Origin of the sequence: Streptomyces africanus (assembly GCF_030816955.1) — a bacterium.
Lineage (GTDB): Bacteria > Actinomycetota > Actinomycetes > Streptomycetales > Streptomycetaceae > Streptomyces > Streptomyces africanus.
In genome coordinates this window covers 4087501-4201022 of record NZ_JAUSYP010000001.1, presented here as the reverse complement: position 1 = coordinate 4201022, position 113522 = coordinate 4087501, and the positions used below count along the sequence as shown (strand labels likewise).

General features: G+C 71.9%; 101 protein-coding genes, 11 tRNA genes, 1 other RNA gene, 6 pseudogenes and 1 riboswitch (2 of these 120 only partly in view). Of the genes and pseudogenes, 62 read left to right on the top strand and 57 right to left on the bottom strand.

All coding sequences use genetic code 11. The annotated features are described in order from the left end of the window. Both QF034_RS19530 and QF034_RS19525 read right to left on the bottom strand, forming a co-directional pair. Positions 1 to 270, bottom strand: partial view of a PPOX class F420-dependent oxidoreductase gene (locus QF034_RS19530; protein WP_307176175.1) — the 5' portion only. It extends 201 nt beyond the left edge of the window; only the first 270 of its 471 coding nucleotides appear in the window; it begins with the start codon at positions 268 to 270; its stop codon lies off the left edge, out of view. A gap of 10 nt (positions 271 to 280) precedes the next feature. Further along, positions 281 to 574, bottom strand: coding sequence for an STAS domain-containing protein (locus tag QF034_RS19525; protein WP_307176174.1), 294 nt, complete (start codon positions 572 to 574; stop codon positions 281 to 283). 276 nt (positions 575 to 850) lie between these two features. Between QF034_RS19525 and QF034_RS19520 the strand changes: the two genes are divergently transcribed. Beyond that, a complete protein-coding gene (locus QF034_RS19520; RefSeq protein WP_307176173.1) occupies positions 851 to 1573 on the top strand; it encodes an ANTAR domain-containing protein in 723 nt (240 codons plus the stop codon). 57 nt (positions 1574 to 1630) lie between these two features. Continuing rightward, on the top strand, positions 1631 to 2332 hold the full coding sequence (locus tag QF034_RS19515; protein WP_307176172.1) for a GAF and ANTAR domain-containing protein: 702 nt from the start codon (positions 1631 to 1633) through the stop codon (positions 2330 to 2332). On the opposite strand, the gene QF034_RS19510 is transcribed toward QF034_RS19515, so the two are convergent. The 3 genes from QF034_RS19510 to QF034_RS19500 all read right to left on the bottom strand — a co-directional run bounded on the left by QF034_RS19510 (position 2315) and on the right by QF034_RS19500 (position 6275). Next, complete coding sequence (locus tag QF034_RS19510) at positions 2315 to 3136, bottom strand: YceI family protein (RefSeq protein ID WP_307176171.1); 822 nt, start codon at positions 3134 to 3136, stop codon at positions 2315 to 2317. The two genes, QF034_RS19515 and QF034_RS19510, sit on opposite strands and share 18 nt — an antisense overlap. A 90-nt stretch (positions 3137 to 3226) precedes the next feature. Then, entirely contained in the window at positions 3227 to 5689 is a 2463-nt protein-coding gene (locus QF034_RS19505; RefSeq protein ID WP_503167800.1) for an MFS transporter, read from the bottom strand. A 97-nt stretch (positions 5690 to 5786) separates the two neighbouring features. Then, positions 5787 to 6275: a MarR family winged helix-turn-helix transcriptional regulator gene (locus tag QF034_RS19500; protein ID WP_307176169.1), complete on the bottom strand. Its 489-nt coding sequence runs from the start codon at positions 6273 to 6275 to the stop codon at positions 5787 to 5789. Between the two features lie 216 nt (positions 6276 to 6491). On the opposite strand from QF034_RS19500, the gene QF034_RS19495 reads away from it, so the two are divergent. Beyond that, positions 6492 to 6695, top strand: a complete 204-nt coding sequence (locus QF034_RS19495) for a hypothetical protein (RefSeq protein WP_307176168.1) — start codon at positions 6492 to 6494, stop codon at positions 6693 to 6695. 380 nt (positions 6696 to 7075) lie between these two features. On the opposite strand, the gene QF034_RS19490 is transcribed toward QF034_RS19495, so the two are convergent. The 8 genes from QF034_RS19490 to QF034_RS19455 all read right to left on the bottom strand — a co-directional run bounded on the left by QF034_RS19490 (position 7076) and on the right by QF034_RS19455 (position 11720). Further along, positions 7076 to 7981 (bottom strand): RNA polymerase sigma factor SigF, encoded by a 906-nt coding sequence (locus tag QF034_RS19490; protein ID WP_086564713.1) that lies wholly within the window; start codon positions 7979 to 7981, stop codon positions 7076 to 7078. 315 nt (positions 7982 to 8296) lie between these two features. Next, the gene (locus QF034_RS19485) at positions 8297 to 9115 is read right to left on the bottom strand and encodes an RNA polymerase sigma factor SigF (RefSeq protein ID WP_370880954.1); all 819 of its coding nucleotides are present in this window, start codon (positions 9113 to 9115) and stop codon (positions 8297 to 8299) included. A gap of 196 nt (positions 9116 to 9311) precedes the next feature. Further along, on the bottom strand, positions 9312 to 9605 hold the full coding sequence (locus tag QF034_RS19480) for a Dabb family protein (RefSeq protein ID WP_306965618.1): 294 nt from the start codon (positions 9603 to 9605) through the stop codon (positions 9312 to 9314). After that, positions 9605 to 9781, bottom strand: coding sequence for a hypothetical protein (locus tag QF034_RS19475; RefSeq protein WP_243380167.1), 177 nt, complete (start codon positions 9779 to 9781; stop codon positions 9605 to 9607). Before QF034_RS19475 ends, QF034_RS19480 begins: the two co-directional genes overlap by 1 nt. Positions 9782 to 9863: 82 nt before the next feature. Then, positions 9864 to 9948: transfer RNA gene (locus tag QF034_RS19470), tRNA-Ser, on the bottom strand. 55 nt (positions 9949 to 10003) lie between these two features. Beyond that, on the bottom strand, positions 10004 to 10435 hold the full coding sequence (gene tadA, locus QF034_RS19465) for a tRNA adenosine(34) deaminase TadA (protein WP_307179924.1): 432 nt from the start codon (positions 10433 to 10435) through the stop codon (positions 10004 to 10006). Between the two features lie 227 nt (positions 10436 to 10662). Beyond that, complete coding sequence (locus tag QF034_RS19460; protein WP_307179923.1) at positions 10663 to 11199, bottom strand: tRNA adenosine deaminase-associated protein; 537 nt, start codon at positions 11197 to 11199, stop codon at positions 10663 to 10665. A gap of 275 nt (positions 11200 to 11474) precedes the next feature. Continuing rightward, on the bottom strand, positions 11475 to 11720 hold the full coding sequence (locus tag QF034_RS19455; protein WP_307176167.1) for a hypothetical protein: 246 nt from the start codon (positions 11718 to 11720) through the stop codon (positions 11475 to 11477). A 132-nt stretch (positions 11721 to 11852) separates the two neighbouring features. Between QF034_RS19455 and upp the strand changes: the two genes are divergently transcribed. Next, entirely contained in the window at positions 11853 to 12488 is a 636-nt protein-coding gene (upp, locus tag QF034_RS19450) for a uracil phosphoribosyltransferase (RefSeq protein WP_306965621.1), read from the top strand. 19 nt (positions 12489 to 12507) lie between these two features. Here the strand turns inward: upp and QF034_RS19445 are convergent, their stop codons facing one another. From QF034_RS19445 to QF034_RS19420, 6 genes are all read right to left on the bottom strand, one after another. Next, positions 12508 to 13122, bottom strand: coding sequence for a LytR C-terminal domain-containing protein (locus QF034_RS19445; protein WP_307179922.1), 615 nt, complete (start codon positions 13120 to 13122; stop codon positions 12508 to 12510). Positions 13123 to 13244: 122 nt separating this feature from the next. Then, complete coding sequence (locus QF034_RS19440) at positions 13245 to 13541, bottom strand: type II toxin-antitoxin system VapB family antitoxin (RefSeq protein ID WP_003991361.1); 297 nt, start codon at positions 13539 to 13541, stop codon at positions 13245 to 13247. Between the two features lie 297 nt (positions 13542 to 13838). Continuing rightward, positions 13839 to 13991, bottom strand: coding sequence for a hypothetical protein (locus tag QF034_RS19435; RefSeq protein ID WP_307176166.1), 153 nt, complete (start codon positions 13989 to 13991; stop codon positions 13839 to 13841). 57 nt (positions 13992 to 14048) lie between these two features. After that, on the bottom strand, positions 14049 to 14387 hold the full coding sequence (locus QF034_RS19430) for a hypothetical protein (protein ID WP_307176165.1): 339 nt from the start codon (positions 14385 to 14387) through the stop codon (positions 14049 to 14051). Between the two features lie 283 nt (positions 14388 to 14670). After that, a complete protein-coding gene (locus QF034_RS19425) occupies positions 14671 to 15264 on the bottom strand; it encodes an HhH-GPD-type base excision DNA repair protein (RefSeq protein ID WP_306965623.1) in 594 nt (197 codons plus the stop codon). Positions 15265 to 15321: 57 nt separating this feature from the next. Beyond that, positions 15322 to 16044, bottom strand: a complete 723-nt coding sequence (locus QF034_RS19420) for a siderophore-interacting protein (protein ID WP_307176164.1) — start codon at positions 16042 to 16044, stop codon at positions 15322 to 15324. Between the two features lie 81 nt (positions 16045 to 16125). Here QF034_RS19420 and QF034_RS19415 point away from each other — a divergent pair, with 81 nt between their 5' ends. From QF034_RS19415 to QF034_RS19400, 4 genes are all read left to right on the top strand, one after another. Then, positions 16126 to 18213, top strand: a complete 2088-nt coding sequence (locus QF034_RS19415; RefSeq protein WP_307176163.1) for a penicillin acylase family protein — start codon at positions 16126 to 16128, stop codon at positions 18211 to 18213. Beyond that, positions 18206 to 18814, top strand: coding sequence for a GNAT family N-acetyltransferase (locus QF034_RS19410; protein WP_307176162.1), 609 nt, complete (start codon positions 18206 to 18208; stop codon positions 18812 to 18814). Before QF034_RS19415 ends, QF034_RS19410 begins: the two co-directional genes overlap by 8 nt. Then, a complete protein-coding gene (locus tag QF034_RS19405; protein WP_307176161.1) occupies positions 18811 to 19296 on the top strand; it encodes a cupin domain-containing protein in 486 nt (161 codons plus the stop codon). The genes QF034_RS19410 and QF034_RS19405 overlap by 4 nt, the downstream gene beginning before the upstream one ends. A gap of 223 nt (positions 19297 to 19519) precedes the next feature. Further along, positions 19520 to 21352, top strand: a complete 1833-nt coding sequence (locus QF034_RS19400; protein WP_307179921.1) for a copper resistance CopC/CopD family protein — start codon at positions 19520 to 19522, stop codon at positions 21350 to 21352. Here the strand turns inward: QF034_RS19400 and QF034_RS19395 are convergent. Further along, the gene (locus tag QF034_RS19395) at positions 21252 to 22223 is read right to left on the bottom strand and encodes a DUF72 domain-containing protein (RefSeq protein WP_307176159.1); all 972 of its coding nucleotides are present in this window, start codon (positions 22221 to 22223) and stop codon (positions 21252 to 21254) included. The two genes, QF034_RS19400 and QF034_RS19395, sit on opposite strands and share 101 nt — an antisense overlap. A 167-nt stretch (positions 22224 to 22390) precedes the next feature. Here QF034_RS19395 and QF034_RS19390 point away from each other — a divergent pair, with 167 nt between their 5' ends. The 5 genes from QF034_RS19390 to QF034_RS19370 all read left to right on the top strand — a co-directional run bounded on the left by QF034_RS19390 (position 22391) and on the right by QF034_RS19370 (position 30201). Then, entirely contained in the window at positions 22391 to 24892 is a 2502-nt protein-coding gene (locus QF034_RS19390; RefSeq protein WP_307176158.1) for a SpoIIE family protein phosphatase, read from the top strand. Positions 24893 to 24905: 13 nt separating this feature from the next. After that, the gene (locus QF034_RS19385; protein WP_307176156.1) at positions 24906 to 25370 is read left to right on the top strand and encodes a DUF4383 domain-containing protein; all 465 of its coding nucleotides are present in this window, start codon (positions 24906 to 24908) and stop codon (positions 25368 to 25370) included. A gap of 19 nt (positions 25371 to 25389) precedes the next feature. Further along, entirely contained in the window at positions 25390 to 25857 is a 468-nt protein-coding gene (locus QF034_RS19380) for an MSMEG_6728 family protein (protein WP_307176155.1), read from the top strand. A gap of 148 nt (positions 25858 to 26005) precedes the next feature. Further along, entirely contained in the window at positions 26006 to 28576 is a 2571-nt protein-coding gene (locus QF034_RS19375) for an amino acid adenylation domain-containing protein (RefSeq protein WP_307176154.1), read from the top strand. 5 nt (positions 28577 to 28581) lie between these two features. Next, the gene (locus QF034_RS19370; protein WP_307176153.1) at positions 28582 to 30201 is read left to right on the top strand and encodes an ABC transporter substrate-binding protein; all 1620 of its coding nucleotides are present in this window, start codon (positions 28582 to 28584) and stop codon (positions 30199 to 30201) included. 12 nt (positions 30202 to 30213) lie between these two features. On the opposite strand, the gene QF034_RS19365 is transcribed toward QF034_RS19370, so the two are convergent. Next, entirely contained in the window at positions 30214 to 30705 is a 492-nt protein-coding gene (locus QF034_RS19365) for a TetR/AcrR family transcriptional regulator (protein WP_307176152.1), read from the bottom strand. Between the two features lie 83 nt (positions 30706 to 30788). Here QF034_RS19365 and QF034_RS19360 point away from each other — a divergent pair, with 83 nt between their 5' ends. Beyond that, positions 30789 to 31037: a hypothetical protein gene (locus QF034_RS19360; RefSeq protein WP_307176151.1), complete on the top strand. Its 249-nt coding sequence runs from the start codon at positions 30789 to 30791 to the stop codon at positions 31035 to 31037. A gap of 28 nt (positions 31038 to 31065) precedes the next feature. Here QF034_RS19360 and QF034_RS19355 read toward each other — a convergent pair whose 3' ends face one another. Next, positions 31066 to 32133: a ribonuclease H family protein gene (locus QF034_RS19355; RefSeq protein ID WP_307176150.1), complete on the bottom strand. Its 1068-nt coding sequence runs from the start codon at positions 32131 to 32133 to the stop codon at positions 31066 to 31068. A gap of 122 nt (positions 32134 to 32255) precedes the next feature. Here QF034_RS19355 and QF034_RS19350 point away from each other — a divergent pair, with 122 nt between their 5' ends. Together QF034_RS19350 and QF034_RS19345 are read left to right on the top strand one after the other, a co-directional pair. Next, complete coding sequence (locus QF034_RS19350; RefSeq protein WP_059420636.1) at positions 32256 to 32591, top strand: ArsR/SmtB family transcription factor; 336 nt, start codon at positions 32256 to 32258, stop codon at positions 32589 to 32591. Continuing rightward, on the top strand, positions 32591 to 33310 hold the full coding sequence (locus tag QF034_RS19345; protein ID WP_442480575.1) for a cation efflux transmembrane domain-containing protein: 720 nt from the start codon (positions 32591 to 32593) through the stop codon (positions 33308 to 33310). Before QF034_RS19350 ends, QF034_RS19345 begins: the two co-directional genes overlap by 1 nt. On the opposite strand, the gene QF034_RS19340 is transcribed toward QF034_RS19345, so the two are convergent. Both QF034_RS19340 and QF034_RS19335 read right to left on the bottom strand, forming a co-directional pair. Beyond that, positions 33234 to 33698: an ArsI/CadI family heavy metal resistance metalloenzyme gene (locus QF034_RS19340; RefSeq protein ID WP_307176148.1), complete on the bottom strand. Its 465-nt coding sequence runs from the start codon at positions 33696 to 33698 to the stop codon at positions 33234 to 33236. The genes QF034_RS19345 and QF034_RS19340 overlap by 77 nt on opposite strands. A gap of 27 nt (positions 33699 to 33725) precedes the next feature. Then, positions 33726 to 35081 (bottom strand): NAD(P)-binding domain-containing protein, encoded by a 1356-nt coding sequence (locus tag QF034_RS19335; protein ID WP_370880818.1) that lies wholly within the window; start codon positions 35079 to 35081, stop codon positions 33726 to 33728. A 165-nt stretch (positions 35082 to 35246) separates the two neighbouring features. Here QF034_RS19335 and QF034_RS19330 point away from each other — a divergent pair, with 165 nt between their 5' ends. After that, entirely contained in the window at positions 35247 to 35624 is a 378-nt protein-coding gene (locus QF034_RS19330) for an ArsR/SmtB family transcription factor (protein WP_307176147.1), read from the top strand. A gap of 19 nt (positions 35625 to 35643) precedes the next feature. On the opposite strand, the gene arsB is transcribed toward QF034_RS19330, so the two are convergent. Next, positions 35644 to 36732 carry an ACR3 family arsenite efflux transporter gene (arsB, locus tag QF034_RS19325; RefSeq protein ID WP_307176146.1) on the bottom strand — a complete coding sequence of 363 codons (1089 nt, stop codon included), beginning with the start codon at positions 36730 to 36732 and terminating at the stop codon, positions 35644 to 35646. Then, complete coding sequence (locus tag QF034_RS19320) at positions 36729 to 37037, bottom strand: ArsR/SmtB family transcription factor (protein WP_307176145.1); 309 nt, start codon at positions 37035 to 37037, stop codon at positions 36729 to 36731. The genes arsB and QF034_RS19320 overlap by 4 nt, the downstream gene beginning before the upstream one ends. 47 nt (positions 37038 to 37084) lie before the next feature. Between QF034_RS19320 and QF034_RS19315 the strand changes: the two genes are divergently transcribed. The 8 genes and pseudogenes from QF034_RS19315 (at position 37085) to QF034_RS19280 (ending at position 42160) form a co-directional block, all read left to right on the top strand. Continuing rightward, the gene (locus QF034_RS19315) at positions 37085 to 37516 is read left to right on the top strand and encodes an arsenate reductase ArsC (protein WP_307176144.1); all 432 of its coding nucleotides are present in this window, start codon (positions 37085 to 37087) and stop codon (positions 37514 to 37516) included. A 174-nt stretch (positions 37517 to 37690) separates the two neighbouring features. After that, positions 37691 to 38752, top strand: coding sequence for a YihY/virulence factor BrkB family protein (locus QF034_RS19310; protein ID WP_307176143.1), 1062 nt, complete (start codon positions 37691 to 37693; stop codon positions 38750 to 38752). Positions 38753 to 38892: 140 nt separating this feature from the next. Further along, positions 38893 to 39432: a phosphatase PAP2 family protein gene (locus QF034_RS19305; protein WP_307176142.1), complete on the top strand. Its 540-nt coding sequence runs from the start codon at positions 38893 to 38895 to the stop codon at positions 39430 to 39432. Positions 39433 to 39581: 149 nt separating this feature from the next. Further along, complete coding sequence (locus tag QF034_RS19300; protein WP_307176141.1) at positions 39582 to 40001, top strand: phage holin family protein; 420 nt, start codon at positions 39582 to 39584, stop codon at positions 39999 to 40001. Further along, entirely contained in the window at positions 39998 to 40468 is a 471-nt protein-coding gene (locus tag QF034_RS19295) for a DUF3618 domain-containing protein (RefSeq protein WP_307176140.1), read from the top strand. Before QF034_RS19300 ends, QF034_RS19295 begins: the two co-directional genes overlap by 4 nt. Further along, positions 40465 to 40732: pseudogene (locus tag QF034_RS19290) on the top strand (DUF4235 domain-containing protein). The gene QF034_RS19295 and the pseudogene QF034_RS19290 overlap by 4 nt, the downstream one beginning before the upstream one ends. A gap of 781 nt (positions 40733 to 41513) precedes the next feature. Further along, positions 41514 to 41762: a hypothetical protein gene (locus tag QF034_RS19285; RefSeq protein ID WP_307176139.1), complete on the top strand. Its 249-nt coding sequence runs from the start codon at positions 41514 to 41516 to the stop codon at positions 41760 to 41762. Next, entirely contained in the window at positions 41759 to 42160 is a 402-nt protein-coding gene (locus tag QF034_RS19280) for a PIN domain-containing protein (protein ID WP_307176138.1), read from the top strand. Before QF034_RS19285 ends, QF034_RS19280 begins: the two co-directional genes overlap by 4 nt. Positions 42161 to 42462: 302 nt before the next feature. Here the strand turns inward: QF034_RS19280 and QF034_RS19275 are convergent. Next, positions 42463 to 42550 (bottom strand) — tRNA-Ser (locus tag QF034_RS19275). A 72-nt stretch (positions 42551 to 42622) separates the two neighbouring features. Between QF034_RS19275 and ffs the strand changes: the two genes are divergently transcribed. The 6 genes from ffs (at position 42623) to QF034_RS19245 (ending at position 51504) form a co-directional block, all read left to right on the top strand. Then, an RNA gene (gene ffs, locus QF034_RS19270) (signal recognition particle sRNA small type) lies at positions 42623 to 42721 on the top strand. 54 nt (positions 42722 to 42775) lie between these two features. Further along, complete coding sequence (locus QF034_RS19265; protein ID WP_307176137.1) at positions 42776 to 45256, top strand: DNA polymerase III subunit gamma and tau; 2481 nt, start codon at positions 42776 to 42778, stop codon at positions 45254 to 45256. Positions 45257 to 45398: 142 nt separating this feature from the next. Further along, positions 45399 to 46649, top strand: coding sequence for a phosphoribosylamine--glycine ligase (gene purD / locus QF034_RS19260; RefSeq protein ID WP_307176136.1), 1251 nt, complete (start codon positions 45399 to 45401; stop codon positions 46647 to 46649). 342 nt (positions 46650 to 46991) lie between these two features. Further along, complete coding sequence (locus tag QF034_RS19255; protein WP_307179919.1) at positions 46992 to 48842, top strand: hypothetical protein; 1851 nt, start codon at positions 46992 to 46994, stop codon at positions 48840 to 48842. A gap of 217 nt (positions 48843 to 49059) precedes the next feature. Further along, complete coding sequence (locus QF034_RS19250; protein ID WP_307176135.1) at positions 49060 to 50535, top strand: N,N-dimethylformamidase beta subunit family domain-containing protein; 1476 nt, start codon at positions 49060 to 49062, stop codon at positions 50533 to 50535. Positions 50536 to 50604: 69 nt separating this feature from the next. Then, positions 50605 to 51504 (top strand): phosphoribosylaminoimidazolesuccinocarboxamide synthase, encoded by a 900-nt coding sequence (locus QF034_RS19245; protein WP_307176134.1) that lies wholly within the window; start codon positions 50605 to 50607, stop codon positions 51502 to 51504. Positions 51505 to 51567: 63 nt separating this feature from the next. Here QF034_RS19245 and QF034_RS19240 read toward each other — a convergent pair. The 8 genes and pseudogenes from QF034_RS19240 to QF034_RS19205 all read right to left on the bottom strand — a co-directional run bounded on the left by QF034_RS19240 (position 51568) and on the right by QF034_RS19205 (position 56164). Next, positions 51568 to 51643: transfer RNA gene (locus QF034_RS19240), tRNA-Gly, on the bottom strand. A gap of 22 nt (positions 51644 to 51665) precedes the next feature. Then, positions 51666 to 52286 (bottom strand): response regulator transcription factor, encoded by a 621-nt coding sequence (locus QF034_RS19235; RefSeq protein WP_086561115.1) that lies wholly within the window; start codon positions 52284 to 52286, stop codon positions 51666 to 51668. Further along, positions 52283 to 53561, bottom strand: a pseudogene (locus tag QF034_RS19230) (sensor histidine kinase). The gene QF034_RS19235 and the pseudogene QF034_RS19230 overlap by 4 nt, the downstream one beginning before the upstream one ends. A gap of 22 nt (positions 53562 to 53583) precedes the next feature. Continuing rightward, on the bottom strand, positions 53584 to 54387 hold the full coding sequence (locus QF034_RS19225; RefSeq protein ID WP_307176133.1) for an ABC transporter permease: 804 nt from the start codon (positions 54385 to 54387) through the stop codon (positions 53584 to 53586). After that, entirely contained in the window at positions 54384 to 55355 is a 972-nt protein-coding gene (locus tag QF034_RS19220; protein WP_307176132.1) for an ABC transporter ATP-binding protein, read from the bottom strand. The genes QF034_RS19225 and QF034_RS19220 overlap by 4 nt, the downstream gene beginning before the upstream one ends. 130 nt (positions 55356 to 55485) lie before the next feature. Next, positions 55486 to 55558, bottom strand: a tRNA-Gly gene (locus QF034_RS19215). An 82-nt stretch (positions 55559 to 55640) separates the two neighbouring features. After that, positions 55641 to 55712, bottom strand: a tRNA-Gly gene (locus QF034_RS19210). A 134-nt stretch (positions 55713 to 55846) separates the two neighbouring features. Further along, positions 55847 to 56164, bottom strand: coding sequence for a histone-like nucleoid-structuring protein Lsr2 (locus QF034_RS19205; RefSeq protein WP_010045046.1), 318 nt, complete (start codon positions 56162 to 56164; stop codon positions 55847 to 55849). Positions 56165 to 56431: 267 nt separating this feature from the next. Between QF034_RS19205 and purS the strand changes: the two genes are divergently transcribed. From purS to purM, 10 genes and pseudogenes are all read left to right on the top strand, one after another. Beyond that, positions 56432 to 56695, top strand: coding sequence for a phosphoribosylformylglycinamidine synthase subunit PurS (purS, locus tag QF034_RS19200; protein WP_010045045.1), 264 nt, complete (start codon positions 56432 to 56434; stop codon positions 56693 to 56695). Further along, positions 56692 to 57372 carry a phosphoribosylformylglycinamidine synthase subunit PurQ gene (gene purQ, locus QF034_RS19195; protein ID WP_020277208.1) on the top strand — a complete coding sequence of 227 codons (681 nt, stop codon included), beginning with the start codon at positions 56692 to 56694 and terminating at the stop codon, positions 57370 to 57372. The genes purS and purQ overlap by 4 nt, the downstream gene beginning before the upstream one ends. Next, positions 57369 to 59627 (top strand): phosphoribosylformylglycinamidine synthase subunit PurL, encoded by a 2259-nt coding sequence (purL, locus tag QF034_RS19190; RefSeq protein WP_307176131.1) that lies wholly within the window; start codon positions 57369 to 57371, stop codon positions 59625 to 59627. The genes purQ and purL overlap by 4 nt, the downstream gene beginning before the upstream one ends. 131 nt (positions 59628 to 59758) lie before the next feature. Beyond that, positions 59759 to 60259: an ArsR/SmtB family transcription factor gene (locus QF034_RS19185; RefSeq protein ID WP_307176130.1), complete on the top strand. Its 501-nt coding sequence runs from the start codon at positions 59759 to 59761 to the stop codon at positions 60257 to 60259. Positions 60260 to 60295: 36 nt separating this feature from the next. Further along, positions 60296 to 61129 (top strand): M23 family metallopeptidase, encoded by an 834-nt coding sequence (locus QF034_RS19180; protein ID WP_307176129.1) that lies wholly within the window; start codon positions 60296 to 60298, stop codon positions 61127 to 61129. A gap of 10 nt (positions 61130 to 61139) precedes the next feature. Next, positions 61140 to 61535 (top strand): annotated as a pseudogene (locus QF034_RS41530) (maleylpyruvate isomerase N-terminal domain-containing protein); the annotation flags it as partial. Next, positions 61453 to 61938 carry a sterol carrier family protein gene (locus tag QF034_RS41525; RefSeq protein ID WP_370880953.1) on the top strand — a complete coding sequence of 162 codons (486 nt, stop codon included), beginning with the start codon at positions 61453 to 61455 and terminating at the stop codon, positions 61936 to 61938. The pseudogene QF034_RS41530 and the gene QF034_RS41525, both read left to right, overlap by 83 nt. Positions 61939 to 61975: 37 nt before the next feature. Then, positions 61976 to 62753 (top strand): annotated as a pseudogene (locus QF034_RS19170) (META domain-containing protein). A 66-nt stretch (positions 62754 to 62819) separates the two neighbouring features. Then, positions 62820 to 64349 carry an amidophosphoribosyltransferase gene (gene purF, locus QF034_RS19165; protein ID WP_307176128.1) on the top strand — a complete coding sequence of 510 codons (1530 nt, stop codon included), beginning with the start codon at positions 62820 to 62822 and terminating at the stop codon, positions 64347 to 64349. A 45-nt stretch (positions 64350 to 64394) separates the two neighbouring features. After that, on the top strand, positions 64395 to 65462 hold the full coding sequence (purM, locus tag QF034_RS19160; RefSeq protein ID WP_307176127.1) for a phosphoribosylformylglycinamidine cyclo-ligase: 1068 nt from the start codon (positions 64395 to 64397) through the stop codon (positions 65460 to 65462). 96 nt (positions 65463 to 65558) lie between these two features. Here purM and QF034_RS19155 read toward each other — a convergent pair whose 3' ends face one another. Together QF034_RS19155 and QF034_RS19150 are read right to left on the bottom strand one after the other, a co-directional pair. After that, the gene (locus QF034_RS19155) at positions 65559 to 65810 is read right to left on the bottom strand and encodes a DUF3073 domain-containing protein (RefSeq protein WP_020277200.1); all 252 of its coding nucleotides are present in this window, start codon (positions 65808 to 65810) and stop codon (positions 65559 to 65561) included. Positions 65811 to 66109: 299 nt separating this feature from the next. Further along, a complete protein-coding gene (locus QF034_RS19150) occupies positions 66110 to 67213 on the bottom strand; it encodes a Leu/Phe/Val dehydrogenase (RefSeq protein ID WP_307176126.1) in 1104 nt (367 codons plus the stop codon). A gap of 223 nt (positions 67214 to 67436) precedes the next feature. Between QF034_RS19150 and QF034_RS19145 the strand changes: the two genes are divergently transcribed. After that, positions 67437 to 68282, top strand: a complete 846-nt coding sequence (locus QF034_RS19145; RefSeq protein WP_307176125.1) for a DUF8083 family protein — start codon at positions 67437 to 67439, stop codon at positions 68280 to 68282. A 608-nt stretch (positions 68283 to 68890) separates the two neighbouring features. After that, entirely contained in the window at positions 68891 to 69097 is a 207-nt protein-coding gene (bldC, locus tag QF034_RS19140; RefSeq protein WP_003949541.1) for a developmental transcriptional regulator BldC, read from the top strand. 461 nt (positions 69098 to 69558) lie between these two features. Here the strand turns inward: bldC and QF034_RS19135 are convergent, their stop codons facing one another. The 7 genes from QF034_RS19135 to QF034_RS19105 all read right to left on the bottom strand — a co-directional run bounded on the left by QF034_RS19135 (position 69559) and on the right by QF034_RS19105 (position 76224). Next, a complete protein-coding gene (locus QF034_RS19135) occupies positions 69559 to 69768 on the bottom strand; it encodes a DUF6274 family protein (RefSeq protein WP_307176124.1) in 210 nt (69 codons plus the stop codon). Between the two features lie 225 nt (positions 69769 to 69993). Continuing rightward, a tRNA-Asp gene (locus tag QF034_RS19130) sits at positions 69994 to 70068 on the bottom strand. A 127-nt stretch (positions 70069 to 70195) separates the two neighbouring features. After that, positions 70196 to 74140, bottom strand: coding sequence for an ATP-dependent RNA helicase HrpA (hrpA, locus tag QF034_RS19125; protein WP_307176123.1), 3945 nt, complete (start codon positions 74138 to 74140; stop codon positions 70196 to 70198). Between the two features lie 131 nt (positions 74141 to 74271). Further along, positions 74272 to 74348, bottom strand: a tRNA-Phe gene (locus QF034_RS19120). A 24-nt stretch (positions 74349 to 74372) separates the two neighbouring features. Continuing rightward, positions 74373 to 74447 (bottom strand) — tRNA-Asp (locus QF034_RS19115). A 37-nt stretch (positions 74448 to 74484) separates the two neighbouring features. Continuing rightward, a tRNA-Glu gene (locus QF034_RS19110) sits at positions 74485 to 74557 on the bottom strand. A gap of 80 nt (positions 74558 to 74637) precedes the next feature. Then, positions 74638 to 76224 (bottom strand): metallophosphoesterase family protein, encoded by a 1587-nt coding sequence (locus QF034_RS19105; RefSeq protein ID WP_307176121.1) that lies wholly within the window; start codon positions 76222 to 76224, stop codon positions 74638 to 74640. 82 nt (positions 76225 to 76306) lie between these two features. Here QF034_RS19105 and QF034_RS19100 point away from each other — a divergent pair, with 82 nt between their 5' ends. From QF034_RS19100 to QF034_RS19080, 5 genes are all read left to right on the top strand, one after another. Then, a complete protein-coding gene (locus QF034_RS19100; RefSeq protein ID WP_010044994.1) occupies positions 76307 to 76657 on the top strand; it encodes a metallopeptidase family protein in 351 nt (116 codons plus the stop codon). Positions 76658 to 76744: 87 nt separating this feature from the next. Further along, the gene (locus QF034_RS19095; protein ID WP_307176120.1) at positions 76745 to 77284 is read left to right on the top strand and encodes a hypothetical protein; all 540 of its coding nucleotides are present in this window, start codon (positions 76745 to 76747) and stop codon (positions 77282 to 77284) included. A gap of 321 nt (positions 77285 to 77605) precedes the next feature. Then, positions 77606 to 79726, top strand: a complete 2121-nt coding sequence (locus tag QF034_RS19090; RefSeq protein ID WP_307176119.1) for a DEAD/DEAH box helicase — start codon at positions 77606 to 77608, stop codon at positions 79724 to 79726. A gap of 184 nt (positions 79727 to 79910) precedes the next feature. Beyond that, positions 79911 to 79983, top strand: a tRNA-Lys gene (locus tag QF034_RS19085). A gap of 334 nt (positions 79984 to 80317) precedes the next feature. Beyond that, a complete protein-coding gene (locus QF034_RS19080) occupies positions 80318 to 80776 on the top strand; it encodes a MarR family winged helix-turn-helix transcriptional regulator (RefSeq protein WP_307176118.1) in 459 nt (152 codons plus the stop codon). Between the two features lie 43 nt (positions 80777 to 80819). On the opposite strand, the pseudogene QF034_RS19075 reads toward QF034_RS19080, so the two are convergent. From QF034_RS19075 to QF034_RS19065, 3 genes and pseudogenes are all read right to left on the bottom strand, one after another. Further along, positions 80820 to 80991, bottom strand: a pseudogene (locus tag QF034_RS19075) (oxidoreductase); the annotation flags it as partial. Positions 80992 to 80993: 2 nt separating this feature from the next. After that, a complete protein-coding gene (locus QF034_RS19070) occupies positions 80994 to 81854 on the bottom strand; it encodes an RNA polymerase sigma factor SigF (protein ID WP_307176117.1) in 861 nt (286 codons plus the stop codon). 329 nt (positions 81855 to 82183) lie between these two features. Further along, on the bottom strand, positions 82184 to 82687 hold the full coding sequence (locus QF034_RS19065; RefSeq protein WP_307176116.1) for a MarR family transcriptional regulator: 504 nt from the start codon (positions 82685 to 82687) through the stop codon (positions 82184 to 82186). 163 nt (positions 82688 to 82850) lie between these two features. Here QF034_RS19065 and QF034_RS19060 point away from each other — a divergent pair, with 163 nt between their 5' ends. From QF034_RS19060 to QF034_RS19040, 5 genes are all read left to right on the top strand, one after another. After that, a complete protein-coding gene (locus QF034_RS19060) occupies positions 82851 to 84047 on the top strand; it encodes a PP2C family protein-serine/threonine phosphatase (RefSeq protein WP_307176115.1) in 1197 nt (398 codons plus the stop codon). Positions 84048 to 84163: 116 nt separating this feature from the next. Next, positions 84164 to 85063 carry an STAS domain-containing protein gene (locus tag QF034_RS19055; RefSeq protein ID WP_307176114.1) on the top strand — a complete coding sequence of 300 codons (900 nt, stop codon included), beginning with the start codon at positions 84164 to 84166 and terminating at the stop codon, positions 85061 to 85063. Beyond that, complete coding sequence (locus tag QF034_RS19050) at positions 85060 to 85503, top strand: STAS domain-containing protein (protein ID WP_307176113.1); 444 nt, start codon at positions 85060 to 85062, stop codon at positions 85501 to 85503. The genes QF034_RS19055 and QF034_RS19050 overlap by 4 nt, the downstream gene beginning before the upstream one ends. Then, a complete protein-coding gene (locus QF034_RS19045; protein ID WP_307176112.1) occupies positions 85503 to 85946 on the top strand; it encodes an anti-sigma regulatory factor in 444 nt (147 codons plus the stop codon). The genes QF034_RS19050 and QF034_RS19045 overlap by 1 nt, the downstream gene beginning before the upstream one ends. Beyond that, on the top strand, positions 85946 to 87016 hold the full coding sequence (locus QF034_RS19040; protein ID WP_307176111.1) for an ATP-binding SpoIIE family protein phosphatase: 1071 nt from the start codon (positions 85946 to 85948) through the stop codon (positions 87014 to 87016). Before QF034_RS19045 ends, QF034_RS19040 begins: the two co-directional genes overlap by 1 nt. 382 nt (positions 87017 to 87398) lie before the next feature. Here the strand turns inward: QF034_RS19040 and QF034_RS19035 are convergent. The 3 genes and pseudogenes from QF034_RS19035 to QF034_RS19025 form a co-directional block, all read right to left on the bottom strand. Beyond that, positions 87399 to 87878: pseudogene (locus tag QF034_RS19035) on the bottom strand (MarR family winged helix-turn-helix transcriptional regulator); the annotation flags it as partial. 117 nt (positions 87879 to 87995) lie between these two features. Beyond that, the gene (locus tag QF034_RS19030) at positions 87996 to 88637 is read right to left on the bottom strand and encodes a GTP cyclohydrolase II (RefSeq protein WP_307176110.1); all 642 of its coding nucleotides are present in this window, start codon (positions 88635 to 88637) and stop codon (positions 87996 to 87998) included. Between the two features lie 152 nt (positions 88638 to 88789). Further along, on the bottom strand, positions 88790 to 89305 hold the full coding sequence (locus tag QF034_RS19025; RefSeq protein WP_307176109.1) for a MarR family winged helix-turn-helix transcriptional regulator: 516 nt from the start codon (positions 89303 to 89305) through the stop codon (positions 88790 to 88792). A gap of 116 nt (positions 89306 to 89421) precedes the next feature. On the opposite strand from QF034_RS19025, the gene QF034_RS19020 reads away from it, so the two are divergent. From QF034_RS19020 to QF034_RS19005, 4 genes are all read left to right on the top strand, one after another. Beyond that, on the top strand, positions 89422 to 90594 hold the full coding sequence (locus QF034_RS19020) for a dihydrofolate reductase family protein (RefSeq protein ID WP_307176108.1): 1173 nt from the start codon (positions 89422 to 89424) through the stop codon (positions 90592 to 90594). A 53-nt stretch (positions 90595 to 90647) separates the two neighbouring features. Further along, a tRNA-Met gene (locus tag QF034_RS19015) sits at positions 90648 to 90721 on the top strand. Between the two features lie 289 nt (positions 90722 to 91010). Beyond that, a riboswitch (cyclic di-AMP (ydaO/yuaA leader) is annotated at positions 91011 to 91167 on the top strand. Between the two features lie 11 nt (positions 91168 to 91178). Continuing rightward, positions 91179 to 92210, top strand: coding sequence for a M23 family metallopeptidase (locus QF034_RS19010; protein WP_307176107.1), 1032 nt, complete (start codon positions 91179 to 91181; stop codon positions 92208 to 92210). A 118-nt stretch (positions 92211 to 92328) separates the two neighbouring features. After that, entirely contained in the window at positions 92329 to 93273 is a 945-nt protein-coding gene (locus tag QF034_RS19005) for an aldo/keto reductase (protein WP_307176106.1), read from the top strand. Positions 93274 to 93283: 10 nt separating this feature from the next. On the opposite strand, the gene QF034_RS19000 is transcribed toward QF034_RS19005, so the two are convergent. From QF034_RS19000 to QF034_RS18985, 4 genes are all read right to left on the bottom strand, one after another. Beyond that, positions 93284 to 94660, bottom strand: coding sequence for a PrsW family intramembrane metalloprotease (locus tag QF034_RS19000; protein ID WP_370880817.1), 1377 nt, complete (start codon positions 94658 to 94660; stop codon positions 93284 to 93286). A gap of 63 nt (positions 94661 to 94723) precedes the next feature. Next, positions 94724 to 95557 carry a tRNA (guanosine(46)-N7)-methyltransferase TrmB gene (trmB, locus tag QF034_RS18995; RefSeq protein WP_370880816.1) on the bottom strand — a complete coding sequence of 278 codons (834 nt, stop codon included), beginning with the start codon at positions 95555 to 95557 and terminating at the stop codon, positions 94724 to 94726. 90 nt (positions 95558 to 95647) lie between these two features. Beyond that, positions 95648 to 96862 (bottom strand): L-2-hydroxyglutarate dehydrogenase, encoded by a 1215-nt coding sequence (gene lhgD, locus QF034_RS18990; RefSeq protein WP_307176104.1) that lies wholly within the window; start codon positions 96860 to 96862, stop codon positions 95648 to 95650. A gap of 74 nt (positions 96863 to 96936) precedes the next feature. Next, entirely contained in the window at positions 96937 to 98358 is a 1422-nt protein-coding gene (locus tag QF034_RS18985; RefSeq protein WP_306965700.1) for an NsdA family TPR-like regulatory protein, read from the bottom strand. 828 nt (positions 98359 to 99186) lie between these two features. On the opposite strand from QF034_RS18985, the gene QF034_RS18980 reads away from it, so the two are divergent. Then, a complete protein-coding gene (locus QF034_RS18980; protein ID WP_307176103.1) occupies positions 99187 to 101301 on the top strand; it encodes an asparagine synthase-related protein in 2115 nt (704 codons plus the stop codon). Between the two features lie 256 nt (positions 101302 to 101557). After that, the gene (locus QF034_RS18975; protein WP_307176102.1) at positions 101558 to 104854 is read left to right on the top strand and encodes an AfsR/SARP family transcriptional regulator; all 3297 of its coding nucleotides are present in this window, start codon (positions 101558 to 101560) and stop codon (positions 104852 to 104854) included. On the opposite strand, the gene QF034_RS18970 is transcribed toward QF034_RS18975, so the two are convergent. Together QF034_RS18970 and QF034_RS18965 are read right to left on the bottom strand one after the other, a co-directional pair. Beyond that, complete coding sequence (locus tag QF034_RS18970) at positions 104841 to 106841, bottom strand: sigma-70 family RNA polymerase sigma factor (RefSeq protein ID WP_307176101.1); 2001 nt, start codon at positions 106839 to 106841, stop codon at positions 104841 to 104843. The genes QF034_RS18975 and QF034_RS18970 overlap by 14 nt on opposite strands. Before the next feature lie 472 nt (positions 106842 to 107313). Then, positions 107314 to 108069, bottom strand: a complete 756-nt coding sequence (locus tag QF034_RS18965; RefSeq protein ID WP_307176100.1) for a TetR/AcrR family transcriptional regulator — start codon at positions 108067 to 108069, stop codon at positions 107314 to 107316. A gap of 376 nt (positions 108070 to 108445) precedes the next feature. Between QF034_RS18965 and QF034_RS18960 the strand changes: the two genes are divergently transcribed. Together QF034_RS18960 and QF034_RS18955 are read left to right on the top strand one after the other, a co-directional pair. After that, the gene (locus tag QF034_RS18960; RefSeq protein ID WP_307176099.1) at positions 108446 to 109825 is read left to right on the top strand and encodes an NAD(P)/FAD-dependent oxidoreductase; all 1380 of its coding nucleotides are present in this window, start codon (positions 108446 to 108448) and stop codon (positions 109823 to 109825) included. A gap of 173 nt (positions 109826 to 109998) precedes the next feature. Continuing rightward, the gene (locus QF034_RS18955) at positions 109999 to 111663 is read left to right on the top strand and encodes an ATP-binding SpoIIE family protein phosphatase (protein ID WP_307176098.1); all 1665 of its coding nucleotides are present in this window, start codon (positions 109999 to 110001) and stop codon (positions 111661 to 111663) included. Positions 111664 to 111710: 47 nt separating this feature from the next. Here the strand turns inward: QF034_RS18955 and QF034_RS18950 are convergent, their stop codons facing one another. Further along, entirely contained in the window at positions 111711 to 112976 is a 1266-nt protein-coding gene (locus QF034_RS18950) for an MFS transporter (protein WP_307179917.1), read from the bottom strand. Between the two features lie 122 nt (positions 112977 to 113098). Here QF034_RS18950 and QF034_RS18945 point away from each other — a divergent pair, with 122 nt between their 5' ends. Continuing rightward, on the top strand, positions 113099 to 113522 hold the 5' portion of the coding sequence (locus QF034_RS18945) for a MarR family winged helix-turn-helix transcriptional regulator (RefSeq protein WP_307176097.1). The gene runs 125 nt beyond the window's last position; only the first 424 of its 549 coding nucleotides appear in the window; it begins with the start codon at positions 113099 to 113101; its stop codon lies beyond the right edge, outside the window.

Below are 113522 nucleotides of genomic sequence, written 5' to 3'. Positions count from 1 at the left end.
GCCGTCGATCTGGACCCAGGGGCCGTTCCAGTCGTCGCTGAGGACGAGCAGGCTCACGCGCGGGTCCCGCCTGGCGTTGCGGGTCTTGGCCCGTTCCGGGTACGTCGAGACCACGATCCGGCCGGAGTCGTCGACCCCGCAGGTCAGCGGCGAGCCCTGGGGACCGCCGTCGGACCGCCGGGTCAGCAGGATCGCGTGGTGCCGGGGCCGTACGAAGTCGAGCAACTCGTCGAGGGAGACGCGGGTGTTCGTCGCGATGTTCGGTGCCATGCCAGGCAGCCTACGACGCCATGGCCTCGGCGAGGTTGTCGTACACGGGCACGTCCCGGCGCAGGCCGGTCAGCTCCAGTACGCGGCTCGCGACACCGTCCGGCCGGGCCACCAGACGCATCCGGGCCCCGGGGCGCAGCCGGTGGCGTACGTCGTTGATGAGGCGGACGCCCTGCGAGTCCATGAAGCGGGTCGCGGTGAGGTCGAGGACGAGCACCTCCAGCCGGTCACCACGGGCCAGGGTCTCGGACACGATGAGCGGAAGCAGTTGCTCCGCGTTGCCGAAGTCGATCTCCGCGGGCATGGGGACACGGATTCGGCCGGGCAGGTCTCTGGGTTCGGTGGGATTCGGGAGGAAAGTCACAGCACTCACCTGGCAGACGTTCGTCCGGATTCCGGTAAGGCCGCTTCCTGACCCTCGGGCCCATTCCACCATGCCGGGCCGCGGCTGCGGAAGCGTCTGTGGCGGCCGTCGGCCGGACGTCACCTGGACGCAACCGAGCAGCTAGAGTGCTGTCCGTCCTGTGCTCGCAGTCGGGAATGTGCTGCGGAGCTCTCCTGCGCACGGCCACGGTCGTGCATGCCGAAGAGGTTCGTGGTGGCTGCGTCCGAGTTTCCTGATTTGCCCCGTTTTCCGGACGGCTTCGAGCTGGCCGAGGCCATGACGGTGGCGGCTCAGCAACTGCACGAGAAGACCTCGCCGCACCACACGCTGCGCACGGCGGTCCGGCTGGCCGTGCACATCATGCCCGGGGCCGAGCACGCCGGCATCTCCGAGATCGAGCGCGGCAACAAGTTCCGCACGCTCGCCTGGACCGACGACGTCGTACGCTCCGCAGAGGCCCGGCACGGCGGCCGCGAACCGCACGCGCACTGGGACCAGTTGTGGCACAGCCCGATGGCGCGGGTGACGGACAGCGAGGGCGACGACGGCTGGGACGTGCTGTCGGCCCTGGGACTGCGCTCGGCGCTGTCACTGCGGCTGCGCGCCGACCGCCGCCGGCTGACCGTGCTCACGGCCTACGCGCGCAAACCGGGCGCCTTCGACGAGGACGCGGCACGCATCGGCCGGCTGTTCACCGCGCACGTCAGCATCGCCCTGGACTCCGCCACCGTGCGCGAGCAGCTCACCGAGGCCATGCACACCCGGGACCTGATCGGCCAGGCCACCGGCATCCTCATGGAGCGCCAGGGCATCGACGCGGCCGCGGCCTTCGAGAGCCTGGTGCGGGCCTCCCAGCGGGAGAACGTGAAACTGCGCGATCTGGCCCGCGAGATCGTCACCGCTCACAACTCCGCATGAGCCGACGTGAGTTAGGGCGGGGGCGTTAAGGGACGCCGACGGGATACCCGTACGTTCATGAGCTCCGAGACGTCCGACACGCTGGACCAGGCGATGGTGCGCAGCAGCGGTCTCGACACCCTGCTGCGCGATCTGACCGACCGTGCGGTGCAGGAGGTGCCGGGCGCCGCCGCGTGCAGCATCACGGTGCGCCGCGGCGGCCGGCTGCTCACCCTGGCCGGCAGCGACGGCCTGCCCAGCGGCCTGGACCAGCGGCAGTACGAGAACGGCTCGGGCCCCTGCGTCGAGGCCGCCGAGACCGGCGTCGAGCAGTACGCCCCCGACCTGGCCGCCGAGTCCCGCTGGCCGGCGTACACGCCGTACGCGCTGGCCAAGGGCGTCCGGTGCGCCCTGGCGGTGCCGCTCGCCGTCGAGGGCGAGACGGGGGCGGCGATCAACTACTACGGCCTGCGGCCCGGGGCGCTCGGCACGGACCGGGACACGGCCCGCACCTTCGCGGCCCGGGCGGGGGGCGCGATCGACGTCGCGCTGCGCATCGAGCACCAGCGCCAGTCGGCGGCCGACGTGCGCACCGCGCTGCTCTCCCGCAGCGTCATCGACCAGGCGATCGGCATCCTCATGGCCCGGGAGCGGATCGACGCCCGGGACGCGCTGGAGCGGCTGCGCCGCGCCTCGCAGCACCGGAACGTCAAACTCCGGGACCTGTGCGACCAGTTGGTGGAGAAGGTCTCCGGACCGGCCTCAGACGGCCGGAAGTGACTCGCCCTGCACGGCCTGGATGTCCAGCTCCACCTTGAGCGTGGTACCGATGGCGGCGATGCCGGCCTGGAGGACCTGGTTGTAGTTCATCGCGAAGTCCTCGCGGTGCAGTTCGGTCGTGGCACGGAACGCCGCGCGGGTGCCGCCCCACGGGTCCGGGCCCGTGCCGAGGTAGGCCAGGTCCAGGTCCACGGCCCGCACCACCCCGTGCATGCCCAGCTCGCCGTGCACGGTCCACCGGTCGGACCCGGTCGCCGTGAGCCCCGTCGAACGGTAGGTGATCTCGGGGAAGCGCTCGACGTCCAGGAAGTCCGGCGACTTCAGGTGCCCGTCGCGCATGCCGTTGCCGGTGTCGACGGACGCGGCCCGGATCACCGCCTCCACACGAGACTTGGTGACGTCGTCCGGGGCGATCTCGATCGAGCCGGAGAACTCCGTGAACCGGCCGTGCACGCTGGAGATGCCCAGGTGCTGTGCCACGGCGGCCACACTGGAGTGCACCGGGTCGACGGTCCACGGTCCCGGCGGCGGCAGTTCGGTACCGCCCTGCCGCGCCAGCGTCACCGTGCCGACCTCGGCCCGGCCGCTCGCCGTGACGATCACGCTGGAGGCGGCGGGCGCGTAGCCGACGGCGGTGACGATCACGGTGTACGCCCCCGGCTCCAGCGGCGTCTCGTCCCGTACGGCGCCCTCCGCGTCGGCTTCGGCGCGCAGCGCCTGCGCACCGGTCATGTCGGCCACGGTGACGACCGCGTGCGACACGGCCCAACCGTCCCGGGTACGGATCCTCGCGGTCAGTCCCATCTCAGCTACTCCTCAGAATGAAAACCGGCCCGCGACAGGGGGCGCACCTCCGCTCAGAGCGCGCCCACCTGTCACGGGCCGGGGTCCGTACTACTCGCCGGGGTGGGCGAGTTCGATGTCGTGGGCGTCGGTGCCGCGGCCCGTGACCGTCAGGGCGGTGGCCACCGGCGGGTAGCCCGTGGCGATGACGGTGTACTCGCCGCCGTCCAGGTCGGTGAAGGCGTACGCCCCGTCCGACCCGGTCGTGGCCGAGCCGACGACGTTGCCCGCCTGGTCGACCAGCGTCACCCGGGCGTCGGCCAGCGGGCCGTGCGGGGCGCGGACGACACCCTGGACGCGGGCGCCGGAGTCCAGGTCGATCTCGACCCGGGTGACCCCGGTGCCGCCCACCTCGACGGGCAGGGCGCGCGGCCGGTACCCGGCGGCGTTCACCGCGACGGTCACCGCCCCCGGCACCAGCTCGGCGAAGGAGAACTCGCCCTGCTCACCCGTGGTCCCGTTGGCCAGCAGGTCCCCGCGCACATCGGTCACGATGACCATCGCGTCCTTGACCGGCTGCCCGCCCTCGGCGGACCGCACCAGGCCGGTCAGCCCGCTGGTGCCGCTGAGCAGGATGTCGTAGGCGACCGGCTCGCCGTTCACCACGACCGTGGACGCCTGCGGCTGGTAGCCGTCGGCGGAGGCGATCAGCACGTACGACCCGGCGCCCGGCGCGTCGACGGCGTAGGAGCCGTCGGCCTGCGCCACGGACCGGCCCAGCTGCCGCCCGGCCAGCGAGATCAGCGTGACGGCGGCCTGCGGCACGGGGGTGCTCTCGTTGCCGCGGACGAAGCCGCGGACCGGCACACCGTTCCCACCGGACGCGGGCTCCTCGGCCCGGGTCGCCGTGGCGACGGCGGCGAGCCGCTGCGTGCCCCCGGGCCCGGTGCCGTCGGCGGCCTCGGTGTCCGCCACGGCCCAGCTCGGCACGGCCTTCTCCGCGGCGGGAGCCTCGGCGGCCGCCTCGGCGGGAGCCTCCTCGCGGGCGTCGGCGTCCGCCGCCTGCGCCAGCCCACCCTTCGTCTTCAACGGGACCTCCTTGATGAACAGCGACACCAGCAGCGCGAGCAGCGCCAGCGGGGCCGAGTAGAGGAACACGTCCGCGACACCGTGGCCGTAGGCGCTCTCCATGACGGTGCGGATCGGCGCGGGCATCGCATCGAGGTCGGGGATGTTGCCCTCGCCCGTGCCGGCGTGGCCGAGGGCCGCGCCCTTGGGGCCGAGGTCGGTGAGACCGTCCTTGACGTAGTCGGTGATCTTGTTGGCCAGGACCGCACCCAGGGCGGAGACGCCCATCGCACCGCCGAGGGACCGGAAGAAGGTCACCGTGGAGCTCGCGGCACCGAGATCACCCGGCTCCACCTGGTTCTGCGTGCACAGCACCAGGTTCTGCATCATCATGCCGATGCCGAGGCCCATCAGCGCCATGAAGATCGCTATGTGCCAGTACTCGGTGTCGTACCGGATCGTGCCCAGCAGCCCGAGGCCCGCGGTCACCAGCACGCCGCCGCCGAGCAGCCAGCCCTTCCAGCGCCCGGTCCGGGTGATGACCTGGCCGGAGACGGTGGAGGAGACGAACAGGCCCGCGATCATCGGGATGGTCATGACGCCGGACATCGTCGGCGACTTGTCCCGCGCCAGCTGGAAGTACTGGCTGAAGAACACGGTCCCCGAGAACATCGCGACACCGACGAACAGGGAGGCCACGGAGGCGAGCGTGATGGTGCGGTTGCGGAACAGCCGCAGCGGGATGATCGGCTCGCCGGCCTTCGCCTCGATCAGGACGAACAGCGCCAGCAGCACGACCGAGCCGCCGACCATCGCGTACGTCTGCCACGACAGCCAGTCGTACTTGTCACCGGCGAAAGTCACCCAGACCAGCAGCAGGCAGACGGCCGCGGTGATGAAGAAGGCGCCGGCCCAGTCGACCTTGACCTTCCGCTTCACCACGGGCAGGTGCAGGGTCTTCTGCAGGACGATCAGGGCGATCACGGCGAAGGGCACGCCGACGTAGAAGCACCAGCGCCAGCCGAGCCAGTCGGTGTCGGTGATGACACCGCCGACCAGCGGGCCGCCGACCATGGCGGTGGCGAAGGTGGCGCCGAGGTATCCGTTGTACCGGCCGCGCTCACGCGGCGAGATCATCGCCGCCATGATGATCTGGGCCAGCGCGGACAGACCGCCCATGCCGATGCCCTGGACCGCGCGGAACGTGATGAGCATGCCGGGGTTCTGCGACATGCCGGCCGCCGCCGACCCCAGGACGAAGATGACCAGCGCGAGCTGGATCAGCAGCTTCTTGGAGAACAGGTCGGCGAGCTTGCCCCACAGCGGCGTCGAGGCGGTCATCGTCAGCAGGGACGCGGTCACGACCCAGGTGTAGGCGCTCTGGCCGCCGCCGAGGTCGCCGATGATCCGGGGCAGGGCGTTGGAGACGATCGTCGACGACAGGATCGCGACGAACATGCCGAGCAGGAGACCGGTGAGGGCCTCCATGATCTGCCGGTGCGTCATCGGAGCGCCGTCGCCGGAGGAGCCGTGGGAGCCTCCCCCGTGCTTGGCATGAGCCCGCACACCGGCTGGTGTGGTCGTTGCCATGGGCTTCCTTTTCTTACGTGCTTGCGGGTGTACGGGTGGTCTGTTCGACAGCGGGTGGTGCCGCCCGGGTAGCGGGGCGGCAGTCGAAGCTCTCTCTCAGCCGCGCCATCAGGTCCGTGAGCCGGCCGACGTCCTCGTCGGTCCAGTCGCTCAGGCGCTCGGCGAGGACCTCGGTGGTCCGCCGGGACAGCTCGTCGAGCTGTGCGTGGCCCGCCGGGGTGAGGCGCAGGATCCGGGAGCGCTTGTCCGCGGGGTCGGGGGAGCGTTCGATCCAGCCCCGGGCCACGACGTGCGCGACATGGCGGCTGGTGACGGACATGTCCACCGCGAGCAGCTCCGCGAGCTTGCTCATGCGCATGTCGCCGTGGCGGCCGAGGATGGTCAGTACGGTCGCCGAACCGCCGGGGCAGTCGGCCGGCATGATCCGGCCGAGTTCCCGCTTCACGGCGCCGAAGGCACTGAACTGGCGGACCAGCTCTTCGTACTGCGCCCTCTCGGCCATGACACCTCCCGCTTTCGTTGCTTAGGGCAACCATAGGAGAGGTTGGTTGCTACAGGCAAATAATCGGAGGTGGGTGCGGCTTAAAAAGTTGGCAAAGGCAAGTATTGCGGTAGTAAATGTGCAGGTCGTGAGGCTGGGGGGTGGGGTCGGGTGAGACTGAGCGGAATGCCAACCCCCACTTGGGGAGCCCCGGCCTTTTCGCTAGGGTCTCGGGCCATGGCTAACAACCAGGCCCCGCAGGGCAATCACGACCCCGCCGGCAGCACCCAGATGTTCCGCGCGTTCGTCGACGAGGCGCCGCAGGGGCGGCAGGCCGCGGCGACGAGCGGTGGCGGGCCGCGTGTCGGTCTCATCCTCGGCGTCGTCGTCGTCGTCGCCGTCGCGGTGGTCGCGGCCGTGGCGTGGCTGGCGCTGGGCTGACGTCGGCCGTGCGGCGCGTACGGCGGTTTTACTGAACTCGGCGTCGTTGCTGAGGTCGGCTGGGTGCGCAGCCCGGCGGAGCGGGGTACCGCTGCGCCCGCCCGTGCCCCCTGGGGGGCACCTCCCAGGCCCTTAAAGCACTGGGGGAGGCACGACTGCCCGCAGCCAGGGCCGCCACGACTGCCCGCAGCGCGGCGGCTGAGCCGAGACGCGCCCGCACCCGCGTACGCACGGAAGGGGACGTGTCGGGGGGTGTCCGCCCGCAGCGGTTGGCGCGTCAGCGGACGGTCAGTCGGTGTCCGACCCCATCGCGCCGTTCCGAGGACGGACACCCCCCGGCGCGGCCCCGGCCCACCGCAGCCCGGTGGGCCGGGGCGCGCTCAGTCCGAGATGAGGCCTTCCCGCAGCTGCGCCAGTGTCCTCGTCAGCAGGCGGGACACGTGCATCTGCGAGATGCCGACCTCCTCGCCGATCTGCGACTGCGTCATGTTCGCGAAGAACCGCAGCATGATGATCCGCCGCTCACGGGGCGGCAGCTTCGCCAGCAGCGGCTTCAGCGACTCCCGGTACTCGACGCCCTCCAGGGCGCTGTCCTCGTACCCCAGCCGGTCCGCCAGCGAGCCCTCGCCGCCGTCGTCCTCCGGCGCCGGGGAGTCCAGCGAGGACGCCGTGTACGCGTTCCCCACCGCCAGCCCGTCGACGACGTCCTCCTCGGACACCCCGAGCACGGACGCGAGTTCGGTGACCGTCGGCGAGCGGTCCAGTTTCTGCGAGAGCTCGTCACTGGCCTTCGTCAGCGCCAGCCGCAGCTCCTGAAGCCGGCGCGGCACCCGCACCGACCACGACGTGTCGCGGAAGAACCGCTTGATCTCGCCCACGACCGTCGGCATCGCGAACGTCGGGAACTCCACGCCCCGTTCGCAGTCGAACCGGTCGATCGCCTTGATCAGCCCGATCGTGCCGACCTGGACGATGTCCTCCATCGGCTCGTTGCGGGAGCGGAAACGCGCCGCCGCGTACCGCACCAGCGGCAGGTTGAGCTCGATCAGCGTGTCACGGACGTACGCACGCTCGGGGCTGTCCTCGTCGAGCGCGGCCAGCCGCAGGAACAGGGAGCGGGACAGGGTGCGGGTGTCGATGGCCCCCGTGGCCACAGGCGCCGGCGCGGGCTCGGTCGCGAGCTCGACCGGAACGTCGTCGATGGGGCCGAGTGAGTCGAGAGCATGGGGAGCTGTGTCGCTCTCCGCGAGCGTGAGCACCTTCGAGCTGCCCTGTTCTGCGGACATGCCACCCCCTTTGGGTCGCGGGACGGTCGCGGCGAACGCCCCCGTCTGAGGAACGCAGCCTTCACCTGAATACCGGCGCCGAAGCCCCGGCAAACGCGCTTCCCGCAGAATGTCACATGTCGGCAACACGCTGTAGTGACATGTCGACATCTGAGACGCGAATCCGCCCTGCAAGCAAGGGGTCTGACGCCTTTTCGGCTCGCAACTGCCGGGAACGGCCCTGATGAGCGATTCCCTCGCCACGGTTATCGCTCGCAACTGTTTGCGATTACGTGCCGAGGGTGCTCACAGGCGCCCACCACCCCCGGTTCGCGGCTACGCGTCGATCCGGTTCGCAGACCGCAACCGCTGGAAGCTACGCGCGAGTAGCCGCGAGACGTGCATCTGCGAGACGCCGAGTTCCGCACTGATCTGAGACTGCGTGAGGTTGCTGTAGTACCGCAGCAGCAGGATCCGCTGCTCCCTCTCGGGCAGTTGTACGAGCAGATGCCGTACGAGATCCCGGTGCTCGACCCCGTCCAGTGCGGGATCCTCGTAGCCGAGCCGGTCCAGCAGCCCCGGCATCCCGTCGCCCTCCTGCGCGGCCTCCAGCGAGGTCGCGTGGTACGACCGCCCGGCCTCGATGCAGGACAGCACCTCGTCCTCGGTGATGCGCAGCCGCTCGGCGATCTCCGCGGTCGTCGGGGTGCGCCCGAAGGCGGTCGTCAGGTCCTCGGTGGCGCTGTTGACCTGCACCCACAGCTCGTGCAGCCGGCGCGGCACATGCACCGTACGGACGTTGTCGCGGAAGTAGCGCTTGATCTCGCCGACCACCGTCGGCATCGCGAACGTCGGGAACTGCACGCCCCGGTCCGGGTCGAAGCGGTCGATGGCGTTGATGAGCCCGATGGTGCCGACCTGGACGACGTCCTCCATCGGCTCGTTGCGGGAGCGGAACCGGGCGGCCGCGTAGCGCACGAGGGGGAGGTTGGCCTCGATGAGCGCCCCGCGCACCCGGTCGTGCTCCGGCGTCCCCGGCTGGAGTTCTTTGAGCTGCGCGAAGAGGACCTGCGTGAGGGCGCGGGTGTCCGCGCCGCGGCTCCGCTGGGGGGCCGGTTCCGAGGATGGTGCCTGAGGTGCGGTACTGGCCAGCACGGTCAACTCCACCTCGTCATCCGTCAACCCATCCGTCAGCTCTCTCTTCCATCAAAAACGGTCATAGCATCACAAGAGATGTGCACTATGTGCAAGCACCCCATAACTACGTGTTGAGGGATGAAATACGGCATAGATGGGCACCCACAGCAGAAGAGCCCCCCGTCGGAGCGACGGGGGGCTCGAAGCGGCGGGCTCAGAACTCGTAGTCGGCGATCACCCAGGTGGCGAACTCGCGCCACAGCGCGACACCCGCCTGGTGGTCGGGATGCTCCACGTACCGGCGCAGGGCGTCCGCGTCGTCGAAGGCCGAGTTGATGGCGAAGTCATGGGCGATGGGGCGGTCGCTGACGTTCCAGCCGAGTTCCCAGAAGCGGATCTCGGGGATCGTGCCGTCGAGGGCGCGGAAGGCCTCGACGCCCTTCACGACCCGCGGGTCGTCGCGCTCGACGCCCTCGTGCAGCTTGAAGAGGACCAGGTGGCGGATCATCACTTTCCTCCGTCGGCGACCCACGTGGCGAAGTCGCCGAGGGCCTGGGCGGCGTCCGATATGCCCTGGAAGCCTATCTGGACGTAGTCCGCGGCCTTGGCCGGGTCCGTGATGATCACGTACAGCGCGAAGACCACGACAACGTAGACGGCGACCTTCTTCGCGTTCACCGCCACTGCGGCCTCCCCTGTCACTGGTGTCCCGTGCGCGCACATGATCGCACGAAGGGCCCCGTCTGACGACGGGGCCCTTCTCCAGCGGTAGCGGAGGGATTTGAACCCTCGGTGACTTGCGCCACACTCGCTTTCGAGGCGAGCTCCTTCGGCCGCTCGGACACGCTACCGAGGGAGACCTTACAGCAAGGTGCGGCGTGCTTTGAAATCGGTATGCAGCGACGGTCAGCGACCGCGGAAGAACTCGGTGAGCAGCCCGGCGCACTCCTCGGCGAGCACGCCCTCGATCACCTCGGGCCGGTGGTTGAGCCGCCGGTCCCGGACGAGGTCCCAGAGGGAACCGGCCGCGCCGGCCTTCTCGTCGCGGGCGCCGTAGACGAGCCGGTCGACGCGGGACTGCTGGATCGCGCCCGCGCACATCGTGCAGGGTTCCAGGGTCACCACGAGGGTGCACCCGGCGAGCCGCCACCGGCCGAGCGCGGCCGCGGCCCGCCGGAGGGCGAGGACCTCCGCGTGGGCCGTCGGGTCGCCGCCGGCCTCGCGCTCGTTGTGCCCGGCCGCGAGCAGGGTCGTGCCGTCCGGCGCCAGGACGACGGCACCGACGGGAACGTCCCCGTCCCGGACGGCCTCGGCGGCTTCACCCAGGGCGAGCCGCATCGCGCCCCGCCAGGGGTCCCGCACCGGATCCGGCACCTCCGGTTGTCCCGGCGCTCCCGGCGGGCCCGGCTGCCCCGGAGCCCCCGGCGGACCCGGAGGTTCTGGGGAGTCCGGCGGCCTGGGTGCTGCCGGCAGACCCTGGCGTCCCGGTGCTCCCGGGGAGCCTGGCGCTCCCGGATGGTCCGGGGCTCCCGGAGGGTCCGGCTGTCCTGGGGTCGAGCTTGCGGTCAGCGGACCGTCTCCAGGGTTTCCGAGGCGCCGAGGGCCTCGGCGATTTCCGTGACGGCGTCCGTCGCCAGTGAGCGCAGTTCCTTCTCGCTCACGCCGAGGTCGTCGAGGATCTGGGCGTCTCCGACCGGGCCGTGCGGCACGGCCTCGCCGGTGCCGGCGACCGGGTCGGCGCCGTCGGCCTCGTCGTCGTCGGAATCACCGTCCTCCGTGCCGTCGAGGTCGAGGGCGTCCAGGTCGTCCCCGTCGTCCGGATCGCGTCCGAGCAGCTCGTCGGTGAGCAGGATCTCTCCGTAGCTGCTGCGGGCAGCGGCGGCGGCGTCCGAGACGTAGATACGAGGGTCGTCCTCGCCGTCCACGCGGACGACGCCGAACCAGGCGTCCTCCTGCTCGATGAGCACGAGCACCGTGTCCTCGTCGGGGGAGGCTTCACGGGCCAGGTCGGCCAGATCCGACAGGGTTTCCACATCGTCGAGCTCTGTGTCGCTCGCTTCCCACCCGTCTTCGGTGCGCGCGAGCAGTGCGGCGAAGTACACCGTGACTCTCCCACTGGTCATAGGCGTGCCGGTTGGGGGTCCCCCCGGCGGAGGTTACGGGCGGGGAGTGCTCGTCCGAGCCCCACCCACTCGGAATCGTGGCAGAAACAAGGCGTTCAGGGGACGTCTTCGGCACCCTGTGTCCGGCAGTTTTGATCGCGCGCTCGTTGCCGCCACCTGCGGATCGTACGCGGCTTTCCCCCGCTGCACGCACGGTCACCCCGGCAACGTCCGCGCGGTTCGTGATCTTCCCCGGGGGTTTCCTCACCCGTTTCCTACCAGCGGAACGTGCGCATGCGCATCGCGTGCCGCAGCCGGGCCACCTTGACGCGGCGCGGCTGAACGCGGTCGCGCAGCTCCCGGGCCTCGGCCAGATCGCGCAGGAACCGGGCGCGCCGCCGCCGACGCTCGGCGTCGGTCTCGCAGCGTCCGGTCTCGTAGGTTCCGGTGTCGTACGTCTCCGGGTCCGTCCCGGGCTGTGCGCGCGGCGACGGATCCTTTCGGGAATCTCGTTCGGGCATCAGGCTCACCACCCCCAGTCCGTCCTTCCCGCTTTCCCCCGGACGGACGGTTTGACGCCAGCGAACGGGTGACGGGCGGGCGGCGGGCTTGCCGTGCGGCCCCGGTCAGCGGGCCCGGTTACTGTTGTCGGCATGCGTCTCCACGTCGTCGACCACCCCCTGGTCGCCCACAAGCTCACCACGCTGCGCGACCAGCGCACCGACTCCGCGACCTTCCGCCGTCTCGCCGACGAGCTGGTCACCCTGCTCGCCTACGAGGCCACGCGCGACGTGCGCACCGAGCAGGTCGACATCCGGACGCCGGTGGCCACGACCACGGGCGTCAAGCTGTCCCACCCGCGTCCGCTGGTGGTGCCGATCCTGCGGGCCGGCCTCGGCATGCTGGACGGCATGGTCCGGCTGCTGCCGACCGCCGAGGTGGGCTTCCTCGGCATGATCCGCAACGAGGAGACGCTCCAGGCCTCCACGTACGCCACGCGTATGCCGGAGGACCTGTCGGGCCGTCAGGTGTATGTGCTGGACCCGATGCTCGCCACCGGCGGCACGCTGGTCGCGGCGATCCAGGAGCTGATCCGGCGCGGCGCCGACGACGTGACCGCCGTGGTGCTGCTGGCCGCGCCGGAGGGCGTCGAGGTCATGGAGCGCGAGCTGGCGGGCACGCCGGTGACGGTCGTGACCGCGTCGGTCGACGAGCGCCTGAACGAGCACGGCTACATCGTGCCGGGCCTCGGCGACGCGGGGGACCGGATGTACGGCGCGGCCGAGTAGGCCCCGCGGCCCGGGCCGCTCAGCAGCCCTTCTTCGACGACGGCGCCGGCTCGGGCGTGGCCAGCTCGGTCAGGGCCCGGTCGGCGTCCGGCTTCTTGGCCAGCTCCTTGAAGCCGTCGCCGATGACGAGGTCGAGGTCAGTGCCCTTGCGGGCCGCCTCGGTACGCCGTTCGGCGCCCGGGAGCTGGGTGCCGAGCACCTGCAGCGAGGTGTGGAGGGCGGAGGCGGGGCCGAGCAGCACGCCGGTGCCCTTGACCTTCTTGTCGTACCGCTGGGGCGCGTTGCCCACGTCGCCGATCTTGAAGCCGCGCTTCTTCAGCTCGTCGGCGGTCTTCTTCGCCAGGCCGCCGCGGGTGGTGGCGTTGAGCACGTTGACCGTGATCGCGCGCGGTTCGGGCAGGGCCTTGGCGCGGGGCGAGGGGCTCGCCTTGGTGTCGGGGCAGTCCGTCCCGCTGCCGGCCGCCGAGGCCTCTCTGCCGCCGCCGGTGAAGACGTCGATGAGCTGCAACGTGCCCCAGCCGCCCACGCCGAGCACGGCGGCGGAGGCGACGACCAGGACGACGAGCCTGCCGCGCCGCCGGGGGCGGCGCATCCGCGGGTACTTGTTTCCCTTGATGCGGTATTTGCCGCCCATGCCGGGGGGAGTCAGCATGCTCATGAGCGCAGCGTAGTGCGCCTGGGCGACGATGCCTACTAGATGATCATTCGACGTCGCCCAGCGAACCCGAAAGGGTCAACCCGTGACCTGTGTGCGGGTCAGTCGAGTTCGAGCACGCGCGCGTGCAGCACCTGACGCTGCTGGAGCGCCGCCCGCACCGCGCGGTGCAGGCCGTCCTCCAGGTACAGGTCGCCCTGCCACTTCACGACGTGCGCGAAGAGGTCGCCGTAGAACGTCGAGTCCTCGGCGAGGAGCGTCTCGAGATCGAGCTGCTGCTTGGTCGTCACGAGCTGATCGAGGCGGACCGGGCGCGGCGCGACGTCCGCCCACTGCCGGGTGCTGTCCCGGCCGTGGTCGGGGTACGGCCGGCCGTTTCCGATGCGCTTGAAGATCACACGGAAAGCCTACCGGGCAGGACCTTCCGGGCGCAGCCGCGGCGACGGAGTGTGACGCTGAAAAAAGCCCCACAAGGCGGTATGAACCGGGAACAGGGCGTGAATATGCCGGACCGGGAGGCCATCCGTTCCTGAGTCGGTCAGGCAGACCGTGCGCCTGATTCGCCCGAATGGGGTCGGCGCGGACCGGTTGGGGGATCACGCGGTCACTCGTCCGGACGGCCCGGAGCCCGGAGCGGCGGTGGCGCTGGTCCGGCCGCCACCGCCTCCGCCTCCGCCACCGCCGTCGCGGCTCGATCAGCCGCGTTCCCTCTCCTTCGGAGCCTGCTGCCGCTCCCGCGTCTCCGGCCTGGTCTGGGGGTGGGGGTGTGACTGGGGCGGCTTGGGGGCGTTGCGGACGGCCTCGGCGCGCAGGAGGGCGCGCAGGACCGCGTACGGGTCTTCGAGCATGGCTGTGTTCCTCGTTCCGGGTTGCTGCGACGGGCGGATGGACAGGTGTCCGTCCCGTCAGCAGCGCAGGACCTCGGAACGCAGGGGGCGGAGGTCGTGCCGCGGCCCCGGCGGCACGGGCACGGGACGCGGCGGGGCGTAAGCGGCCCCTGAGCTCGGGAGCGGGGTGGGGCGCAGGGGGACGGCGGTGCGCCGGGCGCCCCGGGCCGGTGGGCGCAGGGCGGCGTCGAGGACGTCGTACGCGACGGCCGTGCTCTCCCCGGAGACGACGGCCGTCGCCCCTGCGTGGGCCTCGGCGTGCGCGCCGGGCACGAGCAGGGCGAGCAGCACGACGAGCACCCGCGCCCACGTGGTCCGGCGGGTGCCGCGGGGGGCCGGCTGCGGTGCGGGGGTCACGGGAGGCGGTTCCCCGTCGTGGGCACGCCGTTCATCCCGCCGGCTGTGAGTTCCGCGCGTCACGCGGGACGGTGACGGTGACGTGGGGTCCCAAGCCCTGGGGCGGACCGGGCGCGTGCCAGGGGTAGGGGCCGCGCTCCAGGGCCCGGGGGGAGCCGCTCGGTGGCTCGGTCATGATCCATGCTTGGCCCGGCCGGGAGACTCCCGCCACCCGGGACGGGCCGCACGGCTGATGCCCGTGGGGCGGGGCGTGCCCGTGGCTGAGTGTGTGCCCCGCGGTCCTCTACTTGCCCGTCGCCTTCGCCGCCTTGGCCGCTGCCTTCATTTCCTGTTTGTGTGCTCGGACCTTCGCCAGCGAGTCGGGGCCGGTGATGTCGGCCACCGAGCGGAAGGACTTCGGCTCGCCGTAGGAGCCCGCGGCCTCCTGCCAGCCCGGCGGCCGCACTCCGAGCTGCTTGCCGAGGAGGGCGAGGAAGATCTGGGCCTTCTGCTTGCCGAAGCCGGGCAGCTCGGCCAGCCGCTTCAGGAGCTCCTTGCCGGTCGTGGCGTCCTTCCAGACGGCCTCGGCGTCGCCGTCGTAGTGCTCGACGAGGTACTGGCACAGCTGCTGGATCCGCTTGGCCATGGAACCGGGGTAGCGGTGCACCGCCGGTTTCTGTGAGAGCAGCGCGGCGAAGGCCTCGGGGTCGTGCGCGGCGATCTCGTGCGCGTCCAGATCGTCCGTGCCGAGCCGCTGGGCGATGGTCGCCGGGCCCTTGAACGCCCACTCCATCGGGATCTGCTGGTCCAGCAGCATCCCGACCAGCGCGGCGAGCGGACTGCGCCCGAGCAGCGCGTCGGCCTCGGGGTCCTGGGCGAGGTGAAGAGTGACGTCCATGCACCGATCATCCCTCGGGGCGGGACCGGCCGCGTCCGGAGCCCGGGCCGCCGGTGCTTACGCGGGGCGCCAGTAGCCCAGTGCGTGGACCCGCTGTCTGGGCAGGCCCAGGTCCTTGCGGACGTAGGCGGACAGGGCGCGGGTCGTCGTCGTGTCGCTGGCGATCCAGACGTACGGGTCGGACGTGCCCTGGAGCAGGCCGGGCAGGTCCGCCTTCACCCGCTCGACCAGGTGTGCGCCGGAGTCCTGGCGCGGCACCTTGCGCAGCTCGTGCCGCGCCGGGTCGGTGCGGAACGGCAGATCGTCGTCGCCGCCCTCGAACCAGACGGTGGCCTGCGCGGAACCCAGCGCGTCCAGCAGGGAGTTGATGGCCGGCAGCGAGGCCGGGTCGCCGACGGCGAAGACGTGCGAGGGGGCCGGGTCCGGGTGCTCGAAGCCGGTGCCCTGGACCGTCGCCTCGATGGTGTCACCGGGCTTCGCCGCCCTGGCCCAGTCGCTGGCGCGGCCCTCGTGCAGGGCGAACTCCAGGCTGAACGTCCCTGCCGCCGGGTCCGGGTCGACCAGGGTGTAGGCCCGCTGATGCGGCTTGCCCGCGTTGTCGAACCACAGCCGGACCCACATGGTCGGGTGCACGCCGGTCGCCGCGAGCAGACCGCCGTCGGTGAACCGCAGCCGCCGGTAGTCCGGGGTGACGTCCTGCGCGTCGGTCACGGTGAACACGAAATCCTTCGCGCGCAGCAGCCTGAGGACCGCGCCCTCCCAACCCCGCCCCTGCCCCATCCCGTATTCACCCTTCGCGTACGATCTCCGCCACAGCTTTGACTTAGGCAAGGCTAACCTAAAGACAGGTGGGGGAAGAGTATGGCCACGGAGATCTACCGCGACGCGTGGGGCATACCGCATCTGCGCGCCGGCAGCGTGGCCGGACTCGCCCACGCCCAGGGCCTCGTCACCGCCCGCGACCGGGCCTGGCAGCTGGAGGTCGAGCGGCACCGGGCCCAGGGCACCTCGGCGTCCTTCCTCGGCGCGAGCGCCCTGCCCTGGGACCGGTTCGCCAGACGCGCCGGACTCGACGACACCGCCAGACGCTGCTTCACGGACCTGGAGAGACGTGACCCCGAGACGGCGCGGTGGGTGCGCGCGTACGTCGACGGGGTCAACGAGGGGCTCGCCGACGGCACCGCTCCCGAATTCGCCCGCACCGGTCTCGCCCCGGGCCGCTGGGAACCCTGGACGCCCCTCGGCGTCTGGCTCGCCACCCACATCCTCTTCGCCGGGTTCCCTGCGAAGCTCTGGCGTGAGCAGGTCGCGGCCCACCTGGGCGCTGACGCCATCGGCCTCTTCGCCACCGACGGCCCCGGCACCTCCGGCAGCAACGGCTGGCTGGTGAGCGGGGAGCGGACCGTCACCGGGCGGGCGGTCATCGCCGGTGATCCCCACCGCTGGATCGAGGACCCGGGCGTCTACCAGCAGATCCGCCTGTCCTGCCCGGACTTCGACGTCGTCGGCCTGGCCGTCCCCGGTGTCCCCGGCATCGCCCACTTCGGGCACACCGGCACGGTCGCCTGGGCCATCACCAACGCCATGGCCGACTACCAGGACCTGTACCGGGAGCGGCTGCGGCGCACCGGCGCCGGGGTGGAGGCCCTCGGCCCGGACGGGGTCTGGCACCGGGCGGCCCGGCACACGGAGGTCGTCGAGGTGGCGGGCGAGGAGCCCGTCGAGGTCGAGGTGATCGAGACGGACCGGGGCCCGGTGGTCGTCGGCGGGCCCGAGGGACTCGACGGCGACCCGATGGACCCGGTCGGCCCGCCCGTCGCGATCAGCCTGCGCTACCCGCCCCGCGTCACCGGCGACCTCGGCTTCGGTGCCCTGCTGCCGCTGCTGCGGGCCCGCCGGGTCGCCGACGTGGACCGGGCGTTCGACCGGTGGGCCGAGCCGGTCAACGTCGTCCAGGCCGCCGACACCGAGGGCGGTGTCCTGCACCGCGTCGCCGGGCGGGTGCCACTTCGCGCCGAGGCCAACCGGCTCCGTCTCGTGCCCGCCTGGGAGCCCGGCCACGAGTGGCACGGCTGGCAGGAGACACCCCGTGCCGGGCTCACCGACGGCGTCGCTGTCATGGCCAACCAGCGCGGCCCGGCCGCACCCCTCGGCGTCGAGTTCGCCCCGCCCCACCGCCACGACCGCATATCCGCGTTGCTCTCCGGTCGGGAGCGCTGGTCCGCCGCCGACATGCCCGGGATCCACACGGACACCCACCTCGCCTCCGCAGCCCCCCTCCTGGACCACCTCCGGGTCCTCGACGCCCTCACCCCCGAGGCCGCCGCCCTGCGGGACCGTCTCCTCGCCTGGAACCGCCGCATGGACGCCGACAACGCCGACGCGGCCCTCTACTCGGCCGTGCGCGGCGCGGTCGTACGGCAGCTGGCGGCGCACCCCGCCTTCGCCGCGCTCGCCACACCGCCGGCGTACCCGGAGGTGTTCCAGCCCTGGCTCGCCCTCGTCCCCCGCGTGGGCTTCGCCCTCGAACACCTCCTGCGGGCCGAGGAGCTGTACGGAATCGACCGCCCGTCGGCCGTGCGCGCGGCGGTCGAGGAGGTGGCGGCCCGGCCGCCCGCCGGTGTCTGGGGCGACACGCACCGGCTCGCCCCCTGGCGGGCCCTGGAGCCGGAGACGCCGTACGACGAACCGGGGCTGTCCGGCGATCACGACTGCGTGCTGTGCACCTCGGGCGTGCCCGGCCTCACCGACCGCGCCGCACGCGGCCCGGCCGCCCGGTACGTCTGGGACCTGGCCCGGCGTGAGAACAGCCGCTGGGTCGTGCCGCTCGGCGCCTCGGGCGTCCCCGGCTCGCCCCACCACCGCGATCAGCTCCCCCTGTGGCTCGCCGGCGACCTCGTCCCGGTCGTCACCGACTGGACCCTGCTGAAGAAGGAGACCGATGTCTGACCCGTACGCCTCCCGCACAGCCGTCCACGAGCGGGTGACCGACGGCTTCGGCACCGTCCGCGTCCTGCCGCTGGACCCGGAGGCCGACGCCGGGACGGTCCACCGCTGGGTGAGCGAGGACCGGGCCGCCTTCTGGGGCATGACCGGCCTCACCGAGCGTCAGGTCGCCGAGATCTACGCCCACATGGACGCCCTCACCACCCACCACGCCTTCCTCGTCGTCCGCGACGGCGAGCCGGTCGCCCTCCTGCAGACCTACGAGCCCGAGGCGGACCGCGTCGGCGAGTGCTACGACGTCCGCCCCGGCGACATCGGCGTCCACCTGCTGCTCGCTCCCGCCGGCCCGGGTGGCGCGCGCTCCGGCTGGACGGCACGGCTCGTGACCGCCATCGCCCGGTACGTCCTGCTCGGCCTGGACCGCCGGCGGGTCGTGGTCGACCCGGACGTCCGCAACGAGAAGGCGGTCACCCGTTTCCTCGAGCTGGGCTTCACGGCCGGGCCGGTGGTCGTCCTGCCGGAGATCGACCTGCCGGACGTGTACCTGCCCGAGAAGAAGGCCCAGCTCGCCTTCCTCGGCCGGGAGATACTCTTCCCCGCGTGACGCCCGACGACCTCATCGCCCACTACGGCCTCGAGCCGATCCCCCGCGAGGGCGGCCTGTTCCGTCAGACCTGGGCCGGTCCGGAACGCCCCGACGGCAGACCCGAAGGCACGGCGATCGTCGCCCTGCTGACAGCGGGCCCCGACGACTACTCCGCCCTCCACCGCCTGCCGACCGACGAGATCTGGCACTTCTACCTCGGCGATCCCCTGGAGCTCCTCCTACTCGCCCCGGACGGCAGCACGCGGACGGTGGTGCTCGGCCCGGACGTCCTCGGCGGCCAGCACGTCCAGTTCACGATCCCGGCGGGCACGTGGATGGGCGGCAGGGTGCGCGAGGGCGGCCAGTGGACCTTGTTCGGCTGCACGATGGCCCCCGGCTTCACGTTCGAGGGTTATGAACACGGGGACGCGGCGGAGCTGACGGCACGCTATCCGGCAGTTGCTGACCAAGTCCGCGGGCTGTGCCGACCTGTCCTTTAGGGGCGCGGGGCTGTGTTGATTTGCGGCTCCGCCGCGCGGGCGCGATCAACCCCCACACACCCGCACACGCCGAACAACCACCACCCCCTCGCTGAGCGCGGGACAACTCCCTTCCGTACATAACCGGGAGCCGCACAGCCCGACCCCGGAGACCCACGTGCACCAACGGCGGAACGAGGAGCCCAATGTCGGACGCGGACGCCCCCGGCGACTTCAAGCCCTGGTGCTGCTCGGCACCGTGCTGGTCCTGCTCCTCCTCGGCGGAGCCCCCGCCTCCGCCCACGCGGCCCTCCGCAGCACCGACCCCGACGACGGATCCGTCGTCAAGCGTGCCCCCCGCCACCTCACCCTGACCTTCACCGAGTCCGTCGGCCTGCTCGACGACTCCTTCCGGGTCTTCGGCCCGGACCAGCGCCGCGTCCACACCGGCGAGGCGCGGCACGCGGACGGGCAGTCCGACACGGCCCGGGTCGGACTGCCCGGGAAACTCGCCCGGGGCACCTACACGGTGGCCTGGCGGGTGGTGTCCGCCGACAGCCACCCGGTCTCGGGCGCCTTCACCTTCTCCGTCGGCAAACGGTCCGCGACGTCCGCGCAGGTCGACACCGGCCCGGACGAGGACCCGCTGACCGGCGGCCTCCACGACGCCGCCCGCTATCTCGCCTACCTCGCCGCCGCACTGCTCGTCGGCACGGTGGCGTTCGTGCTGCTGTGCCGGCCCGCGGACACGTCCCCGCTGCGCAGACCGCTGTCGGCGGCCTGGTGGACCCTGCTCGGCTCGACGCTCGTCCTGCTGGTGCTGCGCGCCCCGTACGAGACGGCCGCGGGCCCTGCCGCGGCCTTCGACCCCTCCGCCCTCGAACGCACGGTGACCAGCCGCCCGGGTCTGGCCCTGCTCGCCAGGCTGGCCGTCCTCCTGCTGACCGCCGCCTTCCTGCTGCGGCTGTCCCGGCACCGCGACCGCCGGGAGCCCGTGCTGCGGGCGGTGGGCGCGACCCTGGCCGTCGCCCTGGCCCTGACCTGGGCGGCGGCCGAGCACGCCTCCGCCGGGATCCAGGTGCCGCTGGCGATGACCTCGTCCGTGCTGCACCTGGTCGCCACGGGCGTCTGGCTCGGCGGTCTCGTGGCGCTGCTGCTGACCCTGCGCCGGGCCTCCGTCGACGCCCTGACGGACATCGTGCCCCGCTTCTCCCGGATCGCCTTCGCCTCGGTGACCGTCCTGGCCGTCACGGGCCTCTACCAGTCCTGGCGCGGCCTCGGCTCCCTCTCCGCCCTGACCGGCACGTCGTACGGCCGGCTGCTGCTGGCCAAACTGGTCGCGGTGACCGCGCTGTTGCTGGCGGCCGGGTACTCACGCCGCTGGACGGCCCGCCTCGCCGCACCGGCGACCGCCGTCGCCCGGACGGCCGTACCGGAACGGGTCGCGCAGCCGGTCGGCGCGGGAGCGCCGGGGGAGCCCGGCGCATCCGGCGCTCCGGACGAGGCCGGGGAGCCGGAAGCGCCGGAGAAACAGCAGGGGCCGTCGGAGCCGGCCCCCGAGCCCGGCGACGCGGACATCCGGCGTCGTGGTCTGCGCCGCTCCGTCCTCGTCGAAGTCGCCGTCGCCGCCGTGGTGCTGCTGATCACGACACTGCTCACCACCACGCTGCCGGGCCGCGCGCAGGCCGAGGCCGCGCAGCGCTCCCCGGCGGGTGCCCTGCCGCCCACGACCCTCGTCTCGGTGCCCTTCGACACGGGTGGCAGCAGCGGCACCCTGTCCGGCCGCGGCACGGTGCAGGTCACGCTGGACCCGGCCCGGGTCGGCGAGAACGGCGTCCAGGCCGTGGTCTACGGCGCCGACAAGGGTCTGATCGTGGTCCCCGAGGTCCGCATCACCTTCAGCCTCCCTTCCCGGAAGGTCGGCCCGATCGACGCCGGACTCACCGACGTCGGCGGCTACTGGAGCACCAACGCCGTCAATCTGCCCCTCGCCGGGACGTGGACGATGAAGACGACCGTGCGGGTGTCGGAGGTGGACCAGGTGACGGTGGAGAAGCAGGTGCGGATCGTGCCCTAGGCAGCCTCGGTGCCGCCGTCGGCGGATCGCCGTCGAGGAGCCGCGTCATGCACTCGGCGGCGCGGACGGCCGCGTCGCCGCAGCAGTTGTTGAACAGGACGTGGACCTGTCCGGTCCGCTCGGCCAGCCGGCGCACGCGGGGCAGCCACTCGGCGAGTTCGTCCTCGCCGTACCCGTACCGGAACCGGTCCTCCTTGCTGCCGGTCCCCCAGGCGGTGCTGCGGCCGTGGAACCGTACGACGGACAGCCGGGGCGAGGTGACGGGGGTGACGGGCGGTATCGAGGAGGGCAGCGACTGCGTCATGTCGACGGCGACCGCGGCCATGCCGTACCGGGTGAGCAGCGCGCACGTCGCCTCCGCCCGACCCGGCTCCCACCAGGATGGATGCCGGAACTCCACGGCGACGGGCCACCCGCGCGTCCGCTCGGCGCACCCCTGGAGGAAGGCCTCCGCCCGCTCCCCGGGCCGGAACCACGGCGGGAACTGGAACAGCACGCTGCCCAGCCGCCCGGCCCGCCGGAGCGGCTCGATCCCGGCCGTGAACCGGGCCCACACCTCGTCGAGCACGGCGGGGTCGCGGTGATCGGCCGGCAGCCCGGCCGGCATGACCGCCTCCCGGGTGGGATGCCCGGTCAGCAGCGAGAACGCCTTCACGTCGAACACGAACCCGTCCGGTGTCCGCTCGGCCCACAGCCGGCTGTTCCGTTCGCTCGGCAGGGCGTAGTACGAGGCGTCGACCTCGACGACCGGAAACCGCTCGGCGTAGTGCCGTAACCGCCCCTCGGCGTCCCGCCGCCCCGCCGGATACCAGCCGCTGCCGACCAGGGCCCGGTCGGTCCAGGAGCACGTGCCCACCAGGATCTCGCCCATGGGGGACCGGTTACCCGGGCCGGGCGGCGGCAGGCTCACGGCCGGACCGGGGAGCAGGGTGAGGGCCGTCACAATCGGGGTAATCAGGGGATAGGTCACATATCGGATGACTGCCTTCCGAGCATCCGGATCACCGCAGATTCCCCGCCAGAGCGAGATGACCGATCATGGAGCAGCCCGTCACCGTCGGCCGGGCCGGCCACCGGGCCGACCGGTCGCTCGGAGCGGAACCCGAACCCACCCACGCCACCGAAACCCCCGAAGCCCTCGCGGACCTCGTCGGCGAGTCCCTCACCGCCCGCGTCACCCTCGACGAGCAGGGCAGGGTGACCGGCTGGAACACGGGCGCCGAGCGGCTCCTCGGGTACTCGGCCCGCCAGATGACCGGCCGCCCCGCCGCGGGGCTGCTGGCCGAGCCGATCCCCGCCCGGGGCGGCCCGCCCGCGTTCGCCGGACTGCCCCGGTGGAGCGGCGATGTCGCGCTCCGGCACCACGACGGCCGGAAACTGACCGTCCGGGTCCTCGCCCACCACAGGGCGCCCGGTACCGGAGCCCCGGCCTGGCTTCTCCTGTCCGCACTGACCCGCCGGCAGTCCCCGCCCGCCCTCGACGAATCCCTCGTGAGCTGGAGCTTCACCCAGTCCCCGTGCTGCGCCCTGGCGCTCTACGACACCCGGCTCAGGCTCAGGCGGGCCAACGAGGGCATGCAGCAGGCCATGGCGCTCACCGAGGAGGAGATGCTGGGCCTGCGCGTGTCCGAGATCGTCGACGACGAGGCCGGTGCGCGGGCGGAACGCAGCATGGCCCGGGTGCTGCGGACGGGTGAGATGCAGTACGAGGAGAACTATCTGCGCGCCCCGGGCGAGACCCGCGAGCACGCCTGGTCGGTCTTCGAGTCCGCGCTGCGGGACGCCGAGGGCACGATCCAGGGCGTCTGCCTCTCCGCACACGACATGACGGAACAGTTCTGGGCCCGCAAGCGGCTCCAGCTGATCGCCGAGGCCGGCCGGCGCATCGGCGCCACGCTCGACGTGCGGCGCACGGCCGAGGAGCTGACGGACGTGATCGTCCCGGCCCTGGCCGACTTCGTCAGCGTCGATCTGGTCGCCGCGCTGGACGACGTACCCGAACCGCCCGCCCGGGTCCTTCCGGCGGACGGGCCGCTGCTGCTGCGGCGGGTGGCGCTGCGGTCGGTGACCCCGGGGGCCCCGGAGTCGGTCGTGGCGGCCGGCCAGGTGGACGCCTACCCCGAGGGTTCGGCGCCCTACGAGAGCCTGCGCGCCGGACGCGCCACCCTGCACGAGGTGACCGACCCGGCGTTCGCGGCGTGGCTCGCGCACGACGCGGAGCGGGCCGCGAAGATCGGGGCGTTCGGCATCCACTCGGTGATGACCGTGCCGCTCGTCGCCCGCGGCGTCACGCTGGGCGTCGCGTTCCTCCTCCGGTACCGCAACCCCGACCCCTTCCGGCACGACGACCTGGTCCTGGCCCGGGAACTGGCGGCCAGGGCCGCGGTCAGCATCGACAACGCCCGCCGCTACACCCGGGAGCGCACCACGGCCGTCACGCTCCAGCGCAGCCTGCTGCCGCGGCGGCTGCCCCGGCAGGCGGCGGTCGAGGTCGCCTCCCGCTATCTGCCGGCGGGCGGGCACGCCGGCGTCGGCGGGGACTGGTTCGACGTCATCCCCCTGTCCGGGGCGCGGGTGGCCCTGGTCGTCGGCGACGTCGTCGGCCACGGCCTGCACGCCTCCGCGACCATGGGCCGGCTGCGGACGGCCGTACGCACCCTGGCCGACATCGACCTGCCGTGCGACGAGCTCCTCACACACCTCGACGACCTGGTCACCCGGCTCAGCGTGGAGGGGGAGGACGGGGAGAGCGGGGAGACCTCCGGGGACCTGGGCGCGACCTGCCTGTACGCCGTGTACGACCCCGTGTCGCGGCGCTGCTGCTTCGCCGGGGCCGGGCATCCGATGCCGGCCGTGGTGAGCCCCGACGGGACGGTCGAGCTGATCGACCTCCCGCCCGCGCCCCCGCTCGGCATGGGCGGCCTGCCCCACGAGGCCACCGAGGTCGTCCTGCCCGAGGGCAGCCTGCTCGCCCTCTACACCAACGGCCTGATCGAGAACCGGGACCGGGACGTGGACGCCGGCGTCCACCGGCTGCGGGAGGCCCTGGCCCGTCCGGCGCCCTCGCTGGACGCCCTGTGCGACACCGTGCTGGCCGGCCTGCTGCCGCCGCGCCCCGCCGACGACGTGGCCCTGCTCGTCGCCCGCACCCGGGCACTCGACGCGAGCCAGGTCGCCACCTGGGCGGTGCCGGACGACCCGTCCGCGGTCGCCCAGACCCGCAAGGACGTGGTGGCGCAGCTGGAGAGGTGGGGGCTGTCCGACGCGGTCTTCGTCACCGAACTGGTCGTCAGCGAACTCGTCACCAACGCCATCCGGCACGCGCGGCCGCCGATCCAGCTCCGGCTGATCAACGACAACACCCTGATCTGCGAGGTCTCCGACGGCGGCAACACCGCTCCCCACCTGCGGCGTGCCCGCACCTACGACGAGGGCGGGCGCGGCCTGCTCCTCGTGGCCCAGCTGACCGAGCGCTGGGGCACGCGCCAGAGCACCACGGGCAAGACCATCTGGGCCGAACAGACACTGCCTCTCAAGTGAGGATCCACCGGCCATGACCGCACACCCTTCCCACCGGGCCCCCGCGGCGCCCGTGCAGCGGGCCGCCCAGCTGGTGGGCGTCGTCTTCCTCGTGGTCGGCGTGCTGGGCTTCATCCCCGGCGTCACCACCGACTACGGGTCGATGGAGATCGCCTCCCACGAGTCGGGCGCCGAACTGCTGGGCCTGTTCCAGGTCTCGGTCCTGCACAACCTCGTGCACCTGGTCTACGGTCTGCTCGGCCTGGTGCTCGCCGGCACGGCCACCGGGGCGTACTCGTACCTGCTGGTCGGCGGCGCGGTCTATCTGGTGCTGTGGGTCTACGGCCTGTCCGTCGGCCACGACAGCGACGCCAACTTCGTCCCGCTCAACTCGGCGGACGACTGGCTGCACTTCGCCCTGGGCATCCTGATGATCGCCTTGGCTCTGGCCCTCGGCCGCCGCCGGACCCGCCACTCTCGCGCCGACGCGGAGCGGTAGGCATCCCGGACGGGACGGCGTGCAGACCTTCCTCCCCTACCCCGGCTTCCGGGAGTCGGCGCTGGTCCTGGACCGCCGTCGGCTCGGCAAACAGCGGGTCGAGGCCGTGCAGGTGCTGCGCGGCCTGGTCGTACCGGGGTACGGCTGGCGCCACCACCCGGCGGTCCGGATGTGGGCCGGATACCAGGAGGCACTCGTCCGCTACGGCCTGGAGATCTGCCGCGTCTGGCGCGAACAGGGCCACCAGGACAGCTGCGCGGCCACCCTGGTCGCCGACCTCGCGGCGATCCGCCCGCACGCCCAGGTCCGCGACCAGCATGTCCTGGCGGCCGAGGGCGAACTGCCGCCCTGGCTGGGCGACGCCCCCTTCCACCACAGCCACCGCTCGGCCCTCGTCCGCAAGGACCCCGCCACCTATGCGGACCTCTTCCCCGGCGTCCCGGACGACCTGCCGTACGTGTGGCCGGCGTCGGACCGGGCCGCGTAGACCGGCGCCCGCGTAGGCACTACGGCCAACTTCCTTCCATGCCGCCCCCGTTGTCCGATCAGACCGTTCCGTGTTCCACTGGATCTTTTCTGGCACATCGGTCACCGGTCACCCGCTTGCGGGCGGGCAGGCACTCCATGGGGGGTCCGTGTGTGAAGAACTGGGGTTCGAGAAACTCCTCGGCGAGGAGGGCTTCTTCGCGCGGCTGCTGGGGCGGGCGCCGTCGGGAGCCGGCCGGGACCTGCTGTACGGCCCCGACCTGCCCGTCGTCCTGCTCACCGGTGGCCCGGGCATGGGCAAGGGCCGGCTGCTGCGCGCCGTACGGGACCGTTTCGCCGCCAAGGTGCCGGTGATCCACCTGGACTGTGCCTCCCCGGTGTACGAGGACCGCGCCGCCCCGGAGCCCGGCGCCCGCTCGGCCGCGACCGAGGCCCTGGTCGAGGTGGCCCGGCGGCTGTGCACCTGGCAGGGGACCGGCGGCTCGTTCGCCTTCCCGCGGCTCTTCACGGGCCTGGCCATGATCGCGACCGGCGTCGCCGAGGGCACGCCCGAGGCGGTCGCGACGGAGGCCGAACGCTACGAGGACCTGGCCCAGAAGCAACGCCTGCGCGGTCTGGGCGTCGGCGACTTCTGGCGCGGTGTCCTGCGCGGCACCATCCGCAACCTCCTGACCACCCTCGGGCAGGCGCTCGACCCGTACTCGGCGGCCGTGAGCAACGCCCTCCTGGACGCCCTCTTCGAGGGGCTCGCGCCCCGGGGCAGGGCGGAACTGGGGCGGGTCTACGGCGCGTATCCCGGCGCCGCGGGGCAGCCCAGGATCGGGCTGCGCATCCTCGCCGCCGACTTCCGGGCCGGCGGCGAGGCGCGTGAGGTCGCGGAAAGCTTTCTCTTCCGGGCCCTGCGCGAGGACCTGGAGGCGGCCTACGCCGCACCCATCGGCTGGCTGCGCCGGGTCGGCCGCCCGGGCCTGCTGCTGGACCACGCCGAGTCGCCCCTGGGCGAGCAGCTGCTGCGCGGCGTGCTCACGGACCGCCGGGGCGGACAGCGCGACCGCGTGGTCATCGTCGGCACGGCTCGCCGGCCGGACGGCGGTGCCTTCCTGCACGGCGGCCTGCCGCCCGAGGAGGTGACGCCCCCGGCGGAGTACCGACCCGCCGACGGCCCCCCGCCCGCCTGGTCCCGCCGTACGGACCAGAGCGCGGACCGGGCGCCCCTGGCCGACGGCGTGCTCCTGCTGCGGATGCCGCTGCTCACCGGCGACCAGCTCCGCCGGGAGACCGTACGAAGACAGCAGCGCGCCGAACCGGAGGGCGGCACGAACCGCCGCCGTATCGACGCCGCCGTGGCCCGGCTGAGCGGCGGCCGGCCGCACACCGTGATCCGCCTGGCCGAAGCCGCCGCCGCCTTCCGCATGCCGGCGGACGCCAACGACCGGGACATCCTGGACGCCCCGTTACGGCTCCCCGGCGACGGCACCCTCGAACGCCCCGTCGCGGACGTCCTCCTGCGGGAACTGATCCTCGACCAGTTACCGGTACGGCTCCCGACCGAGCACCACGACCACTGGCTCGACCTCCTCACGCACCTGTCGGTGGCACACGACACGGAGTGCGCGGACGTCCTGCTCCGCCACCACCAGCGGGGCCACGTCCATCACCTGACCGCCCATCACGTGGCCCGCCTCCTCACCGACACCGGCTGGCCCGGCTGCGAACGCCACTTCATCGGCGACTTCGGCCTCCGCCAACTGCTGGTGCACCGGCTGTACGGACTACGCCCCGGCGGGGCCGCCTGGTACGCCGACCATCACCTGCTGCGCGACCACTATGCGCGGCGGGCGGTGGGGGAGGCGGGGGGCCGGGGGAGTGGGGCGTCGGATGCGGCGTCGGGCGGCGGGGCCTTGGGCGGCGGGGTGCCGGGCGGAAGACCACCGGGTGACGGGTCGCCGGGTGGTGCAGCACTGGGTGACGGGTCGCCGGGTGTCGGGGTGCTCGGCGGTGCGGCCTCGCGAGGCGAGGCGCCGGACGGCGGGGCGTCGCGTGGCGGGGCGCCGGACGGTGGGGCCTTGCCCGGCGGAGAGCCGGGCGCGGGGGCCGTACACGGTGGGGTGCCGGACGGCGAGGCCTCGCGCCAGGGGTCCCCGGACGGCGGGGTGTTGCACGGTGGGGTGCCGGACGGCGAGGCCTCGCGCCAGGGGGCGCCGGGCGATGGACCGCCGGTCACCGGAGCCTCGCCCGGCGGGGCCTGGGGAAGCGGATCCCCGGGCGACGGTGCCTTCCGCTCGCTCACCGCCCACCGCATGAACCACCACCTGGTCTCGGGCGGCGTGGACGACGTCGTCACCCACCTCGCCGTCACCCTCCCCGGCCGCCCCCGCGAGTGGTGTGCCGAGCTCCTGGAGATCGCCCAGGCGCCGTACCCGGGCGGGGCGGACGCCCGGCGGGAACGCGCCCAGGGCCTGGTGCCCGTGGACGGCCCACCGCTGCGCCGCACCGTCGACCAGCTGCTGCACGCGGTGTGGCTGTGCGAGGAGCGGACCAGGCCGACCGGAAAGGAGACCGCCCGCACACTCGCCAAGCTGCTGGACCTCCTGTCGATCATGGACTTCGAGGGCGCGGGCCTGCTCAGCAGGACGGCGACGGACTGGAGCGGCCTCGCGGAGAACGAACAGCCCCTGTTGCGCTGCACCTGCACCGAACAGCTCCGGAGAAGGAGATAACGGGCATGCCCAGATGGCGGAAGATCCTCTTCTCACTGCTGGGCGCGGCGGCGCTCGCGGCCGGCCTCGTGCTCGTCTACCTGCTCGTCACCAAGCCGGACACCTGCGCGGACGGCGTGGAGCGGATCGACGGCGAGTGCGTCGGCGTCAACGGCGAGGGCTACGACTTCGGCACCCCGGAGATCACCGACGTGGCCCGGGCCATCGCACGCGAGAACAAGAGGATCGAGAAGCAGCCGTACGTCACGGTCGCGATGATGCTGCCGCTGCAGTCGGACCGCGAGGCCCTGCGCCGGCAGATGCGCAGCGACCTCCAGGGCGCGTATCTGGGCCAGCGCCAGGCCAACGCGGGCGAGGGCGAACCCCCGAAGATCCGCCTGGTGCTGGCCAACCCCGGGCAGGACTACGGCCGTCAGTCGAAGGTCGTCGACACCCTGCTGCGGATGGCCGCCTCGCCCGAGGACCGGCTGCGCGCGGTCACCGGCTTCAACCTGAGCCTCGCCGCCACCGAGACGGCCGTCGCCCGGCTGACGGAGAACAGGATCCCGGTGCTGGCCGCCCGGATCAGCGGAGACCGGATCGCCAACGAGGACCGGCCGGACGGGATGGCGAAGCTCCGCTTCCCGGGCCTGGCCCGCATCCTCCCCACCAACGACGACGCGGCCCGGGCCCTGGCCGACTTCAACGGCGAACGCGGCCGCCAGAACGTCAGGACGGTCCTGGTCTACGACAAACGCCCGGACGGCTACAACGAGTCGCTGGCGAAGGCCTTCAGCAGGATCGAGGAGAAGGGCCCGGCCGGCCCCGCCGCGATGTCCTTCGAGTCCCCGTCGATCGACGGGGCGGGCTCGACCGGCAACCAGTTCACGCAGACGGCCAACAACATCTGCGACTCCCGGGCCGACACGATCTACTTCGCGGGCCGCACCCTCCACCTGCGCATCTTCGCCCTGAAGCTCGCCGAGGTGGGCTGCAAGGACCGCCACTACACCATCGTCAGCGGCTCGGACGCGGCCTCGCTGCGGCAGGACATGACGGAGAAGGACTGGGCCAGACTCCGCGGCGACGACGGCAGGCCGAAGGTGACGGTGCAGTACGCGGCCCCCGCCCACCCCGACGCCTGGACGACGGAACTGGCGGCCTGGACGAAGCGGTACCAGGCAACCCACGGCCGCGGGCCGGCCGACCAGGACCTCCCCCAGTACCTGACCGAGCCGAAGGCGGCCCTGGACGCCCTCAGGCAGCAGATCAGCGCGACCGAGAACGAGGGGACGAAGCTGGGCTCCACCCCCGACTTGGAGGACTCCCGGACGATGCTCGTCCACGACGGCCTCATCACCATCGGCAAGGCCCTCCACCAGGCTCAGAAGAACGACCCGGAATCGGTCCCCAGCCGCGAGGACGTGGGCCGCCAGTGGCCCCTCCTCCAGTCCCGCCACCGCGTCCAGGGCACCAGCGGCCTGATCTGCCTGACCACGGGCGGCAACGCCTACGACAAACCGGCCGCGATCGTCGAACTGGACCCGGGACGGAGGGGCCCCGGCGCCCTGAAGTTCGTCGGCCTGGGCTGGCCGACGGGCAAGCCGCAACCGCAGAACTGCGTGATCCCCAGCAGTACTTCATGAACCGTCAGTACTTCATGATCCGTCCGCCTGTCCCGGAAGCAGGGCGTCCAGGGCCCGGTCCAGGACGGTGAGCAGATGCTCCCGCTCCTGCGGGGTGTACAGCATGCGCAGGGCCAGCCCGTCGGACACCGCGATCACGGCATCGGCGAGGACGGCCGCCTCGCCCCCGTACCCGGCGGTCTCCAGCCAGGCGGCCAGCGCCTGACGGACGTCCTGGTCGACCTGCTGCCGGATCGCGGCGAGGCGGGGGTGGTGCGCCGCGTGCACGGCGAAGGCGAGCTGCGTCGTGGCCTCGGCCCGCCGCTCCACGTCCACGGGAAGCGTGGTCAGAACCAGCTCCCGCAGCGCGCGCCGCAACGGCAGCGAGGCGTCCACCCCGGCCATCCGGCGCCCCACCCGCTCGCCGACCAGCTCGGCCGCGAAGGCGAGCATCTCGTCCTTGGTGCGGAAGTACTTCTGCACGGCCCCGGCGGAGCGGCCGGACGCGGCGGCCACGGTGCGCACGCTGACCTCGTCCAGGCCCCGTTCGGAGAGAGATCCGCGCCCAACGGGCCCTCCAGGCGCGCACGACCACCGAACTGGCGGCCGTGACAGCCGACTTGCCCGCACCCGCACCCACCCGCGACGACCGGAACCGCAAAGACCTCCACGACTGGCTGACCGAATGGCGCTACTGGCTGGGTGGAGCAGTGATCCTCTCCGCCCTCTGGGCCGCCCGCTGCGCCCAGCGGGAAGAGCTGAGCCACTACTGGCCGGTCACGCCGCTGGGGGTGTGGGCAGCGGTCCTGATCGCCCTCGCGATCTGGCCACGCGGGTCGGACGGCACCGAGGACTGACCCGGCCGGGGAGCCGACGGGCCGGCTGTCACGGATCCCCGCTGACCACCTCGACGAGTCCCCACTGCCCGCGCACCTTCACCGCGGACAGCAGGATCCGCCAGCCGGTCCGGGCCCGGGCGGCGATCTCGGGGCGGACGGGGACCGGGCCCACCACCGGGCAGTCGTCCTCGTCGTATCCGTCGTCGTCCTTGAACGTGAGGGACCTGTCGGCCACTTCCGCGATCGTCAGGTACTGGCAGTCGACGCGGTCCTTGACAGGGGAGCGGTCGGGCCAGGGCACGAGATCGTCGTCGCCGAACCCGTCGACGAACTCCTTGATGCAGACCCGCTCGTCCACGGTGACGTCGATGTCCGCCAGGCGGTCCCGGGCCACGTCGGCGTCGACGTGGCCGTTGGCGACCAGCCAGTTCAGCAGATCGGTCACCACGCGCTGCGCCGTCCGGAGCTTGTGGGGCGACGCGTGCTGCTTGTGGGGCAGGGTGCTGCTGAAGAAGCCACCTAGTTCGTCGACGATCTCGGCGGGCTCCATCTCCGTGAACGGCGTGTCGCCGTACCAGCCGATACTGAAGCGCAGGGTCGAGATGACCGCATCGGCGGCCTCGAAGGCGTGCATGTCGTCCCACCGCTCGGCCAGGAACCGCTCCACCGCGACGGCCAGCGTGTTCTCCTCGCCCCGTGCTCCCGCCCTGACCGCCTCGCCACGGTGCTGGTGATAGGCCAGTTCGGCGGCCAGATCGCAGGGCCCCTCGTCCGCCCACTCGGCGGGTTCCTCCCATGCGACGTGGTGCCGGGCGAGCAGCGGACGCAGTCTCTCCCACAGGTCCGGCTCGTCGGGCGGGCGGCGCTGGGCGCGCTTCTCGCGCAGGGTCTCGTCGGCCACGCAGATCCGCACCCGCGACGGCCGGGTCAGCGCGGTGAGGCCTTCCACGACGGCCGTCAGCGCCATCCGGTGGGGCGTCACGCCGGTGCCGTTGCCGCTGCCGCTCATCTCGCGCCGGTGGGACCCGTAGGTCAGGACCGCCGCCCACCCGCCGTACCCGTCCTCACATCTCCCGGCCGCGTGCAGCACGACCTCCCCCGAGGCAAGATCCATCCGCCCTCCCGAAGCGCGCCGAGACGACGTGATGATCCCACCGCGATACGCCCGGGGGAAGAAGGCGGACCGGTCGGCGATCCAAGGTTTCCTGAATTCAGGAATCCGTGTACTGTCGCGCTGTGCTGACTGTTGCCCCCGACATCGAAGTGCTGGCCCGGTTCGGCCGCGCGCTCGCCGATCCGATCCGTTGCCGCATCCTGCTCGCGCTGCGCGAGGCCCCGGCCTACCCCGCCGACCTCGCCGACGCCCTCGGCATCTCGCGCACCCGGCTCTCCAACCACCTCGCGTGCCTGCGCGACTGCGGACTGGTCGTCACCGTGCCCGACGGCCGCCGCACCCGCTACGAACTGGCCGACGAGCGTCTCGGTCACGCCCTGGACGACCTGCGTGCGGCCGTGGTGGCCGTCGAGACCGACCGCACCTGTGCCGAGGCCGACGACAAGGGATGCTGCTGATGACGGCGATATCCCTCGCCCCCTCACCGGCCCGCCGGGAGGAACTCGCCCGGCGGATCCGGCTGCTGGTCGCGGCGACGATCATCTACAACGTCATCGAGGCGATCGTCGCCATCACCGCCGGCACCCTCGCCTCCTCCACCGCCCTGATCGGCTTCGGCCTGGACTCGGTCATCGAGGTCTCCTCCGCCGCCGCGGTGGCCTGGCAGTTCTCCGCCCGTGAGCACGCCGTGCGCGAGGCGCGGGAGAAGGTGACCCTGCGGATCATCGCGGTGTCGTTCTTCGCGCTGGCCGCCTACGTCACTGTCGACGCCGTGCGCGCGCTGGCGGGGGCCGGGGCGGGGGAGGCGGAGCGTTCCGTCCCCGGCATCGTGCTCGCCGCCCTCTCCCTCGCCGTCATGCCGTTCCTGTCGGCGGCCCAACGCCGCGCGGGTCGTGAACTCGGCTCGGCCAGCGCGGTCGCCGACTCCCGGCAGACGCTGCTGTGCACATACCTCTCGGCCGTGCTCCTGGCCGGCCTGGTCCTCAACGCCACCCTGGGCTGGTCGTGGGCCGACCCCGTCGCCGCCCTCGTCATCGCGGCCATCGCCGTCAGGGAGGGCCGCGACGCCTGGCAGGGCAGGGGCTGCTGCGCGCCCTCGGCTACGACGTCTGCGGACGCCGTCGCTGACGCGGACGAGGCGTGCGGCTGCCGCCCAGGCTGCGATTGCTGCCACTGACCGTCCGCGGAAGGGAATCGGCGTCGGCCTTGACGACGTACACCTCCCAGGGTTCCCGGCCGGGGCCGTGGACCCAGACCTTGTCCTGGACGGCGTAGCAACAGGTCGTGTCGTTCTCCACGTCGGTGCTCAGGCCCGCCTCGCCCAGGCGGGCGGTGGCGGCCTGCACCGCCTCGGTCGTCCCGACCTCGACGCCGAGGTGGTCCATGCGGGTCCTCTCGCCTGCGGTGCCTTCGATGAGAACGAGCTTCAGCGGGGGCTCGGCGATGGCGAAGTTGGCGTAGCCGTCGCGGAGTTTGGCCGGCTCCGTACCGAAGAGCTTCGTGTAGAAGGCCACGGACTCGGCGAGGTCGGGGACACGGAGGGCGAGCTGGACACGGGACGTCATGGCGAACCTCCTGGAGTGGGTGGGGAGTCAGCAGCCGCCGGAGGCGGTGGCCGGGGCGCCGGTGCCGATCTGCAAGGTGGCCGGGGCGGCGCAGCAGCCTCCGCCCTCCGCGGCGGCCGTGTCGGGCTCGTCGAACAGGCCGGCCCCGCCGCACACACCCGTCTCCGGCAGCGTCAGCTCGACCCGCTCGGCGGCCTCACGGTCCCCGGCGAGCGCGGCGGTGACGGAGCGGACCTGCTCGTAGCCGGTCATCGCGAGGAACGTGGGGGCGCGGCCGTAGGACTTCATGCCGACCAGGTAGACGCCCTGCTCCGGGTGGGAGAGCTCGTTCACGCCGTGGGGGTGGACGGTGCCGCAGGAGTGGACGTTGGGGTCGATGAGCGGGGCCAGGGCGACGGGCGCCTGGAGGCGGTCGTCCAGGCCCAGCCGCAGCTCGGAGAGGAAGGACAGGTCCGGGCGCAGACCGGTCAGGACGATCACCTCGTCGACCGGGTCCAGGCGGCGCCCGTCCTCGGCGACCAGGACCAGCCGGTCACCGTCCCGCTCGACGGCCTGCGTACGGAACCCGGTGACCGCGCTCGCGTGGCCCTCCTCCACCGCGGCCTGGGCGCGCAGGCCGAGGGCGCCACGAGCGGGCAGCTGGTCGGCCTCGCCGCCGCCGAACGTGGAGCCGGTGATACCGCGGCGCAGGACCCAGACCGCGTGCGTGCCCGGCTCCTCCCGGGCCAGGTCGGCGAGGGCGGCGAGCGCGGTGAAGGCGGAGGCGCCGGAGCCGACCACGGCCGTGTGCCTGCCCGCGTACCGGGCGCGGACGACCGGGTCGCCCAGGTCGGGGACGCGGTGGGAGACGTGGCCGGCGGCGGCCTTCTCGCCGAGGGCGGGCAGCCCGTCGGCACCCAGCGGGCCGGGGCTGGACCACGTGCCCGAGGCGTCGACGACCGCGCGGGCGCTGATCCGTTCCTCGCGGCCGTCGGCCGACAGGATGTGCACGGCGAAGGGCTGCGCGTCGCGGCCGGAGTCGACGACGCGGTCACGTCCGGCGCGGGCGACACCGGTGACGGCGGCGCCGTAGCGGACCCTGTCGCCGAGGACGTCGGCGAGCGGCTGGAGGTACTGCTCCGCCCAGTCGCCGCCGGTGGGGTACGCGGAGCCGTCGGGGCGGGTCCAGCCGGTCGGGGCAAGGAGCTTCTCCGCGGCCGGGTCGATCACCTCCGACCAGGTCGAGAACAGCCGCACGTGCGCCCACTCGCGTACGGCCGTGCCGGCCGACGGCCCGGCTTCCAGGACCAGCGGTTCGAGGCCACGCTCGACGAGCCGGGCCGCGGCGGCCAGACCGACCGGCCCGGCTCCGATGACCACGACGGGCAGCTGACCAGTGGACACGCTGTTGATCGACAAGGACACGGGGTTCCCCTTTGATTCGACATCCGTCGATGACTTGTGCTGCCAGCGTCCCACCTGCTTCGACAGCCGTCAACATAGACAATCATCGAATCAGCCGAATCGAGCCTCTGGCCTCTGTGGTTCGATGCATGTCAACATAGATGCATGTCGAACACGCGAATGCTGCCGCTACTGGAACCCGATGCTCCCGAGGCCGTGGCACCGTGCTGCCCGCCCCTCACCGAACGTCCGTTCACCGCGGAGGAGGCCGAAACGGCCGCGCGGATGTTCAAGGCCCTGGGAGACCCGGTGCGGCTGCGGCTGTTCTCGGCGGTGGCCTCGCACGAGGGCGGCGAGGCGTGCGTGTGCGACATCTCCGACGTCGGCGTCTCGCAGCCGACCGTCTCCCACCACCTGAAGAAGCTGAAGGAGGCCGGCCTGCTGACCTCCGAGCGGCGCGGCACCTGGGTCTACTACCGCGTCGAGCCGTCCGTGCTGTCCGCGATGGGCAAGCTGCTGACCATCTCTCCGGCCGCAGCCTGACCCACCACCGAGAACGCGATCAGAGAGAAGGCCTGGCGTTGAACTTCCGCCGCCAGGCCAGCGATACGTACACCAGCGCCACCAGGACCGGCACCTCGATCAGCGGCCCGACCACGCCCGACAGCGCCTGCCCGGACGTCACGCCGAAGGTGGCGATGGCGACCGCGATGGCCAGCTCGAAATTGTTGCCGGCCGCGGTGAAGGCGAGAGTCGCCGTGCGGTCGTAGGCGAGGCCGATGACCTTGCCGAGGGCGAAGGCGCCGAACCACATCACCGCGAAGTACACCAGCAGCGGCAGCGCGATACGGGCCACGTCGAGCGGCTGCGAGGTGATGGTCCTCCCCTGGAGGGCGAAGAGGATGACGATCGTGAAGAGCAGGCCGTACAGCGCCCACGGCCCGATCTTCGGGAGGAAGCCGGACTCGTACGCCTCCCGGCCCAGCTTCCGCTCGCCGATGCGACGGGTGAGGAACCCGGCCAGCAGCGGGACGCCGAGGAAGATGACGACGTTCAGGGCGATCTTCCACATGGAGATGTCGAGGTGCTCGCCGTCGCCCAGGCCCAGCCAGCCCGGCAGCAGGTCGAGGTAGAACCAGCCGAGCACGCCGAACGCCAGGACCTGGAAGACCGAGTTCAGCGCGACGAGCACGGCAGCGGCCTCGCGGTCGCCACAGGCGAGGTCGTTCCAGATGATGACCATCGCGATGCAGCGGGCGAGCCCGACGATGATCAGGCCGGTGCGGTACTCGGGCAGGTCCGGCAGGAAGGTCCAGGCCAGCGCGAACATCACCGCCGGCCCGACGAGCCAGTTGATGACGAGCGACGAGACCATGAGCCTCTTGTCGCCGGTGACGGCGTCCAGCTTGTCGTAGCGGACCTTGGCCAGAACCGGGTACATCATGATCAGCAGGCCGACGGCGATCGGCAGGGAGATGCCGCCGACCTCGACCTTCGCGAGGCCGTCGTTCAGGCCGGGGATGGCGCGGCCCAGGCCCAGACCGACGGCCATGGCGAGCAGGATCCACACGGCGAGAAAGCGGTCGAGCGTCGACAGCTTCGCGACGACCGAGGCCTCCTGGGCGGTCGCGGCCACTTCGGTGCGGGTCACGGGCAGGCCCTCTTGTTGCCGGCGGTGGCGCGTGCGGTCTCGGCCAGGTCGGCGAACTGGCCGGCGAGCCGGGCGATGACATCCGGGCGCAGCTTGTAGTACGTGTACCGGCCGCACGGCTCCGTATCGACGACCCCGGCCTCGCGCAGCACTCGCAGATGGTTGGAGAGGTTGGTCTGCCGGGCACCGGTCTCCTCCACCAGGTGGGTGGTGCACAGCGTCTCTTCGGCGAGCAAGGTCACGATCCGCAGCCTGAGCGGGTCGGCCAGGATCCGGATCAGATCAGTGTCAACTGACGTCAGCATGGGCTGATACTTTCACACCAGTGAACCGCTGACGAAGGAAGAACCGAATGTCCTCCAGCCCGCTCGCCTCCGTACTGTTCGTCTGCGTCCACAACGCCGGACGTTCCCAGATGGCCGCCGGCTTCCTCCACCACCTCGCGGGCGACCGGATCGAGGTCCGCTCCGCCGGCTCCGCCCCGGGCGACCGGGTCAACCCCGCCGCGGTCGAGGCCATGCGGGAGATCGGCATCGACATCGCCGACGCCAAACCGAAGATCCTCACCACCGAGGCCGTCCAGGCGTCCGACTACGTCATCACGATGGGCTGCGGCGACGCCTGCCCGGTCTTCCCCGGCAAGACGTACCTCGACTGGGCCCTGGAGGACCCGGCGGGCAAGGGAGTCGAGGCCGTCCGCCCCATCCGCGACGAGATCAGGACGCGTATCGAGGCGTTGATCGCCGAGATCGACGCCGGGCCCCGGCCCCCGAACGGCAACTGAGGCCACACACGTCGAGCCGTCCGCGCAGCTCCGCGCCCGTCCACTTGCGGGTCACATTGACGGGGGCTGAGGTGCGCGTTCCGATGCGGAAGCACCTGGCTGACAAGGCGGGAAGATTGCCTGATATGACGCTAATGCGGGTATGGGTGGGCTCTAGGCGGATACTCGTCCGAAATGGTACGGACGTTGAAACGGCATGGAAGGCACGGCGGGCACGTCGCGGCTGGTCAGAAGGCCGAGACCGTGCGTGCACCGAATGCCGGGCCGAACGAGCAGGTGGAGCGGCAGGCGCCGGACAGTCCGACGGACCTGCCCAAGGGCTCCTGGGGGACGGTACTGAAAGGCACCCTGAAGGAGTTCAAGAAGGATGAGCTGACCGACCGGGCGGCAGCGCTGACGTACTACGGGATCCTGGCGCTGTTCCCTGCCCTGCTGGCGCTGATCTCGCTGCTGGGTATCGTCGGCCAGAGCGCGACTCAGCAGGTGCTGGACAACATCCAGAAGCTCGCCCCGGGCGCGGCCCAGGACGTCCTGCGCAACGCGGTGCAGCAGATGCAGGGCAAGGGCGGGATCGGCTCGGTCATGGCGATCGTGGGTCTGGTGCTCGCGGTGTGGTCGGCGTCCGGCTATGTCGCCGCGTTCATCAGGAGCGCGAACGCGGTCTACGACGTCCCCGAGGGCCGTCCGGTGTGGAAGGTGCTGCCGGTCCGGGTCGGTGTGACCGTGGCGCTGATGATCATGGCCGTGATCAGCGCCCTGATCGTCGTGTTCACCGGCGGTCTGGCGCGGGAGGTGGGCACCGCGCTGGGGGTCGGTGACACGGGGCTGACCGTGTGGTCGATCGCCAAGTGGCCGGTGCTTGCGGTCCTCGTCACGGTCATGATCGCGATCCTGTACTGGGCGACGCCGAACGCGCGGGTGCGCGGCTTCCGCTGGATCACCCCGGGCAGTTTCCTGGCCCTGGTGATCTGGATGATCGCCTCGGCCGGGTTCGCGCTGTACGTGGCGAACTTCGGCTCGTACAACAAGACGTACGGGGCTCTCGCCGGTGTGATCATTTTCCTGGTGTGGCTGTGGATCACGAACCTGGCGATCCTGCTCGGCCTGGAGTTCGACGCGGAGATGCTCCGCCAGCGGGCTGTTGCGGGCGGGCACCCGGCTGACGATGAGCCGTACGTCCAGCCACGCGACACCCGGAAGTGGGACGAGGAGGACCGCCGCCGCCACGAGTCCTGAGGCGGCAGGCTCCTCGCCGCAGGCCGCTTTCCTGAGTCTCCCCCTGGGCTGTCCACAGCGACCGGCGGCCAGGCGGTCGAGTCGGTCACGGTGCCGGTGTGAAGGGGCTCTGGACGGGAAGTCGGCTGGTCGTGGGAACGATGGCGGATCTGCGAGACGGGGATCGCCGGCTGGCCAGACGGTCGATCGCGTGGGGGCCGCGCTGGCTGCGGCGGGCCGCGCCCGCGGTGGAGGAGGCGGCCGAGCACACGAAACTGTGGTGGGCGGCGGCCGGGGCGATGGCCGCCGCAGGCGGGTGGCGCGGTCGCACGGCCGCTGTGGCCGGGGTGACGGCCATGGTGACGGCTGAGGTGCTGTCCAGCGGGGTCGTCAAGCAGCTGTACCGGCGGCGGCGCCCGCCACAGCAATGGGTGCCGCCGGAGGACCTCCGAGACCGTCCGGACAGCTCCTCCTTTCCCTCGGGGCACACCGCTGCCGCTGTCGCCTTCACAGGGGCCGTAGCGCCGGTGTGGCCGGCCTTCGGCGTCGCGTGTGGGATGTCGGCTGTGACGGTGGCCGCGCAGCGGGTGCACAGCGGTGCGCACTACCCCTCTGACGTGGCTGCCGGCGGCGTGATCGGGCTGGCCGCTGCCGCCCTGGTGCGGGCCGCGCCGCGCCTGGTGCGGCGAGGGGTTTTCTGAGAATCGGTGATGCGTCCTTGCAGGGGCCAGGGGTACTCGGGCACCCGGTCTCAGAGAGATCGCTGCTTCGTCATCTCATCAACAGGCAAGTCACCGGCGTACGCCACCACGCATCCCAGGCAACGCCGACGAAGGACAGGTGAGCACTCATGACAGCAGACGGCTCCCCCCGCACCGGCGGCGGAGCGCAGGAACCGGTGGGGGAACTGGTCCAGCAGGCGTCGCAGCAGCTGTCACAGCTGGTCCGTGACGAGATGCGCCTGGCGCAGGCGGAGATGACCGAGAAGGGCAAGCGGTTCGGCAAGGGCGGCGGGCTGTTCGGCGGCGCCGGCCTGGTGGGCGTACTCACCTTGCAGGCCCTCGTGGCCACCGTGATCGCCGCGCTGTCCCTGGCGATGGACGTGTGGGTGGCGGCGCTGATCGTCACCGGCGTCCTGGCCGCCGTCACCGCGCTGATGGCTGCCCTGGGCAAGCAGCAGTTCAGCAAGGGGTCCCCGCCGACGCCGGAGCGGACGGTGGACAGCGTCAAGGCCGATGCAGCCGAGATCAAGGAGAGGGCACAGCGATGACCCAGGACAAGCCGCACACGGGCGATGAGGCAGCGCCTTCCCCGGAGGAACTGCGCGAGGAGGTCGAGGCGACCCGCGAGGAACTCGGCGAGACCGTCGAGGCGCTCGCGGCCAAGACCGACGTGAAGACCCGTGCCCACGAGAGGACGACGGCCGTCAAGCAGCAGGTCGCCGAGAAGACCACACAGGTCAGGACCCAGCTGCGGGACAAGGCGACGCACGCCGCCCACATCGTGCAGGACAGGACCCCCGAGCCGGTGCGCGCCAAGGCCGCCACGGCCACCGGGCAGGTCCGCGACAAGGCCGTGCACGTCGGAGAGCTGGCTCGTGAGAAGGCTCCGGAGCCGGTGCGCGAGAAGGCCGACCAGGGCATGCGGATGGCACGGGACAACCGCACGCCGCTCTTCGCCGCAGCGGGCGCGTTCATCGCGCTGCTGCTCGTACGTCGGGCCAGGAGGCGGCGATGAAAGCCTCGAAGATCGCCTACAAGCCGGTCGGCCTGGCTCTGGGCGCCATCAGCGGTGTGCTGGCCGGCGGGGGTGTTCAAACAGGTCTGGAAGAAACTCGGGCACGACGAGGACGCCCCTGATGCCACCGACGAGGAGCGCACCTGGCGCGAGGTCGTGTCGGCAGTCGTACTACAGGGCGCGATCTTCGCCGGCGTCAAAGCCGCCGTCGACCGCGGCGGCGCCGCCGCCACCCGCCGACTGACAGGCACCTGGCCCGGCTGACCCCCTCGTCGACGTCCGCCACAACCTCGACCAGGAGGGCCGACGGGCGGTCGGCCCTCCTGGACGAAGGGCACACGGTGACGGCGCACCCCCCTCTTGCACTCACCGCGGCAGCCCTCACGGGCGTCGTCCTGCTGGCGCGCTGGTGGGCGACTCCCAGCAAGCGACGCAGCCGACGCATCCGCTCGCAGTCCCTGCCGCCGCAGACCCGTCTTGGCTCGCCGCCCAGCCGGGCCGCGTAACGGAACGGCAGCCTCAGATGCTGCATCCCGGCTCCCAGCGCACGCAACTGAGACCACGCACGACGAAGGGCCCCACCGCGAACGGTGGGCGGCAACGTCTTGACCTGCGGTGCAGCTGGTCCGGGCGGGGGTTCTGAACGGTGCTGTACGCCGGTGGATGCAACCAGAACTGCAACCACGGAAGAGGAGCAGCGTGGGTTGCACGAGGAGAGCCTTGCCGTGCCGTTCGCCACGACGGTTCTCGGCGCCGACGTGAGCGTGGTCGGTGTCGATCTGGCCGAGGAGGGACGTGTGGTCGCACGCTGCGCCCGGGGGCCGGTCCGACAGGACATCGGAATTCTGGACCTGCCGCTGGCACCCGCCCCCGAGGGCTCGCAATGGATCAAGGCGTACCGCTACTGGGCCCGCTGCACTGGCACGTCGCACAACGGCCCAGCTGAGCCCCTGCTCGAACGGACAGTCGCCCCGGCTGCCGCTGACCGGATCTACTGCGGGAAACAGAGAGCACGTAGCGCGCATACCGCAGTATGCTTGCCGCTATGGCTGACACCACACGCATCACGGTGACGCTCCCCACCGAGCAGGTGGCGGAGTTGAAGAAGATCACGGACAACATCTCCGGCTACGTGGCCGAAGCGGTCGCCAGGCAGATCCGGCACCAGCTCCTGGGGGCCGACCTGCGCAGCCACACAGACGAGCACGGGGCCTTCAGTGAGGAAGAGCTGGCCGAGGCGCGGGCGCGGATCTCCGGTACGACGCAGGCCGCCGGTGGCGCGAGCGCCGCGTGAGCGGGCACATTGAGACCGTCGTCCTGGACAGCGAGGGGCTGTCGGCCTGGATGGCGCAGGACCGGAAGGTTCTGGCGATGTTCCAGGTGCTCCACGACATGGGAGCGGACCTTGTCGTCAGCGCCAACACCATCGTGGAGGTGAGCCACGCCAGGGTGCACCTGCCCCGACTGCAATGGGCGCTCTCCCGGGTCAAGGTGGAGCCGGTCACGGAGGCAGCGGCCAAGGCGGCGGCCCAACTGCTCAAGGGCGCCGGTCTGCACGGACACAAGTACGCGATCGACGCCACCGTCGCGGAAGCGGCCTTGCGTCAGCCTGGCCCGGTCGCCGTCCTCACGTCGGACGTCGATGACATGACCCGGCTGTGCGGCAGCAAGGTCCGGATGATCGGGCTATGACCGCGACATTCGTCCCGGGACCATGGACAGATCCGTGTGGATCCGCCGAGAACCAGAGTTGCCGCAGGTCAGCCCGCGATGGGTGAATAAGGCATCGACGGATGCGGGGGTATGACCGCGTTCGGTGTCAAAGCTGCTCAGGGCGCAACGCCTGCTGGCAGCTCAGGGCGTGAGGGGTCCCCGGCCTCGGCGCCCACAAGCTCGACCGCCTGGAGCCGGAACATCTGGAGCGTGAGACGGACAACGCCGAAGGGCCCCACCGCAAGCGGTGGGGCCCTTCGACATCGTGCCCGGTGAGGCACTGGCGGAGGATACGAGATTCGAACTCGTGAGGGGTTGCCCCCAACACGCTTTCCAAGCGTGCGCCCTAGGCCTCTAGGCGAATCCTCCGCCGGAAACATTACATGACCGAGAGGAGTGCTCGCGAACTCGTTCCCTGCCCCGGACATCAGGTAGCCTTGGCGCAGCCCCTCACGCGGCGCTATCTGACTGAACTCCCCCAGGGCCGGAAGGCAGCAAGGGTAGGTTGGCTCTGGCGGGTGCGTGGGGGGCGTTTGCGTTCCGGGGCTCCTGGGGCGGGGTCCGTTGTCAGTGGGCGCCTATAACCTCGTATGCGTGTCGTCTCTCGCTCTGTACCGCCGCTATCGCCCGGAGACCTTCGCCGAGGTCATCGGGCAGCAGCACGTCACCGACCCGTTGCAGCAGGCGCTGCGCAACAACCGGGTCAACCACGCCTACCTGTTCAGCGGGCCGCGCGGCTGTGGCAAGACGACCAGTGCGCGCATCCTGGCGCGGTGTCTGAACTGCGAGCAGGGCCCCACGCCCACACCGTGCGGTGAGTGCCAGTCGTGCCAGGACCTCGCGCGCAACGGCCCCGGTTCCATCGACGTCATCGAGATCGACGCCGCTTCCCACGGAGGCGTGGACGACGCCCGTGACCTGCGCGAGAAGGCCTTCTTCGGGCCCGCCCGCAGCCGGTACAAGATCTACATCATCGACGAGGCCCACATGGTCACGTCGGCCGGCTTCAACGCGCTGCTGAAGGTCGTCGAGGAGCCGCCGGAGCATCTCAAGTTCATCTTCGCCACCACCGAGCCCGAGAAGGTCATCGGGACCATCCGGTCGCGGACCCATCACTACCCGTTCCGGCTCGTCCCGCCCGGGACCCTGCGGGAGTACCTCGCCGAGGTGTGCCAGAAGGAGGCCATCCCGGTCGAGGACGGCGTCCTCCCGCTCGTCGTGCGCGCCGGTGGCGGATCCGTGCGTGACTCCATGTCCGTCATGGACCAGCTGCTGGCCGGCGCCGCCGAGGACGGTGTGACGTACGCCATGGCGACCGCCCTGCTCGGATACACCGACGGCTCCCTCCTCGACTCCGTCGTCGAGGCCTTCGCCACCGGTGACGGGGCCGCGGCCTTCGAGGTGGTCGACCGTGTCATCGAGGGCGGGAACGATCCCCGTCGGTTCGTCGCCGACCTGCTGGAGCGGCTGCGTGACCTGGTGATCCTCGCCGCCGTCCCGGACGCGGCCGAGAAGGGGCTCATCGACGCCCCCGCCGACGTCGTCGAGCGTATGCAGGCCCAGGCCGGCACCTTCGGCGCCGCCGAGCTGGGCCGGGCCGCCGACCTCGTCAACGAGGGCCTGACCGAGATGCGCGGCGCCCACTCGCCCCGTCTCCAGCTGGAGCTGATCTGCGCCCGCGTGCTGCTTCCCGCGGCCTACGGGGACGAGCGGTCCGTCATGGCCCGACTGGACCGCATCGAGCGCGGCGTGAACTTCTCCTCCCAGGGCCCCGCCGGCATGCCCGCCATGGGGTACGCGCCAGGGCCCGAGGGGCATGGGGCAGCGGCGGCCGCTCCGGCGGCTGCTCCCGTTCCGCCGGGCGGCGGTCCGGCCGCGGCCCGGGCGGCGGTCCGCGCCTCCGGAGCGCCGGGTGGCCCCGGTGGTGGCAGCGGCGGTCATGCTGCCGCTGTCGGCGGGCATGCGCATGCCCCCGCTGCGGCGGGCCAGGAAGCGCAGCAGCCGCCGGTTTCGGATACGCCCGCTCCCAGCGAGCCCGCGCCCACCGGCCCGGCCGACGGCGGGCACGCCCAGCCTGCACACGCTCAGTCCGCCCAGGTCCAGCCTTCCCAGCCGCCCCAGACACCGCCCGCCCAGGCTCCCGCTCCCTCCAACGCCCCCGCAGCCGCCTCCGCCCCGGCCCCCGGTGCCTGGCCCACCGCGGCCTCCGCCGGCAGCGGCCGTCGCCCGGGCGGCTGGCCCACGGCCGCCTCGGGCGCACCCGCGCCCGCATCCACATCCGCACCCACACCCGCGTCGAACCCCCCGGCGGCGAGCACCCCCGCCCCGAGCGCGCCCGCACCCAGCAGCCCCCCGCCGGCGCCCTCGGCCCCTGCACCGGCCGCACCCGCCCCGGCACCCGGCGGTCTCGACCCCCGCATGCTCTGGCCGAACATCCTGGAAGCCGTCAAGAACCGCCGTCGCTTCACCTGGATCCTGCTCAGCCAGAACGCCCAGGTGGCCGGCTTCGACGGCACCACGCTCCAGCTCGGCTTCGTCAACGCCGGCGCGCGCGACAACTTCCTGAGCAGCGGCAGCGAGGACGTGCTGCGGCAGGCGCTGGGCGAGCAGTTCAACGTCCAGTGGAAGATCGAGGCGATCGTCGACCCGTCCGGCGGTTCCGCACCGCAGGCCCCGGGCGGCCCGTCCGGGTTCGGAGGCGGCCAGGGCGGTCACGGCGGCGGCACCGGTGGCTACGGCGGTGGCGGTTCCAACACAAGCAGCGGAGGCGGCGGCTACGGCACCGGCAGCGGCGGCGGTACGGCGACCGCCCAGCGCCCCGCCCCGTCCCAGTCGACGGCCCCGTCCGCCCCGGCCCAGCAGTCGAGCGCACCCACCCGCGGCTCCACTCCGGCCCCGGCACCCACCGCTCCCGTACCCCAGCCCTCAGCCCCGGCGCCCCGGTCCGTCTCCGTCGAGGACGACATCCCCGAGGACGACGATCCCGACCTCGACGAGTCGGCCCTCTCCGGCCAGGAGCTGATCGTCCGGGAGCTGGGGGCGACGGTGGTGGAGGAGTTCTCGAACGAGCCCTAGGGGCTGACAAGCTCGGCCGGTGCACGCGCCCCGGGCGACCAGCCCGGGGAGCCCGGTTCAGAGGAACCTCCAAGCCAAGATCCCCACCCCCTTCGGAAGCCCGCACAAAGGGAACCGGCCACCTCCCGTTAGGCTGACCCCCGTGAAGGTCCTCGTCATCGGCAGCGGCGCCCGCGAACACGCCCTGTGCCACTCCCTGTCCCACGACCCCGACGTCACCGCGCTGCACTGCGCCCCCGGCAACGCCGGCATCGCCGAGGTCGCCGAGCTGCACCAGGTCGACGCCCTGGACGGCACGGCCGTCACCGAGCTGGCCAAGCGGCTCGGCGCGGACCTCGTGGTCGTCGGCCCGGAGGCGCCGCTGGTCGCCGGTGTCGCCGACGCCGTCCGCGAGGCCGGCATCCCGGTCTTCGGCCCGTCCGGGCAGGCCGCTCGGCTCGAGGGCTCCAAGGCCTTCGCGAAGGACGTCATGGCCTCGGCCGAGGTGCCCACGGCACGGTCGTACGTCTGCACGACCTCCGAGGAGGTCGACACGGCCCTCGACGCCTTCGGCGCTCCGTACGTGGTCAAGGACGACGGGCTCGCCGCCGGCAAGGGCGTCGTCGTCACCGGCGACATCGAGACCGCCAGGGCGCACGCCGCCGCCTGCGAGCGCGTGGTCATCGAGGAGTACCTCGACGGCCCCGAGGTCTCCCTGTTCGCCGTCACTGACGGCGAGACGGTCGTGCCGCTCCAGCCCGCCCAGGACTTCAAGCGCGCCCTGGACGGCGACGAGGGCCCGAACACCGGCGGCATGGGGGCGTACTCCCCGCTGCCGTGGGCCGACCCGAAGCTGGTCGACGAGGTGATGCAGACCGTCCTCCAGCCGACCGTGGACGAGATGAAGCGCCGCGGTACGCCGTTCTCCGGGCTGCTCTACGCCGGTCTCGCGATCACCTCCCGCGGCGTGCGCGTGATCGAGTTCAACGCCCGCTTCGGCGACCCCGAGACCCAGGTCGTGCTGGCCCGGCTGAAGACGCCGCTGGCCGGTCTCCTGATGGCCGCGGCCACCGGCAACCTCGCCCACCTGGAGCCGCTGCGCTGGAGCGACGACGCGGCCGTGACCGTGGTCGTCGCCTCGCACAACTACCCCGGCACCCCGCGCACCGGCGACCCGATCACCGGTCTCGACGAGGTCGCCGCCCAGGACGCCCCGCACGCGTACGTGCTGCACGCCGGCACCAAGCGTGACGGTGACGCGATCGTCAGCGCGGGCGGCCGCGTCCTGTCCGTCACGGCCACCGGCAAGGACCTCGCCGAGGCCCGCGACCGCGCCTACACGGCCGTCGGCCGCATCCGCCTCGACGGCTCCCAGCACCGCACGGACATCGCCGCGACGGCCGCCGGCGCGTAACGACGGTCAACACCGGAACCCTGCGTCACACCAACGTGGGAAACCGCCCCTCTCGATGAACCCCACAGGCCCCGGATCCGTCTCAGGATCCGGGGCCTGAAGTTTTCGGTATGCGGGGCCTGATCCTCGCTGTCCGTCATCCACCTTTCCCCAAAGCCATTCCATCGAGTGACCGATGTCCTATCCGGCTGACGGGGGGTGGAGCCCCAACTAGGGTGCGGCGCAAGCGTTCCGGCACATGGCCCACCGGCATTGCGATGTCAGTGGCGGGTGCCACAGTGGGGGAGTGAGCAAGGAAAGCGTCAGGTCAACGGGGAGGGGGTGAGGTCGGTCGTGACCGGAATGGGTGTGGAGGCAGGCGCGCAGGCCGCGCGGGCACGAGCACTGGTCGTGCTGCGCATCCGCAGCCGCGCGCTGGCCGTCGCCCTGCTGCCCGCCGCCGTCGCCGTGATCCTGCTCGCGGGCGCCGCCACCGGCCGACTCGTCGGCCCCGGCTGGGGCGCCGCCCGCTGGATCCTCACGCCGCTGGCGGTCCTCGTGCTGCTCGCCGCCGCCGGTGTCGCCCTGGTCGTCGCCCGGGCCCGGCCCGCCATGAGCCCGACCATCCCGATCGCCGAGGAGTCGGCCCCCGACCTCTACCGGATGGTGCGCGATCTCGCCGACCGCCTCGACGTCCCCGCGCCCTCCGCCATAGCGCTCACACCGGACTGCGACAGCTGGCTGGAGGACCGCACCCACCGGGCCCACGGTCCGCCCCCCGCCGAGGAGCACGACGACATAGCGGGCAGCGACCGACACCCGCACCGCCGGCACCCGGTCGCGCCGGTCCTCGTCATCGGCTCCCCCTTCCTGTGGTGGATGCGGGTCGGCGAGCTGCGCGCGGTCATCGCCCCGGTCGTCGCCGGTACGGGCCCCTCGGCGCATCCGGACATAGCCGCCGCCCGGCGCTTCGTCCGAGGGCTGGACGCCGCGGTGGCCGTGGCCTCGGCGCCGGAGCGCCGGCCGGTGTCGCGGGCCGTGCTGGCCGGTGTCGGCTGGGTGGCCCGGCTGCTGTTGCGCAGTTGCCGTGTGCATGCCGCCGAGATGGAGCGGGGCGTGGCGGCCGCGGCCGCGGAGCGTGCACAGGCTGTGGATTACGGGCTGCGGATCGTCGCCCAGGAGCAGGTGGGCCTGGCGTACGCGGGCTGGGACCGGCTGCTGACCCGGGTCGCGTTGCCCGCCTGGCGGATGGGCCGCTGGCCGTCCCGGCTGGACGCCGGAGTGGTCGCGGCGCTCACGGAGCTGTCCCGGCGCGACCGCCTGGCCGAGGGCTTCGCGTCCCGTCTCGGTGAGCGGCCCGCCTGCGATCTGCTGGAGGAGCCGGGCGCGGTCGACGAGGCCGCCTCCCTCCTCGCCGCCCGCCTCTTCCACGGCGGCCCGGCGGGTCCCGGTCCCGGCTGGTCGCCGGTGGGCTGGAGCGAGTATCCGGAGGAGGTCGTGGACCGCAAGTGGCGCGTCGACGCGGCCCGGCTCCACCGGGTCCTGGACGCCATGGGCGTCCGCCCGGCCCCGGGCAGCCCGGCCCCGAACACCGGCGGCCCGACGCTGTCCCGCGTCCTCGATCACCTGACGGACCAGGCAGGAGAGACCGGAGAGCGCCCCTTCGGCCCCCGGAGCCCCGAGCCGCCCCCGGACGACGAAGAGGACCTCTCCGGCACGACTCCCCGCAGCGCCACCCTCGCCGCCCGCCTCAGAGCCGAACTGTCCCGCGAGGAGGCCACCGCGACGCCAACCCTGCCGACCACCGCCGCCTCGGCCACCGCCACACCGACCGCCACCCCCTCGGCCACCACCCCCGCGACCGGGGCGGCCACGGCCCCGCCGCCGCCCACCAGCCCCCCGCCCACCCCGGACCCCGCAGCCCTCTGGGACGACCGGGCCCTCCCCCTCTTCCCCCTCCAGCCCCCGCGCACGGCCCGTGAACTGCTCGCCGACCACCTCACGGCGATGATCTGCTGCGCCGCGATGGACACCGCGGGCGCGACACCGGGCCTCGACTGGCTGGACGGCCCGACCCTCCTCCACAACGGCGAGCGCACCGCCGACCTGGCTCCCAAGGTCCTCACTCTGATCGAGGACGGCGACTCCACGCCCCTGCGGGCCTGGCTGGCCGAGCTGGGGATACGGCCCGAGAAGCCGGTCCGGCTCGGCTGATCCACCGGACCGACTTCCGGAGCACCCGCTTCCGATTCTGGCCAATTCGAAACGAACAGTAACGAAGTGCGCGCATTATGTGATGTGCTTGGACCGTTCGCGCACATGGCAAGGGCTTGCGACATACGACAAACACATAGGCACGAAGGAACCACACAGGTCGCAGCGCACCACACCGCACGCACAGCCACGGGGGCGAAGGGGAGGGGAAGCAACCATGGGCTCGGAGCAGATCCGCCGCTGGGAGTCGGGAGCGCTGGCGCACGCCGTGACGGATCCCTTCGGGCAGGGCCCCGTTCCGTGGCTGCGCGGAAACGTGACGTACTTCGACGACAGCGGCCAGGTCGTCCCCTGGTACGTGGACCAGGACCCGGCCCAGGCCCCGAAGAAGGGCAGCCGCTCGAGCGGCCCCCGCGCGGCCGACGACGTCCACTGCCAGATCAAGGGCTTCACCTCCACCGGCGCGGTCGCGCCCGGCGAGGCCATCGACTTCCACATCACTGTCGACCCGCCCCAGGAGTTCGGCGTCGACATCTACCGCATCGGCCACTACGGCGGTGACGGCGCCGCGAAGATCACCACCAGCCCGCGCCTGTCCGGCATCGTGCAGTCCCCGCCGCTCACGGCGGACCGCACGGTCTCCTGCCACCACTGGTGGCTCTCCTGGCGGCTCCAGATCCCGTCGTACTGGAACATCGGCGCGTACGTCGCCGTCCTCACCACCGCCGACGGCTACCGCTCCCACGTCCCGTTCACGGTCCGCCACGACCAGCCCGCCGACCTGCTCCTCGTCCTGCCCGACATCACCTGGCAGGCGTACAACCTCTACCCGGAGGACGGCCGAACCGGCGCCAGCCTCTACCACGCCTGGGACGAGCAGGGCCGTCTGCTGGGCGAGTCCGAGGCCGCCACCACGGTCTCCTTCGACCGCCCGTACGCGGGCGCGGGCCTGCCCCTGCACGTCGGGCACGCCTACGACTTCATCCGCTGGGCCGAGCGCTACGGCTACGACGTCGCCTACGCCACCGCCGGCGACCTGCACGCGGGCCGTGTCGACCCCACCCGCTACCGCGGCCTGGTCTTCCCGGGCCACGACGAGTACTGGTCGGCCGCGATGCGCAGGGCCGTGGAGCGCGCCCGCGACGCCGGCACCTCGCTCGTCTTCCTCTCCGCCAACTCGATGTACTGGCAGGTGGAACTGGGCCCCTCCCCGTCCGGCGTCCCCGACCGCCTGCTGACCTGCCGCAAACGCAGGGGCCCGGGCAAGCCGGTGCTGTGGCGGGAGATCGACCGGGCGGAGCAGCAGCTCATCGGCATCCAGTACGCCGGGCACGTCCCCGTGCCCCACCCCCTGATCGTGCGCAACGCGGGCCACTGGCTGTGGGAGGCGACCGGGGCACACGAGGGGGACGAGATCGAGGGCCTGGTGGCGGGCGAGGCCGACCGCTACTTCCCGCGCACCCCGCTGCCCGAGCACGAGGAGCGCGTGCTGCTCGCCCACTCGCCGTACACGGACAAGGAGGGCACTGCCCGCCACCAGGAGACGTCCCTGTACCGCGCGCCATCCGGTGCCTGGGTCTTCGCATCCGGAACGTTCGCCTGGACCCCGGCCCTGGACCGCCCCGGCCACGTCGACGCCCGCATCCAGCGGGCCACAGCGAACCTCTTGGACCGCATCTGCAAACGCGACTGACCCGCTGTCCGTGATCAAGCTCGCATACGGGAGAATCGAGCCACTTGGACAGAACCACGGGGAGGAACCGTGTCCGGATTCGTAGAGAAGCCCGAGCCGATCCAGGTTCCGGGCCTGGTGCACCTGCACACCGGCAAGGTGCGCGAGCTGTACCAGAACGAGGCGGGCGACCTCGTGATGGTCGCCAGTGACCGCATCTCCGCATTCGACTGGGTGCTGCCGACGGAGATCCCCGACAAGGGCCGGGTCCTCACTCAGCTCTCCCTGTGGTGGTTCGACCAGCTCGCCGACCTGGTCCCGAACCACGTGCTGAGCACGGAACTGCCTGCCGGCGCCCCCGCCGACTGGGAGGGCCGCACGCTCGTCTGCAAGTCGCTCCAGATGGTCCCCGTGGAGTGCGTGGCCCGCGGCTACCTGACCGGCTCGGGCCTGGTCGAGTACAACGAGTCCCGCACGGTCTGCGGCCTCGCCCTCCCGGAGGGCCTGGTCGACGGCAGCGAACTGCCCGCTCCGATCTTCACCCCGGCCACCAAGGCCGCCGTCGGCGAGCACGACGAGAACGTCTCCTACGAGGAGGTCGCCCGCCAGGTCGGCGCCGACACCGCCGCCCGGCTGCGCCAGGCGACCCTCGCCGTCTACTCCCGGGGCCGGGACATCGCCCGCGAGCGGGGCATCATCCTCGCGGACACGAAGTTCGAGTTCGGCTTCGACGGCGACGCCCTGGTCCTCGCGGACGAGGTCCTCACCGCGGACTCCTCCCGCTTCTGGCCGGCCGACGAGTGGCAGCCGGGCCGCGCGCAGCCGTCGTACGACAAGCAGTACGTCCGCGACTGGCTGACCTCGGCGGAGTCCGGCTGGGACCGCAAGAGCGAGCAGCCGCCGCCCGCGCTGCCGCAGCAGGTCGTCGACGCCACCCGCGCCAAGTACGTGGAGGCGTACGAGCGCCTGACCGGCACGAGCTGGACGTAGGACCCGCACGGACACCCCGCAGACACGGAGAAGCCCCCCGGCCGGAGCCGGGGGGCTTCTCACTGGAGCGAACGACGAGGTTCGAACTCGCGACCTCAACCTTGGCAAGGTTGCGCTCTACCAACTGAGCTACGTTCGCATGCGCCGTGGCGCGGGAACCACTATACCCAACCTCGCTCCCGCGCGAGCCGCACCGCGGCATGCCGGTTCTCCGCCCCGAGCTTCGACACGGCCGACGACAGGTAGTTCCGCACGGTCCCCTGCGACAGCGCGGCCCGCTGAGCGATCTCCGCCACGGGCGCACCGTCGGCCGCGAGTTCCAGCACCTCGGCCTCCCGCGCGGTCAGCGGCGAGTCCCCGGCGGCGATCGCGTCGGCGGCCAACTCAGGGTCGACGTAACGGTTCCCGGCGTGCACCGTACGGATGAGCTCCGCGAGCCGCTGCGCACTCACGGTCTTCGGCACGAACCCCCGCACCCCGGCCTCCAGCGCCCGCTTCAGATGCCCGGGCCGCCCGTGGCTGGTGACGATGAGCACCTTGCAGCCGGGCAGTTCGGTGCGCAGGGATGTGGCGACCTTCACACCGTCGGCGCCGGGCATCTGGAGATCCAGGACGGCGACGTCGGGCTGGTGCGCCCGGGCCATCGCCAGGGCCTCGGGCCCGGTGGCCGCCTCGGCGACGACCATGAGGTCGTCCTCCAGCGACAGCAGCGCGGCGAGCGCCCCGCGAATGAGGTGCTCGTCATCGGCGAGCAGCAGCCGCACCGGCTCCACGGCCGTCATGACGTGACCTCACTCACAGCAGATACAGCGGCGACGGGCTCGCCCGGGGCGGGCTCCGACGGCAGCGGAATCTCCGCCGTCAGCCGGAACAGCCCCTTGCCCGCCGGCCCGGCCTCCAGCGTCCCGTCGATCTCCGCCAGCCGCTCCCGCAACCCGGCGAGCCCGGAGCCGGACGAGCCGGACGCTCCCTCCCCGTCTCCGGCCTCGATGACCCCGTCGTTCTCCCACCGACAACACCACGTGCCCCTCCAGAACCCCCAGCCGCACCGCACACCGCCGCGCGTCCCCGTGCCGCAGCACGTTCGTCGCGGCCTCCCGCACGACCCACCCCAAGGCGGACTGCACCCCGGCCGGCAGCTCCGCCGGGGTCCGCCCGCTCACCGTGCAGTCGATCCCGGCCGCGGTCAGCACGCCTTGCGCACCGGCGAGTTCCGAGGCGAGATCGGCCTCCCGGTAGCCGCGCACGACCTCGCGGACCTCCCGCTGTGACTCGTGCGCGAGCCGCTGCACCTCGACCATCTGCGCCACGGCCTCCGGCCGCCCCCGCTGGGCGAGCTGCACGGCCAGCTCGCTCTTGAGCGCGATCACGGCGAGGTTCCGCCCCATGACGTCGTGCAGATCCCGCCCGAACCTCAGCCGCTCCTCGGCGACGGCGAGCCGGGCCCGGGTCTCGCGGGCTTCGTCGAGTTCGTAGACGGCGTTGAGCAGCCACACGGAGAAGACGGCCGTGAAGGCGAGGAACACGCCGCCGCCCAGCACGAGCACCGCCGTGAAGAGCGCGCCGAGCGCGGAGGCACCCAGCGCGAACGATACGAGCCAGACGCCCACCGCGAAGCCGCCCGCGATCCCGAACACCCGCCGCCGGTCACGGACGCCCAGCGCGATGATGCCGGGACTGTAGACCAGGACGGTTCCGAAGACCCCGCCCGCGGCGGTCTCGACGCTCTCACGGTCCGGTCCGTGCTGGACTATGCCCATCGCGGCGACGGCGACCGCGCCGGTGACGGCGGCCAGTGTCCACAGCAGCCGTACGGGCTGCGGCCGCCTGCCACGCGTCCAGTCCACCGCCCGCGACACGGTGACGAAGGATATGACGGCGTGCACGCCCACCATCAGCAGCAGCACGCCGCCCAGCCGCACACCCAGGGGAGCCACGGCCGTGAGCGCGACGAACAAGAACTCGATCACCGCGAAGAAGTGAAACGACGACCGCGTGTACGTCTCGACCTTCTCCGGCGTGGTCTTGCGCCGCCACCACCTGCCCGGCCCCCGCATCAGCCCGTCACTCCCCCTTCGGTCAGCGCCGCGGTTCCCAGCGGAACCACCGCCGTACAGCAAACACCGCGATGACGATCCAGACCACCGCCGTCGCGACGGCACCCAGCGCCTCGTACGCCGACAGGTCGCCGGTCCAGCCGCCGCGCACCAGGGTGACGACGGGCGTCAGCGGCAGCAACTCGCAGACGGTGGCCACCCGGTCCGGCAGCAGCTCCAGCGGGAAGAACATGCCGGAGCCCATCATCGAGATGATCATCAGCGGCATGGGCGTGACCTGGGCGCTCTCGCCGGTCCTGGTGAAGCTCGCGGTGGCGGCGGCCAGCGCGGCGCACATCACGAGCCCCAACAGCAGGCCGACGACGGCCAGATGGGGCGCGGGCGGCGCGGACAGATCCAGCAGGACCGAGCAGCCCACCGCCAGCACCAGACACTGCATGAGCCCGGTGAGAACGGCCGGCAGCGCGGAACCGGCCAGGATCTCGACGTCCCGCAGCTCACCGGTGCGCAGCCGCTTGAGGACGAGTTCCTCACGCCGGACGACGAACGTCCCGACGAGCACCGAGTAGACGGCGAACAGCAGGGAGAAGCCGACCGCGGCGGGCAGGACCAGCGTGCCGGTGTCCAGACCGACTTCGGCGAGGTCCATCTCGCTGGCCAGCTGGGACGTGCTGACCGGCAGCACCAGCGGTGCGAACAGCGCAGCGACGAGCGCGCCCTTGGTGCGCCCGAGAAGGATCACTTCGGCGCGGGCGAGCGCCGTCATCCGGCTCAGCGCAGTGGTCGCCGCCGGTGCCGGGCGGGGCGTCGTGGTGATGGCGCTCATGCCGCGTACTCCTTCGTCGTCGTCCCCGTGGTCCGGCCCGCGGAGACGTCCTTGGCGATGCGGAGGAACGCCTCCTCCAGGGAGGCCGACCGCACGTCCAGGCGGCGCAGTTCCACCCGGGCCCGCGCGGCCCACACCAGCAGTTCGGTGGCCGTCCGCTGGAGCTCGTGGGTGCGGAGCCGGACGGTCCGGCCGTCGGTCTCGTGCCCGCTCACGCCCAGCTCGCCGAGCGGCGGGAGATCGCCGACGAAGTAGCCGTCGGGCAGTTCGAAGGAGATCCGCGACGGTTCCGCGGCGGTCACCTCGGCCGGGGTCCCGGTGGTGGCGATGCGGCCCTCGTGCATGATCGCCAGCCGGTCGGCGAGGTTCTCGGCCTCCTCCAGGTAGTGCGTGGTCAGCAGCACCGTCGTACCGCCGTCGCGCAGCGCGCTCACCAACTCCCAAGTGTCGCGGCGGCCTTCGGCGTCCAGCCCGGTGGTGGGCTCGTCCAGGAAGAGCACCTCGGGGTCGCCGAGCAGCGCGAGCGCCAGGTCCAGCCGGCGCCGCTGGCCGCCGGACAACTGCTTGACCCGGATGCCGCGCTTCGACTCCAGTCCGACCAGCGCCAGGACCTCCGCCGGCGGCCGGGCCCCGCTCACGCACCCCGCCCACATCCGCGCGGTCTCCGCGACGGTCAGCTCGGACGGGAAGCCGCCCTCCTGGAGCATCACGCCGGTCCGCGGCCGTACGAGGGCCCGGTCGGTGTACGGGTCGTGTCCGAGGACCCGGACCCGGCCGCCCGCCGGCGCCGCGAGGCCCTCCAGCAGTTCGACGGTCGACGTCTTGCCGGCGCCGTTGGTGCCCAGCAGGGCGAAGATCTCCCCGCGTCGTACGGAAAAGGTGATTCCGCTGACCGCCTCGAACCCGCCCCCGTACACACGCCGCAGGTCAGTGACCTCAATCACGTGTTCGTGTCCGTTGGTTTCCATGCCTTCAGCTTCCCGGCCCCGGGGCCCGGGAAGCAGTGCGCGCTGTCATCACTCGGCATGACAAATGTCAGAAGCGGAGGGGGAAACACGAAGAAGACCCCGGTCCAGAAGGACCGGGGTCTCATTCCCGAGCGGACGACGAGGCTCGAACTCGCGACCTCAACCTTGGCAAGGTTGCGCTCTACCAACTGAGCTACGTCCGCATATGCTCCCGACCGGCTCTCACCGATCGGTGCGGGCACCAGCCTACCTGATCCACAAGAGTGGTCGGTACTGGCGATGCAGAGCGGGTGACAGGAATCGCACACTGCGCCTTCCCCCTGGAAGGGGGATGTTCTACTACTGAACTACACCCGCATGTTTCCGTGAGCCGGGCCTTTCGGCCTCGCCCCTCGGCGTGCTCCAGACTCTAGCTGATCAGCCGGGGTGCTGCGCAAGTCGGTTGCCGCGAGGGGCGGGTGACCGGTCGCCCGCCCGGCCTCACCGGGCCGTCACTGGGCGGCGGTGAACGCCTCGTAGACCTTCTTGGGGATGCGCCCGCGCGCGGGGACCTCCATCTTGTTGGCCTGGGCCCAGGCCCGCACGGCCGACGGGTCGGGGGCGACCTCCGTCTGCCGGTACGCCCGGCCCGAGCGGGACCGCTTGCGGCCGGCCTCCACGTAGGGCGCGAGCGCCTTCCGCAGTTCGCCGGCATTGACTTCGTTCAGGTCGATCTCGTACGACTTGCCGTCCAGTCCGAAGGCGATCGTTTCCGCCGCTTCCGAGCCGTCGATGTCGTCAAAGAGAGTGACCACGACCTTCTGCGCCACGAATATCGGTCCCTTCCTGCGGCACTTGCCAATTCATTTCTACAGTGCCTGGCAATGCAATGTGAAACCCGACTAAATCCTTCCGCGTGTCCGAACGCAATAGGTTCCTGGTGTCGACCCGGAATCTTTCCCGGAAATTTCCGTGTGTGGGTCCGTCGATGCGGGATCGTGATGACCGTCACGTAGTTTCCTACAAGTCGACGCGCGTAGAATTTTTGTGCGGGTAGTCTGAAGGAACCTGCTCAGCACCACACACCGGGAGTGCCAGTGGCACGCGTCGTAGTCGACGTCATGCTCAAGCCGGAGATCCTCGACCCCCAGGGCCAGGCGGTGCAGCGCGCACTGCCGCGGCTGGGTTTCGAAGGGATCTCGGACGTCCGCCAGGGAAAGCGTTTCGAACTGGAAGTTGACGGGCCGGTCGACGAGGCCGCCCTCGCCCGCATTCACGATCTTGCGGAGTCCTTCCTCGCGAACACCGTGATCGAGGACTTCACGGTCCGGGTCGAGGAAGTCGCGGAGGCCGTGAAGTGACCGCTCGTATTGGCGTCGTCACTTTCCCCGGCAGTCTGGACGACCGGGACACGCAGCGCGCGATCCGCCTCGCGGGCGCCGAGCCGGTCGCCCTGTGGCACAAGGACAAGGACCTCAAGCAGGTCGACGCCGTGGTGCTGTGCGGTGGTTTCTCCTACGGTGACTATCTGCGCGCCGGGGCCATCGCCCGTTTCTCGCCGGTGATGGAGCCCCTGCTGGAGCAGGCGAAGGCCGGTCTGCCGGTGCTCGGCATCTGCAACGGCTTCCAGATCCTCACCGAGGCCCACCTGCTGCCCGGCACGATGCTGCGCAACAACCACCTGCACTTCATCTGCCGTGACCAGAAGTTGCGGGTGGAGAACGCCGAGACGGCCTGGACCAGCGACTACACCGCCGGCCAGGAGATCCACATCCCGCTGAAGAACATCGACGGGCAGTACGTCGCCGACCAGCGCACGCTGGACGCGCTGGAGTCCGAGGGCCGGGTCGCCTTCCGGTACCTGGACGTCAACCCCAACGGCTCGAACAACGACATCGCGGGTGTCACCAACGAGGCCGGCAACGTCGTAGGCCTCATGCCGCACCCCGAGCACGCCGTCGAGCCGCTGATCGGCACCGGTCGTACCGACGGCCTCCCGTTCTTCACCTCGATCCTCAAGAAGCTGGTCAACGCATGAGCCGGACGCCTCTGGACACGGTCGAGCACGCGGCCGCGACCCCCGACGTCGAGCTGCCCTGGGCCGAACTGGGCCTGAAGAAGGACGAGTACGAGCGCGTGGTCGAGATCCTCGGCCGCCGGCCCACCGGGGCCGAGCTCGCCATGTACTCGGTGATGTGGTCGGAGCACTGCTCGTACAAGAGCAGCAAGGTGCACCTGCGCCAGTTCGGCGAGAAGGCACCCGAGAACGACGCCCTGCTCGTCGGCATCGGCGAGAACGCCGGTGTCGTGGACGTCGGCCAGGGTTACGCGGTCACCTTCAAGGTCGAGTCGCACAACCACCCGTCGTACGTGGAGCCCTACCAGGGCGCGGCCACGGGTGTCGGCGGCATCGTCCGCGACATCATCGCCATGGGCGCCCGGCCGGTGGCGGTTGTCGACCCGCTGCGCTTCGGCGCGGCCGACCACCCCGACACCAAGCGCGTGCTGCCGGGTGTCGTCGCGGGCATCGGCGGCTACGGCAACTGCCTGGGTCTGCCCAACATCGGCGGCGAGGTCGTCTTCGACTCCTGCTACCAGGGCAACCCGCTGGTCAACGCCGGTTGCATCGGCGTGATGCGGCACGAGGACATCCACCTCGCCAAGGCGTCCGGCGCGGGCAACAAGGTCATCCTGTACGGGGCCCGGACCGGCGGTGACGGCATCGGCGGCGCCTCGATCCTGGCCTCCGAGACCTTCGACGACGCCAAGCCCTCCAAGCGCCCCGCCGTCCAGGTCGGCGACCCCTTCCAGGAGAAGCTCCTCATCGAGTGCACCCTGGAGGCCTTCAAGGAGAAGCTGGTCGTCGGCATCCAGGACCTCGGCGCGGCGGGCCTGTCCTGCGCCACCAGCGAGCTGGCGTCCAACGGCTCCGGCGGCATGCGCGTGACGCTGGACGACGTCCCCCTGCGCGACTCGACGCTCTCGCCCGAGGAGATCCTCATGAGCGAGTCGCAGGAGCGCATGTGCGCGGTCGTCGAGCCGGAGAAGGTCGACCGCTTCCTGGAGATCTGCGAGAAGTGGGACGTCATCGCCACCGTCATCGGTGAGGTGACCGACGGCGACCGCCTGGAGATCTACTGGCACGGCGGCAAGATCGTCGACGTCGACCCGCGCACGGTGGCCCACGAGGGCCCGGTCTACGAGCGCCCGTACGCCCGCCCGTCCTGGCAGGACGCCCTCCAGGCGGACGACGCGAACAAGCTGCCGCGGCCGGCGACGAGCGCGGAGCTGAAGGACCAGGTCCTGAAGCTGGTCGGCTCCCCGAACCAGGCGTCCAAGTCCTGGATCACCTCCCAGTACGACCACTTCGTGCAGGGCAACACGGTCCTGGCCCAGCCCGAGGACTCGGGCATGATCCGGATCGACGAGGAGACCGGCCTCGGCGTGGCCCTCGCCACGGACGGCAACGGCCGGTACGCCAAGCTCGACCCGTACACGGGCGCGCAGCTCGCGCTGGCGGAGGCCTACCGGAACGTGGCGACGACCGGTGCGAAGCCGCTCGCCGTCTCCGACTGCCTGAACTTCGGTTCGCCCGAGGACCCGGCGGTGATGTGGCAGTTCGCGGAGGCCGTGCGCGGTCTGGCGGACGCCTGCCAGCAGCTGGGCACCCCGGTGACCGGCGGCAACGTCTCGCTCTACAACCAGACGGGCGAGGCCGCCATCCACCCGACCCCGGTCGTCGCGGTCCTGGGCGTCATCGACGACGTGACCCGCCGCACGCCGGTCGCCTTCCAGGAGGAGGGCCAGCTGCTCTACCTCCTCGGCGACACGCGTGAGGAGTTCGGCGGTTCGGCCTGGTCGCAGGTGGTCCACGACCACCTCGGTGGTCTGCCGCCCAAGGTCGACCTGGAGCGCGAGCGCCTGCTCGCCGAGATCCTGATCGCCGCCTCCCGCGACGGCATGATCGACTCCGCGCACGACCTGTCCGACGGCGGTCTGATCCAGGCGGTCGTCGAGTCGGCGCTGCTGGGCGGCAAGGGCGCGCGTCTGATCGTCCCGGACGGTCTGGACGCCTTCACCTTCCTCTTCTCCGAGTCCGCGGGCCGCGCGGTCGTGGCCGTGCCGCGTTCGGAGGAGGTCCGCTTCAACGACATGTGCGGTGCGCGGGGCCTGCCGGCCACCCGCATCGGTGTCGTGGACGGCGACTCGGTGGACGTCCAGGGCGAGTTCACGCTCTCCCTCTCCGAGCTGCGCGAGCTCCACGAGGGGACGATCCCGGCACTGCTGGCGTAACCAGGAACCAGGAATCACGAAGGCCCCGCCCCGCCCGTCATGGCGACGGGCGGGGCTTTCGCATGTCCGGACACGCACGGAGGCTCGTCCCGAACTTGCACGTAATTACGTAGTTCCGTAATCTCTGCAGAGTGGAACTGGAACAACGCGTCGCCGACCTGGAACGACGGCTGGCGGCCCTGGAAGGCGCCCACCGCGCCGGACCCCGCCTCGACGCAGGCGACTTCTGGGCGCTGAACGGACTGAAGGAGCAGCTGTCCGAGCTGGGAGCCGCCGACGGCGGTGTCCTCTACACCGGCTCCGTACGCCTGCCGACGGGCGAGCAGTACGCGTGGCAGACGGGGGCCCTGACGGAGGGGCTGCTGGAGGAGGACTGGACCCCGGTCGCCGAGTCGTTCGCGGCGCTCGGCCACCCCGTCCGGATCCGGCTGCTCCGCGAGATCCTCGGCGGCCGGCGCACCGCGGCGGAGCTCGCCGAGCTGGACGAGGTCGGCACGACCGGCCAGATCTACCACCACCTGCGCCAGCTGACCGGAGCCGGCTGGCTGCACACGACCGGGCGGGGCCGCTACGAGGTGCCGCCGGGGCGGGTCGTACCGCTGCTGGTGGCGGTGGCGCTGGCCCGCCCGTGAACGACTGAACCCGTGCCCGACCGAACCGGAGGAACGATGTCCGTACGCAAATTAGCCATGGTCGCCTACCGCGCCCTCCAGCTGGCGTTTCTCGGCCTGGTGGTCGCCCACGCCGCGCTGGACCTGGGCTATCCGTGGTGGTGGAACTTCCTGCCGATCGCCCTGGCCTACGTCATCCTCAGCCTGGCCAACAGGTGGGGCGGCGCGCCGGACAGCCCGCGCGCGGCCCGGGAGCCGGTCGAGGTCGAGCCGCCCGTCACCGGCCGCTGGACCGCGCTGAACAGCCCGGCCGACCGCACCCCCAGCCACGGCACGCACGCCTACGGCCAGACCTACGCCATCGACGTCGTCGCCGAGCCCGAGCCGGGCGCCCGCCCGGGCTTCAGCCGGCTGTGGCCGCTCGCGCGCCGCAACAGCGCCTTCCCCGCCTACGGCGCCCCGCTCCTCGCGGTCGCCGACGGCACCGTCGTCCGGGCCGCCGACGGTCAGCGCGACCACCTCAGCCGTACGTCGCCGCTCGCGCTGCTGTACCTGATGGTCGTGGAGGCGTCCGTGCGCGACCTGTCCGGCGCCGGGCGCGTCATCGGCAACCACGTCGTTCTCGACCTCGGCAACGGCACCTACGCGCTCTATGCCCACCTCCAGCGCGGTTCGCTCGCCGTCCGCGAGGGGGACCGGGTGACCGCGGGACAGCCGCTCGCGCGCTGCGGCAACTCGGGCAACTCCACCGAGCCCCACCTCCACTTCCAGCTGATGGACGGCCCCGACCCCGACACCGCCCGAGGCCTTCCCTTCACCTGGCGCGGCATCGGCGTCCCCCGCAACGGCGAGACCTTCGAGACGCCCGCGGCGGCCTCGCAGCCCGCATAGGCTGATCTCCATGCCCCCGGCCAAGAAGCGCGCCCGCAGCTACGACCCCGTCAAGATCCGCACCGCGGTGTTCGCCCAGTTCGGGCACGTGCGCGAGGCCGTACGCACCCTCACCGCCGACCAGCTCGCGCTGCCCACCCGGCTGGGGGACTGGACGGTACGGGAGCTCGCCGCGCACGTGACCATGGCCGTGGAGACCGTCAGCCGCAACCTGGAGCGCGAGGCGCCGGCGAAACCGGAGCTCGCCCTTCTCGACTGGCCCTTCGCCACCGCCGTCCGCGCCGGTGACATCGCCGACGGCACCCGCGACCTCGCCGCCGCCCATCCCGACCTCGACGCCCTCTACATCCGCACCGAGGAGCGCCTCAGGCGGAAGCTGGCGGGTCGCGCCCGGCGACCGCGTTCTCGCCGCCCGCACCGGCGCCATCACCCTCGCCGACTACCTGGTCACCCGCACCGTCGAACTCGTCGTCCACACCGACGACCTGAACGCCGCCGTCCCCGGCCTCGACATCCCCTGCGACCGCCAGGCCCTGGCCGCCTGCACCCGCCTCCTCGCCGACGCCCTCGCCGTCAAGGCACCCGGCGGCTCCACCGAGGTGCGGATCCCGCCGTACGCCGTGGTGCAGTGCGTGGCGGGCCCGAGGCACACCCGGGGCACCCCGCCCAGCGTCGTCGAGACGGACCCGCTGACCTGGATCCGGCTCGCGACCGGGCGGCTGGCCTGGGCACAGGCGATCCAGGACGCCCGCGTGAGCGCCAGTGGCGAGCGGGCGGACCTCTCGGCCCACCTGCCGCTGATGGCATAAGGGGAACCGATCCCCCCGGGTCCCCCGTCGAAGTGGCATGGACAGGCAGAAGCAGCGCATGACCCTGACGGCCGCCCGCCATGCTCGTCCCGCTCATGGCGGCCTGCGGCAACGAGAAGGCGGACGGCGGCAGCGGTTCGGTCGGTGCCGAGAAACCGGCCACGGTGACGGGCGTGCGGTGGAGCGTGGACAGCGTCACCGCCGGTGGCAGGACCCACAAGGCCCCCACCGGCGCCCACGTGACCATCGACAAGGGCCGCGCCGAGGGCAGCCTCGGCTGCAACAACTTCGGCGCCCCGGCCACGGTCGAGGGCGACCGCATCCGGCTCGGCAAGACCATGTCCACGGAGATGGCCTGCGAGAACAAGCCCATGGAGTTCGAGCAGACCCTCGCCCGCACGCTCTCCGGCCGGGAGTTCGAGACCCGGGTGGACGGCGACCACCTCACCCTCACCACCGGCCGGGGCGACACCGTCCGCCTGACCAAGGCGAAGGACGCCCCGCTGAGCGGCACCAAGTGGACCGTCACGACCCCGGACACCGACGGCCGCGCCCACCTCACCTTCGACGCGAAGAAGGGCACCGTCTCCGGCAGCCTCGGCTGCAACAAGGTGAACGCCGAGGCCACCGTCCGCGACGGCGATATCACCCTCGGCCGCCCGGCCACGACCCGAATGATGTGCGAAGACTCACTCATGTCCGACGAGAAGGCCCTGCTGCGACTTTTCGACGGGACGCTGAAGTACGGAGTCGATCACCAAACTCTGACGCTGACCAGCGAAAACGGCACGCGTGTGCGAGCCGTCGCCGCGTAGTGATCCACTGAAAAGTCCGTTATCCCCAATTCGGACCAGTGGACGACCTCGCCTACACTCGGTGGCGTGCCACGTGGTGACGGACGACTCAACCACGACCTGCTCCCCGGTGAGAAGGGCCCCCAGGACGCTTGCGGCGTCTTCGGTGTCTGGGCTCCGGGCGAAGAGGTCGCCAAGCTCACGTACTTCGGGCTCTACGCCCTCCAGCATCGAGGCCAGGAATCCGCGGGAATCGCGGTCAGCAACGGCTCACAGATCCTCGTCTTCAAGGACATGGGCCTGGTGTCCCAGGTCTTCGACGAGACCTCACTCGGTTCGCTCCAGGGTCATATCGCGGTCGGTCACGCCCGCTACTCGACCACCGGCGCCTCCGTGTGGGAGAACGCCCAGCCGACGTTCCGCGCGACCGGACACGGCTCCATCGCGCTCGGGCACAACGGCAACCTCGTCAACACCGCCCAGCTCGCCGAGATGGTCGCCGACCTGCCCAAGCAGGAGGGCGGCCGTACGCCGCGCGTGGCGGCCACCAACGACACCGATCTGCTCACCGCGCTCCTCGCGGCCCAGGTCGACGAGGACGGCAAGCCGCTGACCATCGAGGAGGCGGCCGGCCAGGTCCTGCCCCAGGTGCGCGGCGCCTTCAGCCTCGTCTTCATGGACGAGAACACGCTGTACGCCGCCCGGGACCCGCAGGGCATCCGCCCCCTGGTCCTCGGCCGGCTGGAGCGCGGCTGGGTCGTGGCCTCGGAGTCCGCGGCCCTCGACATCTGCGGCGCCGCCTACGTCCGCGAGATAGAGCCGGGCGAGTTCGTCGCCATCGACGAGAACGGCCTGCGCACGTCCCGGTTCGCGGAAGCGAAGCCCAAGGGCTGTGTCTTCGAGTATGTGTACCTGGCCCGCCCCGACACTGACATCGCCGGCCGGAACGTCTACCTCTCCCGCGTGGAGATGGGCCGCAAGCTGGCGAAGGAGTCCCCGGTCGAGGCCGACCTGGTGATAGCGACCCCGGAGTCCGGCACCCCGGCGGCCATCGGTTACGCCGAGGCCTCCGGCATCCCCTTCGGCGCCGGCCTGGTGAAGAACGCCTACGTCGGCCGGACGTTCATCCAGCCCTCGCAGACCATCCGCCAGCTCGGCATCCGCCTGAAGCTGAACCCGCTGAAGGAAGTCATCAAGGGCAAGCGCCTGGTCGTCGTCGACGACTCGATCGTGCGCGGCAACACCCAGCGGGCCCTGGTCCGCATGCTCCGCGAGGCGGGCGCCGCCGAGGTCCACATCCGGATCTCCTCGCCGCCCGTGAAGTGGCCCTGCTTCTTCGGCATCGACTTCGCCACCCGCGCCGAGCTCATCGCCAACGGCATGACGATCGAGGAGATCGGCACGTCCCTGGGCGCCGACTCCCTGGCCTACATCTCCATCGACGGCATGATCGAGGCGACCACCATCGCCAAGCCGAACCTGTGCCGTGCCTGCTTCGACGGCGAGTACCCGATGGAGCTCCCGGACCCCGAGCTGCTCGGCAAGCAGCTCCTGGAGACGGAGCTGGCCGCCGGCCCGGCCGCCACGGCCGCCGCCGACGCGATCCGCCGCCCGTAGGCGGCCCGCACTACCTGCTGTACGACACGAAGGTTCTCATTAGCCATGTCTGAGACAACTGGTGCCAGCTACGCAGCCGCGGGCGTCGACATCGAAGCGGGCGACCGCGCCGTCGAGCTGATGAAGGAGTGGGTGAAGAAGGCCCAGCGCCCCGAGGTCCTCGGCGGCCTCGGCGGCTTCGCCGGACTCTTCGACGCCTCCGCCCTGAAGAACTACGAGCGGCCCCTGCTCGCCTCCGCCACCGACGGCGTCGGCACCAAGGTCGACATCGCCCGTCGGCTCGGCGTCTACGACACGATCGGCCACGACCTGGTCGCCATGGTCATGGACGACATCGTGGTGTGCGGTGCCGAGCCGCTGTTCATGACCGACTACATCTGCGTCGGCAAGGTCCACCCCGAGCGTGTCGCCGCCATCGTCAAGGGCATCGCCGAGGGCTGTGTGCTGGCCGGCTGCGCCCTGGTCGGCGGCGAGACGGCCGAGCACCCGGGCCTGCTGGGCGAGGACGACTTCGACGTCGCCGGCGCCGGTACGGGCGTCGTGGAGGCCGACCGGCTGCTCGGCGCGGATCGTATCCGGACGGGTGACGCGGTGATCGCCATGGCGTCCTCCGGACTTCACTCGAACGGGTACTCGCTCGTCCGGCACGTCCTGCTGAACCAGGGCGGCCTCGCGCTGGACACCCACGTCGACGAGCTCGGCCGCACCCTCGGCGAGGAACTGCTGGAGCCGACGAAGATCTACTCGCTGGACTGCCTGGCCCTGATGCGCACCACCGAGGTGCACGCCTTCAGCCACGTCACCGGCGGCGGCCTCGCGGCCAACCTCGCCCGGGTCATCCCCGACGAGCTGCACGCGATCGTCGATCGCGCCACCTGGGCCCCGGGCCCGGTCTTCGACCTCGTCGGCAGGACGGGGAACGTCGAGCGCCTGGAGCTGGAGAAGACGCTGAACATGGGCGTCGGCATGATCGCGATCGTGCCGCAGGAGTCGACGGACGTGGCCCTGGCGACCCTGGCCGACCGTGGCGTGGACGCCTGGGTGGCCGGAGAGATCACGGACCGGGGCGAGCACACCACTGGTGCCGCCCTGATCGGTGACTACGCGAACTGACGCACGGGGGGTTGCAGCCCCTGCGGGACCTTGCAGGCAGCACAGAACCCGGTCGGTGACCTTCAGTCACCGACCGGGTACATGCTCAGTGCAAGGTCAAGCGCCGCGACGGTGTTGCGAGGACTGGTCGTCCTCGTCTTCGTCGTCGTCCTCGTAGAGGTCGGCGTACCGTGCGTACAGGTCGTCGTCCTGATCATCGTCCTCGAACGGCCCGCCGTTAGGCGGCTGCGGATTCGAAGGCGATGCACCCAGCTCCTCGGCCAGGCGTGAGAGGTCAGTCCCACCGCTGTTGTACTTCAGCTGGCGGGCGACCTTCGTCTGCTTGGCCTTGGCCCGGCCGCGCCCCATGGCTCGACCCCCTCAACGACGGGGCTCGACGGCCCCAGAGTCTTGACACGCGTTCATGGTCCGGAACGGCCCCTCCGCAGAGAGACCGGTCCGTAGGGCTTCCACGGTACCTGAGCCCGCGCCCATACGGTACGTCGCCCGCATGACGTGCCCGCGCCCAGGACCTTCGAGGCGCCCCGTCCTCGCTGGTCAACCGCGATTTTAACCACTTATCGGCGGTCGACCCGCCGGTAGAAGTGAGAGTTCTCTCTAACTGCCCACCGACGGGTACCGGCCAAACGTGCGAGTGCGCTCCCGAATCAGCGCGCCCGGCGGGCCGCGGCCGCGTCGTGCATGCGCTGCTCGGCGATCCGGTCGGCCGCGGCAGCCGGCGGAATGCCGTCTTCCTTCGCACGTGCGAATATGGCCAGCGTGGTGTCGAAGATCTTCGCCGCCTTCGCCTTGCACCGCTCGAAGTCGAAGCCGTGCAGCTCGTCGGCCACCTGGATGACACCGCCGGCGTTCACCACGTAGTCCGGCGCGTAGAGGATCCCGCGGTCGGCGAGGTCCTTCTCCACGCCCGGGTGGGCGAGCTGGTTGTTGGCGGCGCCGCAGACCACCTCGGCGGTCAGCACCGGCACGGTGTCGTCGTCCAGCGCCCCGCCCAGCGCGCAGGGGGCGTAGATGCCCAGACCATCGACGCGGATCAGCTCGTCGGTGTCCTTCACGGCCATGACGTCCCGGTGCCGCTCGGTGATCCGCCGTACGGCGTCCTCGCGCACGTCCGTGACGAAGACCTCGGCGCCCTCCTTCACGAGGTGCTCCACCAGGTGGTGGCCGACCTTGCCGACGCCTGCGATGCCGATGCGCTTCGCGCGCAGCGAGGGGTCGCCCCACAGGTGTTGCGCGGAGGCCCGCATGCCCTGGTAGACGCCGAAGGCGGTGAGGACGGAGGAGTCACCGGCGCCGCCGTTCTCCGGGGAGCGGCCCGTCGTCCAGCGGCACTCGCGGGCCACGACGTCCATGTCGGCGACGTACGTGCCGACGTCGCAGGCGGTGACGTACCGGCCGCCGAGGGAGGCGACGAACCGGCCGTAGGCGAGGAGCAGCTCCTCGGTCTTGATCCGCTCCGGGTCGCCGATGATCACGGCCTTGCCGCCGCCGTGGTCGAGGCCGGCCATGGCGTTCTTGTATGACATCCCGCGGGCGAGGTTCAGCGCGTCGGCGACGGCCTCGGCCTCGTTCGCGTACGGGTAGAAGCGCGTACCGCCGAGCGCGGGGCCCAGGGCGGTGGAGTGGATGGCGATGACGGCCTTGAGGCCGCTCGCGCGGTCCTGGCAGAGCACGACTTGCTCATGTCCTCCCTGGTCCGAGTGGAACAGGGTGTGCAGTACATCAGCAGGTGCGCCGGTTACGTCGGTCACTGTGGTGACTCCTGAGTAAGTTGCGGCGGGTGGAGACCAGCTCCCGTGCGGGTGGCGGGGGCTGCTGAGCATGAGATTAGAGCCTGGGGAGCCCGCCGGCCGCACAGTGCTCAGGATCACCTCCGACCGGAGTACACCCGTGCGACGATTTGCATAGATTTCCCGCACGTTTGTGAGTGGGTTCCGCAGGTTTTCCCGACGACGGGCGGGGGAGGGAGCAGGGGTGCCCAAGGTGTCCTCGGTGATCGTCCCCTACGCGACCTATCTGCGCGTGTACGAACCGCTGGCCGCCTTCGCCGAGCCGGAGCGCAGCCACTGGGCCCGCTACGCCCGCCGTCCGGACCGGCCCTCGTACCAGGACGAACTCCGCCGTGCGCTGGCCGACTTGGCGCCCACCCCGCCGGTCCTGGTGCCGGTGCACGAGAGCGAGGACGCCTTCGTGCTGGACGTCGACGGCGTCGTCTGCGTCTGCCCCTGGCGCACCCGGCTGCGCGGCTGGCAGGCCCTGGAGGAGCTCTCCGAGGAGCTCCCGCCGCCCGTCCTGGACGCGGTCCTGCCGCCCTTCCTGCGCCGCCAGGCGGCCCAGGACTACGAGCGCTGGCTGGCGGAGAACCCGGACGCCCGGCCGTGGATCCGTACGGCCACCTGGCAGGTGCCGATCAGCTGGTTCGTGCTGGTCACCGACGAGGAGCGCGAGTACGACAAGGGCGACAGCGAGGACAGCCCGCCGGTGCTGCGCTACCGCACCCCCATGGTCCAGGCCCGGCGGCGCGTGGCCCGGGGCCTGCGGGCCCTGAAGGAGGCCATGGACGAGGGGCCGCTGATCGACGGCCTGGTGGACGTCGGGCGCTGGCTGGAGGAGTTCCATCCGCGCTCGCTCGTGGAGCTGGACTACGGCGGTCTGGTGCACGCCGTGCCGGCCGGGGCGCTGGAGGACGACCACTCGGCGGCGGACGTGGCCGAGGGGATCGCCGCGCTGCGCCGGGGCGACGGGGCGGCCGCCGGGGAGGCGTACGCCCGGCTGGTGGCCCGGTGGCGTTCCGTACGGGATCTTCGGTCGGCGAACTGACCTCCGACCTGACCTCTGACCTTCGGTTCCTACGGACCGCTCGTGACCGGTCACGAACAGGCGTTTGACGTACCGCCCGTTTTGGGGTTACGTCCTCGCACCGACGTTCCTGAAGTGCGCTCTGCGTCTACTGACGCCTTGTCAACAACGGACGTAGGCGCCGATCCGGGCGTACCTCTCATGTGGGCCAAACGTGACGGACTGCACGTACATGACCCTTGCGCCCCTTGCCCCTCCTCATGCCAAAATAGGACAAGGAGTCCGGGGGGCTCCTTCCGTCCCGTTGTGCTGCATTGTGGGCGGAATCTCAGCATTGCACGCTTTGGGGGGTCTGATGACTCCTGATCGTCCTGTGACTGATCGTCACAGTGGCGTGACTGTCCGCTATGGCATGGTCCATCGGCTTCCGTCGCTGATGAACACCTGGGAGGGCAATTCCATCGGTTTGGCCGACGCGGCTGGACAGATGGTGTAGTTGTAGTGCCGAGGACAAGCCGTTCGTCCTATAACCGACTCGACTCGCGTCCGCCATTTCGGGCAACGCGGGTCAAGGTGCAGAATTTAGAGGAAAGAACCGAGAAGGTTCGGTTCTCCCGAGGAGGCCGCTCATGACCGCTCGCACCCCTGATGCCGAGCCGCTGCTGACCCCGGCTGAGGTCGCCACCATGTTCCGCGTCGACCCCAAGACGGTCACGCGGTGGGCGAAGGCCGGCAAGCTCACGTCGATCCGCACGCTCGGCGGGCATCGCCGCTACCGCGAGGCCGAGGTCCGCGCTCTGCTCGCGGGCATTCCGCAGCAGCGCAGCGAGGCCTGAACAACTGAATAACCGGGCAAACCGGCTGGTCCCCCATCAGCCGTGACGTCCGGAACCACAGCTCCAAACGACGCGGGTCCTGCCCCAACAGGCCCCACGCCCACGCCAGTCAGAGCTCTCCAGGCATATAACAGGGTGCGTCGTCGATCGCGCTGGACTCCGCCGGGTCCAGCGCGATCTTTTTTGTGCGTCGGCTGTCGGACTCGTGGCCTGGCTGTGAGCGGCCTTGTCGGAGTCTGGGGAGGGGTGTCGGATCCCCTGTGTGCGGCACCGTGGGAGAGGTGCAATTGCACATATTAAATTGACCCGTTGTAGGTGGGGTGTAAGTACCGCACTTTCCAAAACTCATGCGGTGACACCCGTCACATACCAAGCGGCTTGTTAGCTCCGCTGCGGGTGCGGTAGAGGAACTGTCGGCTCCAGCACCCCGTGTGCGCACGGGTGTTGAGACCGGCTTCCGGTCAGGCTCGCGCCGGGCTCTCGTTCTCGGCGGCCCCCTGGGAGGCCCTGGGGGCCTGGGCGGCGCGTGGGGCGGACTGGGCGGACTCCATCGCCAGTCGGAGCAGGTGATGGCAGATCGGACAGTGGCGAGTGAGATGCCGGTACGACGACGCGGCCGCCAGGTGCGCACGGAGCAGGGCCCGCGTCTCGTGCCTAGCCGATGCCGTCATACGCCACCTCCGGAAGGCCGAACGGGGAACGGCCCTGGTTTCTGGGTACCGAGGGATTGAAAGGCCGTCAAGACGGCGTGAGAGCCCGCGAGGAGGCATCGCGCAGGTCAGGGGTGCGAGGGCGCACCAAGAAAGAGCCCGGATCCGAAGATCCGGGCTCTGCGGTCGTTGATCACAAGCAAGGGCCCGCACCCCTTGCGGGGTGCGGGCCCTCTTTCCTCACTGCGGTCCTGACGGGATTTGAACCCGCGGCCTCCACCTTGACAGGGTGGCGAGCACTCCAAACTGCTCCACAGGACCTGGGGGCCCCACCCAGGCCCTTAAGGCACTGGGGGAGTTTCGCGGCGCCATTCGTGCGTTGCGCTGCGAGAAGAGACTCTACAGGAGGGCGGGGTCCTGGTCGAACTCACCCTGCGTGCGCGGCACGTTACGGCACCGCCGCGTCGATCGCCTTCACGATCCGCTTGTCGGAGACCGGGTACGCCGTGCCCAGCGCGTGGGCGAAGTAGCTGACCCGGAGTTCCTCGATCATCCAGCGGATGTCCAGGACCGACGACGGCACCGGCCGCCCCTGCGGCATCTGCTCCAGGAGCCAGGCGTACTCGTCCTGCATCTCGTGGACCTTCTGCATCCGTGTGGTGTCCCGCTGGACGTTCGTCGGCATCTGCTGCAGACGCCGGTCCGCGGCCACCAGGTAGCGCATCAGGTCCGGCATGCGGCGCAGCCCCGCCTCCGTCACGAAGCCGGGCTTCACGAGGGCGTCCAGCTGCTGACGCACGTCCTGGAGGTTCGGCAGCAGCGCGGGGCTGCGTACGGCCTTCAGACGGCGTTCACAGGCCTGCCAGGCGGCCAGCACCTGCTGCACCTGGCCCACCGTGCGGACGGTCGTGTCGACGATCTCGGCGCGCACCTTGTCGTACAGCTTCCGGTACGACTCCTCGTCCCACGCCGGCCCGCCGAAGTCCGCGATGAGCTTGTCGGCGGCCGCCATCGCGCAGTCGTCGAACAGCGCCTGGATGGAGCCGTGCGGGTTCGCGGACAGCGCCAGCTTCTGCGGGTTCGTCAGCTTCTCGGAGGCGAACTTCGCCGGGTTCACCGGGATGTTGCGCAGGATCAGGCGGCGGGTGCCCTTCCACATGGCCCGCGCCTGTTCCGCCTCCGTGTCGAAGAGGCGTACGGAGACCGTGTCGCCGTCGTCGACCAGCGCCGGGTAGGCCTTCACCGGCTGGCCGGCCCGCCGGGTCTCGAAGACGCGGGTGAGCGTGCCGATCGTCCAGTCCGTGAGGCCCTTGCGCTCCAGGGACTCGCCGCCCTGGCGTTCCGCCGTGGCCGCTGCCGCCTGGGAGAGGGCCTTGCGGGCCTTCGGGCGGAGCCTGAGCTTCAGCGCCTCCAGTTCCTTGTCCTCGGCGAGCTTGCGGCGCCGCTCGTCGACGATCCGGAACGTGACCTTGAGGTGGTCGGGGACCTTGGACCAGTCGAAGTCGTCCGCCTCGAAGGGCACCCCGACCAGGCGCCGCAACTCGCGGGTCATGGTGGTGGTGAGGGGCTCCTGCAGAGGGACCGCGCGGTCGAGGAACGCCTTCGCGTAGTTCGGCGCGGGCACGTAGTTGCGGCGGATCGGCTTGGGCAGGGACCGGATGAGCTCCGTGACGAGCTCCTCCCGCAGGCCCGGGATCTGCCAGTCGAAGCCCTCGTCCGTGACCTGGTTGAGGACCTGCAGCGGGATGTGGACGGTCACGCCGTCGGCGTCCGCGCCCGGCTCGAACTGGTACGTCACACGGAACTTGAGGTTGCCCTGGCGCCAGGTGTCCGGATAGTCGTCCTTGGTGACCTCGCCCGCCTTCTCGTTGATGAGCATCTCGCGCTCGAAGTCGAGGAAGTCGGGCTGTTCGTGCCGCTTGTGCTTCCACCAGGAGTCGAAGTGGGCGCCGGAGACCACGTGGTCGGGGATCCGCTGGTCGTAGAAGTCGAACAGCGTCTCGTCGTCGACCAGGATGTCCCGGCGCCGGGCCCGGTGCTCCAGCTCCTCGACCTCGGTGAGGAGTCTGCGGTTGTCCGAGAAGAACTTGTGGTGCGTGCGCCAGTCGCCCTCGACGAGCGCGTTCCGGATGAACAGCTCGCGGCTGACCTCCGGGTCGATCCGGCCGTAGTTGACCTTCCGCTGCGCGACGATCGGCACGCCGTAGAGCGTGACCTTCTCGTACGCCATCACCGCGGCCTGGTCCTTCTCCCAGTGCGGCTCGCTGTAGGTGCGCTTGAGGAGGTGGCCGGCGAGGGGCTCGACCCACTCCGGCTCGATCTTGGCGTTGACGCGGGCCCAGAGGCGGGACGTCTCGACGAGTTCGGCGGACATCACGAAGCGCGGCGGCTTCTTGAAGAGGGCCGAGCCCGGGAAGATCGCGAACTTGGCGTTGCGGGCGCCCAGGTACTCGTTCTTCGCGCCGTCCTTCACGTCCTTCATGCCGACGTGCGAGAGCAGGCCCGCGAGGAGGGAGACGTGGATGCGGTCGGCCGGGGCGTCGTCCTCGTTGAGGTGGATGCCCATCTGCTTCGCGACCGTGCGCAACTGGCTGTAGATGTCCTGCCATTCGCGGATGCGAAGGAAGTTGAGGTACTCCTGCTTGCACATCCGGCGGAAGGAGGACGAGCCGCGCTCCTTCTGCTGCTCGCGGAGGTAGCGCCAGAGGTTGAGGTAGGCCAGGAAGTCGCTGGTCTCGTCCTTGAAGCGGGCGTGCTGCTGGTCGGCCTGGGTCTGCTTGTCGGCGGGGCGTTCGCGCGGGTCCTGGATGGACAGCGCGGCGGCTATGACCATGACCTCGCGGACGCAGCCGTTCTTGTCCGCCTCCAGGACCATGCGGGCCAGCCGCGGGTCGACGGGCAGCTGGGCGAGCTTGCGGCCGGTGTCCGTGAGCCGCTTGCGGGGGTCCTTCTGCGCCGGGTCGAGCGCGCCCAGCTCCTGGAGGAGCTGTACGCCGTCGCGGATGTTGCGGTGGTCCGGCGGGTCGATGAAGGGGAACTTCTCGATGTCGCCGAGGCCGGCCGCGGTCATCTGGAGGATGACGGAGGCGAGGTTCGTCCGGAGGATCTCCGCGTCCGTGAACTCCGGGCGGGCGTTGAAGTCGTCCTCGCTGTAGAGGCGGATGCAGATGCCGTCGCTGGTACGGCCGCAGCGGCCCTTGCGCTGGTTGGCGCTGGCCTGGGAGACCGGCTCGATGGGCAGGCGCTGGACCTTGGTGCGGTGGCTGTAGCGGGAGATCCGCGCGAAGCCCGGGTCGATGACGTACTTGATGCCCGGGACCGTGAGGGAGGTCTCGGCGACGTTCGTGGCCAGGACGATCCGGCGTCCGGTGTGCGGCTGGAAGACGCGGTGCTGTTCGGCGTGGGAGAGCCGGGCGTAGAGAGGCAGGATCTCCGTGAACCGGTAGTTCTTCTTGGTGAGCGCGTCGGCCGTGTCGCGGATCTCCCGCTCGCCGGAGAGGAAGACCAGGATGTCGCCCTTGCCCTCCTTCTGGAGCTCTTCGACCGCGTCGGTGATCGCGGTGATCTGGTCGCGGTCGGCGTCGTCGCCGTCCTCCTCCAGGAGCGGCCGGTAGCGGACCTCCACGGGGTACGTACGGCCGCTGACCTCGACGATCGGGGCGTCGCCGAAGTGCCGGGAGAAGCGCTCGGGGTCGATGGTGGCCGAGGTGATGACGACCTTGAGGTCCGGGCGCTTCGGCAGCAGCTGGGCGAGGTAGCCCAGCAGGAAGTCGATGTTGAGGGACCGCTCGTGGGCCTCGTCGATGATGATCGTGTCGTAGGCGCGCAGCTCGCGGTCGGTCTGGATCTCGGCGAGCAGGATGCCGTCCGTCATGAGCTTGACGAAGGTGGCGTCCGGGTCGACCTGGTCGGTGAAGCGGACCTTCCAGCCGACGGCCCCGCCCAGCGGGGTGTCCAGCTCCTCCGCCACGCGCTCGGCGACGGTGCGGGCGGCGATACGGCGGGGCTGGGTGTGCCCGATCATGCCGCGGACGCCGCGACCGAGCTCCATGCAGATCTTCGGGATCTGCGTGGTCTTCCCGGAACCGGTCTCACCGGCGACGATCACGACCTGGTGGTCGCGGATGGCGTCGGCGATCTCGTCCTTCTTCTGGCTGACGGGCAGCTGCTCGGGGTACGTGATCTCGGGGACGCCGGCACGGCGCCCGGCCATCCGCTCCTCGGCCTTGGCGACCTCCGCCTCGATCTCGGCCAGCACGGCGGCGTGGGCCTCCGGCTTACGGATCTTGCGCGCACCTTCGAGCCTGCGCCCGAGCCGGTGCGCGTCGCGCAGGGAGAGCTCGGTCAGGCGGGAGGCGAGGGCGCCGAGGGCGGGGGCGGATTGCGTAGACATACGCGATCCAGGATCTCATCCCGCGGATTTTTGTGGCTAACGCTTTTGTCTCCGGTGGGTTGGCCGGGGCCACGCCCTCTCCGGAGGGAGGCAAAGCGAAACCCCCGTCGAGATCTCGACGGGGGTTTCCGTGGTGGCTGGGGCCGGGGTCGAACCGGCGACCTTCCGCTTTTCAGGCGGACGCTCGTACCAACTGAGCTACCCAGCCACGAGGTTTCACGTGAAACCTCAGCGGTCCTGACGGGATTTGAACCCGCGGCCTCCACCTTGACAGGGTGGCGAGCACTCCAAACTGCTCCACAGGACCAAGCGTGTCGTACGACAGTGTCGCACAGGGTGGTGCGTGCCCCCAACGGGATTCGAACCCGTGCTACCGCCTTGAAAGGGCGGCGTCCTAGGCCGCTAGACGATGAGGGCTATCGGCCCGCCTGGGCGCTTCTCAGCGCGTCGGGGACGTGAGAAGCATATGGGATGGCGGGAGCTATCGCCAAAACGGTTTAGGGGGAGGCCGTCGGGGAGGTCGCCGGGGACTCCGTCGCGGGGGTGGTCGGGGACTCCGTCGCGCCGGGCTGGTTCTCCTCCGGGAGGTGGCGGCTGACCTCGGCGGTCGTGAGACCGAGGCCGCCCAGTTCGATCTCGTCCCAGGCCTGGAGGTGGCGGGTGTCCCGGTCGAAGTACAGGATCGACGCCTCGATGGGGTCCGGGTGCTTGCCCTCGATGGCGCGCAGGCCGCTGCCGCCCGTGGAGCCCTCGATGCGGAGCCGGGTGCCGTACTTCAGGACTTCCATCTCGTCGTGGTGGATGTGGCCGGCCAGCACCAGCGGCACCTCGCCGTCGACCTCGCGGGCCGCCGACGGCTCGTGGGCGATGGCGATGTCCACGGGGCTGCCGGCCGTGCGCTGGTCGCGCAGGGCCGTGGCGAGGCGGGCTCCGGCCAGTTCCTGGGACTGCTCGGCGCCGGGCTGCTTCGAGCGGTCCGGGGTGAACTGCGGGTCGCCGATGCCCGCGAAGCGCAGGCCCTTGATCGTCTTGGCCCGGCCGTCGTCCAGGACGTGGACGTTCTTCAGGCCCTCCAGATAGCGCTGCGTGATCAGCGAGTCGTGGTTGCCGCGGACCCAGACGTAGGGCGCCCCGAGGTCCTCGATGGGGTCCAGGAAGCCGTTCTCGGCGGCCGTGCCGTGGTCCATCGTGTCGCCCGAGTCGACGATCACGTCCACCTTGTACTGCTCCACCAGCGAGGCGATGATCTTCCAGCTCGCCGGGTTCAGGTGGATGTCGGAGACGTGCAGGACCCGGATGGTCGAGGGGTCGGGGGCGTAGGCCGGAAGGGTCGAGGTGGCGTCGTAGAGCTTGGTCACGTTGGTGACCAGGCGGGCCAATTCCTTCTGGTAGACGTCGAATTCGGTGACGATGCTGCGCGCGTTGCCGACCAGGGAGGGGGCCGAGGAGAGCAGCCCGGAGAACTTGGGTTCCAGGACGGAGTCGGGGCGCCAGGTGGCGTACGCCGTGCCGCCCGAGGCGGCGAGGAGGGCGAGCGCGAGGCCGCCGGCCGCCAGGGCGCGGCGCGGGCGGCGGTAGACCGCGAGGCCGAGCGCGATGGCGCCGCCGACGACCGCGACGCCCGAGCGGACGGCCAGGTCGAGGGTGCCGCGTCCGACGTCCTCGGTGACCTCGTCCTGGAGGCCGGAGAGCCGCTCGGGGTGGTCGACCAGGGCCTGGGAGCGCTCCGGGTCGAGCTGGTCGACGTTCACGTCCAGGCGGACCGGGGCGATGTGGCTGTCCAGCTGGAGGGCGCCCAGGGGCGAGACATTGATCTTGGTGCCGCCGGTGAAGGAGGGACGCAGCGTCATGGTGGTGTTCATGGGGCCGACCGGGACCCGGACATTGCCCACGACCAGCAGGCCCAGCCAGGCGCCGAGGAGCACGACGGCCACGAGTCCCACCGCACGGGACCACGGGTGCGGCTGCGGCACGAGTGCGATCGTGGCCGGGGCCTGCCGGGAGCGGTAGCGGCGGGCGAGGGTGCGCGGGGCCTTGCGGATCGGGTTCAGGACACTCAGGACTGCGGCGGGGACGCGGGCCATTGGTCCCGTATGCCCAAGTCCCGGGCCGGATATGCGACGCCGGAAGCTCTCGTAGTGCCGGTTCGTGGCCGACAATGGGCCTGTGCTGGAGATGACGCGCGAGGAGTTCGAGGAGCTGGTCGCCGAGGCGCTCGACCGGATCCCGCCGGAGTTGACGCGACTGATGGACAACGTCGCGGTGTTCGTCGAGGACGAACCGCCCTCGGACGATCCCGAGCTGCTCGGGCTGTACGAGGGGACCCCGCTGACCGACCGGGGCGAGTGGTACGCCGGTGTGCTGCCGGACCGGATCACCATCTACCGGAATCCGACGTTGCGGATGTGCGAGTCGCGGGAGGACGTCGTCGCCGAGACGGAGATCACGGTGGTGCACGAGATCGCGCACCACTTCGGCATCGACGACGCGCGCCTTCACGCCCTGGGTTACGGCTGAGCCGGTTGTGAATGCGGGGCGCGTGTCCTCTTGTGGGCGGGGGGAGTTGGAGGTGTTGACTCCCTCAGCCTTCCCGGAGGTGGCCCCGTGCGCCCCTTGTACGTTCCCGTCCGCCTGGCCGCCACGGTCGTGGCCGTCGCCGCTGCCGCCGGCTGTATGAGCGTCGGCGACGACGACGCGGGAGGGAGCGCCAAGCCGTCTCACTCCGCCGGGCGGCACGGCGGGGAGGCGCCCGACGGCGGGTCGGCGGCGTCGGGCGGCGGTACCGGGTTCGGAGCGTCGGCGGCCGACGCCGAGCGCGGGCACGGCAAGGGCAAGAAGGGGAAGAAGGGCAAGGACGGCGGGGCGGGGGAGCCGGCGTCTCCGGGGGTGTCGCCGTCGGCCGTGGTGAGCGCGCCCGCACCGGGGCGCGACAAGCCGGGGAAGCCGGCCAGGCCCACGCCGAAGCCGCCGGCTCCGCCGACGCCCACCCGGACGGCCGAACCCGAGCCCACGCCGACGCCGACCGAGGTGACGACGTCGCCGGAGCCGACGGAGAAGCCGGAGCCGTCGTCGTCGGCGCACGAGCCGCCGGGGCCGCAGCTGGAGCAGCGTGAGCCGGCACCGGAGGCGGGGGCGCCGGCGTAGCCCCGCCGGCCCGTGCCGTCGGGCGGGAACAATTCCGGGGGGTGGTCGGTTGGCAGACCACGGGAGGTTCTCCGGGCCACTGGCCGGCGGAGGGCGTCCCAACTGTCTCCTGCGGAGTCCGGTTTGCCTTACGGGGCCCGGAGTGCGTATGGTGGCAGATCGTTTGATCCCATCTTGCCCGGCGCCACCGCAGAGCGCGCCGTGTGGCGCGTACTCTCTCCCTTGCCGTGGTGGACCGCATTGAGGCGGTCGTATTGCGAATCGCGAATCACGGAGTTGACGGGCGCGTGCCGACGAGACTCCGGAAGGTTTCGCATTCGCATGTCCATCGCCAGTACTGATCACGTCGTCGTGCCCGAGAACGAGGCAGCCGAGGACGCCCCCGAGGTCACTTTCGCCGACCTCGGTCTCCCCGAGGGCGTCGTCCGCAAGCTCGCGCAGAACGGCGTGACCACCCCCTTCCCGATCCAGGCCGCGACCATCCCGGACGCCCTGCTCGGCAAGGACATCCTCGGCCGGGGCCGCACCGGCTCCGGCAAGACCCTCTCCTTCGGTCTGCCCGCCCTGGCCACGCTGGCCGGCGGCCGCACCGAGAAGCACAAGCCGCGGGCCGTCATCCTCACGCCGACGCGTGAGCTCGCCATGCAGGTCGCCGACGCGCTCCAGCCCTACGGCGACGTCCTCGGCCTCAAGATGAAGGTCGTCTGCGGCGGTACGTCCATGGGCAACCAGATCTACGCCCTGGAGAAGGGCGTCGACGTCCTGGTCGCCACGCCGGGCCGGCTGCGCGACATCATCAACCGCGGCGCCTGCTCGCTGGAGAACGTGCAGATCGCCGTTCTCGACGAGGCCGACCAGATGTCCGACCTGGGCTTCATGCCCGAGGTGACGGAGCTGCTCGACCAGGTCCCCGCGGGCGGTCAGCGGATGCTGTTCTCCGCGACCATGGAGAACGAGATCAAGACCCTCGTCGACCGGTACCTGAACAACCCGGTGAGCCACGAGGTGGACGCCGCCCAGGGCGCCGTGACGACCATGTCGCACCACATCCTCATCGTGAAGCCCAAGGACAAGGCGCCGGTCACCGCGGCCATCGCCTCCCGCAAGGGCCGCACGATCATCTTCGTCCGCACCCAGCTGGGCGCCGACCGCGTCGCCGAGCAGCTGCGTGACTCCGGTGTGAAGGCCGACGCGCTGCACGGCGGCATGACGCAGGGTGCGCGGACGCGGACCCTGGCCGACTTCAAGGACGGGTACGTCAACGTGCTCGTCGCGACCGACGTCGCGGCGCGCGGTATCCACGTCGACGGCATCGACCTGGTGCTGAACGTGGACCCGGCCGGTGACCACAAGGACTACCTGCACCGCGCCGGCCGCACGGCCCGTGCCGGCCGCACGGGCACGGTCGTGTCGCTCTCCCTGCCGCACCAGCGGCGTCAGATCTTCCGTCTGATGGAGGACGCGGGCGTCGACGCCACGCGCCACATCATCCAGGGCGCCGGCGCCTTCGACCCGGAGGTCGCCGAGATCACCGGGGCCCGGTCGATGACCGAGGTCCAGGCCGAGTCCGTGGGCAACGCCGCGCAGCAGGCCGAGCGTGAGGTCGCCCAGCTCACCAAGGAGCTGGAGCGGGCGCAGCGGCGTGCGAACGAGCTGCGCGAGGAGTCCGACCGGCTGCTCGCGCGGGTCGCCCGGGAGCGGGGCGAGGAGCCGCAGGCGGCGGTGTCCGGAGAGTCCGCGGAGGTTCCGGCCGGCGTCGAGGTGTCGGTGCCGGAGCAGCGGACCGCGCAGGACGCCGAGCGCGCCGAGGCTTCCTCCGCGCCGTACGAGCGTCGGGAGCGGCGCGAGGAGCGCGGCGGCGGCTTCCGGCGTGACGACCGGGGCGGCCGTTCCTTCGAGCGTCGTGACGACCGTGGCGGCCGTTCGTTCGAGCGTCGTGACGACCGCGGCGGGTTCAACCGGGACCGGGACCGCGACCGTGACCGTGGCGGCCGTTCCTTCGACCGCGACCGTGACCGCGGTGGTTTCCGCCGGGACGACCGCGGCGACCGGGGTGAGCGCGGCGGTTTCCGGCGTGACGACCGTGGCGGTCGCTCCTTCGAGCGTCGTGACGACCGTGGCGGCAGTCGTTCGTTCGAGCGTCGCGACGACCGTGGCGGGCGTCCGTTCGAGCGTCGTGACGACCGTGGCGGGCGTCCGTTCGAGCGTCGTGACGACCGCGGCGGCTTCCGCCGGGACGAGCGCACGGGGCACCGCGGCAGCGACCGTCCCTTCAACCGCGACCGCCGGGACGACCGTCCGGGCTACCGCGCCGGCGGGCATGACCGTCCCGGGCACGACCGTCCCGGGCACGACCGTCCGCAGGGCCGGCGTGACGACCACCGTGGCGGTGGTTCCTTCCAGCGCCGCGAGGACAAGCCGCGCTGGAAGCGCAACGGCTGACATCGACGCGTGACGAGCGCCGCGGCCCCCTCCTACGGGCGGGCCGCGGCGCTCTGCCGTTGCCGTCCCGTACGGTGGATCCGCGGCCGTCACGGCGTCAGTTGCCCCTCCGGCACGGCCGGGAACCGATACCCGATCGGAGACTCGGCCTCGTCCGGCTATGCTCGTGGGGGCAACATCGCCTGGGCCCTTAGCTCAATTGGCAGAGCAGTGGACTTTTAATCCATTGGTTGTGGGTTCGAGTCCCACAGGGCCTACCGGATGCGGGCGGGGAAACAGCCCCCGACCGGCTACGCGGCGCCCGGGTCGGCTTCGGCCGGCTCGGGCGCCGCTGTGTTGTGCGGGGCTCTCCAGCTGGCGGAGAAGGCGAGGGAGTGCGCGGAGGCGGTGCCGGACTCCGCGGTGCAGACGCACACGGTCTGGCCGGCTTCGGCCGCCTCGGCGCGGCCTTCGCCCTGGCGGCGCTCGCGGGCACGCTGCTGGACCGCCGTCTCTCACCCGTCACTCGCCGAAGAGCCTTGACCTCAAGCGAGGTTGAGCTTCTACGGTCGGTCGCGTCGAACCAGCTCGGACGAAGACGGAGGACCGGCCGTGGAGTACTCACACAGCGATGCCGAACTGATCCAGCAGCCCATCGGCTACTGGAGTTGGGCCGCTTTCAAGGCTGTCGTCAGCCGCACCCAGGCCGCCCTCGCGGGGATCGGCACCACGCAGCCGCAGTGGTGGGTCCTCGCACAGGTCGCACGAGCCGACCGTGTCAAAACTCGGCACGAGGTGTCCCGCCTCCTCGAGAGCTACCTCGACACGGGCTCGGATGCCATGGAACGGGAGATCGACGCGACCATCGCCCAGGGTTGGATCACCGAGGACTCCGAGGGGCGCCTGACCCTCACGGAGGAGGGCCAGGCGTTCTACGACAAGGCCGCGGCACTCCAGAGCGAGCTGTGGGCGGAACGGCACGCTGGTATCTCCGACGAGGAGTATCTGACCACCCTCAAGGTGCTGCAGCGCTTCATCCACAACACGGGCGGGCGTGCCTGGCACCACTAGGGGGTGTCCGCCGGATGCGCACCACCGGCCGTCGTTCAGGGGGCCCGGCGGCGCCCAGCAGGCCAGGGGTCCGCGTGGGTCCCGGGCTGAGCACGTTGACCCGGAATCGGCGCTCCCGCGACTGCCGGGCCCCGTTGTGCACGAGGTTGCTCACCGCGGATGGAGGCGTTCTCCGCCAGCAGCGGAAGCGCCTTCTGAACGGTGAACAGTGGGCCCCCTAGCCCGTCGCCAGCATCCCCGACCGCAGGCGGGCCACCGTTCGGGAGATCAGCCGGGAGACGTGCATCTGGGAGATGCCGAGGCGCTTGCCGATGTCCGCCTGGGTGAGTTCCTCCACGAAGCGCAGGTGGAGGATGAGGCGCTGGCGTTCGTCGAGTTCGGCGACCAGGGGGGCCAGCGCGTGGAAGTCCTCGACGAGTGCGAGGGCCGGGTCCTCCTCGCCGATGAACTCGGAGAGCGTGCTGTCGCTGTCCTCCGAGTCGCCGGTGATCGCGGCGTCCAGGGACGAGGACAGGTAGCCGTTCGCCGCGACCTGGGCCTCGACGACCTCCTCCTCCGAGAGGTTCATCAGCGCCGCCAGCTCCCCGACCTTCGGCGCGCGGCCGAGGCGTGAGGCCAGTTCCTCGGTGGCCTTGGCGAGTTCCGTACGGGCCTCCTGGAGGCGGCGCGGCACGTGCACGGCCCAGGACGTGTCGCGGAAGAACCGCTTGATCTCGCCGATGATGTACGGCACCGCGAAGCTGGTGAACTGGACCTCTCGGGAGACCTCGAACCGGTCGATGGCCTTGATCAGCCCGATGACGCCGACCTGGACGACGTCCTCCATCGACTGGCCGCTCGCACGGAACCGGCGGGCCGCGAACCGCACCAGCGACATGTTCATCTCGATGAGCGTGTTGCGCGCGTACTGGTGTTCGGCGGTGCCCTCCTCCAGCACGGCGAGCCGCTCGAGGAACTGCCCGGTCAGCTCGCGCGCGTCCTGCGGGGCGAGCTTCTGCGGCTCTGCGATCTGCGGCAGCTCCTCACCGGTGTCGGTGCCGGAATCCGTCGTCGTGCCGATGCGCGTGCTCGCCGTCACGGGCCCTCCCTAGTAGTTCCGGCCCGCTCCCGTCCCCCGTCAGGCCACCTCCAGGCCGCTACCCGCAGTCGCCCGGCTCATGCCCCGTGTCCTGACCGTCGAGACGTTGGCCACAGTCGGCGCAGGTCGGGGCGGTGACGGGGTACCCGCAGGGTCGGCTCACGGTACGGGCAGGAGGCGGGGCGGTGCGGCACGGAGGAGGGGGCAGCGGGATGCGTGGGTCGGTCAGTTGTCGTTTGACAACTATAGCCGTGAGACAACAATCTAGCCGTGATGTGCGGGCGCGGGGGAGGATCCGGAATGTTCGTCCCGGTGCCACGACCGGCGGTTCAGGCAGTGCGGCTACCGGACGCGGCGGAGTCTTCGGCGTCGTCGGCGTCGTCGTGTATCCGGGCCGCGGCCGCGTCGCAGAACGCCTCCAGCCCCTGCAGCAGCGCGACCCGCTTGGCCGCGGGCATCTGGTCGAGGACCGCGCGCAGTGTCTGCTCCCGGCGGATGCGCAGGTCGGCCAGGAAGGCGCGGCCCCGCCCGCTGAGGTGCAGCTGTACCTCGCGCCGGTCCGCCGCGCTCACCACGCGCTCGACGAACCCGGCCGCCTGCAGCCGGTCGCACAGCCGGCTGGTCGAGGGCGGGGTGGAGGCGAGGGAGTCGGCGAGGGTGCGCAGGTTGATGCCCTCGTGGTGCTCCAGGATGAGCAGCACGCGCAGCTGGGACGCCGAGGCGGGTGCCGTGGAGGCCCTGCCCCAGAGGACTTCCAGCAACTCCGCGGCCGTGGAGGTCACACGTGCGACCTCTGCTGGCTCAGGGCGGGGTCGGAGGTAAGTCACAGTCACACTCTCGCAGGCACCGGGATGGCCGCCAGCGTACTAGGGCCCGCCGCGCGTCAGGGCCGGTACCGGGCCCCGGACCGAGGGCCGTGCCCGAGGACCCGGAGCTGTCCGGAGAGATGTCCGACCGAGGATCAAGGATTGGGCTTCGACCATCGTGACGACGATCGTGAACAGATTCGTGACCGCCGAGCGCGCCCTGCGCACGGCGGCTCCCCATCAACTGCTGGACGCGGTCCGTCGTGTACTGACCGATCAGTACGCGGCGGACTCCGTCGAGCTGTACCTGGCCGACTACGGACTGACGGTGCTTCAGCCGGTGTCCGAGCTGCCGCACACCCTGCAGCCGGTGTCCGTCGCCAACAGCCCGGCGGGCCGGGCCTTCGGCGCGCAGGAGCCGTACGTGGAAACCCTCCCGGGTGACCTCGTCCGCGTGCACCTGCCGGTCACCGTGCGCGGTGACCGCCTCGGCGTGCTGACGGTGACCCTGCCGGGCGGCGAGCACGCCGACCGCTGCCTCGGCGAACTGGCCGAGATCGCGGAGGTGCTCGGGCACGAGATCGTCGTGGCCGAGCGGGACACCGACCTGTACCTCCAGGCGCGCCGCAGGGACCGGCTCACGCTGGCCGCCGAGATGCAGTGGCAGTTGCTGCCGGGCCGCTCCTGCATCCGCCCCGAGTACGAGCTGGGCGCCCAGCTGGAACCGGCGTACGCGGTCTTCGGCGACAACTTCGACTGGTCCGCCACGGCCGACCGGCTCAGTCTCTACGTCACCAACGGCATGGGCGAGGGCATAGAGGCCTCCCTGCTGACGAACCTGGCGATCAACGCCCTGCGCAACGCACGCCGGGCCGGTCTCCCCATCGCCGACCAGGCGGCCCTGGCCGACCAGGCGGTGTACGCCCACTACCGGGGCCGCTGCTACCTGTCCGTGCTCATGCTGGACATCGAGCTGGCCACCGGGCGGGTCCGGGCGGTGGACGCCGGTTCCCCGCGGCTGCTGCGGCTGCGCCGGGGCGCCGTGGAGCGGGTGCCCTTCGACGCCCAGCTGCCGCTCGGCATGTTCGAGGAGACCGACTACGTGGCCCAGGAGTTCGCCGTCGAGCCCGGTGACCGGCTGGTCTTCGTCAGCGACGGGGTGTACGACGTCGCCTCCCCGGGCGGAGAGGCGTACGGGGACGCCGCCCTGGCCCGGGCGATCCAGTCGACCCGGCTGCTCCCGGCCGCCGAGGTGCCCCGGGCCGTCCTGCGCGAACTGTCCGGCCACCGCGGCAGAGGCGTCCCGGACGACGACGCCCTGGTGGTGTGCCTGGACTGGCGTGGGCGGGAAGGGCCGGGGAAGGCGGAGGTCAGGGTGCTTGGGTGAGCGGCTGTTTGGCGGAGCCGTACGCCGGCCCTAATGTTTGTCATACGGCAAGTAACGGCTGGGGTGCCGCAGCGTGACCTCGGTCCGGCCCGTGCAAGGGAGCGATGCGAGTGTCGGTGTCGGTATCGGAAGAGAACGCGGAACAAGAGCCGCCCGCACAGCAGGTGAGTGCCTTTCTCGAACGGCGCCGGGAGCAGATCGCCCAACGGTGGGCGGACGCGGCGCTGTTCCGCACGGTCTTCACCGTGTCCCGCGACGAGGCGGTGGAGGCGGGCAGGTCCGTGGCGGCGGCGCTGGCCGCGGTGGCGGCCGCCGGGCGGCTGGACGACATCCGGGCTCCCGGATTCGGGGCGGTGCGCGACCAGTTGGGCCGGATGGCGGCCTCCCGCGGCCGCATGGGCATCGACGCGGACGGGCTTGCCGACGAGGTGGCCGCCCTGCGCGAACCGGTGACCGACCTGCTGCGCGCCGAGTTCCCGGACCCCTGCGCCCCCGAGGCCCAGGAGTGTGTGCTGGCCCTCACCGTGCTCATGGGCACGCTGCGTCTGGTCGTACTGGAGACGACGGTCAGCGCGGGCGAGGAGGTGATCGCACGGCAGCGCGAGCAACTGCACGAAGTGGCCACCCCGGTGATCAAACTCTGGGAGAGCACCGTCGCCGTGCCGCTGATCGGCACGCTGGACAGCGCGCGCAGCCAGACGGTCATGGAGAGCCTGCTCGACGCGATCGTCGCCGAGCGCGCCCGGTACGCCATCCTCGACATCACCGGCGTGCCCACGGTCGATTCGCTGGTCGCCCAGCACCTGATGAAGACGGTGGCCGCGGCCCGGCTGATGGGCGCCGAGTGCATCGTCTCCGGCATCCGGCCCGCGATCGCGCAGACCATCGTCCAGCTGGGCATCGACCTCGGCACGGTGCTCACTCGCGCGAGCCTGGCGGACGCCCTGGCCTACGCGCTCAGCCGGCAGGGCGTGGAGATCGCGCCGCTCCGGGCGGACAGCGCGGGCGCGCGATGACCGGCCCCTCGGGGAGCGGGCCCGCGGGATTCGGGCCCCCGGTCGCCGGACCCTTGGGCGGGCACGGCTTCACGGTCCCGGTCCTGCGGCTGGGGGACATCCTGCTGGTCACCCTCCAGGGGGAGCTGCACGACGGGATGGCCGAGCAGCTCCAGCAGGACATCACCGACCGGATCGCGCACACCCGGGTGACCGGTGTGGTCATCGACATCTCCGGCGTGGACATCGTCGACTCCTTCCTGGGGCGGGTCCTCGCCGAGATCGCCGCCGGAGCCGGACTGCTGGCCGCCCGTACGGTACTGGCCGGGATGCGTCCCGCGGTGGCGATCACCCTGGTCGAGCTGGGTCTCACCCTGCCCGGACTGCGTACGGCCCTGGACGTCGAACGCGCGATGGAGCTGCTCACCGCGGGTGAGCGGCAGGGCGAGGGGAGTCCGTGATGCGGGCCTCCCGCCATGCCGCTCCGGCCAGCCTGCCGATCGGCTCGGACGCCGACCTGGCCTGGGTACGGCAGCAGGTCCGGCAGGCCGCCGCCGAGCTCGGGTTCGGCCTGGTGCAGCAGACCAAGCTCGTCACCGCCGCCAGCGAGCTGGCCCGCAACACCCTCGTCCACGGCGGGGGTGGCCATGTGGAGATCACCCCGCTGGACACCGGGCCGGCGCCCGGCCTGCGGCTGGCCTTCGTCGACGCCGGGCCCGGCATCCGCGACCTGGACCGGGCGATGACCGACGGCTACACCAGCGGCGGCGGGCTCGGACTCGGCCTGAGCGGGGCCAAGCGGCTGGTCCAGGAGTTCGCGGTGGACAGCCGGCCCGGCGAGGGAACCACCGTCACCGTCACCGCCTGGGCCACGGTCGTGCCGCCTGCCCGGCCGGGGCCGTGATGAGCAGGGTGTGGGACGTGCCGGTCGACGACTCGACCCGGGTGCGGGACGTCCGGGTCGCGGCCGAGGCGGCCGGTGCGTGCGCCGGGCTCGGCCCGCACCGCATCGCGACCGCCGCGCTGGTGGCGACGGAGCTGGCGACCAACCTGGTGCGGCACGCGGACGGCGGGTACGTCCTCATCAACCTCGTCGAGCGCGCACCCGCCGATGGCCGGCGCCCGTCCGTGCAGCTCGTCGCGCTCGACCACGGCCCGGGCATCGCGGACGTCGCGGCGGCGATGCGCGACGGCTACACCACCGCGGCTTCGCTGGGCGCGGGCCTCGGCACGTGCCGGCGCATAGCGAACGACTTCGACCTGCACAGCGTCCCCGGCCGGGGCACCGTGGCCATGGCCCGTATCGACCACGAACCCCCCGCCGACCGGTACCGGACGCCCCCGCGGGAGCCGCGCGCCGGTGGCGTCAACGTCCCCCTCGGCCGGGCCGAGTACTCCGGCGACGCCTGGAGCCGGGTCTGCGCCGGCGACCGCCACACCCTCCTGCTCGCCGACGGGCTCGGTCACGGACCGAAGGCCGCGGAGGCGTCGGGCGCCGCCGTGGACGCGCTGCGCGACGTGGCCGACCGGCCGCCCGCCGAGATGCTGCGGCATCTGGGCCGGTCCCTGCGCCGCACCCGGGGCGCGGCCGTCGCCGTGGCCCAACTGGAGCTCGGGTCAGGGCGGTTGCAGTTCGCCGGGATCGGCAACGTCGGCGCCCGGCTGCGCACCGACGGCACCTGGAAGGCGATGCTGTCCCAGCCCGGCATCGTGGGCGCGCAGGCCCCCGCGTCCGTGTCCGTGCAGCGGGAGCCGTGGCAGGACGACAGCCTGCTCGTCCTGCACAGCGACGGCCTGCCCGGCCGCTGGACGCCCCCCGACGACACCGTGCTCCTCGGCTGCGACCCGGCGGTGGTGGCCGCGACGGTCCTCCGCGACGCGGGCAGCGCGGCCCGCCCGGTGCGGGACGACACGTGTGTGGCGGTGTTGGGCGGGGGTGGGGGCGTCTGGGGCCGTCACGGGGCGGGGGGCTGAGGGGCGGATCTGCCTGCCGCTGTTACGGGCGGCTGGTTGGGTCGGTCCCGCCGGGCGGGTCGGTCCCGCGAGTGGGGTCGGCCGCGTGGGTGCGGTGACGCCGGTCGGTCCGGTTGGCCAGGTCGGTGCCGTCATCTCCGTGGGTCCGGTCGGTCCGGTCGGGCCGGTCATCTCTGTGGGTCCGGTCGGTCCGGTCATCTCCGTCGGTGCGGTCACCTCGGCCGGTCCCCTGGGACCGGTCATCTCGGTCGGTCCCGTCGATCCGGGCACCCCGGTCGGTCCCATCGGCCCCGTCACCCCCGTGGGCCCGGTCACCCCGCTCAGCCCCGCCGGCCCCCTCACCCCCGTGCGCCCAGTCACCCCACTCGGCCCCGTCGACGCGCGGCTCCCCCGCGCCCCGTGCCGCCAGAAACCCTCGCAACCCCCGGCTCAGCGCCACCCGTTCCGCCGGTTCCATCGCCGCCAGTGCCGTGGCCAGAGCCCGTGCCCGGCGGCCGGCGACCTCGCCCAGGACGTGCTGCCCGTGCGTGGTGAGCCAGAGCTGTACCTCGCGGCGGGTGCCGGGGTGCAGGGTGCGTTCCAGGAGGCCGGCCGCCGCCAGGCGGTCGCAGAGGCGGCTGGCCGTGGGGAGGCCGATGTCCAGCCGGTCCGCCAGGGCCGTCAGGTTCAGGCCGGGCGCCGCCTCCAGGGTGCGCAGCGCCCGCAGCTGGTGCAGGGACAGCCGCAGGGACGCGTCCTGGGCGGCGACCGACCACAGGGCCGTCAGGCTCTCCACGGCGTCGGCGATCTGTGCCGCGAGGGCCTCCGGGCCATCACCCCGTCTCCTCGCCCGGGGGTCGCCGGGGCCGCCGAGATCGGTCACGAAACGGTCACTTTCCATAAGCTCCGGGTACTGCAGAGGTCGCCCTCTTTCAAAGGCTGTACCCGATGAGCCGAGGGACAAGCCGCCCCGTTCGCGCACCCGGCCGGGCCGGGAGGCTCAGCCCGCGCTGAGCCCCGTCAGCGCGGCGAGCGGCAGCGTGTGCTGGGTCTGGAGGACCTTCGCGCGCAGGTACCGGACGTTGTGTGCGGTGGTGAAGACGCCCGTGGGGACGCGGTCGCGGACGGCCACGCCCAGGTCGCGCAGCTGGGCGGCCTTGTCGGGGTTGTTGGAGAGCAGGTCCAGCTCGCCGATGCCCAGGGCCCGGAGCATCTGGGCCGCCGCCGTGTAGTCGCGGGCGTCCTCCGGCAGCCCCAGGGCCGCGTTGGCCTCGTAGGTGTCGAGGCCCTCGTCCTGGAGGGCGTACGCGTCGAGCTTGTTGTAGAGGCCGATGCCCCGGCCCTCCTGGCGGAGGTAGAGGAGCACGCCGCCGCGTTCGGCTATGCGCTCGACGGCCTCGCGCAGCTGCGGGCCGCAGTCGCAACGGGCCGAGCCGAACACGTCCCCGGTCAGGCACTCGGAGTGCAGCCGCACCAGCGGAACCGGGCCGGGCTCGCCCAGGACGACGGCCACGTGCTCCTGGCCGTCGGCCAGGCCGTGGAAGGTGACGACTTCGGCGTCGACCTCGTAGCCGTCGTGGAAGCGCAGCGGGACCCGGACGCGGGAGCGCGGGGTGGCGAGGACAGCGGGGGTGTCGGGCATGCGGGGCCTCCGGGTTCCGTTCCTGTTCGGCTGCACAGCCGTAGGCTTGCAGTCTGCTTCAGATTTGAAGCAGATCCACGTCCGGAACCCTACCCTTGCTTTAAATTTGAAGCAACGAGAAGCGGTGAGATCGAGGTCCGCAGTGACGTGAGTCACGAACAGGCTGTCGAGGACCTCCGCCGCCACGGCACGTCGTCCGACGCCGGCCGCGCCCCGTCCTCCTGGAGCCCCTGCGCGATCGCCGTGGAGATCTCCTCCAGTTGCCCCACCTGCTCCTCGCTGAGCCGGTCGAACAGGAAGCTCCGCACGGTCTCGACATGCCCGGGCGCCGCCCGGTCCAGCACGGCGAACCCGTCGTCCGTCAGGGCCGCGATGCTGCCCCGCTTGTCGTGCCGGCAGGCCTCGCGCCGCACCATGCCGTCCTTCTCCAGCCGTGTCACCGCGTACGTCAGCCGGCTGCGGGTGATCTTCAGCCGCTCGGCGAGATCGGTCATGCGCAGCCGCCGCTCGGGGGACTCCGACAGGACGGACAGGATGGAGTAGTACAGGTGCGGCATGCCGGCGTCCTGCTGGAGCTGCCGGTCGATCGCGTCCTCCAGGAGTGAGGAGGCGGCGATGTACGCGCGCCAGGCGCGTTGCTCCTCAGGGGTGAGCCAGCGAGTCGTCATGCCGCCAGTGTAGGTTTGTTTCAAACTTGAACCAAGCCCGCCCGTCAGTCCGCCGTCCGCCGTCCGCCGTCCGCCGTCCGCCGTCCGCCACAAGTTTCCACGAGCCGGGAGCGTCGATGCCCCATCCGTACGTCCTGCTGTCCGCCGCCGTCTCCCTCGACGGCTACCTGGACGACACCGGCCCCGAACGCCTGCTCCTGTCCAGCCGGGCCGACTTCGACCGGGTCGACGAGGTCCGGGCGTCCGTCGACGCGATCCTGATCGGCGCCGGCACCGTCCGCGCCGACAACCCGCGCCTGCTGGTCAACTCACCCGAGCGGCGCGCCGCCCGCACGGCCGCCGGCCGGCCGGAGTACCCCCTCAAGGTCACGGTCAGCGGCTCCGGCGACCTCGACCCGGCGGCACATTTCTGGCACACCGGCGGACAGAAGGTCCTCTACACCACCGACAAGGGCGCAGAACGCGCCCGTGCCCTCGGCCTCGCCACCGATGCCACCGATGGCACCCATGCCACCGATGCCACCGACGTCGTCCCGCTCGGCGCCGACCTCGACTGGCGGCGGCTCCTCACCCACCTGCACGACGTCCGGGGCGTACGACGGCTCATGGTCGAGGGCGGCGGCCTGATCCACACCCAGCTCCTCACCCAGGGCCTCGCCGACGAACTCCAGCTGGTCCTCGCCCCGCTCTTCGTGGGCGACCCCGAGGCACCCCGCCTCTTCGGACCCGGCGGCTACCAGTCCGGGCGGCTCCGGCTGCTGGAGACCCGGCGGATCGAGGACGTCGTCCTCATGCGCTACGAGCCGACCGCCCCCGGCACCGGCCCCCTGCCCGCCGCCGCCGACCACCACTGGCTGGCCCTCGCCTGCGAACTGGCCGCACAGTGCCCGCCGTCGGACACGGCGTTCAGCGTCGGCGCGGTGGTCGTCGCGGCCGACGGCACGGAACTGGCCCGCGGCCACTCCCGCGAAGGCGGCGATCCGGTCGTGCACGCCGAGGAGGCGGCCCTGGCCAAGCTCGACCCGGCCGACCCCAGGCTCGCCGGCGCGACGGTCTACAGCAGCCTGGAGCCCTGCGCCCGCCGGGCCTCCCGCCCCGCACCCTGCGCCCGGCTGATCCTCGACGCGGGCGTACAGCGCGTGGTCACGGCCTGGCGCGAGCCGGACACCTTCGTGGCGGACGCCGACGGCAGCGGCCTCCTGGCGGCCCGGGGAGTGGAGGTCCTCGTCCTCCCGGAGCACGAGGAGCAGGCCAAGGCACCCAACCGACACCTGCCGCGCCGCCGCTGAGCACCGGTGTGCGCGAGCGGTCCCGCGGATGGCGTACACTGGAGTCACAACGACGCGGGGTGGAGCAGCTCGGTAGCTCGCTGGGCTCATAACCCAGAGGTCGCAGGTTCAAATCCTGTCCCCGCTACTGAAGGCCGAGGGCCGGAATCCGAAAGGGTTCCGGCCCTCGGTGTTTTCTCTGGGCTCGCCATTACTGTCGGTGAGTGAATCGCACCGCTTCGCATCACAACTGACGCACCGTCAAAACCCGTGAGTCACTTACGCAGCGGTCAACTCGCCCGTTTTGGACCGGTCATGGGAGATTGGTCCGCGCGAAAAAGGTTAATGATCAAGCGGAACCGCTGGAATACCCACCGCGCGTCTATTAACGTTCGATAACGCAGCGCGGTCGTCCCAGCCGTCACAGAAGGCGGCTCCGTGCGCACGCGCCGAATCCCGAAAGGGAACCGGGGAACCACCACTTGGGGTGAATCGAGCGGATGCCGCCGTGGAAGCACGGCCGGTATACGCGCGTAGGAGACCTTCCTGCTCCGAACCCGTCAGCTAACCCGGTAGGCGAGAAGGAAGGAAAGGAGTACGCCCACGTGGCGTCCAACCGGCCTGCCCCCGCGGCCCCGTCCGCGCCGAACCAGCGCGACACCGAAACCTTCGGCTACGGCGGTCAGCACACCGACGAGGGCCCGTTCCAGGAATGGAACCCCACCGCGGAGTCCATCCGCCCCATCCGTGGCCGGCATCGCGTCACCAAGCAGCGCGGCGGAGGACTCGCGCGCAGCTCCACCGTCCTGGGCGTCGGCGTCATAGCCGCCGTGGGCGCGGGCGGCATGGCCAGCGCCCAGACCGGCAAGCCGCCGGTGTCGATCTCCGTTCCGGACCTGCCCTCGGTGGGTTCCCTCATCTCGGACGACGACACCCCCGAAGGCTCCGCCACCCCGCTCAGCGACCTCGCCACGGCGTCCGCCGACACCGAGCAGGGCACCTCCGGCGCCGGTGAGGCACTGCGCGCCCGGATCATGGCGCAGGTCGAGCACCAGCAGGAACAGATCGAGACCAAGGCCGCGCAGGACTCCGCCGAAGCCGCCCGGAAGGCGGCTGCGGAGGCCGCCGCCAAGGCCGAGAAGGAAGCCAAGGCCAAGGCCGCCGAAGCCAAGAAGAAGGCGGAGGAGGAGGCCCGGAAGAAGGCCGAGGCCGAGCGGCTCGCCGCCCTCGCCAAGCAGTACACGCTGCCCACCTCCGCGTACACCATCACCTCGACCTTCGGTCAGGCCGGCGCCTACTGGTCCTCCGGCTACCACACCGGCCTCGACTTCGCCGCCCCCACGGGCACGCCCATCAAGGCGGTGCACAGCGGCACCATCACCGAGGCCGGCTGGAACGGGTCGTACGGCTACAAGACGGTCCTGACCCTCGATGACGGCACGGAGATCTGGTACGCGCACCAGTCGTCCATCGGCGTCAGCGTCGGCCAGAAGGTCAGCACGGGCGACGTCATCGGCCGCGTGGGTGCGACCGGCAACGTCACCGGGGCGCATCTGCACCTCGAGGTCCACACCGGAGGGTCCAACAGCGGCATCGACCCGATGGCGTGGCTGCGGGGCAAGGGCCTGAACATCTGAGCGCCGGCGTTCCGGGCTTCCCGCGGGGAGTTCGTGCGGGGAGCGTGCAGGGGGCGGTCACGGGACTTTTGCGTCCGCTGTGGAATGCGTCTCCCCCGTACGGCCGTTGACACGAAGCATGACTTCTCTTCGCAAGCTCGGCTCCTCCGACCTCGAGGTCTTCCCGCTCGCCCTCGGCGGTAACGTCTTCGGCTGGACCGCCGACGAGGCACAGTCGTTCGCCGTCCTCGACGCGTACACCGCCGCCGGCGGCAACTTCGTCGACTCCGCCGACGTCTACTCGGCGTGGGTGGACGGCAACCAGGGAGGCGAGTCCGAGACCGTCCTCGGCAAGTGGCTGACGTCGCGCGGCAACCGCGCGGACGTCGTCGTCGCCACGAAGGTCAGCCAGCACCCCGAGTTCCAGGGCCTGTCCGCCGCCAACATCAAGGCCGCCGCCGACGCCTCCCTGCGGCGCCTCGGCACCGACTACATCGACCTCTACTACACCCACTTCGACAAGCCCGACGTGCCGGTGGAGGAGATCATCGGCGCGCTCGACGAACTCGTGACGGCCGGGAAGGTGCGGCACATCGCCGCCTCCAACATCTCCGCGGAGCGGCTGCGGGCCTCCCTGGAGTTCTCCGACCGCGAGGGGCTCGCCCGGTATGTGGCCCTCCAACCCCACTACAACCTGGTCTCCCGCGACACCTACGAGGGCGAGCTCCAGGACCTCGCCGCGCGGACCGGCCTGGCGGCCGTCCCGTACTACGCGCTCGCGTCGGGCTTCCTGACCGGCAAGTACCGCCCCGGCACGACCGTCGACAGCGCGCGGGCGGGCGGTGCCGCCCAGCACCTTCAGACCGAGCGGGGCCGCCGGGTCCTCGCCGCCCTCGACGAGATCGCCGCGGCCCACGACGTCCCCGCCGCCACGGTCGCCCTCGCCTGGCTCGCGGCCCAGCCGACGGTGGTGGCGCCCATCGCCTCCGCGCGGACGGTGGAGCAGCTGCCCGCGCTGCTCGGGGTCGGGGAGCTGACGCTGACGGACGCGGAGCTCGGGCGGCTCACGCAGGCTTCGGCCTGAGGGGCTCCTCCTACGACCGGTACGGGTTGTACGCGGGGTAGGCGGGGTACGGCGCCGGTGTCGCCGGACAGCCGTACCCGTACGCCCCGTGCACCGGCCAGGGCGGGGCCGCCACCGGTACCGGAGGGGCCGTGATCCGCGCGGCGTAGTCCAGCGCGGGGCGAGCCGCCTCCCGGCGGCGCCACAGTTCCTCCAGCAGTTCCCGTTCCCGTACGACGAAGTCGGCACCGGCGCGGCCGCGGCGGCCCCGGTGCCGCAGGAACGCCAGGGACGTCGCGTACGCCTCGTACCGCGCGACCTCCCGCGCCGCCGCCCGGCCCGCGTGGCGGCGGGCGTACTGGCGGGCGATCCGCCGGGCCCGCATCGAGCCGAGCGCGTACGGCTCGACCGGGGACAGCCACCCGGCCACCGCGTAGGCGGGCAGCTCCGCCCGTACGGTCTTCAGCTCCCGCTGCCGTGTCCAGATCACCAGCCACGTCAGCAGCCCGAAGATGGGCACCATGAACGCCGCGTACACGGCGAAGAACCCGTACTCGCCGAACGCCGACGAGCCGTTCCACATCGCGTGCATGCCCATCGCGAGCAGCAGCCCGGAGAGCGGGAAGGCGACGCGGCGGACGTGCTGGCGGTCCGCCGCGAGCGCGGAGACGCCGAAGCCGATGCCGGTCAGGACGGTGAAGAGCGGGTGCGCGAACGGCGACATGATGATGCGCACGAAGAAGGTCGCCGCCGTGACGGAGGCGATGCCGGTGCCGCCGGTGAGCTGGTCGGTGCCGAAGGCGGTGCCCAGGTAGAGGATGTTCTCCGTGAACGCGAAGCCGGTGGCGGTGACGCCGGCTGTGACCACTCCGTCGAGGATGCCGGTGAAGTCGCGGCGGCGGAAGAGGAAGACCAGTAAGACGGCCGCCGCCTTGGCGATCTCCTCGACCACCGGCGCTATGACGGTCGCGCCGAGCGTGTCCGCGCTGGACGGATCCGCCGTGGCCGTCGCTATCCATCTGGTCGCGAAGCTGTTGGCGACGATCGCTATCAGCGCCGCCGCGCAGGCGCCCCAGGCGAAGCAGAACAGCAGGTTCCGCCAGGGGCCCGGTGCGACCCGGTCCAGCCAGCGGAACGCGGCTATGAGCAGGGGCACCGGGAGCGTGGCCAGCCCCAGCCCGACCAGGAACCCCTCCGTGCCGGTCTCTTCACGGACCAGGGCGAGGATGACGAGGCCGGATATCGCGAGCAGCGTGGTCGGCGCGCCGTAGCGCACCCAGGTGCGCTGCCACCAGTGGGCGTGCCGCAGGGGGCCACCAGTGGGCGCGCCGCCGGCGGGTGCGCCGGTGAAGGGCGCGCCGGTGGTGGGGCCGCTGGGATACGACGTGTGTGGGGGGCAGGTGGCCACGGCATTGACCCTAACGACGGATGGGCGCTGTCCGCAGGCGGAGGGGTACGGGTGCGCGTGCGGTCAGGCGCCGGCGGGGGGTTGGTCCACGTGCTGTACGCGACGGAAGAGGAGGTCGTTCACGACATGTCCCTTGTCCAGTCCCTGGCCCTCGAAACGGGTCAGGGGACGGAAGTCCGGACGGGGCGCGAAACCACCGTCCGCCTGCGTGTTCTCGAAGGCGGGGTGTGCCGTGAGTACGTCGAGCATCTGTTCGGCGTACGGTTCCCAGTCGGTGGCGCAGTGCACGATCGCGCCGGGCCCGAGGCGGGTGGCGGCGAGGGTCAGGAAGTCCGGCTGGATGAGCCTGCGCTTGTGGTGCCGCTTCTTGGGCCAGGGGTCGGGGAAGTAGACGCGCAGGCCGCCGAGGGAGTCCGGGGTGAGCATCTCGCGGAGGAGGATGATCGCGTCGCCGTTGCCGACCCGGATGTTGGACAGGCCGTTCCGGTCGGCGAGATTGAGCAGGTTGCCCTGGCCGGGGGTGTGGACGTCGACGGCGAGGACGTTGGTGGTGGGGTCGGCGGCCGCCATCTGGGCGGTGGCCTCGCCCATGCCGAAGCCGATCTCCAGGACGACGGGGTTGTCGTTGCCGAACAGGTCGGCCAGGTCGAGGGTTCGGCTGCCGTCGATGTCGAGGCCCCACTTGGGCCACAGCCGCTGAAGCGCGTCCGCCTGGCCGGCTGTGACCCGGCTCCGCCGCGGCTGGAAACTCCGGATCCGCCGCTCGAAGTGCGACCCGGCGGGATCGGCCTTCGGCCCATCGGGAAAACGCGGCTCACCCTTGACCCGGCTGCGCCGGATGGAGGCACCGGGGGCGGGCGGCTGGGGGGTTTCGGGGGTATTCACGGAGTCAGACACAGTGAGACCGATTTTACGACCGTCAGGTGTTGCCGAGCACCTGGCAACCGGCCCGGCAGCAACGCCCAGCGCCTCACAACCCCCGGCCGGTCACAGCGCGCTCAACGCCCTGCGCGCCACCTCCCTGCCGATCGGCAAGGACGCCGTGGCCGCGGGAGACGGCGCGTTCAGCACATGCACCGTGCGAGCGCCCTCGCGGATCAGGAAGTCGTCCACCAGCGTTCCGTCACGCAGGACCGCCTGGGCCCGGACCCCCGCCGCCGTCGGCACCAGATCGTCCTCCGACACCCCGGGCAGCAATCTCCGCACCGCCTGCGTGAACGCCCCCTTGGACAGCGACCGCCGCAGCTCCCCCGCCCCGTACCGCCAGTGCCGCCGGGCGATCCGCCAGGAGCCCGGCCAGGCCAGCGTCGCCCCCAGCTCCCGCGCACGGACCGTCCCCCATCCGTACCCTTCACGGGCCAGCGCCGGCACCGCGTTGGGCCCGATGTGGACGCCCCCGTCGATCCCGCGCGTGAGATGCACCCCGAGGAAGGGGAACGCCGGGTCGGGGACCGGATACACCAGGCCCCGCACCAGCTCCGGCCGGGCCAGCTCGTAGTACTCGCCCCGGAACGGCACGATCCGGACGTCCGGGTCGTCCCCGGTCAGCCGGGCGATCTCGTCGCTGTAGAGGCCCGCGCAGTTCACCAGCACCCGGCCGCGCACGACGTCCCCGGTGGCCGTGAGCACGGCGACGCCCCGCTCGGGGCGGCGGTCGACGCGCACGACCCGCGTGCCGTAGCGGATCTCCGCGCCCGAGCCGTGGGCCAGCTGCCGGGCGACCGCGACGAAGTCGCAGATGCCGGTCGTACCGACGTGTATCGCGGCGAGGCCCCGCACCTCCGGCTCGTACTCCGCGATCTGGGGCCCGCCCAGTTCACGGACCGGGATGCCGTTCTCCCGGCCGCGCTGCACGAGTGCGTGCAGGCGGGGCAGCTCCGCGCGGTCGGTCGCGACGATCAGCTTGCCGGTGACCGCGTGCGGGATGCCGTACTCGGCGCAGAACTTGACCATCTCCGCCGCGCCCCCCACCGCGTAGCGCGCCTTGAGGGAGCCGGGGCGGTAGTAGATGCCGCTGTGGATGACGCCGCTGTTGCGGCCCGTCTGGTGCCGGGCCGGGCCCGGTTCCTTCTCCAGGACCGTGACACGTGTGCCCGGTGCGGCGCGTGTGATCGCGTACGCCGTCGACAGACCGACGATCCCCCCGCCGATCACCAGCACGTCACAGTCGTACGCGATCTCCGGCCCTCGCGTCACCCGCACCACCTCCCGCTTCGATAGTGCACTGCGCCACTGACAATGCCTTCAAACGCGGGGACGGCGGCATCCCTGCCCGGTTACGCCGGAGCCATCAGCAGCGGCCGTGCGCGTTCACGCAGCTCGACCACCCGTGGCTCGTCACCGTACGGCTCCAGCCGGTGCAGGAGGTCCTTGACGTATTCGGTGGTGCGGGCCGAGGAGATGCGTCCGGCGACCTCGACCGCTCGTACGCCCTGCTCGCACGCCGCGTCCAGGTTCCCCGACTCCAGTTCGGCCACCGCGGAGACGACCAGGCGCAGGCCGTGGGAGCGGACGAACTCCTCGGTGGGCTTCGACAGCGCCTGTTCCGTGAAGCGGCGGACCTGGCGGGGTGCCTTGAGGTCGCGGTAGCACTCGGCCGCGTCGGCGGCGAAGCGGTCGTAGGAGTAGAAGCCGAGCCAGCTCGGGTCGTTGTCGCCGGGGCGGGCGCGCTCCAGCCAGCTCTCGGCCGCCTTCAGGGCGCCGCCGGCCGCCTGGGCGTCGCCGGCACGCGCGTGTGCCCGGGCCTCGACGAGTCGGAAGAAGCTCATCGTGCGGGCCGTGGCGAGGCCGCGGTTGCGTTCGAGGGCGGCCTGGGCGAGGTCCACGCCCTCGTCGCCGAAGCCGCGGTAGGTGGCCTGGAGGGACATGGAGGCCAGGACGTAGCCCCCGAGGGGGACGTCCGCAGCCGCCCGGGCCAGGCGCAGGGCCTGGATGTAGTAGCGCTGGGCCGCTTCCTGCTGGCCCGTGTCGAAGGCCATCCAGCCCGCGAGCCGGGTGAGTTCGGCGGAGGCGCCGAAGAGGGCCCGGCCGACCTCGTCGGAGTAGGAGCCGAGCAGGAGCGGGGCCGCCTCGACCCTTAAGCACTCGGGGACCATTGACGAACGCCAGTCGCCGCCGCCGTACTTGGAGTCCCAGCGCCGCGCGTCCTCGGCGGCCTCCCGCAGCTTCTGCACATCGCTGTGGCCGACTTTGAGCGGTGCGCCGGAGCCCTCGCCGGGGCCCACGTCACGCGCGACCGAACTGTCGGCCGGGGTTATCAGCCATCGTGAGGCGGGCGTCGCGTACGCGCTCACCGCGAACGATCCGGCCAGCGATTGCCAGATGCCGCCCCCGGCGCGGCGGCCCGCGAGGTCGAGGCGGTACAGCTCCGTCGCGGATTTCACCGCCTGTCCGACGTCCCGCGGGAAGGCGAGGCCGACTTCGGGGGCGGGGTCCGCGTCCGCCAGGCCGATCTCGTGGAGCGGCACCGGGCGGCCGAGCTTCTGGCCGATGGCGGCGGCGATGAGGTGCGGCGCCGCACCCTGCGGCACCATGCCCTTCGACACCCAGCGCGCCACCGACGTTTTGTCATAGCGAAGCGTCAGTCCTCGCTGAGCGCCAAGATCGTTGACGCGCCGCGCGAGGCCTGCGTTCGAGATTCCCGCGAGGGCGAGAACGGCGCCGAGTTTTTCGTTCGGCCCGCGTTGCTCCCTGGACATGCGCCACCCCTCGACACAGACGGCTGCCGACGTTGGCATAACCACGCGGCATTCGTAAACACAGCGTAGTTCGCCGCATCCCAAGCGTTAAGGGGCATTGTTCCGGTTGGCGGGATTGTGGTCCGTACGGAAGTGCGGGTCAGATACAGGCTGTTGCGATGTGCTCCCACTGTGTGGCCGTGCGCCTGCCCGTGCGCTCTTCTCCGGCCACCGCGGGAGCGGTTCCATGGTCGTTGCGTGGGTCGGCCCGCTGTACTGGATCCAGTGGGCTGGGGGACACCGCCGCCTTCATCCCCGCGGGCGGCGGAACGGTCCGGGAGGCGTGCTCCGTCTCCCGGACTGCGCGACCGCCCGGTGGTCCGCAGGGTCTGTACGGAGAGTGTTCGACGCTGCGTGCGGGACGGGGATTTGGCCGAAAATCGCCCCCGCCGACGGTGGGGTATCAGGCCTCCGACCACGGTAGTTGAGGGCGCTTCGGGCGTATTCGGGGCGCGTATCGGGGGCGCATTCGCGCCGCAGTCGTACTGGTGACATGTCGCTGACGTGTCTTGTCTTCTGGCCGTCCCTCTGTTCTCGCCGCTTCCGCGGCCGTCTCCGTCGCCGTCTGCATGTCCGTTTTCACTGCCGTCCGCGCTGCCGTCTTCTCCGCCCGTCTCTTCTTGTGGCACAGGGGTGTTCGGGGGTGTTCGCGGCGGCGTGGGTGGCTCCGCCGGGGCGCGTTCGGCGGAGCGCAAGCGGCGCGGGCGCACTCTGGAACGCTTCCTTCATGGCAGCATGGTGAACCGGTTCGTACGGTGCACTGGTTGTCCACAGCCTGTGGAGGCGGCGATGCGGTGGTTGGTGGGATGGAGCAGCACCGCCGCGGGAGCCGTCGCTGCCGGCTCGGCGGGGGCCACGGGACCCGATGGCGAGACCCTGCACCCGGTGGGTTCCCAACTCCTGTGGGGCGATCCCGATCCGCTCTGGGCGGTCGGTGACTGGCGCCCCGACGAGGTGCGGGTCGTGAAGGCCGACGACCGGACGCGCATCGCCGTCCTCGGCATCTGCGGTGCCACCGACGAGCAGCTGCGCGTCGCGCTGTTCGCCGCGCGCGGCGGGGCACTTCGGCATCTGACCGCCTGGCCGGGCAGCTACACCGCGATCGTGCAGGTCGGCCGGAGGGTCACCGTCTGCGGCGACCTCGCGGGCGCGCGGCCGGTGTTCTACACCCCCTGGGCCGGCGGTACGGCGTATGCGACGGCCGCGCTGCCGCTGGCCGACCTCATCGAGGCCAACCTCGACTTCGGGCACCTCGCCGCGCTGCTGGCCGCCCCCGACGTGCCCGCCGCGCTGCACGACTCCACGCCGTACGACGGCGTGAAGCGCATTCCGCCGGGGCATGCGCTGATCCTGCGCGCGGGGGCGCGTGAGATCGCCGGGTACGAGCCGGTCGCCTCGCTGGCGGTGGCGGCGCCTTCGGCCGACCCCGACAGCGCGGTCGACGCCGTGCGCGACGCGCTCGTGGAGGCCGTACGGACCCGGCTGTCCGCGCCGCGGCACGTCCCCGGCGCGGACATCGACCCCGGGCCCGTGCCCGGCATGGGGCCCGCCGAGCGGCGAGCCGCGCGCGGGATGCCGGTGCCGGGGATCGGGGCGGACCTGTCCGGCGGGCCGGCCTCGGGGACGCTGGCGCTGCTGGCCGCGGGGCTGCCCGGGATGCCGGGCACGGTGCTCGGGCACGGCACGGGCGCGGGGGAGCGGCTGCTGGCGGTCACGTTCAACGACCTGGCCGTCGGGGGGCGGGAGGCCGAACTGGAGCGGGCGGGCGCGCTGGCCGCGAACCCGCGGCTGCACCACGTCGTCGTGGCCGGTGGCGAGGAGACCCTCCCGTACGCCGACCTGGAGGGCCCGCTGACCGACGAGCCGGGCGCGTCCCTGGTGACGGCGGCCCGGCACCGGGCGCGGCTCGCGGCCGGCAGCGCGGACCACTTCACGGGCTACGGCGCGCGGCAGGTCCTGGACGCCCATCCCGCGCGGCTCGCCGACCTGCTGATGGACCGCAAGCGGCGCCACCTGGTGCGGCCCGTCGCCGCGCTGGCCAAGACGGACGGCTCGGTGCTGGTCCCCGCGCGCGTGTACGCGGCGGCGCGACGGCTGTCCCGTACGCCGTACCGGGCGGGGCTCGAGTCCCTGGCCGAGCGCCTGCTGGACCACCGTACGGACGAGGGCCTGGACGCGCCCGGGGGCGCGGTCGAGGCCTCGCTCGCCGCGCTGACCTGGGGGAGACCCGGGCCGGCGGCGCGCTGGCTGACCGGTGAGGCGCTCGCCGAAGTATCGGTTCGCCTTCAGGCGGCGACGCACCGGTCGGAGCTGGGGCCGGGACAGCGGCCGGGCGACTTCCGCGCGCGTGCGGCGCTGGCGCGGTACGCGGCGGACCTGCGGGTGCTGGAGCAGGCCGCGGAGATCCGCTTCCAGCGGCTGCACGCGCCGTTCCTCGACAACCAGGTCGTGCGCGCGGCCCGGGCGCTGCCCGAGGCGTTGCGGGTGCGGCCGGGGGCGCGGGCGGCGATCCTGCGTACGGTGCTGGAAGGGGCCGGGGTCCGGGACCTGCCGCCCGGGTGGGGCGTCCCGACCCAGGCGACGGCGGCGGCCGCGGCGCGTACGGGGCTGAGGGTGGCGGCGGACTCCCTGGTCGCCCTGTTCGACACGCCGCTGCTGGCGGAGGCGGGCCTGGTCGAAGCCCGGGTGGTCCGCAAGGCCCTGCGCTCCGCGGCGGCCGGTGAGCCACTCCCCCTGGACGGCCTCGCCGACCTCGTCTCCCTGGAACTGTGGCTCCGCCGCCTGCTGTCCCGCCGCGGCACCTGCTGGACGGGCACACCGGCCCGCCAGCGGGCTGTACCGGCGGGGATCGCACCGCAGCGGGGGGCGTTGGGGGCGGGGGCCGCCGGGGTGCGGCGGGTGTAGCGCCTGCGCGGTGGCTGTGGGTCGCCGTGCGCGGGTGCAGGTCGGCTCAGCTGCGGGCGGTCGTGCCGCTTGGGGCGGCACGGGTGGGCGCAGCGGCACCCCGCTCCGCCGGGCTGCGGACCCACCCGGCCCGAGCCGCAACGAAGGACACCTGACAGCGCCGAGTTGTACAACACACAGGCCCCCAGTCACCCCCAGAAACACCCGGCCCCGAAAACCCCACGGCCCTCACGCCCACCCGGGCGACAATGACCCGGTGCGGTACAGAATCCTGGGCGTCACCACGGCAGAGGACGAACACGGCACAGCCGTACCCCTCGGCGGCCCCCGCCTCCGCGCCCTGCTCACCGCCCTCGCCCTACGCCCCTCCCGCGTCACCACCCCCCAGACGCTGATCGACGAGGTGTGGACGGACGACCCGCCCCAGGACGCCCACGCCGCGCTCCAGGCCCTCGTCGGCCGCCTCCGCCGCGCCCTCGGCAAGGACGCCGTGACCTCGGACACCGGCGGCTACCGCCTCACGGCCACGCCGGACGACATCGACCTCTTCGTCTTCGAGCGGCTCGTCCGGCAGGGCACCGACGCCCTCGCCGCCGACGCCCCCGCCCTGGCGGAACGCCATCTCGACGACGCCCTCGCCCTCTGGCGCGGCCCCGCCCTCGCCGACCTCCCCGACCGCACCGCCGCCACCCGCCCGGAGGCCGCGCGCCTGGAGGCGATCCGGGCCCGGGCCGAGGCCCGCATACGGCTCGGCCGCGCCCCGGACGTCGTACCGGAACTGCGGGAACTGACGGCCGTACACCCGTACGACGAACCGCTGCACGCCCTCCTCATCCGCGCCCTGCGCGACGCCGGCCGCGAGGCCGATGCCCTCGCCGCGTACGAGTCCGCCCGCCGCGCCCTCGCGGAGGGGCTCGGCGCCGACCCCGGAGCGCAGCTGCGCGCCCTCCACGCCGATCTGCTCGCGTCGGTCGCGGGGAGCGGGAAACCGGCGCACGCTCCGCCCGAGCGCACCGGGAACATCCGTCCCCGCCTGACCTCGTTCGTCGGCCGGGAACCCGAGATCGACGCCATCCGTTCAGACGTGCACAGAGCCCGCCTCGTCACCCTCACCGGACCGGGCGGCTCCGGAAAGACCCGTCTCGCCGAGGAAGCCGCCGCCGGGCTCCCGCAGGCGTGGCTGGCCGAGCTCGCCCCGCTCGACCGGCCGGAGGCGGTGCCGGGAGCGGTGGTCAGTGCGCTCGGTCTGCGCGAGACCGTGCTGATGACCAGCGAGCTGACGGCCCTGCAGGACGACCCCGTCGCCCTGCTCGTGGAGTACTGCGCGCCGCGCAGCCAACTGCTGATCCTTGACAACTGCGAGCATGTCATCGGGGCCGCCGCCCACCTCGCCGAGACCCTGCTGACCCGCTGCCCGGGGCTCACGATCCTCGCCACCAGCCGTGAACCCCTGGGCGTACCCGGTGAACTGGTGCGTCCGGTCGAGCCCCTGCCGCCGGACCACGCCCGCCGGCTGTTCGCTGAGCGCGCCGCCGCCGTCCGTCCCGACGCGGACGCCGTGCTCCGTGACGAGCGGGCGGTGGCGGAGATCTGCCGCCGCCTGGACGGGCTGCCGCTCGCCATCGAGCTGGCCGCGGCCCGGCTGAGGCTGCTCACGCCCCGGCAGATCGCCGACCGGCTCGACGACCGCTTCCGCCTCCTCACCTCCGGGAGCCGTACGGTCCTGCCCCGCCAGCAGACCCTGCGGGCCGTCGTCGACTGGTCGTGGGAGCTGCTCGACGAGGCCGAGCGGACGGTGCTGTGCGAGGTGTCCGTGTTCGCGGGCGGCTGGGACCTGGCGGCGGCGGAGGCCGTGTGCACGGGGCCCGCCGCCGAGCTGCTCGGGGCTCTCGTCGACAAGTCCCTCGTCGTCGCGGCACCCGGCGGGACGGACGCCCCGGACGGCATGCGGTATCGGTTACTGGAGACCATCCACGAGTACGCCGTCGAGCGCGCCGCCGAGGCCCCGCAGCTGCGTGCAGCGGCCGAGCGGCGGCACCGGGCCTGGGTGCGCGCACTCGTCGAGCAGGCCGAGCCGCTGCTGCGCTCCGCCGGGCAACTGCCCTGGGTCTCCCGCCTGGAGACCGAGCTCGACAACATCCGCGCGGCCCTCGACCGGGCCCTGACGGCCGGTGACGAGCAGGAGGCCGGCGCCATCGTCCTGGCCATCGGCTGGTTCTGGTGGCTGCGCAACTACCGGCACGAGGGCCTGGAGTGGCTCGACCGCATCCTGCGGCTGGGCGTGGAGAGGGACGCCGCCGCCGGACTTGTGCCGTCCGGCGGGGAGTCGGGTCTGCCCGACCCCGTCGACCACTTCCTCGCCGCGCCGGACGGGGAGGCGGGGCATCCGCTGCACGGCCTGCGGATGGATCTGCGGATGCTGCATGTGTTCTTCATGACCGAGGCCGGGCCCATGCAGGTGTTCCTGACCGAGCGGCGGCAGTACGTGGAGCGGGTGTGGGCGTTCTTCGCGCAGGGCGGACCAGAGGCAGCCCGGGTCCCGGGTCTCGTCTGGCCGATGATCTCCTCCTTCGTGGCCGACCCGGGCGACGTCCGGGCCGAAATGGACTCCGCCGTCGCCAACTGCCGTGTGCACGGCGGCGATTGGGAGGTCGCCGTGTCCCTGATGGCCCGTACGCACATGGTCGTCGACGCACCCGGCGACCTGGCTGGCGTCGACGACGACCTCGCCGACCTGCGCGACCTCAGCCGCCGCACCGGTGACCGCTGGCTGCGGGCCCAGGTATGCAGCGCGGCCGGCGAGGCCGCCATGGCGCGCAGCCGCTTCGAGGAGGCCAAGGGGGAGTACGAGGAGGCGCTGCGGCTCGCCTACGAGGTGGGCGCGTACGCCGAGTCGCCGTTCCTCATCGCCCGGCTCGCCGAGATCGCCTACCGCGCGGGAGACCGCCCGGCCGCGCTGGCGGGGCTGGACGAGGCGAGCGCCGCCGCCGAGCGGTACGGCGTGGCGGACTCCAGGGCGTTCGTCCTGTTGCTGCGTGCCCAGATGGCCGCCGAGGAGGGGCACATCGCCCGGGCGCGCGAGTTCTGTGAGGCGGCGCGTGCGGACGCCGCGCGCGGCACACCACCGCCCCAGTTCGTGGTGATGCTGGATCTCATGGACGCCATGGTCACGGCGAGTGAGTCCGGCCCGGAGCCCGCCCTCGCCAAGCTGACCGGAGCCCTGCGCGACGCCGTGGACAAGCGCTGCTCCGACCTGATCCGGGCCACCGTCGTGGACAGTGCGGCAGGACTGCTGGCCGACCTCGGCGACTTTCCGCGCGCGGCCCGGCTGCTCGGCGCCGGCGACCACTGGTGGGCCGGCCGTCCCCGCCCCATGCCGGAGCACGCCCAGGCGGAACGGGCCGGGGCAGCCGCGCGCGCCGCCCTGGGACCTGCCCGGTGCGAGTCGGAGCGCGCCCGGGGCGCGGCCCTCACGGCGGACGACGTCCTGCGCGAGCTGGAACAGGCGCGGAGTGCGTACGCCACCGGGCCGGGAGCCGCTAACCGCAGATGAACCTGGACTCCGCCCAATCCGCCAGGGCCAGGTTGTCGAGGGCGCCGTGCGGTTCCACCACCAGCCGTACGGTGCTGCGGCCGGTGAGGTTCACCTGGACGGGAACCGCCGGGTCACCGACCTCCACCAGACCGGACCGCCACAGCCGGACCCCGTCGGCGTAGACGGAGAAGTACACCTCGCCGAGCTTCAGCGCCATGTCGTCCACCCCGACGAGCGCCTCGTACGAGGAGCAGGAGCGGTTGAGGTCGATGGTGACGGAGGAGCTGCCGTGCACGGTGACGCCGTGCGCGTACCGCCGCTCGCCGGTCGACAGGCCGTGCCGCTGCCAGACCCAGCTGCTCGCGCCGATCCGCATCTCGGGCGCGGTGCCGTCACCGCTGATGTCGTACGACAGTTCGCTCCACTGGTAGACGGCCGGGGCGGGCGGCCTCTCAGTAGGGGGCGGGGTCGGTGTGGGCGTGGGCGCCGGGGGCGGTTTCGGCCTCGGGGACGCGGGCGGCGGGGTGGGCGCCGCTGTCCGGGACGAGGACGGTGTGGACGACGGGCCGGTCCCTGAGGTCGGTGTCGGCGCCGGCGTCTCGGCCCGCGCGGGCACCATCGCCGGTGGCCGCGGTCCGGGTTCCCGCCGCGAAGGAGAGGGCGTGGGCTCGGTGGGCCGGACCACCGGCGAAGTCGGGGTGGGAGCCGGCCTCGCCTCGTCCTTCGGTTTCTCGTTGCCGGCCAGCGCCAGCGCCAGCACCACGGCGGCCACGACGCCCACGGCGACGACACCGGCCGCGATACCGGCCTTCACCGGCGCGCCCACCCCTTCGGAGGCCGCCGCGCCACCTCCCGCCCCACCGGACGAGCCGCCCCCTGCGGCCCCGCCGGCCGAACCGGCACCCGCCGCTGTCCCGCCCGACGAGCCTCCGCCCGCCGCGGCGGCCGCGCCCGTGGCTCCGGCCGCCCCCGCTCCACCGGCGATGAGCCCGGCCGCCTTGGCGTACCCGGCGGCGCCGAACCAGCCGATGACCGCGAGCGGGACCACCGCGGGGATACCGCCGGCGACCTCCTCGATCTGCGTCGCGGCCAGCCGGCACTTCGCGCACTCCTCCAGGTGCTTGCGCAGCCCCCGCTCGGCACGTGTGCGCAGCCGGCCGCGGGCGTAGGTGCCGAGCTGGTCGGCGTAGCGCGCGCATTCCTCGTCGGCGGTGAGCGTGGCGCTGACGTGAGCCTGGAGGTAGGCCTGCTTGAGACCCTCGCGGGCCCGGCTGGCGAGCACGCGCGTGCCGTTGGCGTCCAGCCCGAAGAGCGTGGCGACCTCGCTGGGCGACTCGTCCTCGACCTCGGTGTGCCACAGCACGGCCTGCCACCGCTCGGGCAGCGATCGGAAGGCCCGCATGGCCATGGACCGCTCGGCATCGTGCATCGCCCGCACGTCCGCGCCCAGGTCGAGCGTGTCGTCGCCGGACACGTAGGAGCCGCGTGCGGACTGGGCGGCGAACACCGCGAAGTCGTCGACGAGCTGCTCCCGCCGCGCCGACCGCGTCCAGGAGGCGGCGACGCGCCGGAGGGAGGTGAGCAGGTAGGCGCGCACGGCGTGCTCGGGTCCGGAGCCGCCGCGTACCGCCTGGAGCATGCGGGCGAAGACCTCGGCGGTCAGGTCGTCGGCGGTGTGGGCGTCACGGCAGCAGGTCCGGGCGTACCGGCGCACGGCCTGCGCGTGACGCCGGAACAGCTCCTCGTACGCCGTGTCGTCGCCCGAGCGCATCCGGTCGATGAGATCGGCGTCGGAGGGCGGCAGCTCGCGCGGCGGCGGCAGGACGCTGTCCTCACGCCATGCGCGCTGTGGCGGGACCGAGCCGTCGGTTCTCCCGCCTGTTGTGGGATGCCCGCCCGGCGGTACGCCCGCGCGTCCTCCCTGGCTCGGCACCTGGGGCGGGACCGGGCCGCCGGCTGCGGCGTACCCGTCACCGCTCGACTCGTCCCGCCCGTCAACGCTCATCGCGGAAAGCCCCCGCCAGCCGCCCAACACGTCCAGACCACCGGGTCAGAGTGCCATAGCGGCTCTTGGTCAGACCCTTGGAGTTCGGACCACCACTCATCCGAGGGGATTTACCGCACGCCAGTACTAGGCGTCACTCATTCGGGGAATGAGTCCCTGTCGCCCGGGCTCGGAAGCCGACCGGACCGATCCGGCGGCTGGTCATGACCGCCAAGCCGACCGGTCCCATCGACCAGCGCTTTCGACCGGCCTGATCGACCAGTGCGGTCGACCGGCGACCGACCGACCGGCTCGACAGGGACCGGCCCGATCGACCAGTCCGATCGAACGGATCAGCCGACCAGCCAAGCCGATCAGCCAAGCCGATCAGTCCAGCCACCCGGCAAGCCGACCGCACCAGCCGATCGCTCCGCCCGTTCCGGCAGCCTCTCCGGCGCCCCGTTCCGGCTGCCCCTTCCGGCAGCCGCCCCGCTCACACCGGCCGCGACCGCAGCCCCTCCAGAAGGATGTCCAGCAGCCGGGCCGACGCGGCCGCCTGCTGTGCCGCGTCCGGCAGCGAGGGCGCGGCCGTCGCGATCACCAGCAGCACGTCCGAAACCGACACGTCCGCCCGCAGCTCACCCGCCGCACGCGCCCGCTCCACGAGCTGACCCACGACCTCGAGCAGCGCCGACGCCCCGGTGTCGTCCTCCGCCGCGACCGCCACCGGCTCCTCCGGCACCAGCCGCAGCTCCGCCGGACCCGGCTGCGTCCGCTGCTGCGGCACACGCGCCTGACCGGCACGCTCCTCCTCGACGGAGACCCGCAGCACCTGCGGCGGCAGCAGCCGCCCGGCGCCGGATGCCACCGACGTCCGCAGGAAGCGCGACAGCGCCGACCACGGCTCGTCCTCCTGCCCGAGCGCCGCACGCGCCTGGTCGGTCAGCCGGGAGGTCTCCTCCTCGGCTATCCGCCGCACCAGGACGTCCTTGCTCGGGAACCGCCGGTACACCGTGCCCACACCGACCCGCGCCCGTCGCGCCACGTCCTCCATCGGCGCGCCGTACCCCAGCTCGCCGAACACCTCGCGCGCCGCTCGCAGCACGTGCTCCAGATTGCGCTGTGCGTCCACGCGCAGCGGCGTCGTCCGCGATCCGTTCCCGCGTCCGTTGCCCGCCGTCGCGCTCATCGTCGCGCCACCCGCCGCGACAGCGGACGCGGACGACCAATGAGAGTCCTGAACATGCATATGCATTCCCCCGGTAATGACGTCTCCCCCCGGAGACACTCCCCGCCATGCGATGCCGGGACGCTGGAACAGGCCCTGGTCCGCAGGCCCGCCTGTCGCGGACCCGCTGAGCGCATCCCCCTACACCCCGTCGACACACGAACATAGTTGAGAGGGAGTCAATTCAGAAGAGGCACGTTCCGCACGGAGCGCCCACCGATCGGAGTACGGGTCGCATACGTCCCGAATGTGCCCCCGACCGCCCCCCGCGCTACCCCACCTGACCTGCGGATATTCCCCGCAGTTGGCCTTTCCGGCCAACTCCGCGCGCTCTCCCGCCCCGGTCACACAATTCGTCGAGGCTGTGGACAAACGCCAGCGGCGGGTGCGTCATGGGATGGTGAAGGAACGTGCGCGCATTCTCGTTGTCGGTGGTGGCTACGTCGGGATGTACACGGCCCTGCGCCTCCAGCGCAGACTGAAACGGGAACTGGAGCGGGGCGAGGTGGAGATCACGGTCGTCACCCCCGACCCGTACATGACGTACCAGCCGTTCCTCCCCGAGGCCGCCGCGGGCGCCATCTCCCCCCGCCACGTCGTCGTACCGCTGCGCCGCGTCCTCGACCGGTGCCGCGTCGTCATCGGCGAGGCCACCGCCATCGACCACGCGAAGCGCACGGCCACCATCACCACCCTCGCCACCGAGGAGGAGGGCACGGGCGGACAGCTGCTGACGTACGACGAACTCGTCCTCGCCCCCGGCTCCGTCTCGCGCACCCTGCCGGTCCCCGGCCTCGCCGACCACGGCATCGGCTTCAAGACCGTCGAAGAGGCCATCGGCCTGCGCAACCACGTCATCGAGCAGATGGACATCGCCTCCTCCACCCGCGATCCCGCGATCCGCGACGCCGCCCTCACCTTCGTCTTCGTCGGCGGCGGCTTCGCCGGCGTGGAGGCGCTCGGCGAACTGGAGGACATGGCCCGCTACGCCACGCGCTACTACCACAACGTCCAGCCCGAGGACATGAAGTGGATCCTCGTCGAGGCCTCGGACCGCATCCTGCCCGAGGTCGGCGAGGAGATGGGCCGCTACGCCGTCACCGAACTGCGCCGCCGCAACATCGACGTACGCCTCCAGACCCGCCTGGAGTCCTGCGCGGACCGGGTCGCGGTCCTCAGCGACGGCGCCCGCTTCCCCACCCGTACGGTCGTCTGGACGGCCGGCGTCAAACCCCACCCGGTGCTCGCCGCCACCGACCTGCCGCGCAACGACCGAGGACGCCTCAAGTGCACGGCGGAACTGGCCGTCGAGGGGGCCACGCACGCGTGGGCGGCGGGAGACGCCGCCGCCGTCCCCGACGTCACCGCCGCCGAACCGGGCCGCGAGTGCGCCCCCAACGCCCAGCACGCCCTCCGCCAGGCCAAGGTCCTCGCCGACAACATCGTGCACACCCTGCGAGCCGAGCCTCTGCAGACGTACGAACACGCCTACGCCGGATCGGTCGCCTCCCTCGGCCTGCACAAGGGCGTCGCCCACGTCTACGGACGCAAGCTCAAGGGCTACCCGGCCTGGTTCATGCACCGCGCCTACCACCTCAGCCGCGTGCCCACCTTCAACCGCAAGGCGCGCGTGCTCGCCGAATGGACCCTGGCCGGGCTCTTCAAACGCGAGATCGTCTCCCTGGGGTCACTCGAACACCCCCGGGCCGAGTTCGAACTCGCGGCCGGTGGAAAGCCTTCCCAAGACCCCCCGGTGAACCCGAAGGGGTCGTCCTGACCGGTCCCAGGAACTCCACCGGCCGGCCCGGCGTCTGACGGATGCCGGTCCGGTCCGCTCACTGCCAGACTGGTCCACCACCGCGGGCGTGCCACCACACGCCCCGGTGCGGGCCCCCGGGGCCCCGGCCGGTTCCGGTGCCGGCCGCCGACGACTACACGAGGCAAGGATTCGTGAACTTCACGCGCTGGAGCGCCCGGCTCCCCGGAACGCAGCGCCGCGCCGCAGCGCGGACCGAGCAGACGGCCTCCCCGGACCGGCGGGGGGAAACCGTACCCGCCGCCCGTGCCGAACAACTGACCGACGAGCCACCGTCCGTACCCGCCGTCGACGAACTGCGGGTGCGCGAGGTCCTCGACCGCGTCCCGTCCCTCGTCGCCCTGGTCCACGGCCCCGACCACCGCATCGCCTACGTCAACGACGCGTACACGACCGCCTTCGGCGTACGCCCCCTGGGCGAACGCGCCCGCGAGGCCCTCCCCGAACTGGACGCCCTCGGCCTGTTCCCCCTCCTGGACCAGGTCCAGCGCAGCGGCAAGCCGCGTACGGTCAAGTCCCGCAAGGCCCCCGACGGCCGCTGCTACACCTTCACCTGCACCCCGGTCGCCCAGGGCGACGGCAAGGGCGGCAGCGACGGCCGCGGAGTCCTCGTCTTCGCCACGGACGTCACCGACCACGCCGAAGCCGCCGAACGCCTGCGCGCCAGCGAACGCCGCCAGCGCGAAACGGCGGTGACACTCCAGAGATCACTGCTCCCCCAGGAGCTCGAAGAACCCGACGACCTGCGCGTCGCCGCCACGTACCACCCCGGCGGCACCGAGGCAGCGGTCGGCGGCGACTGGTACGACGTCATCACCCTGGGCGGCGGCCGCACGGCCCTCGTCATCGGCGACGTCATGGGCCGCGGTGTCCGCGCGGCAGCGGTCATGGGCCAGCTCCGCACGGCGGTCCGCGCCTACGCCCGCCTCGACCTGCCCCCGCACGAGGTGCTCCAGCTCCTCGACGGCCTGGCAGCCGAGATCGACGCCAACCAGATCGCCACCTGCGCGTACGCGGTCCACGACCCGAACGAGGGCAAGCTGGTCTACGCCTCGGCGGGCCACCTCCCCATCCTCGTCCGCGACGAGAACGGCGCGGTCCTGCGCGCCGACGAACCCACCGGCCCGCCGCTCGGCACCGGCGGCTGGATGCACGCCTCGGGCTCGATCCCCCTCGGCCCCGGCTCCACGGCCGTCCTCTACACGGACGGCCTGGTGGAGCGGCGGGACGCCGACCTGGACGAGGGCATCGCCGCCCTGGAAAGCGCCCTGGCCGGCGCCACCGGCACACCCCAGGTCGTCTGCGACCGCCTGGTCCGCTCGGCGGGCGTGACCCCCGACCACGACGACGACGTGGCCGTCCTCGTCCTCCAGCACCCGGCCCGGACGGGCCCGGAGAGCGAGCTGTTCCGCAACGCCGCCCTGGAACTCCTGGGCGGCGTGGAAGCGGCCCCACGCGCGCGTGCCTTCGCCTCCGGCGTCCTCACCAGCTGGCGCTTCCCCGCGGACCTGCACGACCTGGGCGTCCTGGCGACCAGCGAACTGGTCGCCAATTCCCTCCAGCACGGCACCCCACCGATGCGCCTGCGTCTGCGCCGTACCGACCGCCGGCTGATCATCGAGGTCACCGACGGCGACGACCACCTCCCCAGGCGCCGCCGCGCGGAACCGGGCGACGAATCGGGCCGGGGCATCGCCATCGTCGCCACGATCGCGTCCAACTGGGGCTGCCGCCGGACCCCGGGCGGCGGCAAGGCGGTGTGGTGCGAGTTCGCCCTACCGCGCCCGCAGGCGACGTAGGGAAACGGAAGCGGGGACCGTAAGGACAGGGAGGCAAGGGGAGGGGATCAGACGTCCGCGGAAATGGGCGCCCCACCCCGCGCCACAACCCGGCTCTTCGCGAGCCACGGCTGATCCTGCACCTCCGTGAGCTGCCGCCCCAGCCGCACCGCCAGGAAAGTGATCCCCAGCGAGAACAGCAGGAACGCCACGATGTACGGCGCGTGCAGCGAAGCCCCCAACGGCCCGCCCACCGCCGGCCCGACCGCCAGCGCGAGCTGCTTGACCAGGGCGAACGCGGAGTTGTACTGCCCGGCCATCCCCTCCGGCGCCAGATCGGCGACCAGCGGGGCGACCGTCGGCGACAGCATCGCCTCACCCAGCCCGAACAGGGCGTACGTCGACACGAACGCGGCCGTCGCCATCTCCTGGCTCCCATGCCCGAGCCCCGCGTACCCGGCGACAGCCCAGGCCACGGCCCAGATCAGCCCGACAGCGGCGATCACCCGCGACCGCCTGCGCCGCTCCACGAACCGCAGCACGGCGAACTGCGCCACGACGATCACCAGCGTGTTCGCCGCCAGGGCGGTCCCCAGCGCCGACGTCGATATCCCGGCGGCCTCGACCCCGTACGCGCTCAGCCCCGACTCGAACTGCCCGTAGCAGGCGAAGAACAGCACGAAGGCCAGCACACACAGCTGCACCATGGCCCGGTTGCCCAGCAACTGCTTCCAGCCGCCCCGTCCCGACGCCACGGGCGCCGCCTCGAACCGCGGCGCGTGCGGCAGCCGCACCGTCACCATCACCACGACCAGCAGCAGGAACATCGCCGCCTCGATCGCGAAGAGCAGCGTGAAGGAGGCGGCGCTCGACGTGTCGACGAGATGACCGCCGATGAGGCCACCCACCCCGAGCCCGAGGTTCTGCAGGAAGAACTGCATGGCGAAGGCCCGCGACCGCGTCTCCGCCGACGAGCAGTCCACGATCATCGTCGCCAGCGCCGGCTGCGTCACGGCCTGCCCGGCCCCCAGCACGGCAGCCGCCGACAACACCGTCGCCGCGCTGCTCGCCACCCCCAGACCCAGCGCACCGACGGCGGCGGCGACCAGGGCGGCGAGCAGCACCGGCAGCGGCCCACGCCGGACGATGGCCCGCCCGGCGAACGGCAGCACGACCAGTGCCGCCACAGCGAAGACGGCGAGTACGAGACCCGCCGTCATGGCTCCCAGTCCCCTCACCTGCGCCACATAGACGTACAGATACGGGACGGTGAAGCCGAGCCCGAACGCGCTGAGTGCGTTGCCCACGTGGATCCGGCGCATCGCTGCGCCCATCGCCCTGGTCACGTTCACCTCTCTCACTAGTTAGGCGTGAAGACTTCGAAACTAAAGTTCGAAGCTAAAGAGTACATATCCAAGGACTTCAAGGCAAAGAACGGCCGTGCCATACTGCGCCCATGGGCGACACCCCCGGCCCCAGCGAGCCGACCCTCGAAGAGCAGATCGCGGCGTACCAGCGCGAGTTCCAGGACCTCGACCCCCAGGTGGAGCAGATCGTCTCGGCCCTGTCCCGCCTGAACCGCCGCATGAACGTCGCCTACGGCCGTCAGACCGCGGCCCTCGGCATCAGCAACGCCGAGTGGGAGGTCCTCAAGGCCCTCGTCCTCTCGGGCGCCCCCTACCGGCTGGGCCCGAGCGACCTCGCCAAACGCCTCGGCCTGACCCCGGCCGCCATGACCCACCGGATCGACCGCATGGTCGGCGAAGGACTGGTCACCCGGGAACGGGACGAGTCCAACCGGGTCCGCGTCATCGTGGAACTCACCAGTGGAGGTCGTGAGAAGTGGCTGGAGGCGATGCGCCTGGCGTCGGTCTTCGAGG

Excerpts from the sequence above, each read along its gene's own strand:
- QF034_RS19050 (WP_307176113.1), top strand. The coding sequence starts at position 85,060 with ATGACCGGCCCCTCGGGGAGCGGGCCCGCGGGATTCGGGCCCCCGGTC.
- QF034_RS19410 (WP_307176162.1), top strand. The coding sequence starts at position 18,206 with ATGTCTGACCCGTACGCCTCCCGCACAGCCGTCCACGAGCGGGTGACC.
- QF034_RS18965 (WP_307176100.1), bottom strand. The coding sequence starts at position 108,069 with ATGCATGTTCAGGACTCTCATTGGTCGTCCGCGTCCGCTGTCGCGGCG.
- QF034_RS19320 (WP_307176145.1), bottom strand. The coding sequence starts at position 37,037 with ATGCTGACGTCAGTTGACACTGATCTGATCCGGATCCTGGCCGACCCG.
- purL (WP_307176131.1), top strand. The coding sequence starts at position 57,369 with ATGAGCCGGACGCCTCTGGACACGGTCGAGCACGCGGCCGCGACCCCC.
- QF034_RS19180 (WP_307176129.1), top strand. The coding sequence starts at position 60,296 with ATGTCCGTACGCAAATTAGCCATGGTCGCCTACCGCGCCCTCCAGCTG.
- QF034_RS19415 (WP_307176163.1), top strand. The coding sequence starts at position 16,126 with ATGGCCACGGAGATCTACCGCGACGCGTGGGGCATACCGCATCTGCGC.
- QF034_RS19235 (WP_086561115.1), bottom strand. The coding sequence starts at position 52,286 with ATGACGGCCGTGGAGCCGGTGCGGCTGCTGCTCGCCGATGACGAGCAC.
- QF034_RS19345 (WP_442480575.1), top strand. The coding sequence starts at position 32,591 with ATGACGGCGATATCCCTCGCCCCCTCACCGGCCCGCCGGGAGGAACTC.
- QF034_RS19305 (WP_307176142.1), top strand. The coding sequence starts at position 38,893 with ATGGCGGATCTGCGAGACGGGGATCGCCGGCTGGCCAGACGGTCGATC.
- QF034_RS19500 (WP_307176169.1), bottom strand. The coding sequence starts at position 6,275 with ATGGCCGAGAGGGCGCAGTACGAAGAGCTGGTCCGCCAGTTCAGTGCC.
- QF034_RS19330 (WP_307176147.1), top strand. The coding sequence starts at position 35,247 with ATGTCGAACACGCGAATGCTGCCGCTACTGGAACCCGATGCTCCCGAG.
- QF034_RS19455 (WP_307176167.1), bottom strand. The coding sequence starts at position 11,720 with ATGCCCGAACGAGATTCCCGAAAGGATCCGTCGCCGCGCGCACAGCCC.
- QF034_RS19520 (WP_307176173.1), top strand. The coding sequence starts at position 851 with ATGCCGAAGAGGTTCGTGGTGGCTGCGTCCGAGTTTCCTGATTTGCCC.
- QF034_RS19005 (WP_307176106.1), top strand. The coding sequence starts at position 92,329 with ATGACTTCTCTTCGCAAGCTCGGCTCCTCCGACCTCGAGGTCTTCCCG.
- QF034_RS19425 (WP_306965623.1), bottom strand. The coding sequence starts at position 15,264 with ATGGACGTCACTCTTCACCTCGCCCAGGACCCCGAGGCCGACGCGCTG.
- QF034_RS19370 (WP_307176153.1), top strand. The coding sequence starts at position 28,582 with ATGCCCAGATGGCGGAAGATCCTCTTCTCACTGCTGGGCGCGGCGGCG.
- QF034_RS19505 (WP_503167800.1), bottom strand. The coding sequence starts at position 5,689 with ATGACGCACCGGCAGATCATGGAGGCCCTCACCGGTCTCCTGCTCGGC.
- QF034_RS19435 (WP_307176166.1), bottom strand. The coding sequence starts at position 13,991 with ATGCTCGAAGACCCGTACGCGGTCCTGCGCGCCCTCCTGCGCGCCGAG.
- QF034_RS19515 (WP_307176172.1), top strand. The coding sequence starts at position 1,631 with ATGAGCTCCGAGACGTCCGACACGCTGGACCAGGCGATGGTGCGCAGC.
- QF034_RS19030 (WP_307176110.1), bottom strand. The coding sequence starts at position 88,637 with ATGCCCGACACCCCCGCTGTCCTCGCCACCCCGCGCTCCCGCGTCCGG.
- QF034_RS19220 (WP_307176132.1), bottom strand. The coding sequence starts at position 55,355 with ATGGAAACCAACGGACACGAACACGTGATTGAGGTCACTGACCTGCGG.
- QF034_RS19295 (WP_307176140.1), top strand. The coding sequence starts at position 39,998 with ATGACCCAGGACAAGCCGCACACGGGCGATGAGGCAGCGCCTTCCCCG.
- QF034_RS19480 (WP_306965618.1), bottom strand. The coding sequence starts at position 9,605 with ATGATCCGCCACCTGGTCCTCTTCAAGCTGCACGAGGGCGTCGAGCGC.
- QF034_RS19255 (WP_307179919.1), top strand. The coding sequence starts at position 46,992 with ATGGGTGTGGAGGCAGGCGCGCAGGCCGCGCGGGCACGAGCACTGGTC.
- QF034_RS19300 (WP_307176141.1), top strand. The coding sequence starts at position 39,582 with ATGACAGCAGACGGCTCCCCCCGCACCGGCGGCGGAGCGCAGGAACCG.
- QF034_RS18970 (WP_307176101.1), bottom strand. The coding sequence starts at position 106,841 with ATGAGCGTTGACGGGCGGGACGAGTCGAGCGGTGACGGGTACGCCGCA.
- QF034_RS19285 (WP_307176139.1), top strand. The coding sequence starts at position 41,514 with ATGGCTGACACCACACGCATCACGGTGACGCTCCCCACCGAGCAGGTG.
- tadA (WP_307179924.1), bottom strand. The coding sequence starts at position 10,435 with ATGCGGCTCGCCCTGGGTGAAGCCGCCGAGGCCGTCCGGGACGGGGAC.
- QF034_RS19135 (WP_307176124.1), bottom strand. The coding sequence starts at position 69,768 with ATGACGGCATCGGCTAGGCACGAGACGCGGGCCCTGCTCCGTGCGCAC.
- QF034_RS18950 (WP_307179917.1), bottom strand. The coding sequence starts at position 112,976 with ATGGGCGCAGCGATGCGCCGGATCCACGTGGGCAACGCACTCAGCGCG.
- bldC (WP_003949541.1), top strand. The coding sequence starts at position 68,891 with ATGACCGCTCGCACCCCTGATGCCGAGCCGCTGCTGACCCCGGCTGAG.
- QF034_RS19315 (WP_307176144.1), top strand. The coding sequence starts at position 37,085 with ATGTCCTCCAGCCCGCTCGCCTCCGTACTGTTCGTCTGCGTCCACAAC.
- QF034_RS19090 (WP_307176119.1), top strand. The coding sequence starts at position 77,606 with ATGTCCATCGCCAGTACTGATCACGTCGTCGTGCCCGAGAACGAGGCA.
- QF034_RS19525 (WP_307176174.1), bottom strand. The coding sequence starts at position 574 with ATGCCCGCGGAGATCGACTTCGGCAACGCGGAGCAACTGCTTCCGCTC.
- QF034_RS19250 (WP_307176135.1), top strand. The coding sequence starts at position 49,060 with ATGGGCTCGGAGCAGATCCGCCGCTGGGAGTCGGGAGCGCTGGCGCAC.
- QF034_RS19390 (WP_307176158.1), top strand. The coding sequence starts at position 22,391 with ATGGAGCAGCCCGTCACCGTCGGCCGGGCCGGCCACCGGGCCGACCGG.
- QF034_RS19340 (WP_307176148.1), bottom strand. The coding sequence starts at position 33,698 with ATGACGTCCCGTGTCCAGCTCGCCCTCCGTGTCCCCGACCTCGCCGAG.
- QF034_RS19025 (WP_307176109.1), bottom strand. The coding sequence starts at position 89,305 with ATGACGACTCGCTGGCTCACCCCTGAGGAGCAACGCGCCTGGCGCGCG.
- QF034_RS19020 (WP_307176108.1), top strand. The coding sequence starts at position 89,422 with ATGCCCCATCCGTACGTCCTGCTGTCCGCCGCCGTCTCCCTCGACGGC.
- QF034_RS19420 (WP_307176164.1), bottom strand. The coding sequence starts at position 16,044 with ATGGGGCAGGGGCGGGGTTGGGAGGGCGCGGTCCTCAGGCTGCTGCGC.
- QF034_RS18960 (WP_307176099.1), top strand. The coding sequence starts at position 108,446 with ATGGTGAAGGAACGTGCGCGCATTCTCGTTGTCGGTGGTGGCTACGTC.
- QF034_RS19510 (WP_307176171.1), bottom strand. The coding sequence starts at position 3,136 with ATGGGACTGACCGCGAGGATCCGTACCCGGGACGGTTGGGCCGTGTCG.
- QF034_RS19310 (WP_307176143.1), top strand. The coding sequence starts at position 37,691 with ATGGTACGGACGTTGAAACGGCATGGAAGGCACGGCGGGCACGTCGCG.
- QF034_RS19490 (WP_086564713.1), bottom strand. The coding sequence starts at position 7,981 with ATGTCCGCAGAACAGGGCAGCTCGAAGGTGCTCACGCTCGCGGAGAGC.
- QF034_RS19395 (WP_307176159.1), bottom strand. The coding sequence starts at position 22,223 with ATGGGCGAGATCCTGGTGGGCACGTGCTCCTGGACCGACCGGGCCCTG.
- QF034_RS19105 (WP_307176121.1), bottom strand. The coding sequence starts at position 76,224 with ATGGCCCGCGTCCCCGCCGCAGTCCTGAGTGTCCTGAACCCGATCCGC.
- upp (WP_306965621.1), top strand. The coding sequence starts at position 11,853 with ATGCGTCTCCACGTCGTCGACCACCCCCTGGTCGCCCACAAGCTCACC.
- QF034_RS19355 (WP_307176150.1), bottom strand. The coding sequence starts at position 32,133 with ATGGATCTTGCCTCGGGGGAGGTCGTGCTGCACGCGGCCGGGAGATGT.
- QF034_RS18985 (WP_306965700.1), bottom strand. The coding sequence starts at position 98,358 with ATGTCCAGGGAGCAACGCGGGCCGAACGAAAAACTCGGCGCCGTTCTC.
- hrpA (WP_307176123.1), bottom strand. The coding sequence starts at position 74,140 with ATGTCTACGCAATCCGCCCCCGCCCTCGGCGCCCTCGCCTCCCGCCTG.
- QF034_RS19385 (WP_307176156.1), top strand. The coding sequence starts at position 24,906 with ATGACCGCACACCCTTCCCACCGGGCCCCCGCGGCGCCCGTGCAGCGG.
- QF034_RS19495 (WP_307176168.1), top strand. The coding sequence starts at position 6,492 with ATGGCTAACAACCAGGCCCCGCAGGGCAATCACGACCCCGCCGGCAGC.
- QF034_RS19155 (WP_020277200.1), bottom strand. The coding sequence starts at position 65,810 with ATGGGGCGCGGCCGGGCCAAGGCCAAGCAGACGAAGGTCGCCCGCCAG.
- QF034_RS19045 (WP_307176112.1), top strand. The coding sequence starts at position 85,503 with ATGCGGGCCTCCCGCCATGCCGCTCCGGCCAGCCTGCCGATCGGCTCG.
- QF034_RS19445 (WP_307179922.1), bottom strand. The coding sequence starts at position 13,122 with ATGGGCGGCAAATACCGCATCAAGGGAAACAAGTACCCGCGGATGCGC.
- QF034_RS18980 (WP_307176103.1), top strand. The coding sequence starts at position 99,187 with ATGCGGTGGTTGGTGGGATGGAGCAGCACCGCCGCGGGAGCCGTCGCT.
- purM (WP_307176127.1), top strand. The coding sequence starts at position 64,395 with ATGTCTGAGACAACTGGTGCCAGCTACGCAGCCGCGGGCGTCGACATC.
- QF034_RS19040 (WP_307176111.1), top strand. The coding sequence starts at position 85,946 with ATGAGCAGGGTGTGGGACGTGCCGGTCGACGACTCGACCCGGGTGCGG.
- QF034_RS19225 (WP_307176133.1), bottom strand. The coding sequence starts at position 54,387 with ATGAGCGCCATCACCACGACGCCCCGCCCGGCACCGGCGGCGACCACT.